Genomic DNA, 102,203 nt, shown 5'->3' with positions numbered 1-102,203 from the left:
TGCCTTATCAGCTGAGTTTTAGCGGTGCGGTGTCGGAGATATTACGGTTGTTAATCGGGCTGCCGTGGGCATCAGCGGGAGCCATCCCGGGTCATCTGAAGCATTTTTACAGCAACGCAGCGATGCTCAAACTGCCCTCGAGACGTGAGCGTGAATATGCGAGGGAAGTGAGAGAAAAAAGGTCGAAATATCCCTTAAAAAACAATGCCGGTCACCTTAAGTGACCGGCATTAACCCGAAGGTCGCTTTTTCGTTTTGCGTTGCGGGGATCAGGCTTCGATCGCCATACGCAGTTTTTTCATCGCGTTCTTTTCCAGCTGACGAACACGTTCTGCAGACACACCGTATTTATCGGCAAGCTCCTGCAGGGTCGATTTGTTTTCGTCGTCTAACCAGCGGGCACGAATGATATCCTGACTGCGTTCGTCCAGACCTTCCATTGCAGAGGAAAGTTTGTCGGTGGCGTCCTGATCCCAGTTATCTTCTTCGATAGTTTCTGCAAAGTCAGAACTCTTGTCTTGCAGATACAGCATCGGTGCCATCGCTGCGCCGTCGCGTGGTTCATCATCCGGCGTCGGATCAAACGTCATGTCCTGTGCGGCCATGCGTGATTCCATTTCCAGCACATCTTTGCTCGTCACACCCAGTTCGCGGGCGACGTGCTCGACTTCGTCGTGGCTGAACCAGCCCAGACGCTGTTTGTTCTTACGCAGGTTGAAGAACAGCTTACGCTGCGCTTTGGTGGTAGCGACTTTCACGATGCGCCAGTTACGCAGCACATATTCGTGAATTTCCGCTTTGATCCAATGCACGGCAAAGGATACCAGACGGACACCGACTTCCGGATTAAAACGGCGAACCGCTTTCATCAGGCCGATATTCCCTTCCTGGATAAGGTCTGCCTGAGGCAAACCGTAGCCTGAATAGTTGCGGGCAATGTGAGCAACAAAGCGCAGGTGAGACAGGATCAGCTCTTTCGCTGCTTCCAGATCACCGTTGTAATGCAGCCGTTCAGCCAGCGCCCGTTCTTCCTCTGCGGTGAGCATAGGATAGGCATTGGCCGCCCGAACATAGGCTTCCAGGCTACCTTGGGGTACTAATGCTAAAGTGCGCATTTCTTTGGTCATTAAAGCCTCTCATGTATGACGTAATGCAGGTTTTATACCACGTTGCTGCGGGATGATACCGCGACATTGCCGGCCTTAAAGGCGACAACAAAGCAACGCCGAGCCCTTCATATTCGCTGCTCTACGACCACGAATTTTACATAAAGTTCACGGAAAGATTCAACAGTCTGAAGACTGTAAGTGACAGACTGACTATTGGATAGTGAATTTGTGCCATTACGGGGAAAGCAGGAAAATGATGTGGCGGGCTGACCTGAAACAGCTTCCCCCTGAGACACAATTACTGAGCCGCAGGGGGACATTATAGCAAATTATCACTACTGTGGTGTAAATCGCCGTAAATGTTGAACCGTCGCCAGCCAGGCGGCAATCCAGCCAATCATCGCGGAAACGATCAGCAGTAACAGGCTTTCGTCCCAGCCCAGACCATGCAGGTCAAAGGTGGTGCCGAAGACCTGCGCAACCTGCGTCACCACGCTCTCAAGCCGCAACACCAGCACTTCCGAGAGGATGAGTGATAACAATGCACCGGTGAAGCCGAGCATCGCGCCACCGTTGAGGAACGGCCGCAAAATAAAGCCATCGGTCGCGCCAATCAGCTTCATCACGTTAATGGTATCGCGGCGGCTGAAGATGCTCAGTCGCACACTGTTACCAATAACGAGGAAGACGGCGATCACCATCAGAATGCCGATCATCGCCGCAATCTGCCCGACCAGACCGGTCAGCGCCGCAAGACGGGCAAACCAACTGTCGTCCATCCGCACTTCATCCACGCCATGCACAGCCGCCACGCGGTCGCGCAAGGTGCTGAGTGTCGCAGAGTCCTGGAAATTCATTTTAGGCGTGATGATCGCCACCGCTGGCAACGGGTTTTGCTCCAGCATATCCATTGCGCCGCCAAAGCCTGACCAGTTGCGGAATTCACCCATCGCCTCTTCACGGGAAAGATAATTAACTTTATCCACGCCCGCTTCGGTTTTCAGGGTTTTGACCACGTTTTCTGCGGCGTCATCATCCAGCGCTTTATCGAGATAAACGGTCAGTTGTGGCGTCGGATACCACTGCTCCGCCGCCGTACTGACGTTTTTCCACACCAGATAACACACGCTCGGCAGCGTCAGGGAAATGGCGATTACCATCACCGTCAGCAGCGTCGCCAGCGGCTGACGCAGCATGTCAGCCAGCGCGTTCATCCAGGCATAGCGCCACTGTTCGCGCCAGCCGCCCTGCAACGCTTTGCTTTTTGCGGCACGGGCGCTTTTTGCGGTTTTAGCCGGATTCGGACTGTTCGCCATTAGTACACCCCTCCCGACATACGCCCCTGACTCAGCGTCAGCGTGCGGTAATTACGACGGGCAATCAGACCCACATCATGCGTCGCCATCAGCACGGTAACGCCGACGCGGTTAAATTCTTCGAACAGACGCAAAATGCCTTCCGACAATTCGCCATCGAGGTTACCGGTCGGTTCATCCGCCAGCAGCACTGCGGGCTTGTTCACCACCGCACGGGCAATGCCCACACGCTGTTGTTCACCGCCGGAAAGCTGTATTGGCAGATTCTTGGCTTTATCCAGTAATCCGACTTTATCCAGCGCAGCCGACACGCGGCGGCGGATATCTTCACTGCTTGCACCGGAAATGATCAGCGGCATCGCCACGTTGTCATACACGGTACGATCCATCAGCAGGTGGTGATCCTGAAAGATCATGCCGATCTGACGACGCAGGAACGGCACTTCGCTGGATTTCAGGCGGCTGATATCATGACCGCCAAACAAAATGTGTCCGGCACTCGGACGCTCTATGCCGCAAATCAGCTTCAGCAGGGTACTTTTACCCGCGCCAGAGTGTCCGGTCAGAAATGCCATTTCTGCTTGCTGGATATGAAAATTGACGCCCTGAAGCGCCTGTCGTCCGCCCAGATAAGCTTTACTGACCTGTTCAAAGCGAATCATCCGTATTAATCCTCTCGGGCAAAAAGTGCCTCAATAAAATCGTCTGCCTTAAAAGGCCTTAAATCTTCGATACCTTCACCGACGCCAATGTAACGGATCGGAATGCTGAACTGATCAGCGATGGCAAAGATCACGCCGCCTTTGGCGGTGCCATCCAGTTTAGTCAGCGTTATCCCGGTCAGCCCGACGGCTTCGTTGAATAATTTGGCCTGACTCACTGCGTTCTGGCCGGTACTGGCGTCGAGCGTCAGCATCACTTCATGCGGTGCGTCTTCGTCGAGCTTCTTCATCACACGGACGATTTTCTTCAGCTCTTCCATCAGGTGCGTTTTGTTTTGCAAACGCCCGGCGGTATCAGCAATCAGCACGTCGATATTGCGGGCTTTCGCCGCCTGAATGGCATCGAAGATAACCGACGCGGAATCGGCACCGGTGTGCTGCGCAATCACCGGGATCTTGTTACGCTGACCCCAGACTTGCAACTGTTCAACGGCTGCGGCACGGAAGGTGTCGCCTGCTGCCAGCATCACAGATTTACCCTGTGCTTCAAACTGGCGCGCCATTTTACCGATGGTGGTGGTTTTACCGACACCGTTTACACCAACCATCAGAATGACATACGGGGTTTTCCCGCTGACATCCAGTGGCTCGTCAACTTTCGCCAGTATTTCGGACATTTCTTCCTTCAGCTTGCCGTACAGCGCATCTGCGTCTTTCAGTTGCTTACGCGAGGCATGTTCAGTCAGTGAAGTGATGATTTTTCGGGTGGTTTCGACGCCAACGTCGGCGATCAGCAGCTGTTCTTCCAGCTCCTCAAACAGATCGTCGTCGATTTTCTTACCACGGAACAGACCAACGAAACCGGAGCCGAGATTCTGCTTGGTTTTGACCAGGCTGCGTTTCAGACGGGCGAAGAACCCTTCTTTGGTTGGGCGTTCCTGCTCGGTTTCACCGGCGGGCAGCACCACAATCGGATCCAGCGCCACAGGTAAGGGTTCTTCCACAGCGACAGAATCATCAATCGAATCAATGGCGTCCTGACGCAGATCTTCGGCAATTTCTTCTGCCGATTCAACAAATTCGTCTTCAGCGATATCTTCAACAACGGCAGGCTGCGCGGCAACCTGCTCAGTGATGTGAACAATTTCTTCTGCCAGTTCAGCGGCGGCCTGCTCGCGAACCGGTTCAGGTTTGTCTTCCGGCTCAGGCTCTGTCAGCGGTTCGGGTACAATTTCCGGTTCCGGCTCAACGAATGGCTCAGGTTCAATTTCAGGCTCAGGTTGAACGTGTGCGGCCGGTTCAGTTTCAGGTTCTGCTTCAACTTCAGGTTCTGCAACAGGCTCGCGAGCTACCGGGACTGCCGGTTCTTCCGTCAGTTGTTCTTCGACAACCGGCTGTTCTTCGCGTGTTTCTTCCTTCTGCTGCTCTTCTTCCTGACGGCCACGACCGAACCAGGAGAAGAAACCGCGTTTTTTATCTTTTGCCATTTTACAACTTCACTCCTCGCCGTTAATGACTGGCGAACGGATTATTAATAGGGTTATGGTCAGGCAGTCTATCACTTTCCCCTGCGGGCAACACGCCCGCGTATTGAATTCCGCTGGTTTTTCAATCGACAATGTTAAACATTTGCCCATTGCCCGCACACCGGTAGAATAGCCCTCCAAACGATAGGCAACGAAGCCCGACGGCTTTGGATGACACAAGCGAACTATGGCAAAGAAACCCAACACGCCCGCCGCAGGCCAGATCCGAATTATTGGCGGACAATGGCGCGGACGCAAACTTCCGGTCCCCCACAGCCCGGGGCTGCGTCCGACCACCGATCGCGTGCGCGAAACGCTGTTTAACTGGCTTGCGCCAGTTTTACAGGGCGCACATTGTCTGGACTGTTTTGCAGGCAGCGGCGCACTCGGTCTGGAAGCCTTGTCCCGCTATGCGGCCAGCGCGACATTGCTGGAGTTTGAGCGCCCGGTTGCGCAACAGTTAGAGAAAAACCTGGCGCTGCTAAACGCCAGTGATGCGAAAGTATTTAACGTCAATGCCCTGAACTGGCTGGCAAAAGCCGGAAGCGCCTTTGATGTGGTTTTCCTCGATCCGCCTTTCCGCAAAGGCATTCTGCAAGACACCCTGAACCTGCTGGAGCAAAACCAGTGGCTGGCCGATGAAGCCTGGATTTATGTCGAAACAGAAGCCGAACATGACACGCTGGATGTGCCTGCCCGCTGGCGCTTACACCGTGAGAAAGTCGCCGGACAAGTTGCTTATCGTCTTTATCATCGCGATGTGACGCCTGAAACCGGCTCACCAGAACAGGAGCAGTAAGATGTTGATCAATATTGGTCGGTTGTTGATGTTATGTATTTGGGCGTTTCTGGCGTTTAACCTGATCCACCCGTTCCCGAAGCCGATCAAATACTTTTTAGACGTGGCAATTGTCTTCATGTTCTTTATGCATGGCCTGCAGGTGATGCTGCTTAAAGCCACGCAGGGCAAGGAAAAGGACACCATCGGGCCGTGGCTGCAAACCCGCATCTTCCTGTTCGGCGTCTTCGAACTGATGGCGTGGCAGAAAAAACAGCCTCCGTTGCCAGCCAAAAAGTAATCCCCGCTTTTACGGCGCGCCCTGCGCCGTAAATTCCCCCTATCCTAAACCAACATTCATCAGACCCGCCGTTACGGGGATTTCTGATTGTCGCCGCCATGCTCTCTCTCCTACACTGAAAGCAAGTTCAGGAAAACAGGATGTGTTTTCCCGCAAGCAGACCCTGACATCGGTTTTATGTTCTGTTCTGAAATATAAAAGGATAAACAATGAGTTGGCCATTCCTCGCTGTATTTTTCTCTGGCTGGTTGTTCGTTGACGCCAGCTATCGTGGCCCGCGCTGGCAGCGCTGGGTCTTTAAACCCGTCACCTTACTATTACTGCTGTTGCTGGCCTGGCAGGCGCCGACACTCAACGTTTACAGCTATCTGATCTTACTGGGTCTGGCGGCGACACTGGTGGCAGACAGCCTGTTACTGCTGCCTGAAGAACGCTTCATGTACGCCATCGGTGCCTTCTTCCTGTCGCATCTGCTGTATACGCTGAGTTTCGCCAGCCAAATGACCATCACCTTCTTCTGGCCGCTGCCGCTGACGTTACTGATCATCGGGGCGATACTTCTCGCAGTGATCTGGACACGGCTGGCGGAGCTGCGATGGCCAGTGACCACTTACATCGCCATGACCCTGCTGATGGTCTGGCTGGCTGGCGAACAGTATTTTGCCCGCAGTACCGACATGGCGTTTTCGCTGTTCTGCGGCGCAGCGCTGTTACTGCTGGGGAATATTTTCTGGCTGCTCAGCCGATACCGCTTCACCTTCCGCGCCGCCGACGCGCTGGTTGCCGCCTGTTATTTCGGCGGGCACTTCCTGATAGTCCGGTCGTTATACCTGTAATATCCCACAGCGGAACCGTTCTGGTTCCGCTGATAAAATACTTGTTGACCTTAGAGCCGACTCCAACGTTTACACTGGGGGTAATTCCACTCGGTTTCGAACCGGAGGCTTTATGATCCCACTGCAAAAAAACAACACCTGTCGCTGCGGATGTCAGGGCAAACATGCGCCTGCACTGCGTATCAACAAAATTGGCGCTATTGCGCAGCCCGGCACACATCCGGCTGGCTGCTGTAGCGAAAAACCCCCGCTGGCGGTTTCCGCCTGCTCCACCACTGACAGCTGCTGTGCGCCAAAAACAGGTGAGCACTCACATACATCGGACGATGGCAACGCCGAAGGTTCGCCGGGCGAAGACGAACCCGCCTCACCGCTTTCCGGCAGTCAGCAATACAGCTGGAAAGTACAAGGTATGGACTGCCCTGCCTGTGCCCGAAAAATTGAAAAAGCCGTTTCAGGTATTGATGGTATCAGCCACGCTAAAGTGCTGTTCGCTACTGAAAAGCTGGTGATTGATGCAGGTTTTGATATCACCCAACACGTGCAAAATGCCGTTACCGCCGCAGGTTTTACCCTGCAATCGCTCGACAAACCGCAGGAAAAACCCACCGCCGAACCTTCCCGTTTGCAGGAAGCGCTGCCGCTGATCGCTCTTTCGGTTCTGATGCTACTGAGCTGGGTGCTCGATCATTTCAACCCGCAGATGGGTAACATCGCGTTTATCGCCACGACACTGGTCGGGCTCTGGCCGGTACTGCGTCAGGCGATTCGCCAGACCCGCGCCGGTTCGCCATTCGCCATCGAAACGCTGATGAGTATCGCCGCGATCGGCGCACTCTTTATCGGTGCGACAGCCGAAGCCGCCATGGTTCTGTTGCTGTTTATGGTGGGCGAACGCCTTGAGGCTTTTGCCTCCAGCCGGGCACGCAGCGGCGTAAAAGCGCTGATGGCGCTGATCCCGGATACCGCTGTCCGCATTGTGAATGGCAAATCTGAAACCGTGCCGGTCAGCAGCTTGCGTCCCGGCGATATCATTGAAATCGCAGCAGGTGCACGCCTGCCTGCCGACGCTGTTTTACAAAGCGCCGCCAGTTTCGACGAAAGCGCGCTGACCGGCGAATCAGTTCCGGTGGATCATCTGGCCGGTGAAAAAGTGCCCGCAGGCAGCCTGTGCGTTGACCGGCTGGCACGCCTCGAAGTGGCTTCCGCGCCGGGCAACAGCGCCATTGACCGCATCCTGCAACTGATTGAAGAAGCCGATGAACGCCGTGCGCCGATCGAGCGTTTCCTCGATACTTTCAGCCGCTATTACACGCCGGTCATTATGCTGATGTCGTTGCTGGTGATTATCGTGCCGCCACTGGCGATGGGGCTATCGTGGGAAACCTGGATTTACCGCGGGCTGACGCTGCTGCTGATTGGCTGTCCGTGTGCGCTGGTGATTTCGACGCCAGCAGCGATTACGTCCGGGCTGGCAGCGGCCACGCGTCAGGGTGCATTGATCAAAGGCGGTGCAGCGCTGGAACAGCTGGCGCTGATTCAAACCGTTGCCCTGGATAAAACCGGTACGCTGACCGAAGGCAAACCTGAAGTTACCGACGTTTTACTGCTGAACGGCGCCAGCGAAGGCGAAGTATTAAGTCTGGCATCAGCGGTGGAAGAAGGTTCGCATCACCCGCTGGCGCAGGCGATTTTGGCCCGTGCAAAAACCAGTAATCCGCTACCGCTCACGGCGCAGGATCGCCGCGCGCTGGCCGGTTCCGGCGTGGAAGGCCTCGTTTCAGGCCGCAAAATTCAGGTGCTGGCACCGAAAAGTGTGGCTGAAAACAGCCTGACAACTGAAACCCTTGCGCAAATTACTGACTGGGAATCCAGCGGAAAAACCGTGGTGGTGGTGTTGCAGGAAGAAAACGCGATCGGGCTGATTGCCATGCAGGATCGTCTGCGGGATGACGCGGCCGAGGCATTGCAGAAACTCAAAGCGCTCGGCGTGTCGGCGGTCATGCTGACCGGCGACAATCCGCGGGCGGCGAAAACCATAGCTGACCGGCTCGGCATTGATTTCCGTGCGGGCTTACTGCCTGCGGATAAAGTCTCAGCGGTCACCGCGCTGAATGCACTGAAACCGGTAGCCATGGTCGGTGACGGCATTAACGATGCGCCCGCCATGAAAGCCGCGACTATCGGTATTGCGATGGGAAGCGGAACGGACGTCGCGCTGGAAACGGCGGATGCGGCACTGACGCATAACCGCCTGAGCGGGCTGGCGCAGATGATCAGCCTTTCGCGTGCTACACGGGCGAATATCCGTCAGAACATCACGATTGCGCTGGGGCTGAAAGCGATTTTCCTGGTCACCACGCTGATGGGATTGACCGGATTATGGCTGGCGGTGCTGGCGGATTCCGGCGCAACGGCGCTGGTGACCGCCAATGCGTTAAGGCTGTTGCGCAATAAATCGAAATAAACAACACGGGCTGAGCCATCAGCCCTGTTTTTCTGCCAACCCTTTGCACAGCAAATAGCGGTACGGCACGCTTTCGGTATCCGACGCCAGCAGCGTATGTTCCATAAAACGGCAGAAACCGGGGATATCGCGGGTCGTCGCCGGATCATCAGCGATGATCAATAACGTTTCGCCGTCTTGCATGGTGCGTACCGCTTTACGAACCATCATCACTGGCTCCGGGCAACGCAGACCCAACGCATCAAGCTGATGGTCAGGATTGATAAAGGGGTCGGTCATTTCGTGTCTCAACATCTACATACGTGAATGGGCGGTTGTTTGGCAAAGGCGGATAGTTTAACCCGCTGGTTTTCTGGCGCAACAAACACGGCTCATTGCGCTAAAATTAACCGGTAGATCTGTTGCGCAAACGGTGCGCAAACAGGTACTATGCGCGCCGCACGCCATTACGGGTGCGAAAGTAAAAATTTTCTTGGGTTCCCTCACCCCAATTTATTCATAAAAAAAGGTCACATATATGTACTCTTTTACTGCTCAGCAGCGGTTTTCCGCGCTGATATGGCTTTCGCTATTCCACATCGCCATCATCACCTCCAGTAACTATCTGGTTCAGTTACCCGTTTCCATTTTTGGTTTCCATACCACCTGGGGCGCGTTCACTTTCCCGTTTATTTTTCTGGCTACCGATCTGACCGTCCGTATATTTGGCGCGCCGCTGGCACGACGGATTATACTTTCCGTGATGGTGCCTGCACTGGCCATTTCCTATGTCATCTCGGCGTTATTCTTTGAAGCGCAATGGCAAGGCGTGGAAGCGCTCAGCAGCCTGAATATCATGGTCGCGCGTATCGCCACCGCCAGTTTTATGGCGTATGTGCTGGGGCAAATTCTTGACGTTCATGTGTTTAACCGCCTGCGCCAGAACCGCCGCTGGTGGATAGCACCGGTCGCCTCGATGTTCCTCGGCAATATCAGCGATACCCTGTCCTTCTTCTTTATCGCTTTCTACAAAAGCAGCGATGCCTTTATGGCACAGCACTGGGTAGAAATAGCGATGGTGGATTACACCTTCAAGGTGCTGATCTGCCTGGTGTTCTTCCTGCCGATGTACGGCATGCTGCTGAATATGCTGCTTAAGCGTTTATCAGCACAAGGAAACAACCCGCATTCCGCTATCAGTGCGCACTAAACCGGGTCGCCGGGAAGACACAAATCGCGCCATAATCTGACTTGCATTTGTGGCCTGAATAGGTTGCCATAAAGGCTGTTAAGTCAACATGTAAGCCTGGTGAACAGGCCACTTAAGGAAGCCCGATGCGTAATATCGCGAAAATGATGGGAATGGCAGTACTGATCGCCGGTCTGGCTGCGTGTGACGGTAAGTCGACCGATGCACCTGCCGCAGATAAAGGCGCACCAGCGGCCGCAGCCACGGCAGCCACCACGCCGGTCAGCCTGCTGGACGGCAAAGTCACCTTCTCCCTGCCGCAGGGAATGAGCGACCAGAGCGGTAAACTGGGCACACAGGCAAATAATATGCACGTGTATGCAGACAGCACCGGGCAGAAAGCGGTGATTGTCATTTTGGGTGATAACACCCCGGAATCACTGGACGTTCTGGCGGGTCGTTTACAGGATCAGCAAAAAGCGCGCGATACCAATCTGCAAGTCGTCACCAATAAATCTATTCAGGTCAACGGCCAGACATTGCAGCAGTACGACAGCGTGATCACTTCTGCAGGTCAGAAAGCCTATTCGTCTATCGTTTTGGGCAAGGTCGACAGCCATCTGCTGACCCTGCAAATTACTCTGCCTGCTGATAATCAGCAGCAGGCGCAGACCGATGCGGAAGCCATTATCAGCACACTGAAAATTCAATAATTTCAGACCGTGTGAAAATATCAGGCGGAGCTCAGGCTCCGCTTTTTTTTTGTATTATGCCATGACTCGACCTTACCAATCCGCCTCATTTATAAGGTGAAAATATATCGTTATATTATTTACAATGAAGTACAGTGGTATATAACAGAGAGTAACTGATAGTATTATTATATATTTTAACCAGCACATATCATAAAATGGAATAATTAACTTAAGGAATAAGTTATGTACCATAGTGATTTTATTATTAATAAGTTGGCGAATGATGAAATACTTGCAAAAAAGTTGGATGCAGCGGTTACCGGAGTTAAGGAGCAGATTCTCGATCAATCTCACAGAATTCAGGATGGCGCAACAAGGCTAGTGTATTACACTTCATGTTTTACGGAGAATTATCAAGATGTTTGCGCAAAGCTGAAACGAGAAGATGTTCGATTCCTTGAGTCTTTACAGCAGTTAATTAAAGACAGAAGGATCATATCTGACATGATACAGATTTATGTCGAATCACTTATTAAAAATAGAAACCAAAGCCAACTACACTATATCCAGCGCACCTTAATGAAAGCAAGCGTAAATATATCAACGAGTTCTCTGACGACACAATCATTTGCATTAGGCATAACAACGTCCATTTGCCTTGGATTCAATATTCATACCAGCTTCAGCCAGAAAATTGGGAAGGTGTCCGCACTTGCCGCTACCGGAATAGGCTTTTACGGATACGTACAGGAAGCTGCAGAGAGTGCGGAACGTTGCAGGTTCTGAGTCCTGCATATTACTACGCGTTATATATGCGAAAATTAGAAATGATGTATTTTTTAGTTGAGCCTCTTTTTATGAAAGCTCACTCCTTTAGCACGAATCTTACATCAGATGATGAAGTCGCCAAAACAATAATTGATATGGTAAGGTGAACATCATGATTAATTTTTTAAAGCGATGGTTTAAACATCAACTGTCTTATTTTTTCTGGACTTACATTCCATTAATTACAACTGTGATCTTCGGTGTATTTATGGTGAGTTTTTTTCCTGATATCGCGATACAGTCAATTGCGGCGTTTTTCCTGCTGATGCTAGTTTTCGTTTTTTTATTCTCACGGTAAATTTCATGCACTCGGATTATATAAGGATATAAAATATGTCAAACCCAGCTCACATTTGGTTAACTGATGAAAATGGCTCGCCTATTGTTGGGGGATGTCTTATACCCGCCAGGCTCGGTTCCATTGAGTTAAAATCATTATCACACAATGTTAACATTCCTGTTGATCAGCACATGGGAAAATTAACAGGAACAAGAATTCATTCACCGATTATTATGCAAAAAGAGTTTGACCAAACCACACCGCTTCTTTTCCGGGCATTATGTGAAGGCCGCACACTGCAATCCGCAATAATAAAAATGTATCACATATTGGATGCGGGGATTGAAAGTGAATATTTCAATATTATTTTAGAAAACGTCAAAATCACATCTATTTCCCCCTATTTGCTTCCAAATGGAATGACAAGTACACATATAGAAAATATCGAATTACGTTATCAAGCCATAACTTGGAAAAATGTAGAAGGGAATATTATATACAAGGATACGTGGAATGAGCGCATGACAGCTTAGTGCCGAAAAGAATGTCTGACGATTTAGAATGAGTCTTTTGATATGTCACGAACCTGCCAGGCGGGGCTTAGTCTCCGCTTTTTTTGTTTCTTATTGTCACCCTCGCTCACAAAATCGCCTCCCTCTGTAATAAAAATGTAACATTTCAGTCATAAATCACAGTTCGTTTGTGCGCGAATGGCTAAAATGATGTTCGTTTTGGAACACATTGGCTCCGCCATTTCGTCCGTGGCTCATGATGAGTCCGCCCTGATTTATGCCATCGGAGGCATTTATGCTCAGTATCTTTAAACCCGCGCCCCACAAAGCTCCTGTTGATGAGGCTCACATCGATCCGCTGTACCGCCGTCTCCGCTGGCAAATCTTCATGGGGATTTTCTTCGGTTATGCGGCCTACTATCTGGTGCGCAAAAACTTCGCGCTGGCCATGCCTTATCTGATTGATCAGGGCTTCTCCCGTGGAGACTTAGGGTTCGCACTGTCCGGGATTTCCATTGCTTATGGCATCTCAAAATTCATCATGGGTTCGGTGTCTGACCGTTCGAATCCGCGCGTATTTCTGCCCGCTGGTTTGATTCTGGCGGCGGCCGTGATGTTGTTTATGGGCTTCGTGCCGTGGGCAACCTCAAGCATTGCCATCATGTTTGTGTTGCTGTTCCTGTGCGGCTGGTTCCAGGGCATGGGCTGGCCGCCGTGCGGACGTACGATGGTGCACTGGTGGTCGCAGAAAGAACGCGGCGGCGTGGTGTCGGTGTGGAACTGTGCGCATAACGTCGGCGGCGGTATTCCTCCGCTGCTGTTCCTGCTCGGTATGGCGTGGTTTAACGACTGGCATGCAGCGCTGTATATGCCTGCCTTCGGCGCAATTCTGCTGGCGGTGTTTGCCTTCATGACCATGCGCGATACACCGCAATCCTGTGGTCTGCCGCCCATTGAAGAATACAAAAACGATTATCCGCCGGACTATGTGAAAGAGTCCGCCGAGCAGGAACTGACGGCGAAACAGATTTTCATGCAGTACATTTTGCCGAACAAATTGCTGTGGTATATCGCACTGGCTAACGTCTTTGTCTATCTGCTGCGTTACGGCATTCTCGACTGGTCACCAACGTATCTGAAAGAAGTGAAGCATTTCGCGCTGGATAAATCCTCGTGGGCGTATTTCCTTTATGAATACGCTGGCATTCCCGGCACGCTGCTGTGTGGCTGGATGTCGGACAAAGTTTTCAAAGGCAATCGTGGTGCCACCGGCGTGTTCTTCATGGTGCTGGTGACTATCGCTACCGTCGTTTACTGGCTGAATCCGGTCGGCAATCCGGGTATTGATATGGCCTGTATGATCACCATCGGTTTCCTGATTTACGGGCCGGTGATGCTGATTGGGTTACATGCGCTGGAACTGGCACCGAAGAAAGCAGCCGGTACCGCCGCAGGCTTTACCGGACTGTTTGGTTATCTGGGCGGCTCGGTCGCGGCCAGCGCCATTGTCGGTTATACCGTGGATTATTTTGGCTGGGACGGTGGCTTTATCGTGATGATCGCCGGTTGTGTGCTGGCTGTTCTGTTGCTGTTACTGACCATGCTGAGTGAAAACAAACACAAAGCGCAGCTGGCTAAAAACATCTGACTTTGATTTATCTTCGTCGTAAAGGCACTGGAAGGTGCCTTTTTTGTTTTTACGCGGCGTCGGGAAGGATGCGCCTGCCTGCTTCATCAAACAGTAAAACACTGGCAGCATTAAACCCGAACCTGAGCGGTGTGTTTTTAGCAAAGGAGAGCTGTTTCGACGATTTCATTTTCAGGATGTGCTCACCAACGCGCGCATATACCAGCGTGGAATCACCCTGCAATTCAGTGAAATCAACCAAAACTTCAAATGCATGATCCGTCACTTCATTCAGGCGCAACAGCTCAGGGCGGATGGCCAGCGACACCATTTGTCCATCCTGCGCCGCCGGGAATTTATCCTCCAGCGGGTACATCGGCTGGCCGTCAATACTCAGCTGGCGGCCGACGACTTGTGCCGGGATCACATTGATTTTCGGCGTACCGATAAAACCGGCGACGAACAGGCTGGCCGGGCAATTATACAGCTCAACCGGCGTGCCAATTTGCTCAATGTGACCTTTGTTAAGCACCACGATCCGGTCCGCCAGTGTCATGGCCTCGACCTGATCGTGGGTCACGTAAATCATGGTGTTTTTCAGACGGGCATGTAGCTGACTGATTTCCTGACGCATCTGCACACGCAGCGCGGCATCAAGGTTCGACAGCGGTTCATCAAACAAAAAAACTTTCGGCTGCTGAACAATGGAACGCCCGATAGCGACGCGCTGACGCTGTCCGCCGGAAAGATTTTGCGGTAACCGGTCGAGCATGTCGTCCAGCCGCAGGATCAGGGCCGCTTCGCTTATGCGTCGGGCAATTTCTTCCGGCGGCGTGCGGATATTTTTCAGACCAAATGCCAGATTCTGTCTGACGGTCATGTGCGGATAAAGCGCGTAGGACTGAAATACCATCGACAGACCGCGCTTCCCGGCGGGTAAATCCGTCACATCAGTTTCTTCAATGTGAATAGTCCCGTCGCTCAGCGCATCCAGCCCGGCAATCATGCGCAGTAACGTTGATTTCCCGCACCCTGACGGACCGACCAGTACCAAAAACTCACCGGAGTGGATCTCCAGAGACAAATCGGGGATCACGACAGTTTTGTCATAGTATTTTTTGATATTTTTGAGTGTTAAGCCTGACATAACGTTGTCCTTTAAAACAAAAAGATGAGCGGTTACGCCCCGGCAAGGGCGAGCAGTTTTCCGGTGATTTCAGTTAACAGCGCGGTGGATTGTCGGGTTTCGACGTTGAGGCGCAGGAGCGGCTCAGTATTGGAAGCGCGTAAATTAAACCGCCAGTTATCGAATTCCATACTCAGCCCGTCAGTCTGGCGGATACTTAGCGCCTGATGTTGGTAATGGTCGCGGACACGGCTGATGGCCTCAGCGGGCTGACTGACGGAGATATTGATTTCGCCGGATACCGGGAAAAGGGCTTTACGGGCAGCAATCAGTCCGGACATTTTCCGGCTGCACTGGCTGAGATGTTGTAGTACCAGCAAGGCCGGGATCATCCCGCTGTCGCAGTAACCAAAATCGCGGAAGTAGTGATGGGCGCTCATTTCACCGCCGTAAATAGCGTTTTCACTGCGCATTCTTTCTTTGATGAAGGCATGGCCGGTTTTGGTTTCGATGGCGATACCGTGTCTGGCGCTGACAATGTCGCGGGTATTCCAGACCAGACGCGGATCATGAAGGATTTTTTCGCCGGACGAGCGTTGCAAAAACAGTTCAGCCAGCAATCCCACAATGTAATACGCCTCAACGTATTCACCCTGTTCATCAAAGATGAAGCAACGGTCAAAATCACCGTCCCAGGCAATGCCCAAATCCGCCTGATGTTCACGCACCGCATCGCATGTCGCCAGTCGGTTTTCCGGCAACATCGGGTTGGGAATACCGTGGGGGAAAGTGCCGTCCGGCTCATGGTGAATTTTTATTAGCGTAAGGGGAATACCGCGTGCCAGAAAGGCGTGTTCCAGCGCATCCAGCGTCGGGCCAGCCGCTCCGTTTCCTGCGTTAACCACCACCCGCAGCGGCCGTCCGAACGGCAACGTTAAATAGCTAAGCAGATGATCCAGATAAGCGCGGCGGTTTGAAAGCTGCTGATACCAACCGGGCTGCGCCACTGCCGAAAACAGATGATTTTCGGCCAGCGCCTGAATATTGTGTAAACCGTTTTCGCTGCTGACAGGTCTTGCATCCCGTCCTACCAGCTTCATACCGTTATAATTGTCCGGATTATGGCTGGCGGTGATCTGAATTCCGCCATCAGCCTGCAGGGAACGGGTGGCAAAATACACCTCTTCGCTGCCGGTCATACCAATATCAATCACGCCGCAGCCCTGATCCATCAGTCCGCGCGCAACGGCCTGCTTGAGAGCCGGTGATGTCAGGCGAATATCACTGCCCAGCACCACCCGTTTTGGGCGATAAAAATGCGCAAATGCACAACCGATACGGTAAGCAATATCCTCGTTTAATTCGCTGCCCAAAACACCGCGTATATCGTAAGCTTTAAAACACGTTAATAAGGCCATATTTCATCCTGAAAATAGACATAAGTACTTGCGTCTTTATGGCCCCACCGGGAATCAGGTAGAACCACGTATAATTAACGTAAACTCAAGGTCGAAGTGAATATTATTTTTCCCCTCCAGCAGCAAGGCCGCGGCTATCTCACCTTTTCTAACCGGATCCTGGGCAATGGTAGTGAGCCCGATTTCATTCTCTGGCCGGGGAATATTATCAAATCCGGTAATCGCGATATTTTGCGGAACACGTAACCCGGCCTGCCGGCAATAATTAATCGCACCTTGCGCAAAGCGGTCAGACAGGCAAATAAACGCGGTTATTCCCGGATTTATTTTAAGTAATTCCTGCGCTGCTATTTCGCCAAACATCTCGTGATGGCTTGTTTCACAAAGAAAGCAATTATCGAGTTCGATATTCCATTCGCGGAAAGTCTCCACACAAGATTTCACCCGGGTGATCATAACGTCATTATCGCCTGAAATATCCTGACTCAATGGCACGACACCCTTACGCCCCTGCAGTGAAGGAAATGAAATAATGCCGAATTCACGGTGTCCTTTTTCCAGCAGGTGCAGGCAAATTTCCCTCATCGCCCGGTAGTTATCAATGGAGACACTGCTGTGCGGGGGAATTTTAAAATCCGTGGTCACCACAGGCAGATTTTTTGACAATGCCTTAGCGATAATCTGGTCATTATTGTGCGTCGCATTAAGGATATAGCCATCTACCGCAGTGTTAATCACACTGGCCCGCGCGCCCTGTCCGTTATGCAACGGGATCAGGATGATGCTGACACCTTTCCGGTCACATTCACCCGCGATGCCCTGCATGAGCTGCACGTCATGGCTGTCAGTAAAAACATAACTCAGCGTGTCATTGAAGATAATGCCAATCGCATCCGACCTGCCGGTACGTAATGCGCGCCCGATATTATCAGGGCCGTAGAAATTAACGGAATGCGCATAATTAATTATTCGTTTTCTTAAGGATTCAGATAACTTTCCCGGATTATTAAATGCATTCGACACCGTCGTATGCGTCACCCCTAATTCACGGGAAATTGACTTTAAGGTTATCTTACTCAGTTTACACACTCCTGAATGCTTTGAATAAATGAAATCCCCCGTCTGAAAAACCCTTAACTCGCCAATATATACTCACAGAAAATAGGCTATTGCAATGAATATATAAAATAAAGTTTAACGTTAAACAAAATCATTTCTGTGACCGTAATAACGTTTACTGATTGTATGTCCATGCTAGCGTTTAAAATAGAAGTCCACTCATAAAAATATAATATAAATAACCATTAAATATAATGATGAATTATTAATAACAACCTAATGGAAATAGGATACAGCATGAAAATAATGAAACTGGCTGCACTTGCAGGTATCACGTTATTTCTTTCGGGCTGCGGGCCTGAGGAGAAAGATCAAACCAGCATTAAAATGTGGATAGCGCCTAATGTTACTCAGGAAGTGTATTGGGGCGAGGTGGTAAAAGAATGGAACAGTAATCCGGCCAACAGGAAGGTGGAATTCACGCCAATACCGGCTGCGGGGAGTTCTGAAGAAGCCATTATGAACGCGCTGGCATCAGGCACTGAGCCCGATATATCCACCAATATTTTTATCGGCTTCGCGAAACAGTTATCTGAACTTAAACAACTCAATGACTACGCCAAAATGCCCGGTTTTCAGGAACTGGTTGAAACCCGACATATGGGGAAAGCCATGGCATCATGGCAGTTCGAAGGGCAGCAAAATGTTATCCCGATTTATATCAGCCCGGTCGTGTACTGGTGGCGCAGCGATCTGCTGGCTGAGCAAGGTTTTGATCATGTGCCGACCACCTATGATGAGATTTACACGCTGTCAGAACGGATAACGCAAAACCAGAAAGGTTACAGTCTGCAAATCACCAGCGGCAAAAACTGGTGGGATCGCTGGTTTGACTTTATTCCGCTGTATTACGCTGCCTCTCAGGGCAGCCCGTATATTCAGGATCACAAATCCAGCTTTGATAACGAAGCCGGACAACAGACCCTCACCTTCCTCAACAAAATGTTTGCGAACAAATGGACCAGCTACGACTTCACCGCCGCAGACGATCCGCTGGCAGCGGGAACCGTGCTGGGCGCGGTACGTGGTCCATGGGATATCGACCGCTATCAGAAACAATTTCCCGAAGTGTTAAAAACCATCCGTATCGGCCCGATGCCGACACAAACCGGCGAACCCGGCGTTGCCACCATGGCCGACAGCAAAGGGATCGTGATGTTCAGTACGTCAAAAGTGCAGGCCGACGCCTGGAAGTTTATTCAATGGGTATACAGCGATCCTAAACATGACCGACGCTGGCTGGAACTCACCGGCATGCCGCCTGCCCGGGAAGATCTGCAAAGTAATCCGATTTTTGAAGAGTATCTGCAACAGCACGCATTGGTTAATGCGATCGCCTCCTACGTATCGAAAGCGGTTCCGCCAGCACCAGTCACTAAAACCGTTGAAGTCCAGCGGACGATGACGCAAATGATTGAAAAACTGGTGTTTAAAAATAGCCCGATACCCGAGGTGATTCAGGCGTCCTCACAAGAGATCGACAAAACGCTGGAGCAGTAAGTGATGATAAAAATGAAAGAGTCATCACTCGGAGGCCTTCTGGCCTCCACTTACCTCGGATATTCGCTGGTATTCTGGCTTTATCCTTTTCTCTGGCTGGCGGTGCTGAGCTTTACTGACTGGAAATTTATTGGCGCACCGTCTTTTAACGGCGTGAAGAATATTATCGCCGTCATGCAGAATCCTTTATTCTGGACGGCGATGTATAACGTATTTAAATTTCTGGCTTACTATCTGCCCATTGTCCTGGTGTCTTCATTATTATTCGCGTTCGGATTAAGAAAAATAAAATATGGCAAAGCGTTTGTTGCCCTGAGCTTCCTGCTCGCCAATGTTTCATCCGGCGTGGCGTATTCCATTGTATTTTCCAAACTGTTCAGTGAAACAGGACCGATAAATACGTTCCTGATGGACATGTTTGGCGTTAACGTCCCGTGGTTCACCCATCCGGATTTCGCCATGTTATCGATTGCCCTTATTATCACCTGGAAATTTGTCGGCTATTACGGCCTGATTTTTTATTCCGGGCTGATTACTATTCCCAAAGATATTTACGATGCCGCCGATCTCGATAAAACCACGGGCCTCGGAAAAATATGGCATATCACATTGCCCCTGATGAATGCCCAGATAGTCATGGTGCTGGTTCTCGCGATCACAGTAGCGTTCAGTATTTTCACCGAACCCTATCTCATCACCGGAGGCGGTCCGCTGAAAAGCACCACCACGCCAATGGTGGTGATGTATGAAGCCGCCTTCCGGCAGATGCAGCCAAGCTGGGCCGCTACCATGTCAATTATTGTCGCGCTGTTCAGTTTCACATTGATCTGGATATTGCGCCGGTGTCTGGAAAAGAAAATCGAGATCGTATGATGAAGACACAATCTGTGGAGACGGGAGCCGTCGCTCCTGTACAAAAATTTTTACTGAAACAAACAATCAGCTCCGTGGCGATCCACCTGCTGATGTTTGCGCTGGCCATCACCTGGTTATATCCGTATTTGTGGATGTTAATCGGTTCGTTTAAAAATACAGCCGATATTTATACGACATCTCTTTTTTCCGGCCCGCTGTCATTCGATAATTATATTTTCCTGTTTGATGGTACCGGTAAAGCGGAAAAACCCTTTCTGCGCACATTGTTTAACTCCATATTCATTACATTAACCATAACGGTATGCGTCACGCTGAGTTCCTGTTTAATTGGTTATGCGCTGGCAAAAATGGAATTTAAAGGCCGGGATATTTTCAAAAACCTGCTTATCCTGCAAATGGTTTTTCCGGCTTTCATGTTTATTATTCCGCATTTCGTGCTGATGCGTGAACTCGGCATGATTAATTCCTATGGCGCCCTTATTTTACCGTTTGTGATGAATGGCTGGGGGATTTTTATGATCTCGCAGAGTTTTAAAGGCACGCCAAATGACTATATTCATGCCGCAAGGTTAGATCATGCCGGTCTTATCAAAATATTGCTCCATGTCATGCTGCCCCTCAACAAATCGATTCTGGCTATCGTCGCGATTTTTACTTTTACCAGCGCCTGGGACAATTTCCTCTGGCCGCTGATTGTGATGCAGGATGCCAACAAAATGCCGCTTTCAGTGCTGCTGGCAACGTTCAGTAAATCCTATGGCATTTATGTCGGCCCGGTACTGGCGGGTTCGGTAGTGCAAACCTTACCAATCGTCGTTTTGTTTATCCTCTTCAGGAAGCATTTCCTGGAAGGGATGTCGCTTTCACTTAAATAACAGGCCTGAATGATGGACAACCTGAAAACATGGCAGGACCGGGTATTTTATCAGGTGTATTTACCCTCGTTCTGCGACGGTAACGCTGACGGATTAGGCGATTTCCTGGGGCTGGTTTCTAAACTGGATTATCTGGCTGAGCTGGGCATTGGCGGCATCTGGATCACCCCCTTTTATCCCTCTCCGCTGGTGGATAATGGTTACGACATCAGTGATCACTGCGCCGTCGATCCGCGCTTTGGCACAGTAGACCTTTTCGATGAACTGATTGCGGCCTGTCATCAGCGCGATATCTTGCTGGTCATCGACGTGGTGATTAACCACGTTTCGGACCAGCATCCGTGGTTTCAGGCGGCGCTCCGTCAGCCGGACAGTCCGTTCCGTGACTTCTTTTTCTTTCGTGAGCAAACCAACAACTGGACCTCTTTCTTTGGCGGTTCAGCCTGGACGCAGGAACCCGGCGGGACGGCCAGTTACTACCATAAATTCTCGCCTCAACAGGTATGCCTGAACTGGTCCAATCCCGCCGTTGAGCATGAGATCAAAAAAATCTTCGATTTCTGGATAGCGCGCGGCGTCGACGGCTTCCGGTTTGACGTGATTAATTTTCTGACCACTGACGGTATCGGGGAAGATCATCCACCCGTTGAGGCAGGCGCAGAGCCCCCTCATGATAAAGATATCAATCAGCCCGGTGTGCTCAGCGTGGTGAATCGCCTGTGTCGCCATATCCGTGCGCAAGGTGAATTCCTGCTGATTGGCGAAGTGGGCAGTGATGAATTGCCGGTAATGGCACCTTATCAGGGCACAGAGTTGCTGGACGTGGTGTTCAATTTCAACCTTGGCAGCCAGAAACGCTTCGATATTGCAGCGATCTTCGCCGAAATACAGGCAATGGAAAACACACTCTCCGGTTTACCGACACTGTTTTTCTCCAGCCATGATATGTCACGCATGATCAGCCGTTTCGGTGAATCACCCCGCGATATTCCCCGCGCTGTAGCCGTTTTTGCCCTGCAAATGACCGCCCGGGGTTTGCCTTTTATCTTCCAGGGAGAAGAAATCGGCATGACCGATTTTGTCCCGCAGAATTTGCAACAGATGCGGGATATTCAGGGAATCACGCACTATCACACCGCTATTTCACAGGGCATGCATGAGGAGCAAGCGCTTACTTACGCATTACCTTTCTGCCGCGATGCCTCCCGTTTACCTGTCCCGTGGACGCCAGCCGATGCCCGTGAAAGCCAGATTAACGTCGAAAATGAGAGTAAGTGCTCACAATCAATTTTGACCCGTTATAAGCAGTTGATCCACATAAGAAATACACACCCTTCTCTTCAGCGTGGCCACTATCAGTACCTCACGCTGTTTAAGCAATGCCTGATTTTCCGCCGCCAGCTGGGTGCGGAATGTCTGGAAGTGATGATCAATTTCGGTCCGCCTGTCGTCAACGTGGGCTATGCCGACGGCAATTCAGTCTTGTTTGGCACGGATGAACCGCTGCTGGAAAAAAACCAAATTCTTATCAAAAAGGTAAACCATGAAAATGCTCAGAAGTGAAAAAAATCCGCTGTTAACACCTGCTCACGTTGCACCTTCCCAGCCCGGCTGGAAGGTCGATTGTGTTTTTAACGCAGGCGTATGTTCGTATCAGGGGGAAACCCTGCTGTTGCTTCGTGTCGCGGAAAGCGTGATCTCAACGGATGCTAATTGTCTGGAAGTGCCGCTTCTGGTGAACCAGCAAAACGTCTGGCGGGCGGGCACGAAACGTTTTCGACGTGACGACCCGGCCTATGATTTCAGCGACCCGAGAATGATTGCGCTGAAAGCTGACCCTTCAGTGATCTGGCTGACCTCGATGTCGCATCTGCGGTTAGCGCGTAGTCAGAATGGCGAAGATTTTAGTGTTGATGCACAGCCCTTTTTGACCGCTGATACGCAATACGAACAATTTGGCTGTGAAGATCCGCGAATTACGCTGATCGATGGCGTTTACTACATCAACTATTCGGCCATTTCGCCGTATGGCATTTCCACCGCGCTGGCGACGACCACCGATTTTGTCACGGTAGAAAAACAAGGCGTGATTTTCTGCCCCGATAACCGCGATGTCTGCTTCTTCCCGGAAAAAATTAACGGCAAATATCAGGCGCTGACCCGTCCTTCACCCAAACATTTTGGTAAGCCGGAGATCTGGATGTGTGAATCACCGGACATGCTGCACTGGGGCAATCATCGCCATTTACTCGGCAGTGCTTCCGGCGACTGGGATGCGCTGAAGCTGGGTGGTGGCGCACCGCTGATGAAAACGACGCGCGGCTGGTTGCAGATTTATCACGGCGTGGATAAAGACCAGCGTTATTGCCTCGGCGCGATGCTGCTCGATCTGAATAATCCGTCCAACATCCTCTCCAGGTCTCCAGTGCCGCTGCTACAGCCTGAAGCGATATATGAGAAAGAAGGATTCTTTGGCAACGTGGTGTTCACCTGCGGCGCATTGCTGGAACAGGATTTGCTGAAAATTTACTACGGCGCAGCCGATGAATGTATCGGGCTGGCGACAATGCCGCTCGATGCCTTATGGGCGCATCTCGGATTACCGCTGTGAGCAGGGTTGAAACATTACTCCGGCAATTTCGTACTCTGAAATTGCCGGTACCCGCCGGAGAAAAAATCCAGTTCTCCGGCGCAGGAGACGACGATGTTTATAACCTGACCGCTCCGTTTCAGTGCGGTGATACTTCGGTCATTGCGGCCCGTGTCGAGCCCAGAAACTCCGAGTTATCACAGGTAAAATTTTTTGCATTTGATGGCGTCCGCCAGTGCGAATTACTGCCCGACGCGCCGGTCTTCGCTCTACAGGATCCGTTTTTTGCCCGGATCGGCGAGGAGTTTATTTTTGGCGGGGTGAGTGTTGAACCGGCGGATGACACCAGCGGGAGACTGCGCTGGAAAACCGTGCTGTACCGGGGGACCGATTTGTATTCCCTGCGCCCATTTTTTATCGGGCCTGAGGGCATGAAAGACATCCGTCCGGTGGGTTTACCGGACGGAAAAGTATTACTGTTTACCCGTCCGCAGGGTGAAACCGGCGGACGGGGTACCATCGGCTATATTCTGCTGGATTCACTGGAGGATCTGACCCTGGGCAAGATAGCTCAGGCGACATTGTTGCAGGGACAGGTCGCCGCCGAAGAATGGTGCGGCGTGAACGCAGCTTATGTTCTGGATGGCCACCAGATCGGTGTGCTGGAACATGTCGCCCGTTTCGATGCGCAGGGGCACCGGAACTATTACGCCTGCTCGTTCATTTTCAACTACCAGACGTATCACCGGACAGCGCTGAAAATCATCGCTGAACGCAACCAGTTCAAACCCGGAGCCGCCAAACGTGCTGATCTTGAAGACGTTATTTTCCCCGGCGGCCTTTGCATTACTGAGTCATCCGTGCCCCGGTTATATTGCGGAACCAGTGACTGTGAAGCGCAATGGATTGGAATTAATAATCCTTTCCTATAACGGAATAAGATAATTTACGGGTGAATTTCACTAAATCACTTATCAGCACGACTCCGAAATAAATTCACCCGCCCTCAATACCATTAAAAAATTTGATTTATTTGTCGCCACGAAACATCATATTAAAATCTGTATCAAAACATTACTCCATTAATTATCCATGGGATAAATTTGTCTTGTGTAAATATTCATTCCTTAAATATATTCTGCCCATTTTAATGGCTGGCATCATTACATCCGGCGTTGCGGCCCCCCTGAATCCGGCAGACCGAGACCTGATCCGTCAGGAGCAACAGGAATTATTAAGGCAAAGCCAGCAACAACGTGATGATCTACAACGCAGTTTTTCTCCCGTTTCACCCATCGAATCACACATAGAAGAAAATAATGGCCCCTGCTTTTACATTCATAAAATATATATAAATAACGCAACACTTCTTTCTGATAAAAAACAACGCGAGATTAATAAACCTCATCTTAACCAATGTATCGGGATGAACGGAATTGCGGAGATAACCCGTCAAATCTCTGACTGGTATATTCACCAGGGATATATAACCAGCCGGGCTTTTATCACCGAACAGGATTTATCTCAGGGTGAATTACATATTTCGGTACTGGAAGGACGTCTTGAGAAAATTACCCTCGAAGGCATGTCAGCGCCACAATTAAGAATGGCTTTCCCGGGACTGGAAGGCGGCATTCTTAACCTGCGTGACATCGAACAGGGTATGGAGCAAATCAACCGGTTGCGCAACGATCCGGTGCAAATAGAGATCCTTCCGGGCAAGAAATCAGGCTATTCCATTGTCAATCTCACCGCCTCGCCGGAATTCCCGCTCAGTTTCTCACTTAACTTTGATAACAGCGGGCAGAAAAGTACCGGTACCGGACAATCTGGCGGCTCACTGACGGCCAATAATGTGCTGGGTATTGCGGATAAATGGTTCGTCAGCGGCGGGCGCAGCAGCGATTTTTCATCCACGCATGACGCACAAAATGTTCAGGCCGGGCTGAGCATTCCCTACGGTTATAACCTGTTTGATTACAGCTATAGCTGGAGCAACTACCTCAGCACCATTGACAACAATGGCTTTGGCTGGGCATCGACCGGCGACAGCATCAGCCACCGTTTTACCACCTCGCGGGTGTTATTCCGCGATGGCGATATCAAAACCGGTGCCTCCATCGGACTGACACATCAGATCAGCAATAACTATCTCAATGATGTGTTGCTCGACAGCAGCAGTCGCAAGCTGACCAGCCTGCTGTTTGGCCTCAACCACACGCAAAAAATCTTCGGTGGCGTCGCAACTTTCAACCCCACTTTCAGCCATGGCGTGTCCTGGCTGGGTGCGGAAGACGATAACGGCAAAAATGATGATTTGCCGAAAGCCGGATTTAAAAAATGGAGCCTGAACGGCAGCTTTCAGTTGCCGGTGGCTGAAGATTTATGGTGGCTGACCAGCGTCTACGGTCAGTGGTCGCCGGACAGGCTATATGGCAGCGAGCGTCTGACCATCGGTGGCGAAAGCTCGGTACGCGGCTTTAAAGAGCAATATCTTTCCGGCGATAACGGCGGCTACTGGCGTAACGAGCTGAACTACAGACTGTTCACATTGCCGCTTATCGGCCAGGTCAGCAGCGTGGTCGCACTCGACGGTGGCTGGCTGCAAAAAGATAACAAAGACCCGTGGGCGTCCGGCACGTTGTGGGGAGCCGCTGTCGGGCTTTCTACCACAAATCGTCACTACTCCAGCCAGTTTACCGTGGGTACACCGTTGCGATATCCGGACTGGTTAGCGCCTGACCACCTCAGCATTTATTACCGCATCGCGTTTGTGATTTAAGGGAAAACGATTATGGATAATCATCAACAACCAATGTGTTTTGCTCAACGCATACTGAGTTATTTGATCTGTGGCTTGCTGGCAGGACAACCTGTTTTCCCGGTGTTTGCCGCACCGGCGCCTGCAAATAGTGCTACAGGTATCGATAAGGCCGGAAACGGTGTGCCGGTAGTGAATATCGCCACACCTAACGGAGCGGGGATTTCCCATAACCAGTTTCAAAATTACAACGTCGGTAAAGAGGGGCTGATCCTCAATAATGCCACCGGCCAGCTAAACCAGACGCAGTTAGGCGGGCTGATTCAGAACAACCCCAACCTGAAAGCAGGCCAGGAAGCGCGCGGCATTATTAACGAAGTGACGGGCGCGAACCGTTCACAACTGAACGGTTACACAGAAGTCGCAGGAAAAGCGGCCAACGTGATGGTTGCTAACCCGTATGGCATCACCTGTAACGGCTGCGGGTTTATCAATACACCGAACGCCACGCTCACCACGGGTAAACCGGTGTTCGATGCGAGTGGCAACTTACAATCCCTTGATGTCAAAAAAGGTTCCATCACCGTTGAAGGCCAGGGGTTGAATGCCAGCCAGTCGGATGCGTTGTCAATCATCTCGCGGGCCACCGAAGTGAATGCACAAATTCATGCTAACGCGCTGAATGTTATCGCCGGCGCTAACCGCGTGGATAAAAATGGCCGCGTAACGGCGATGGCCGGTGAAGGCGCAGCACCCGTGGTGGCGGTGGATACCGGCGCGCTCGGCGGCATGTACGCCAGTCGTATCCGACTGATTTCCAGCGATAAAGGCGTGGGAGTTAACCTTGGCAACCTGAACGCCCGTCAGGGGGATATCACGCTGGATGCCAGCGGCAAACTCACCGTGCAAAACAGCCTTGCCAGCGGCAGCCTGAATGCCAGAGGGGAAAGCGTTACGCTGAGCGGTGAACATAAAGCCAGTGGCAGTATGAATGTCAGCGGGCAGGACATTGCACTTAACAACGGCACCTTTGCCAGCGACAACAATATCGTCCTGAACAGCGATGGCAAACTGACGTTAAGCAACAGCCGTTTGACTGCCGGAAACGACCTCAATCTCAACGCACAAGATTTAACACAGGATGGCCGCAGCAGCGTCAATACGGCGCGTGATATTTCAGCACAGGTGGCGGGAACGATAACAAATCAGGGCCAGCTGATAGCCGGTAATAACGCCGCCATAAGCAGTGGTTCCCTGTCCAACAGCGGTAAAATTGCAACCAAAGGCACTACCTCGATAAGTGCCGTAAAAACACTGAGCAACGCAGCAGGCGGAGAAATTCTATCTGACGAAGCGCTGGTTGTGTCTGCGGAAGATATCCGGCAAAACGGGACCTTATCAGGCAAAAAATCACTGGCAATAGATGGCCAGTCACTGACCGCCGCAAAAGGTTCGCTTTCGACCAGTCTGGGCAATGTTTCACTGAAAACCCGTGAAGCAAATCTGGGCGGGGATGTTATCGCCCACGGCGATCTTAGGGTGCAGGCGAATAAACTGACCAGCCAGCGTGACGCGCAGCTCCAGTCTGATGGTTCGCTCACGCTGACAGCCACGGATGCCACGCTTTATGGCACTCAGGTGGCACAGGGTGCACTCACGCTTACGGCACAGAATCTGATTCACGGCGGCGTTACCACTGCGGCGAATCTCACTGTAAACAGCGGGCACTTTAATAACCTGAGTGAGGGTTTGTTTTTAAGTCAGGGGCATCTGGATATCAGCGGGAATACCGTTCTCAATGCCGGACAGGTAATGGGGAACAGCCTGTCACTGACGTCCGCTACATTCAGTAATGATGGCCTGTGGCAAGGAACTTCTGCGCTGCACATGACGGCAGATGAACTGCGCACAGGCAGCACCAGCCGCACGCTGACCGCAGGCTCACTGACCCTGGATGCAGGTTTACTCAATACCGCAGGCACCCTGCAGGGGCAAAATGTTGTTATCACCGCCCGTGACTGGACGAACACAGGTTCCCTGCTTGGGACGGATAAACTGGATGTTTCGCTTGCCAGCACACTGAGTAACGACGGTGACATCTTAAGCCAGGGCAACGCCAGCCTTGCCGCGCAAAACATCGCTAATCAGGGCTCTCTGCTGAGTGCCGCAGATCTCACCCTGACGGGAGAGTCGCTTGATAACCGTGGCGCATTGCAGGGCAATAATCTGGTGATAAACGGCACGTCGCTAAATAACAATGGCGACATCATCGGCGTCAACGGACTGGTAGTGGCGCTGACCGGAGCATTTATTCAGCAACAGGACAAAACGCTGTTAACAGGCGGAGCCCTGAGACTGAACGCGGCGACGGTCAATAATGCCGGGCAAATTCAGGGTACGGATATTGCACTGATCAGCGATTCTGTCGACAACAGCGGGCGTATTCAGGGGAACAATGACCTCGCATTCACCGGTAATCTGACCAACCGCGCTGCCGGTATCGTCCTGAGCCAGAACACCCTGAACCTCACCACGCCAAATCTCGTGAACTACGGCCTGATTCAGGGCGGCGGCACGACACGTATTGATGCCTCAGCGTCCGCACGTAACGACGGTAAAATCCTCTCCGGCGGTGAACTCACGTTTAACACGGCGAGCCTGACCAACAATAACTGGCTACAGGCCACATCTGTATTGCTGAATGCCGCTGCAATCGATAACTCAGGGACGGTGTTTAGCACCTCGAATCTGGCGATTCATGCCGACCGGATTGACCACAGGGCCGCAGGTAAACTTTACAGCGGCGGTAACTTACTGCTGACCAGCGGCGTTTTCGAACAGTTGGGTCAGGTGGTTGCGCTGGGTAATTTAACCCTGAAATTAACCGGTGCTTTTACAGGAAAAAACGTGCTGGCGGCAGGCAACGTGCTGGATATCACCAGCAATGGCGCGATAAATAATCAGAGCGTGATGCAAGGCCAGGCGGTGAATCTGACTGCCGGAACGACGCTCACTAATAACGGACAAATCACCACCGGCAGCGGTGCAAGCATCCTCTCCGCAGGCAGTATTTCGATGAACACCACAGGCACATTACAGGCCGGTGGCGACGTGGTACTGAACAGCCGTGAGAATATTACGGTGGCCGGTTTTATCGGCACCGCGGGCTCACTGACCCTCAATGCCGCCAGCAGTATCCTCAATACCACCCTGCTGTATGCGGGCAACAATATGTATCTGCTGGCCAATACCATCCGCAATAACCACGGCGATATTCTGGCCGGTAACAGCCTGTGGATGCAGCGCGATATGGCGGGCAATGCGAACGCCGAAGTGGTGAATACTTCGGGGAATATCGAGACGGTAAATGGGGATATTACGATAAATACCGGGCATTTAGTGAATGAGCGGGAAGGATTAGTTGCTCATGTCACCGAAGAAACAGATTTAGCCGGACAATACTCATGGCTTACGTCGATTGATGCAGATGTCCCGCTAAGCTATCTGGATAGTATCAATTACGATTATGGCTACTACCGCGCAGATACTGGCTGTGGTAATGGTTGTGCCGGGGCATATTGGTCTCGTCCTGCCCCTTATAGCAACAGCGCTGAATTACAGTTTGCCGTTTCCCGTTCACAGGTCATTGTCGAGAGCAATGGTTCACCCGTTGCGCATATCTCTTCTGGCCGCGATCTTCTGCTCCATGCGGATGTACTGGAGAATAATGCCAGTCATATTTTAGCGACTAACAATGCCATTCTTAGTGGTAATACGCTTAATAACCAGTCATGGATAGAAAGCATTGAAACTCATTATTTGTCATATGCTTATGGTGGAAGTGAGTACGCAACGGAGTCCAGCATAACCTCTCAGAACGGCACTGGGGGCATGAATTCAATCTATTTTGTCACTACAGGGGATATCCGAACAGAGAGTACTGACGGTGATATATTCCGCTCCGTCATCCAGGCTGGCGGCAACGTCATTGCCAATTTTACCCAGGACATCAGCAACACCACCACCACGGCGAATGCCGGGGGCACCAGCAACATCATCACTGCCCCGACGCTAAATACACTCAGCCAGCCTGATGGCGTTCAGCAGCAAGATCTCGCCAACGCAGATAGCGCGGACATCACCTCGCCGCAATGGTACGAGAGTCTCACCGATGCGGTTGCTCACATCGCCGGGGGCAACAGCTTGTATCCTCTGCCGTCGGATAATAACGGCTATTTTGTCCCTTCAACCGATGCGAACAGCCCGTATCTGATCACCACGAACCCGAAACTCGACGGGCTGGGGCAACTCGATCAAAGCCTGTTTGGCGACCTGTACGCATTAATGGGGATCCAACCCGGTACGGCTCCGCGTGAAACTAACAGCCAGTACACCGACCAGAATAAATTCCTCGGTTCGGCGTACTTCCTCGACAAACTTAACCTGCATCCGGAATACGATTATCGCTTCCTCGGTGATGCGGCATTCGATACGCGCTACGTCAGCAACTTTATGATCAACCAGACCGGCAGCCGCTATATCAGCGGCCTCGGTTCTGATCTCGAGCAGATGCAATACCTGATGGATAACGCGGCAGGTGCGCAGCAGTCGCTTGGACTGGCCTTTGGTGTAGCGCTGACGGCTACGCAAATCGCCGCGCTCGACAGCAGTATCTTGTGGTGGGAATCCGCCAGCATCAACGGCCAGACGGTAATGGTGCCAAAAGTGTATCTGTCACCAAAAGACGTGACGGTGAATAACGGCAGCGTGATTGCTGGCAATAATGTCGGACTTTCAGGCGGCAGTGTCACCAATAGCGGCAGCACCCTCGCCGCAAACAAAAACCTGTTTATCGGTAGTCAGAGCAGCATCAGCAACCTGAATGCTGGCCTGATGCAGGCAGGCAGTGCACTACAACTGGGCGCGCTGGGCGATATCAACAACATTGGATCCGCGATATCTGGCAAAACCGTCCAGCTTGAGAGCACAGGCGGCAGCATTAATAACATCACGCAAACCGAACAATGGCAGGCAGGCGGAACGGGCAGGCGCGGCGAGTCTGTCAGTTTCAGCGAGACACAAAGCGGCCCGATGGCGGGGATCATGGCTCAGGACGACATGATCCTGAGAGCCGGACAAGATATCAATATTACCGGCGCACTTGTGGCAGCAGGCGACGATCTGCTGATGCTGGCAGGCAATGATCTGAACCTGAATGCCATAGAAACCAGTCAGAGTGCCAGTCGTGGCAAAAGTGAAACCCACAGCACTGACAACGCCCGCACGACGATAACCGCAGGCGGCGATCTGACGCTGGTTGCCGGGCAGGATATCAACAGCCAGGCCGCAGGACTCGCCGCAGAAGGTGACGTGGCGATGCAGGCCGGTCGCGATGTGAATCTGATGGCGATAGAAACCACCGACGGCAGCAGCTACAAAGCGAAGAAAAAGGTCGAAATCAACGAATCGGTACGCCAGGACAGCACTGAAATCGTCAGCGGCGGCAACACCACAATCGTTGCCGGACGTGACGTCAACAGCAAAGCGGCACAGGTAATTGCCAGCGGCGATATCGGTATTGGTGCAGGCCGTGACATTAACCTCGAAACCGCCACTGAAAGTGATTACCACTTCAAAGAAGAAACCAAAACTAAAAAAGGGTTCATGAAAAAAACCACCACGCACACGGTGGAGGAAGACAGCGCAACCCGTGAAGCAGGCACCCTGCTCAGCGGCGATAACGTAACCCTCGTCGCCGGAAATGATTTGCTGGTGAAAGGCTCAGCGGTGGTCGGCGACGGCAATGTCAGCCTGAATGCGGGCAACAATATCGACATCGTGGCGGCGACCAACACCGACTCGACATACCGTCTCAAAGAGAAGAAAAAGAGCGGCATGTTCAGCGGCGGCGGCATTGGCGTCACCATTGGCACCAGTAAATCACGCTATGAAATGAACGATGAAGGTACCACGCAGAGCCAGAGTTTCAGCACCGTCGGCTCGACGGGCGGCAACGTCAGCATTAACGCCGGTGCCCAGGCCCATATCGGTGGCGCAGATATTATCGCCGGGAAGGATTTACGCATTAAAGGCGACAGCGTGCTGATTGAACCGGGCCGCGATGCGCGCACCCACGATGAATCGTTCGAGCAGAAACAGAGCGGGCTGACGATAGCGTTATCGGGTGCGGCAGGCAGTGCGGTAAACAGCGCGGTGTCGACGGCGCAGTCGGTGAGTGATGAAAGTGACGACCGGCTGGCGGCGCTGAAAATTGCACAAGGCGTGATGAGCGGCGTATCGACCGGTCAGGCGATGGAGCTGGCGCAGGCCACCACCGGCGATGCTTCCACCGCCTTTGGTATCAGCGCCTCGGTTGGCACGCAGTCGTCCAAATCCGAGAGCCACAGCGGGCAGAATACCGCCACGGGCAGCACGCTGACGGCGGGTGATAACCTGTCGATAACCGCGACGGGCGGCGATATCACGGCCATCGGCAGCCAGATTAAAGCCGGGCTGGACGTGGCGCTGAACGCGGCAGACGACATCAGCCTGATTTCCTCGCAGAACACCCAGTGGCTGGAAGGAGAAAACAGCAGCAGCGGCGGCGCCATAGGGATTGGCATCGGCATGGGCGAGAGCGGTGCCGGTATCAACATCTCCGCCAGCGGCAACGCCTCCAGAGGCAGCGAGTCGGGCAACGGCACGCAGCATAACGAAACCACCATCGACGCGGGCAACCGCATCAGCATTAACAGCGGCGACGACACAACGATTGCCGGTGCGCAGGTCAGCGGCAACAGCGTGATGGCGGATATCGGCGGCGACCTGACCATCAGCAGCCTGCAGGACAGCGACTATTACGACAGCAGCCAGAAGAGCATCAGCGGCGGCGCCAGCTTCTCATTCGGCACCATGACCGGTTCGGGCGGCATCAGTGCCAGCCACGACGGCATGAACAGCGACTACAACTCGGTGATTGAACAGTCCGGTATTTTTGCCGGTGACGGCGGCTTTGATATCACGGTCGGCGGGCATACCCAGCTCGATGGCGCGGTAATTGCCAGCACAGGTTCTGCGGATAAAAACAGCCTCGACACCGGCACGTTAGGCTTCAGCGACATCGGCAATAAAGCGGAATACAGCACCGAACATCAGGGCGCAGGCATCAGCACCGGCGGGACTGTTGCCGAGAACTTTATCGGCAATATGGCGAACGGCGTACTGGTGGGTGCAGGCGGTGAAGGTGAGGCATCCGGCACCACGAAAGCAGCGATTTCTGCGGGTGATATCACCATCCGCGACAAGGAAAACCAGCAGCAGGACGTGGCTGATTTAAGCCGTGATGCGGAACATGCCAACGGCAGCATCAGCCCTATCTTTGATAAAGAAAAAGAGCAGAAGCGGCTGGAGATTGCGCAGGCGCTGGGCGACGTGGGCAGCCAGGCAATGGATATTGCACGGACGGCTGGCGAGATTAAAGGGCTGGAAAAAGCGAAAGCCGCGCATCCTGAGCTGAGCGGCAAAGACCTGCTGGAGACAAAAGAGTACAAAGACACCCAGAAACAGTACGGTACCGGCAGCGACATCCAGCAAGGTATCAGCGCGGCAACGATGGCGCTTCAGGGGCTGGCGGGTGGTGACGTGAAGGCGGCGATAGCGGGTGGAGCGGCACCGTATCTGGCGGAGCAAATCAAGAAACAGGTCGGCGAAGATAACGTTGCCGCTAATGCCATCGCCCATGCGATTGTCGGCGGTGTCATCGCAGAGCTACAGGGGCGTGACGCCGCAGCGGGTGCAGCAGGCGCGGCCACCGGTGAGCTAATCGCCCAGGTGCTTTATCCGGGCGTGAAACGCGAAGATCTGACGGAGAACGAAAAGCAGAAAATCGTGGCGCTGAGTACGTTAGCTGCGGGGCTGGCGGGCGGAATTGCGGGTGATGATACCGCGGGCGTTATTGCCGGTGCACAGGGTGGGAAGAATGCGACGGAATACAATCACTTTAATCTTCCCTCAGGGATGATGGATTATATTGATACAGCAGGCTCGTGGAATCAGTTTGCGGTAGATAATAATCTCTCGCCCGAGCAGACACAGGCCGGGCTGGATAAAATAGCGAAAGGGGATTTGCCGGAAGGGGCGAATATCACCAAAGCGATAGTCGAAGGCTATCAGGATGGCGTATTTATGGCCGGTGCGTTTTATCTTGGTCCGACAATAGCCATAGGAAAAGGCATTACCGGGGCGGTGATTGGTGGCGGTGCTAATTCTGCATTCCAGTATATGAATATGGCACCGGGCAGTGAGTTCAGTTATTACAGTGCAGCGGTTGCGGCAGGAGCAGGTTATCTGGCTCCGGGTTATAAAATCGGCGGAAATACGCTGATTAATATGGGCGGCGCATTTATGACGGATGGACCGAGTTTGTCTGGTCAGGGCGGAGCCATTGCAGGCTCTGTGTTCGGTGGGGGATTTGGGAAGTATGCGCCTGATCTGCTTGCGCCGTATGCAGGATCTTTTTCTGGGGTAATAGGAGATATTGGTTCAGCATCTTTCTTTGAAATATCCAATGATACAGTTAAAGAATTAATAAACAATAAGGATAAAAAATAGTGAAGAAGAAAATGACACTTTTTATATTTATTCTCATGTTTATATACATGACTGTAGCCTTTTTTATATTAGGTATCTCCACCCGAATTATAACTGCCATAATTTATACAGGAGAGTTTTATCTATCTGTGTCTGGTACGATAAAAGTTGTCAAAATGAGTGTGGTTGCTGGTATTTTTATTTCAGTAGGAACTTTTATCTTTAATCGAATAGATATCTACAACGCCCGTAAAAAACCCCCAACCGAGCCTGATAAATGACTTTAACAAGCAAACATCCCGGTTGCCTGCGCCGGGATATAGCGCTGGACACTTACGGCAAACCCATCAGCGAACTGACGGAGCAGGAAAAACAAAAAGTGCTGGCCTTATCGACGCTGGCAGCGGGTCTGGCGGGTGGTTTAACCGGAGACAGCACGGCAGACGGTATGACAGGCGCGATAGCGGGGAACACCACAGTGAACAACAACCTGTTAGGCGGCGGTACGGAGGCAGGCCAGGAAACATTTATCCGTCAGCACGGTATTGATATGGCAAGTTGTGCTGATGCACCGGGTTCGGCAAGTTGCCAGAAGGCGCAGAATGAGGCAAATGCAGTGGCAGGCGCAATGGCGACCGCAGGGCTGATTTATCTGCCTGGAGGAATGCAGATGACAGGTGCTATTGACGGCAGTGCTAATGCAGCGATCCAGTATGGCGTGAATGGTGAAATCAATCCTACAGATGTGTTGATAGCTACTTATGTGGGAGCATTTACGGCGAATACGGGACTGTGGGGAACTGTGGGTTGGAATGCAGCAGGTGGTGCGACATCAAGTTATCTGAAGGGAGATGATCCGTGGGCTGGAGGGGCTATAAGCGGCGGTGCTTCAGGCCTAGGTTATGGGATCGGTAAGTTTGCGCAGGGACCTCTGAACAAAATATTTAATCCAACTTGGAAAAACTATGAATGGGTTGATATGGGAATGGGCATATCAAAACCATTACCACCAAGTGCTATTCCTGGCATAGCGGGTAATACAGGAGCAGCAATTGCAACAGAAGGAACTGGTGCCATTATTAACGAGCAAATAAATAGTCTTAAGGAGAAAAAGTAATGAATGTGAAGACTGTATTTTCTTTATTTATTTTCAATATAATATGGATATTAATTCTTCTTTCTATGACTGTGATTATTTTTTTAATGCTTAGAACATTTGTATGGTTATCTTTTGGTGGGGATTTTCTTTTTTCACTGGAAGATATCCGAAGAGCTTATCGTATTAGTCTATTTGCTGGGCCTATTTGTGGGTCGGGTAGCTGGTTTATCTACTATCGTCATTACAGACATTACAGACATTACAAGTAAGTAAATCCTGACCAACAACGCTGGGATCGGATTAGACAGAAATGTTTATGAAAAACAGGGTATTAATTTTTAACATGGATATTTATATGAAAAGTAATTCGTTTTTTTTGATGATCGTGATTTTTCTTTCTGGATGTACTGTGGATATGAGCAGTTCTATGCCTGATTATCAGGGCAACGATACTTCTTTTATTCGTGTCGACAATAGTTTTCAACCAACACTTTTCAGGCTGGAAAAAATGTTACCTGCTGCGGAATGTATGAAATCAGAAGGTGTGTATGGACTTACATCAAAAGTAGCCGTGATGGGAATAAAAACCAGCTATTCAAAAAGAGTAACTGGGATCGCATCTCCGTCAACGCAATTCTCAAATCGGGGATATTTGGAATATACCATTCAAAGTGGGAAAGTATATAAAATATGGTGGCACTTTGATGAAAAAAGTATGTATGGCATAGATCTTGGTAGAACTTTTGAAAGATCATTTACGGCAGAAGATGGTCATAGTTATGAAATCCAAACAAAAGGTAATGATGTTGTTATCTATGATATTTCTGAAAGGAAAGAAGCAGATTATGTAAGCGTTAAAGAGTGCCAATATAAAAAAACAATGTTGGGGAAGAAAGAATATCTATGAAGTAATAATGATCCATCTTTATTTTCGTGGAGAACCGCACAATTTGCTGGCAGCCGTTGCAACTCAAAAGCCAGAGTTTCAGCACCGTCGGTTCGACGGGGGGAACGGCGCTGGCGCAGGCCACCACCGGCGATGCTTCCACGGCGTTTGGTATCAGCGCCTCGGTTGGCACGCAGTCGTCCAAATCCGAGAGCCACAGCGGGCAGAATACCGCCACGGGCAGCACGCTGACGGCGGGTGATAACCTGTCGATAACCGCGACGGGCGGCGATATCACGACCATCGGCAGCCAGATTAAAGCCGGGCTGGACGTGGCGCTGAACGCGGCAGACGACATCAACCTGATTTCCTCGCAGAACACCCAGTGGCTGGAAGGAGAAAACAGCAGCAGCGGCGGCGCCATAGGGATTGGCATCGGCATGGGCGAGAGCGGTGCCGGTATCAACATCTCCGCCAGCGGCAACGCCTCCAGAGGCAGCGAGTCGGGCAACGGCACGCAGCATAACGAAACCACCATCGACGCGGGCAACCGCATCAGCATTAACAGCGGCGACGACACAACGATTGCCGGTGCGCAGGTGAGCGGCAACAGCGTGGTGGCGGATATCGGCGGCGACCTGACCATCAGCAGCCTGCAGGACAGCGACTATTACGACAGCAGCCAGAAGAGCATCAGCGGCGGTGCCAGCTTCTCATTCGGCACCATGACCGGTTCGGGCGGCATCAGTGCCGCTAATGACAAAATGAACAGCGACTACAACCCGGTGGTTGAGCAGTCCGGTATTTATGCCGGTGACGGCGGCTTTGATATCACGGTGGGCGGGCATACGCAGCTCGATGGCGCGGTGCTTGCCAGCACAAGTTCGGCGGATAAAAACAGCCTCAACATCGGCACGTTAGGCTTCAGCGGCATCGGCAATAAAGCGGCAGATACAGATCCCAAAGCAGGACAACCGCCCTGCTTTGGTTCTACGACTTTGCTTCAAAACCGATTAGCTTTCTTCGGCCAGATACATCTTACGAAGGTAATGCGGTACCGCGTCGTCGGCGTTGGATCCGATGATTTCTGCATCCGGCATGGCGGCTTTCAGACGTGGCAATGAACCGCTCATCAGACAACCTTTACCGGCCATGCTCAGCATTTCAAGGTCATTCAGGCCATCACCAAAGGCGATGCAATCTTTCAGGGAATAGCCCATCAGCTTGGAAACATATTCCAGCGCATGCCCTTTCGATACACCGCCTGCCATCACTTCCAGACATACCGGCAGTGAGAAGCTGACATTCACACGGTCGCCCCAGCGCGCATTGATCGCTTCTTCCAGTGGCAACAGTTTTTCGTGATCTTCACAGGTGAAATACACTTTGCAGATACCGTCAGTTTCCAGCAGACCCGGTTCATACAGTTTGTATTTGAAAACGGATTCGCGGAAAAAATCATCCTGATCGGCGCGGTCACGGTTCATGTACCAGTCATCGTTGCGATAAACGTTGGTCAGAATATCCGGATTGTTATGCATGATGCCGAACAGGTCTCTGGCGATGTCTTCATCCAGATTGTGCGAGAAAATCAGGTCACCGTCGGTGTTATGCACGCGCGCACCGTTGGAGGTGATCATGTATGCACTGATTTCCAGATTGTCGCGCATCTGCGCTACATCGATATGGTGACGCCCGGTGGCGAACACGAAATGCACGTCGCGCTGGGTCAGCAATTTCAGCGTCTCTTTGGCGAACGGGCTCAGGGTATGATCAGGTGATAGCAGCGTGCCATCTAAATCGGAAGCAACAACATGGTACATAGCGTTAGGTTCTAACCTCTGATGGAGTTGTGCGCGGCGAACCGCGGATTAATGCTGTCGCGCAAAAAAGCGCATGATAGCGTCCAGCGCCTGTGCCCTCAGGTCGTCCCGTTCAAACAGGATCTCATGGCGCGCGCCTTCAATGACCAGCGGTTTTTCCCCTTCACAAGGGTGTCCCGCAACGGCCATGGCCTGACAAAAAGCAAGATGGGACCGGTTATCCACCACACGGTCTTCGCTCGCCTGCAATAACAGAACAGGGGTGGTGATTTTTTCGGCTTCTTTCAGGATATGCATCCCCGCCTCAATCCCTTCACGTACCCAATGATAGGTTGGCCCACCGACCTGCAGCTCAGGGTAATCGGCATAAAAACGCAGGTTACGGCGATAACGCTCACGGCTGTGTGTCAGGCGGTTGACCACAAACGGTAATGGCCGCCAGTGACCGGTGCCCAGCGCATAGCCGTCACGGCGTAGCGGACGATTCTCCGCCCAGTTGAGGATCCGGCGGGAAATCCAGCCCGGCATCGGCAAATAAATGCCGGTCATCGGCGCGAGTAACGCCGCTGCATCAAACTTGTCCGGATTTTTCGCCAGAAACAGCGCCAGGATCGCACCGCCCATGGAGTGTGCCAGCGCGAACTTTTTCGCGTACTGACGTGGGGCAATCTCCAGTTGATAAAAGCTTTCGAAATCCTCAACATAATCGTCAAAATGCTTAACGTGGCCACAATGCGGATCGTCGAGCATACGCCCGGAACGCCCCTGACCGCGGTGATCGACAATCATGACATCGTAGCCGCAATGGAATAAATCGTAGGCTACTTCAGGATATTTTACGTAGCTTTCTATACGACCCGGTGACACCACGATGACTTTATCATGCGCGGGGGAACAGAACCGGACATAGCGGATCGGGACATCGTCAACGCCGCTAAACTCGCCTTCTTCGCGCGTACGCCAGAAATCCAGCAAAGGTCCGGTCGCGAAGGCGGAAAACTCCTTCTCTCGTGTTAACCACTTCCCAAAATTCACAGGCATTCAATGATCCAAAGTCGTCAGGCAGGGAGGAGGAAAAGTGTTATTTGTGAGTTATAGCGCAATTATAAACAATGGCGTATTGTGCCATAAAACAACATAAAACGTATTCAGGGAGTCTCGCAATGACACTTGACTGGTGGTTAACCTACCTGCTCACCACTTCTATTTTAAGTTTATCCCCCGGCTCCGGTGCCATTAACACGATGAGTACGGGCATCAGCCACGGCTATCGCGGGGCGGTGGCGTCAATCGCGGGGTTACAACTCGGGTTATCCATCCACATCGTACTGGTCGGTATCGGGCTGGGCGCACTGATCTCATCATCGCTGCTGGCCTTTGAAATTCTCAAATGGCTGGGTGCGGCGTACTTAATCTGGCTGGGTATTTGCCAGTGGCGTTCTGCCGGTGCGATTGATCTGAGCGCGCTCGCCAGCAGTATGCCACGTCGCCGTTTATTCAAACGCGCCATCCTGGTGAACCTGACCAATCCAAAAAGCATTGTGTTTCTGGCCGCATTATTCCCGCAGTTTATCATTGCGCACCAGCCTCAGGCTGCACAATACGTGGTACTGGGCGTCACCACGGTGGTTGTCGATATCATTGTGATGATCGGTTACGCCACGCTGGCCACGCGTATCGCCGGCTGGGTGAAAGCCCCGAAACAAATGCAGTTGCTGAACCGCATTTTCGGTTCGCTGTTTATGCTGGTGGGTGTGTTGCTGGCGAGTGCCAGAAAGGTTTAACGCCGCAAAATGCAAAAAGGGTTCGGCATCAACCGAACCCTTTTTCATGTGCAAAATGCGTTGATTAACGATTCACGATAAGCGCAACACCAAAGCCCGCAAACACCACGCCTGCCACGCCATCGATCCATTTTGCTAAACGCTGATATCCGCGACGCATTTTCGGCAGGGCAAAAACCAGCGCCACTAACGAGAACCAGGCCAGGGTTTCCACCACAATCAGCAGAAATATACCCAGACGCTCGCCACCGCTGACACTGTCGCCAACGAACATAGAGAACACGCTGCCGAAGTAAATAACAGCTTTAGGATTCGAAAGATTGGTCAGCAGCCCGCGCATAAACGTGCGGCCACGGGCAGGCAGCGTTACCGGAGTGTCGTCGCCGTTTTGTTTTTTAGCACGTGCTGATTTCATCAACTGCCAGCCCATCCAGCACAGATACAGGCCGCCGCCGACGGTGATGATCTGATGCAGCCAGGCCATTTTTTGCAGAATTAAATGTAATCCCATCAGCGCAACCGCTGCCCACACCAGTACGCCGAGCGTAATACCAATCACACCCATCATGGCTTCTTTACGCGACCGGCTGGCGGCGGTTTGTGAAACAAAGAAAAAGTCCGGCCCCGGACTCATCAGCGCGATCAGATGAACCATCGCAACCGTCAGGAATAGCATCAGCATGATTAACTCTCTGTGTTATGTGTAGGAAACAGAATTCTTATTCGTCGCCGTTATCGATGTGATCGCGGATCATCGCCATAAATGGCCTGCCGAATTTCTCCAGCTTACGCTGACCAACACCCGTGATGTCCAGCAAATCGCTCGCGCTGACGGGCAGATGTTCAGCCATTTCCAGCAGCGTCGTGTCGTTAAATACCACGTACGGCGGCACATTATTGTCATCCGCCAGTGACTTACGCAGTTTACGCAATTTAGCAAACAACTTACGATCGTAATTCCCGCCGTAAGTTTTCTGGCTGGCACTGCTTTTAATTTTCAGCGTCTGAATCCGCGGCACGGCCAACTGCAACGGGATTTCGCCCCGTAAAACCGGACGCGCCGATTCCGTCAGTTGTAACGCCGAGTGCATGGCAATATTTTGCGTAATCAGCCCGAGATGGATCAGTTGGCGAACCACGCTGGTCCAGTGTTCGTTGCTGTGTTCTTTGCCGATGCCATACACAGTCAGCTTGTCGTGGCCGTATTCGCGGATACGCTGGTTGTTCGAACCACGCAGCACTTCGACCACGTACCCTAAGCCAAAACGTTGTCCGACGCGCGCAACGACCGACAGCGCTTTCTGCGCATCCAGCAAACCGTCATAGCGTTTTGGCGGGTCAAGACACACATCGCAGTTACCGCAGGCGTTCTGTTTGCCTTCACCGAAGTAATTGAGCAGCACCAGACGGCGGCAGGTTTGCGCTTCCGCAAACGCATTCATGGCATTCAGCTTATGGCGTTCAACATCCTGCTGAGCGCCCGCCGGTTTCTCTTCCAGACAGCGGCGCAGCCAGGCCATATCAGCCGGATCGTAAAGCAGCACCGCTTCGGCAGGCAGGCCGTCACGCCCTGCCCGGCCCGTTTCCTGATAATAAGACTCGATGGTGCGTGGAATATCAAAGTGCACCACAAAACGCACGTTAGGTTTGTTGATGCCCATCCCGAAGGCGACGGTGGCGACCACAATTTGCAGGTCGTCGCGCTGGAAACCTTCCTGCACGCGGGCGCGGGTGTCGTTATCCAGCCCGGCGTGATACGCGCCGACGCTCAGCCCGCGGCTTTGCAGACGGGCGGCTGTGTCTTCCACTTTGGCACGGCTGTTACAGTAAATAATGCCGCTTTTACCGCGCTGATCCTGCACAAAACGAATCAGCTGATCGAGCGGCTTAAATTTTTCCACCAGCGTGTAACGGATATTCGGGCGATCGAAACTGCTGACCTGAATCAGCGGATCGTTCAGCTCCAGCAGACGGACGATATCGTTACGTGTGGCCTCATCGGCGGTTGCGGTCAGGGCAATCACCGGCAGTTGCGGATAACGCAGTTTCAGCTGGCCGAGCGCGCGATATTCCGGGCGGAAATCGTGGCCCCATTGGGAAATACAGTGAGCTTCATCGACGGCAAGCATCGCCGGATTCCACTGTTGCAGCTGCTCGAGGAAATCGCCCATCATCAGGCGTTCCGGCGCGATATACAGCATTTTGATACGTCCCGCACGGCAACCGGCCATCACTTCCAGCTGTTGCTCACGGGTTTGCGTTGAGTTCAGGCAACCGGCTTCAACGCCTGCGGCCATCAGCTGGTCGACCTGATCTTTCATCAGCGAGATGAGCGGCGAAACAACCAGCGTCAGGCCGTCCATCACCAGCGCGGGAATTTGATAGCACAGCGATTTACCGCCGCCTGTTGGCATCACTACCAGACAATCCCGGCCAGAAAGGGCGGTATTGATGATAGTTTGCTGGCCTGGTCTGAATTGCTGATAGCCGAAGGTATCGCGTAATACCTGATGAGCCAGCTCTTCTTTGTTTATCACTGCCGCCGTAGACACTCAATTCCCCAACTGTTCAAACCACCCGGCTAAGCCCTAAAGCCGCCGGGGCTGTACTGCACCGACATAATATACCCTAAATAATTCCGGGTGCGGCCAACGCAACTGCAACCAGAAGTATGGCGCAATTACATGATGTCGTTAAGCATAATACCCACACCGATACGGGTCTGCTTATGGTTGTAGTCGATCAATGACTCGCCGTAGCCGCTAAATACCTGAGTATAGAAGCGAACCTGTTTGGAAATCGGGTAGCTCCAGCCAGTCGTCGCACCGCCGTAACCGGTATTCCAGTTGTAACGGCTTTCCACGCTGAACACGCTGTCACCCCACGCATAACCGACTTTAAGGCGGTAATAACCCATGTATTTGTTGATGTCCGGGTTATCGTCGTTTTCATCGCTTTCAGGGATGCGGTACCACGGTTTTAAATCCACCTGCCAGTTACCGTTTTGCGCCATGAAACGGGCATACACACGGTTCCAGCTGCGGGACGTCGGATCTGAGCGGCCGTTAGACTGATGACTGACACCATATTCTGCTTCGCGCAATGTCCAGCCGAGGAAATCGTAATCCGTCGCCCAGGCGAGGAAAAGTTGTGGCTCGTAGTTGGTCTCACGAAAAGGTGAAGACTCGCCGCTGTTGGAAAGCTGCCAGAATGATTTTTGCGTATAAGACGCACCGAGCACCGAGTTATCACCCGCAATTCCACGCCACAACGGGAACGCCAGGCTGAGCTGGAACTCGACTTCATCATGGCGTGCTTTATCTGCCCAGTCGTAAGACTGAATGGCTTTCTTGTTGATATTGCTGGTATCAGTGTAAATCAGGTAGTTTTGTTCGTAAGGATATAATGTGAACGGGTTGTCGTGCTCCTGCAACATATTCGCAATAATACTTCCGCGTACCGCAGGTTTATCATGCACTTCCTGCACAGTGGCCTCTGCGGCGTGTCCCAGCATTGGCATCGCCAGCATGGCGGCTCCGACAGCCCAATTTTTACGCATTATTCCTTACCCTCACCCTAAAGTTATCGACTCATTATTTTTGAAAATATGCCGTCTGCCCGGCCAACCACGCGCTGACTAAAATCCGGAAATCTCAAAGCAGGGCATTTTACACACAAATACATTTCTAGATGAGTACTGAATACATTTATCCTTCGCTGTGTAGAAATCCTTCCTGCCCGCACCTAAAATCAACACTTCGTTAACTTTTTCGGCGAACATACTGTCCACTCGTTTTCGTCAGGAATTTATTCATGTCTGCTTCATCTCTCAGCCACGAGGCTGCCCTGCAACTGATCGGCAATATTTTCGTTTACGATATGCCGTTTAACCGCGAACTGGGCCTCGAGCTGAAACGTCTCGACTGCGACTACGCAGAGTTAAAATTTACCAACCAGACAAAACTGGTGGGCAATGCCGCACAAAAAATCCTGCACGGCGGCGTAATTGCTGCGGTGCTGGATGTCGCCGCCGGTCTGGTCTGTGTGACCAGTTCACTGATCCGCCGCGACAAACCTGATCACCCGTTACTGGAAGCCGAAATGCGTCAGCGTTTATCCAAAATGGGCACCATCGATTTACGCGTTGATTACCTGCGTCCGGGCCGTGGCGAGTATTTTATTGCCTCCGCCAGCCTGATCCGTGCCGGGAACAAAGTCTCCGTGGCGCGCGTGGATTTACACAGCGACACGGGCATTCACATCGCGACCACTACGGCGACCTATATGGTGGGCTGAGATCAGGTAAACTCCGCTTCTTTCCTTACTCTTTTTTCAGGTACCCACATGGACGCACACCGTACCCGGCAAGGTGTTATTTTTGCCTTTATCGCCTATCTGATCTGGGGGATCGCGCCAGCGTATTTCAAGCTCATCAAACAGGTTCCGGCGGATGAAATTCTGACTCACCGGGTGATCTGGTCTTTCTTCTTTATGTTAGTGCTGCTCTCCGTCAGCCGCAGCTGGGGCGATGTCCGCCGGGTATTCGCACAACCGAAGAAAATCGGCATGTTACTGATTACCGCCCTGCTTGTCGGTGGGAACTGGCTGATTTTTATTTGGGCAATTAATCATAATCACATTCTGGAAGCCAGCCTCGGCTACTTTATCAATCCGCTGGTGAATGTGGTGCTTGGCATGCTGTTTTTGCGTGAACGATTCCGAAGTTTGCAATGGTTCGCCGTGGCGCTGGCTTTCGCCGGGGTGCTGGTGCAGGTGTGGGTATTTGGTTCCGTGCCGGTCATCGCCATCGGGCTGTCCCTGACATTCGCCTTCTATGGCCTGCTGCGTAAAAAAATAGGCGTGGATTCGCAAACCGGGATGCTGATTGAAACCCTCTGGTTACTGCCGGTGGCCGGGATTTATCTGTTCTTTATTGCCCACAGCCAGACCAGCAATCTGGCAGCGAATCCGTGGTCTCTGGATTTATTGCTGATGGCGGCCGGGATTATCACCACCATTCCGCTACTGTTCTTTACCGCCGCCGCTGCCCGGCTGAAGCTCTCCACGCTGGGCTTTTTCCAGTATCTCGGGCCAACGCTGATGTTCCTGCTGGCCGTGGTGTTTTACGGTGAAACCGTCAACACCTCACAACTTATCACCTTCGGCTTTATCTGGGTGGGACTGCTGTGCTTTATCAGCGATGCGCTCTATACGCAGGGGCGTTTACGACGAGGAAGAAGCGGACACAGCGCTGCGTGAGATAAAGCGCGCCATCGCGGGACCAGTTGCCAGGATGGTGATCAGACGCAGCGTCTGCATCGCCATCACAAAACCTAAATCGGCGTGGCTGCCTGCCGCAATAATCGCCACGGTGTCCAGCCCGCCCGGGCTGGTCGCCAGATAAGCCGTCAGTATATCGACGTGCAAAAGTTTGGTCAGCACCCATGCCATGCCCCCGCAAATCAGCATCAGCCCGATAATCGAGGCAATCATCTGAGGCAGCGTACGTAAAGCCAGTTTGAAAATCGGACGTGTAAAGCGCAGCCCGACACTCCAGCCAATCAGCGTGTACGCCATCGCCAGCAGCCATTCCGGCACTTCTAAGGTCACCGTTCCGGTGGAATGCAAAACCGCGCCGACAATGGCCGGAAGCAGCAGCGCGCCGGAAGGGATACGCAGGCGCGGCCCCAGCCAGACACCGGCTACTGCCAGAAATAGCGTGGCAAAGAAACGCCAGGTGAGCGGCGGAAACCAGACCACTGCCGCCGCCAGCGATGCGCTGTCGCCCATAGCCATACGCGCAACAAATGCGGCAGCCGTGGCAACAAACAACACGCGCAGATACTGCATAAACGCCACCAGACGGACATCCGCACCGAAATCACCGGCCATCGCGACCATGGCGCTGGCACCGCCGGGTGATGAACCCCACGCGCCGGTCGGGCCGGGTAACTGGCTAAAACGTACCAGCAACCAGCCGGAAAGTCCGCTGGCAAGCAGCGTCGCCACCAGCACCATCAGCACCAGCGGCCAGTCATTGAGTAACGGTGGCAGAATCGAGGGCGACAGACTTTGCGCGATCATACAGCCCAAAATGCCCTGCGATATTTTGAAGAACAGCGGATGAATACGCACGCTGGCACCCAATAAACCCATGACGACGCCGACAATCATCGGCCCGAGCAGGAGCGCAGCGGGAACGTGGAAGGTCTGAAAAATAATGCCCAGAATCAGTGAGGAAACGACGAGGATAAACCACTGCCCCGCCGGAACCATCCTTTCCATCAGCATGGTCGGTTATAACCAGTTTTTACGTTTGAAGTACAGGTAAGGCGCCAGCCCGGCGAGGATCATCAGCGCAATCGCGCCCGGATAACCGAATGACCATTTCAGTTCCGGCATGAATTCAAAGTTCATCCCGTAACTGGAAGCCACCAGCGTTGGCGGCAGGAACACCACCGAAACCACCGAGAAAATCTTAATAATGCGGTTCTGTTCGATGTTGATAAAACCCATCGCCGCCTGCATCAGGAAGTTAACTTTCTGGAACAGGGATTCGTTGTGCGGCAACAGGGATTCGATATCGCGTAATACTTCACGCGCCTGCTCAAGCTGACCTGCGGGTAAACGAGCCTTACGCACCAGGAAATTCAGCGCGCGCTGGGTATCCATCAGACATAAACGCACTTTCCAGCCGATATCTTCCAGTTCTGCCAGCGTGGAAAGTGCAGCATCGTATTCGTCGCCCTGATGCCCTTCCATGATCACCCGGCTGAGTTTTTCCAGATCACTGTAGATATTTTCAATTTCATCCGCCAGTTGCTCTATTTTAGTTTCGAACAAATCCAGCAGCAGTTCATAGGCGTTGCCGTCAACCAGCGTCTGGTTGCGGGCACGCATACGGTAGAGACGAAATGCCGGTAATTCGCGCTCACGCAGGGTATACAGACGACCTTCGCGCACGGTAAATGCCACGGTGCTGTTGCCGGCATGATCTTCGGCATCTTCATAGTAAAAGAAGGAGTGAATGTGCAGGCCGTCTTCATCTTCAAAGAAACGTGCAGAAGCTTCGATGTCGTCCAGTTCAGGACGTGTCGCCAGGCTTTGCCCTAATTCACTTTGAACGCGCTCACGCTCCAGCTCGTCAGGTTCGACCAAATCCACCCACAATGAGGTTTTGAGATCGTCTGACTCGTCCAGCTCTAAACGGGATAAGCGGCTGTTTTCTAATTTAAAAGCACTCAGCATGTGCCCGTTCTCCCAAAAATGACAGAAAGTGGACAACGCGTTGAAGCACAAAAAATCACGGGGTGAGAATTGTCACCGGCGTAATTCAGACCAAATTCAGATCTGACTCACAGCGACAGAACGGGGGTCGCTGACAACCACTAAGGCCATCAGCAAAGAGGAGGGCCTTAGAAGTGGTACCTAATGAACAGGTTATTGAGCCAGTATCTACTGGGTGTGTCCAAGGCGAAGTTCCTCATTGATAATAGTGCGCGCATGTTACGCCGGGAATAAAAAGACTGTCAACCGCGAACAAATCTATTCTGGCAACATTTATGCATAAATTTCAGGCTGGCCTGATAACCTTACCGGCTTATCGGATGGTGCTTTTTTGGCTACACTCAATGCCCTGATCTCCCCTCACTTTTCAGATACCCAAAATGATTAAGCAGATAAACCAAGATACGTTATGCGACCTGATCACCAAGGCGGCGCATTCACCGCGACTGCGTCAAAATCTGAATATGCATCCGGCGCCTGAAGATGACGTTCAGCGTCTGGCCATCGCCATGGAACCCGGCACTTATGTGCGCATTCACCGCCATCCACACACCTGGGAAATGCTGACCGCCCTGCGTGGTCGCTTTCTGGTACTGATTTACGATAACAGCGGCGAAGTCACCGACCGACTGTGGCTCGGCGCAGAAACCCGTCTGCTGGAAATCCCGGCCAATACCTGGCACAGCGTGCTATCTCTCGACGAAGGCGGCGTGATTTTTGAAGTGAAACACGGTGCGTATCAGCCAGTTCAGGAACAGGATTATCTGCCAGGCACCGCGCCGGAAGGCGAAGAAGGGGTCAAAGAAACGCTGGAATGGTATGCGAAAGCCGAAGTGGGTGAAACATTTAGCCTCTGACCTTTCGGCTCCTCCCCCTGCGAAGGGGGAGGATGGGAGGGGGTTTTACAGACAAAACAGGAGATTAAGCGCGCTTAAACGTTGGTTTTTGACCTTAATACCCCACCCCAACCCTCCCCTTCGCAGGGGAGGGAGTTAAAAATCAGACGGCTTCGAGGCGGGCGTAGGCGGCGACCAGCCACTTAATCCCTTCGCCCGGGAACGCCACTTGTAACCGGCTGTGTTCGCCGCTGCCTTCCATATTGACGATAGTACCTTCGCCGAATTTAGGATGCACAACGCGCTGGCCGAGTTTGAAGCCGGTGTCGCTGACGCTGGTTGGCGTGCCGACGCTGCGGTTGCTCATCGGGCGTGACACACTGGCGCGCATCCTGACTTCTTCGACACAATCTTCCGGCAGTTCGCCGACAAAACGTGACGGGCGATGAGACACTTCTTTGCCGTATAAACGGCGGGTTTCCGCGTAGGTCAGGGTCAATTTTTGCATAGCGCGGGTGACGCCGACATACGCCAGACGGCGTTCTTCTTCCAGACGTCCGCCTTCTTCCAGCGACATCTGGCTCGGGAACATGCCCTCTTCCATGCCGACGATAAACACCTGCGGGAACTCCAGCCCTTTCGCCGAGTGTAGTGTCATTAACTGCGTCGCATCCTGATTGGCATCCGCCTGCCCTTCGCCCGCTTCCAGCGCGGCATGGGACAGAAACGCCTGCAGCGGCATCAGATCTTCGTCTTCATCCTGATAGCTGAACTGGCGTGTTGCTGTCACCAGTTCCTCTAAGTTTTCGATTCGCGCCTGCCCTTTTTCGCCTTTTTCCTGCTCATACATGATGAACAGGCCGGAATCTTTAATCACCCGGTCAGTCTGCACGTGCAGCGGCATATCTGAGGTTTCATGCGCCAGTGCGTCAACCAGTTCGGTGAAGCGTTGCAGTGAAGATGCCGCACGACCTGCCAGCACTTTTTCCTGCAACAGCGCACGGGTGGCCTGCCACATGGTCATCTGACGATCACGTGCTGTCTGGCGCACCACATCCAGCGTGCGGTCGCCGATGCCGCGCGTCGGTGTGTTCACCACGCGCTCAAAAGCGGCATCGTCATTGCGGTTCGACATCAATCGCAGATACGCCAGCGCATCTTTGATTTCCTGACGGTCGAAGAACCGCTGACCGCCATAAATACGGTATGGCATCGCCATCTGCAATAAGGCTTCTTCCAGCACACGCGACTGGGCGTTGCTGCGGTAAAGAATGGCGCAATCTTTCAGCGCACCGCCGTTGTCCTGCCAGGTTTTGATGCGGTTAACCACAAAGCGCGATTCATCCAGTTCGTTGAATGCGCAATAGAGTGAAATCGGTTCGCCTTCGCCGTCCTCGGTCCACAGGTTCTTACCCATACGTCCATTGTTGTTTTCAATCAATGAGTTGGCGGCTTTCAGGATAGTGCTGGTTGAACGGTAGTTCTGCTCCAGACGGATGGTTTGCGCATTCGGGAAATCTTTCAGGAAGCGCTGGATGTTTTCAACCTGCGCACCGCGCCAGCCGTAAATCGACTGGTCATCATCACCCACGATCATCACATTATTGTTGTCACCTGCCAGCAGGCGGATCCACGCGTACTGAATGCTGTTGGTGTCCTGGAATTCGTCCACCATCAGGTTGGTAAAACGTTCGCGGTAATGCTGCAAAATATGCGGCTTGTTCAGCCAGAGTTCGTGGGCGCGCAGCAACAGCTCGGCAAAATCCACCAGCCCGGCACGGTCACAAGCTTCCTGATAGGCCTGATAAATGCGTAACCAGGTCGCTTCAACGGGATTGTTGTAGGTTTCGACATGCTGCGGGCGCAGACCTTCGTCTTTTTTGCCGTTGATGTACCACATCGCCTGACGCGGGGACCATTGTTTATCGTCGATGTTCAGGGCTTTGATCAGGCGTTTGATCAGACGTATCTGGTCATCACTGTCGAGGATCTGGAAATCCTGTGGCAAATTGGCGTCTAAATGGTGTGCACGCAGCAAACGGTGCGCAAGGCCGTGGAAGGTACCAATCCACATGCCGCCCTGACTGGTGCCGATCAGCTGGTCGATACGGTGGCGCATTTCTGCCGCCGCTTTATTGGTAAATGTGACGGCCATAATAGAATACGGCGAGCACTTTTCTACCGCCAGCAACCACGCTATGCGGTGAACCAGCACGCGGGTTTTGCCACTGCCTGCTCCGGCCAGCACCAACAGATTGCTGCGCGGCGCGGCCACGGCTTCACGTTGTTTTTCATTCAGGCTGTCGAGCAGGTCAGAAACGTCCATAGGCACCGTTTGTCAGATGAGAAAAGCACTCACGCGAAAATTATCGCCGCGAATGCATTTCCACTGTGAATTTATACAGAGTAATTTAAGAAGGGATTATAGCAATGCTGTCAGCGATGCCAACTGCGAAATCTCAATATGCGGTAACAGACGGGCATCGTTAATGTGCATCAGGTCGCCTTCGCGCAAATTAATCCAGCATGATTGCATCCCGCAACGCACCGCGCCCGCGACGTCTGTCGTCAGGTCATCGCCCACATGCAGAATGTTTTCCAGCGGGATATCCAGCTTCATCGACGTTTTTTTATACATGTCGGCGTAAGGTTTGGCACGGCCATGATCGCCCGCCCGCAACGTAAACTGGAAATATTGCGCCAGACCACAGGCGTGCGGATCGGCATTGCCGTTAGTGATAGCAACCAGCGGCCAGCGTTCGGCCAGCGCCGCCAGCGCGTCGTGATTTTCCTGCGGAACATAAATCCTGCTGCGCCACTTCGCGAAGGTTTCCATTGTGGCTTTGGTGCCCTGTTCAGCCTCACTGCGACTCAGACCCGCGCGGGTCATCGCCAGCAAAACCGCCTGACGGCGCCATTCGGTGACGTCGTGATAAATCTCCGCGTCCTGCGCCAGTAATTCTGCACGCATCAGGCGGACAGTATCCGGTGCCATATCCGTCAGCGCCGGATGGAAACCCTGCATGAATTTCAGCGTTTCGGTATCGGTACGGCGGATAACGTCGTAATTGTCATACAGCGTGTCGTCTAAATCGAAGGTGATCGCTTCAATGCGTTTCAGCGGACGATAGAACTTCATCAGGATTTTCCTCGTTTTGCGCGGGGATGCGCGGCGTCGTAAACCGTCGCCAAATGTTGAAAGTCGAGGTGGGTATAGATTTGGGTGGTGGACAGATTCGCGTGCCCCAGCAGTTCCTGTACCGCGCGCAGATCCCCGCTGGATTCCAGCACGTGCGTGGCAAAAGAATGTCGTAGTTTATGCGGATGAATATGGCTGTTAACGCCCTGTTTCACGCCCCATTCAGCAAACCGCTTTTGCACGTTACGCGCAGAAATACGGCTGCCTTTGCTCGACAAAAACATCGCGTCATCCTGCGGATTAAAATCAGCGCGGCGTTCCAGCCAGTGTTCGAGCCAGGTGACAGCCGTTCGCCCGATCGGCACTTTGCGCTCTTTGCTGCCTTTACCCAACACGCGCACTTCGCCGGAGGCCATATCGATATGTTTGCAGTCGATACCCACCAGTTCCGAAAGACGCAGCCCGCCGCCATACATCACTTCCAGCATCGCGCGGTCACGCACGGAAAGCGGATCATTGAGATCGATGTCCAGCAGTTTATTCACTTCATCGACATCAAGATTTTTTGGCAAATGCTTGGGTGAACGCGGCGTGGAAATGCCTTTGGCAGGATTGGCGCTTAATACGCCCTGACGCACCAGCCAGTCAAGAAAGCTGCGCAGCGAAGACATGCGCAGCGCCAGACTGGATGGCCCCAAACCGGCGCGTTTACTGCGCGCCAGTAACATGCGGACTTTTGGCGCATCCAGTTGCTGCCAGTGGGAAATACCGATCTCGCCGGAGATGACGATCAGGGCTTCTAACTGGCGGCTGTAATTGGTGGTGGTAAGCGGACTGAGCTGGCGTTCAACATGCAGGTAACGCAGAAACGCCTCGACTGCAGGATAGAGAGGCGATTCGGTGTGATTCATACGCGTTCGATCCAGCGTTCCAGCAGGCCAGGTAACATTTTTGCCAGTTGGTTGAGTAGCACCGTGCCCATTCCTGGCTGATAATGCTGGGGATCACGGCTGCTGAAAATCAGCACGCCCAGCTCACCCTGTTCGCCCATCAGCGACAGTGCGACGGAACCCACGGCTTTCGCCTGCGGCAATAACAGCAGTAATTCCGGACCGTTCAGGCCGCCGAGATAATGCGGCGTTTCGCCCAGACGCTGGATGCGCATGGATTCAAACGCGCTGCGGCTCACCGCAAGATGAGTGAAATCTGATGGCGCGCCGATGCGCCAGCCTTCACTGAACAAGCGCACATTGGCGCCCGCCAGCCCCAGACTGCGTGCCCAGCGTTGCAGGCGGTTAAGCATATCCTGCAAACTGCTGGCCGCCGCAAGCGTGGCCTGAAGCTCGATCATCCGCCCGAACAACGCTTCGTTGACCGAAGCCTGCTCCATCAGCAAGGTAATTTCTTCTTCAAGCTGGGCAATCTGATGACGCTGACGTCCGAGTTGCCATTCAACCAGCGAAATACTGCCTTTCACCGGATGCGGTACGTGCATCTGCTCGACGCTGCGCGCATTGCGAATAAAGAAATCCGGGTTTTGCAGCAGATATTGCATCACGCTGTCATCGTCGAGAGCTATTACCGGTTCAATCTGGTCATCAAGATTGTTCATAGATGAATAAATCCGTCGTAAACATGAGTGGCAGGTCCGGTCATATAAAGCGGATGACCCGGCCCTTTCCAGCGAATGTCGAGGCTGCCTCCCGGCAGTTCCACCTGAACTTCTTCTGCGAGTAAACCTTGCTGAATGCCAACCGCCACAGCCGCGCAGGCACCACTTCCGCATGCCTGTGTTTCACCGGCACCGCGCTCGTACACGCGCAATTTTACGCTTTCCGGGCTGAGGATCTGCATGAAACCGACGTTCACACGCTCAGGAAAACGGTCATGACTTTCCAGCATCGGTCCGAGAACCTCGACTTCTGCTGTCAGCACATCATCCACCTGTAATACGCAATGCGGGTTTCCCATCGACACCACACCGCAAAATACTGTGCGCTCTTCTGCACGCAGAATATAGGTCTTTTCCGGTTTCGCTGCACGGAAAGGCACCTGTTGCGGCTCGAAAACCGGCTCGCCCATGTTGACCTGCACTTCTTCATCTTCGGTGACAGTCAGCACCATGCGGCCGGTCTGCGTGCTGACGCGGATATCACGTTTGTTTGTCAGACCTTTAATGCGGACAAAGCGGGCAAAACAGCGCGCACCATTACCACACTGCGCGACTTCACTGCCGTCCGCGTTAAAAATACGGTAATGAAAGTCTAATTCGGGATCGTAAGGAGGTTCCACCACCAGTAACTGGTCAAAACCTACGCCACGGTGACGGTCAGACAAACGACGGATCAACTCGGGAGAAAAATAGACATTTTGAGTGACGGCATCAACGACCATAAAATCGTTACCCAGGCCGTGCATTTTGGAGAACTGCATAACTGACTCCGTTTACCGCTGGTCAAATCCAGTCGCGATGATCCTTTAAGAAGAGGGTTCTGCCAGCATGGCACGAAACCCCCGACAATTTGCTGGTCAATCTCTGGAGTTCGTCGTGAGGCTTTCTGGTGATACCCCTTTTTCCTGCGACGAACCATCGTTCGCCGTACCCGGAACATTGCTGGTTTTTTGCGTGGCTGATTTTTCCGGCGGTGGGAAATACAACGGCCCTTTAAGTCCGCAACCGGAGAGAGAAAAGAGTATTGTCGCGGCCAGAGACCAGCGTAAAGCGTTTTTCATTTTATGAATGCCCGTAATTCATGCGACCAAGCTCTCTATAATCGCAGGTGGATCATGAAAAGCAACAGGAATCGACAAAACCCCCGGGCACATTTTCAGGGTTTAAAGCGCAGGAAAGCCGGATAATCTGCCACATGTCCGTGATATGGACACCTTTTCTAATGCAACTGGAATTGCTGCTTCAGCCGCGAAGGTTCGACGTCGCTTTCAGGCAAGGTGGCGCAGGCGGCAGAGAGGGCATTGCTGCGAAAAGGGATCACCTGAATCCGGTCATCGAGCGACACAATTTGATAGAACTGCGGCAGGTTGAAGTTAATAAAGCTTGAGCCGTAGGTAAACCGGTCATGGGAAGACGAGTAGAACCGGCTGACATCGCGCACCAGATCCTCTTTGCTGCCTTCGCAGTGGTGATAGACCTCAACACGGTTGGATTCATCAAGAATGTAGATATTAAAGCCGATGTCATCCGAACTGTCTTCGAAGAAGAACTGAATGATCCCTTCACTGGCGTAGCCGTCAATCACAGCGGGGAGATGCGCCTGATCGGTCTGCAATTTCACCGACAAACCGTGCAGTTTGTTGTTGGAAATCGCGCCATAGAATTCGATCGCATTCTCCAGCTTTTGCACAGAAACGCTGAGACGTTCAAAGAACAGTCCCCAGGTTTGCCCGGCAACACGCACGGCTTTGAAACGCCCGGGTTCGAGTCGTTTGCTCGACAGGCGAAGCTCAATACATTCCGACACCAGTTGCTGAATCCGCGTACGGATAAGGCCACGTAAATGCTGACTGTAGCAGAACACTTCTACCGATTCCGGCGGTGCAGCATCCTGATGCATTTTGCCCAGGATAGTTTTCAGCGCTTCAAGCACCGCCTGTTCACCGCTGAAATGCAGCGTACGCACTTCATTCCATGAGTTGCGATAGAGCAGGTCAATACTGCCGACCATGCATTGCTGATTCTGCCCGAAACTGAAAACATCCAGCTTACGGAAATCAAAATGCACCACCTGATTGCGGAAAGCTGCGGTCGGATCGTGTTCCAGATTAACGATAATCGCTAAGTGACGAATTTCGCACGGGCTGTACAACGCTTTTGGCGTCGGTGCCGCCAGACGCAGCGGGAAGTTGTGCGAAACATCTGCCACCAGTTCGCGCAGTTTGGCGATATCACACAAGCTGCCGCTTTTAATATGCAGGCGTGTCGTGGACGTCAGTAGTCCGTTGAAATAGGCCCACGCCACCAGTTTATTCAGATAGCGGTTATATTCCAGCGGCTGGTGGCTGACGATAGATTCCATCGACGGCGACTGATTATACAGATACCAGCCGGTGCGGTTCGCCCGGCCAATCGGCACATGAATAAAGGTTAAATCGCTTTCTGACAGATCAGGTGAAATCTGCGGATTCACCAGCGTGACTTTGCCCGGCAGCGCTTCAAACGCGGCGTACAACTTACGGGTCAGCACGCCGATATCCTGCGGGCTGGCACTGACGCTTAAATTGTTGCGACGGGCAAAGCGGATCAGGTTGCGATAGCTTTGCATCATGGCATCGAGCAGTTCGTTATGCGCTTCGCGCACACGCTCGATTTTCCAGTTCGCCCGGTTATCCAGCATAGCCAGACGTTCTTCATCCCATCCCCATTCAGCCACAAGCTGACTGAGAATTTCACGACGCCAGCCAACCGATGCCCGTGCACGGGAGAGTTTTTCGCAGACTTTTAAATAGAAACAACGGCGGACTAAATCAAGGCGGGTGAAATCTTCAATCTGGGTGAGATAACGGGTCACGCGGTCGAGCATCATACAATAGGAATCAAGCCCGAAGCAGACGATCTCACCCTGATGCAGGCGTTGTTTAATATCCATCGCCAGCAATTGCGTTTTAGGGTATTCCCAGGAGTATGTTTCCAGCAGCAACGTTTTGAGCACCGCTTTATAAGGAGAATCGATACTTTTATACAACTGCCACAAACTCGCGCCGAAATACTCCTCCGCTGACAGCGTACTGAGGCCACCGAGATCGAGCCATTCGTTTGGCGTCAGTGCGCCCTGCGCATACAGCGAAAGCACATATTCGTCGTAATGCGCTTCTTCTTCACCCGGCACCATATTCCATAGAATACGCTTACCGGCCAGACGGACGGCGGTACGGTAGAACTCGTCGAGCAATAAGATGTGCTGCGTTGAACCACAGTCTTCACCACCCAGGCTGCCACTTTCATTGTGGCGGAAGCGGTTTTCGTCGATCAGGAAGAAGCTGACTTCTACGCCCAGCGAGGCCGCCCATTTTTCTAACAGGCTGCATTTTTGCTGTAAGCGGTTACGCTCTTCGTTATCGAGCCAGGACTGATGGCAGACCCAGATATCCAGATCAGAGCTTTGACTCTGGCCAATGGAAGAGGTGCTGCCCATGGAATACACGCCAGTGATAGGCAATTCACCTTTCACAAGAGGTTCGAGCGCGCTGCCCCATTTATCTTCAAGGTCAGTCAGGTAGGTTTGTTGGGATTCATCAGGCGTGAAAACACAGATACCATGCGGAACCTTACCTTCAAGGTATCCCGGCATCAGAGGGTGATGTTGATGTAAAAAGACAGGAAGCAGCTGGTAGACCTGTTGAAACGCAGGACCCATTGCTGCCAGTGCGCGATCTACTCGTAACTGATTGATCGCATCCAATCTTTGCTTCAATGTCTCGATGTAGAGGTACAAGACGTTTCGCCTGATTATGTGTCTGGAAAGAACCCCGTTCCAAATCCGTCATTTATCGTGATGCTTATGCTTTGAACAACCGCGATTGTGCAAATAGTTGACGAATAATTGCTGGAAACGTGATCAATTTAACACCTTGCTGTTTGACCGTAAAGAAAGTAACGCACCACAATTACTCTTCCGCTTCTCTGGATTTTACCGTCTGTTCCGAAACGGAACAAATCTCTTCAACACCCGTTAACCTTCTTTTACGAATGGCTTCTTACGCTGACAGCTTTCTATTGTCAGTGGTAGGATGGGCACAGAGACAGTTAAACGGTATCAAACATGGTAGACAAAATCATTCGAATTGCCACCCGCCAGAGCCCGCTGGCTTTGTGGCAGGCACAATATGTTCAAAGCCGGCTGATGGCCTGTCACCCCGGTTTGCAGGTGGAACTGGTTCCAATGGTGACCAAAGGCGATATCATTTTAGATACCCCGCTGGCCAAAGTGGGTGGCAAAGGTTTGTTCGTCAAAGAGCTTGAACTGGCGATGCTCGATGGCCGTGCGGATATCGCCGTGCATTCCATGAAAGACGTGCCGGTAGAGTTCCCGGAAGGTCTGGGACTGGTCACTATTTGTGAACGCGAAGACCCGCGTGATGCTTTCGTCTCCAATCAGTACGCCAGTCTGGCGGATTTGCCACAAGGCAGTATTGTCGGAACATCGAGCCTGCGCCGTCAGTGTCAGTTGCGTCAGAAACGTCCTGATCTGGTGATTCGTGATCTGCGCGGCAATGTGGGCACCCGCTTATCCAAACTCGATAACGGTGAATACGATGCCATTATTCTGGCTGTCGCTGGCCTGAAACGTCTGGGTCTGGAAAACCGCATCACTTACGCACTGACACCGGAAGAGTGTCTGCCCGCTGTAGGACAAGGTGCCGTCGGTATCGAATGCCGCCTTGACGATCAAACTACCCGCGACTTGCTGGCACCACTGGCGCACCGTGAAACCACGTTACGTGTGCAAGCTGAACGGGCAATGAATATGCGTCTTGAAGGGGGATGTCAGGTGCCAATCGGCAGCTATGCCGAGCTGGAAGGTGACGAGCTCTGGCTTCGTGCGTTGGTCGGCGCACCGGATGGCAGCCAGATGGTGTGTGGAGAACGTCGCGGTCCGGCCGCTAACGCGCACCGCATGGGTGTCGACCTGGCAGAAGAGCTGCTCGCCAACGGCGCGCGCGAAATCCTGCATGAGGTCTATCAGGGGAACGTGCCTAAATGACCATTCTGGTCACCCGCCCCTCTCCGGCAGGAGAAGCACTGGTTAGCCGGCTGCGCGCTCTGGGGCGGGTTGCCTTCCATTCCCCGCTGATTGATTTTGCACCGGGGAACCAGCTCGCATCGCTTCCGAACCTGCTATCCTCATTAAATCAGCAAGATCTGGTGTTCGTGCTCTCGCAACATGCCGTCAGTTACGCTGACCGGGCTTTGCGCCAGTCCACCACAAACTGGCCGGACACCGTGAATTATTTTGCCATTGGTCGCACCACTGGCCTGATTTTCCACCGGGTCAGCAGCCTGCCGGTTCTCTATCCTCAGGATGGCGAAACCAGCGAGACGCTATTGAATCTTCCGGCATTGCAACGCATACAGGGTAAAAAAGCGCTGATATTGCGCGGTAATGGCGGACGGGAGCTGTTAGCCGAAACGCTGACAGAACGCGGTGTCGATGTCACTTACTGCGAATGTTATCAGCGCAGCCCGGTTTACTACGATGCCAGTGAACAGAGTGCACTCTGGCAACGGGCCGGAGTTGATACGCTGGTCGTGACCAGCGGAGAAATGCTGCAACAGTTGTACCAGTTAGTTCCTGATTACTATCGAAATTCATGGTTACTGCGCTGTAATCTGGTGGTGGTCAGTGAACGTTTGGCAGCCCTTGCACGCCAGCTTGGCTGGAGCGCAATTCGGGTTGCTGAGAATGCAGACAATGATGCGCTGATCCGCGCATTACAACTACCTGACTAAGGGATGTGCCAAAATGACGGAACAAAAAAATCCTTCCGCGCCGGATGAGAATGTTGTTATCTCCCCAGCGGTTGAGAGCCCCCAGCCAGACGCTTCCGACCTGGACAAGACGCTGAAAACGTTGCAGAAAAAGCAACGCACCGCGCCGGTACTGGGTGCTATAGCAATTGTATTGGTGATCGCGCTTGGCGCCGGTCTCTATTATCACGGCCACCAGCAGTCGCTGGCGCAGGTTGCCTCAGATGAAGCGCTTTCTGAACAACTCGATGCGCTGCAAAAAACCCAGCAGCAGGACAAACAACAAATCGCTGATCTGCTCGCTCAGCAGCAAAAAACCCGGCAAGAGGCCGATCGTCAGCAGGCTTCGTTTGGTCGTCAGCTAAATGAGCTACAAGACAAAGTCGCCAGCATTTCCGGCAGCGATGCCAAAACCTGGTTACTGGCGCAGGCCGATTATCTGGTGAAACTCGCTGGCCGCAAATTGTGGAGCGATCAGGATGTCACCACCGCTGCCGCACTGCTGAAAAGCGCAGATGCCAGCCTGGCCGACATGAACGATCCGAGCCTGATTGACGTGCGCCGTGCGCTGAACGAAGACGTGGGCAGCCTTTCTGCCGTTGCGCAGGTCGATTTCGACGGCATCATTCTCAAGCTGAATCAGCTATCGAATCAGGTGGATAACCTGCGTCTGGCCGACAATGATACTGACGATTCCCCGATGGACAATGACAGTTCCAGCTTGTCCAGCTCTCTGACCGAATGGCGTCAGAACCTGACCAAAAGCTGGCACAACTTTATGGATGACTTCATCACCATTCGCCGCCGTGATAGCAGCGCAGAACCGCTCCTGGCACCGAATCAGGATGTGTACCTGCGCGAGAATATTCGCTCGCGTCTGCTGATTGCCGCACAAGCCGTTCCGCGTCATCAGGATGAAGTCTACAAACAGTCGCTGGAAAGCGTCTCAACCTGGGTTCGCGCCTACTTTGATACGTCCGATCCTTCGACCAAAGCGTTTCTTGAAGAACTGGACAATCTCAGCCAGCAATCTGTTTCGATGGACGTGCCGGAGGAGCTGAAAAGCCAGCCGATGCTGGAAAAACTGATGCAGACCCGCGTGCGTAACCTGCTTCAGCAGCCCGCCGCCGCCACGCAGGGGGAATAACACATGTTACGAGTTTTCGTGTTGTTCCTGATTGTGTTTGCCGGGATTATTGTCGGCCCGATTCTGGCCGGCCATCAGGGCTATGTCCTGATCCAAACCGACAATTACAATATTGAAACCAGCGTCACCGGTTTAGTCATCATGCTGATCGTGCTGATTGTGGTGCTGTTCTTGATTGAATGGATCCTGCGCCGCGTTCTGCGTACCGGTGCCCGTACCCGCGGCTGGTTTGCCGGGCGCAAAAGCTCTAAAGCGCGTAAGCAAACTCACGCAGCTATGCTCAAGCTGGCGGAAGGCGATCATCGTCAGATGGAGAAATTGCTGGCGCGCAATGCTGATCACGCCGAACAGCCGGTGGTGAACTATTTACTGGCAGCGGAAGCGGCGCAGCAGCGCGGCGACGATATCCGCACCAATCAGTATCTGGAGCGGGCGGCAGAAATCGCGGATATCGACCAGATGCCGGTCGATATCACCCGCGTACGTATCCAGCTGGCCAGAGGTGAAGTTCACGCAGCACGCCACGGCGTTGACCGTTTGCTGGGTCAGTCGCCACGTCATCCGGAAGTTTTACGTCTGGCAGAGCAGGCTTATCTTCTGACCGGCGCTTACGGTTCACTGCTGGAGATTTTACCGTCGATGGCGAAAGCCGATATTCATACCGACGATGAAATTCGTGTGCTTCAGGAGCAGGCTTATATCGGCATGATGAATCAGCTGATGGCTGAAGAAGGCAGCGAAGGCCTGAAGCGCTGGTGGAAAGATCAGAGCCGTAAAACCCGTCATGAAGTGGCCCTGCAGGTCGCAATGGCAACGCATCTGATTGAATGCAACGATCAGGATCTGGCACAGGAAGTGATCCTCGACGGGCTGAAACGCCAGTACGACGATCGGCTGGTCGCGCTGATGCCGAAGCTGCGTTCGGGTAATCCTGAGCAACTGGAAAAAACACTGCGTCAGTTGATCAAACAGAATGGCACAACGCCGCTGCTGAGCAGCACGCTAGGTCAGTTGCTGATGAAACACGGTGAATGGCAACAGGCGAGCGAAGCCTTCCGTGAGGCGCTGAAACAGCGTCCTGACGCGTATGATTACGCCTGGCTGGCTGATGCGCTGGACAAGCTGCATAAACCGGCAGAAGCAGCGGAGATGCGCCGTGAAGGGCTGATGCTAACCCTGAATAATTCGCAGCAACAGTAATAACCTTGCTGTCTGTAAAAGGCTCCTTCGGGAGCCTTTTTTATGTCGGTCGTAAATTTCAGACAAAAAAAACACTTGTCTGGAAGACAAGTGTCTAAAAACAATCAGGTCTAGGACAACAGATTTAGTGCCTCACTCAACGTTTTGCCTTCTGGATGATAGCGCTTGCGCGTTATCGGTCAGGATGACAATAGGCACTGTAAATTGGCTCTGCATCATTCCCAGGTTTATGAAGCCGGAGCAAACATAATAGGTGGAATGAGCATCTACGGCGGGAATATTGCAGGACGCGTGCCAATATGGCAAGAGTCCGTTTAAAATTTTTTATTTAACTGATAATTAACAGCTTTATTTTCACTAACCCTCAGCAGTCAATTTTTGGAAAGCCAGAGACTTCCCGTTAAACCGCCATTCTGTCGCCAGTGAGCGACGTGTGAATGTCAGCTTATGTGAAGCTTTATTTATCAATAAGATAAGTGTCTCCTGCAAGAGACAGGCATACAGCGGAATGTCGCAGATAAACAACAGGGTGAGTTGAGAAACTCCAGACGAAAAAAAACCTGCTTTAAAAAAGCAGGTTTCTTCGAATGTGGTCGGCGAGAGAGGATTCGAACCTCCGACCCACTGGTCCCAAACCAGTTGCGCTACCAAGCTGCGCTACTCGCCGATGTCGTGCATCTTACTACTTTCTGACGCTAACTGCATCATTTAAATGTATTTTGTGTGTGGTGCGAAGGGAGGGACTCGAACCCTCACATCCGAAGGACACTAACACCTGAAGCTAGCGCGTCTACCAATTCCGCCACCATCGCATGTCACAATCACAAAATCATTTTTAGAGTGGGGTGGCTAATGGGACTCGAACCCACGACAACTGGAATCACAATCCAGGGCTCTACCAACTGAGCTATAGCCACCATATCTCTAACTAACGTGAATTGTCTGACTTCAACATTCCACCGCAACTCTAGCGCATACTAAATGGTGCGCCCGACAGGATTCGAACCTGAGACCTCTGCCTCCGGAGGGCAGCGCTCTATCCAGCTGAGCTACGGGCGCTTAGCGCCGTTGCGGGTGGGGATACTACGGTTTTAACGCTTGGCTGTCTAGTGCTTTTTATCAGAAATATTGCGTTTGATTACGCTTTATCCAATACGCAGTAAAAGTAAGCATCTTGCCTTCCCCACCCGTGACTTACGACGTTATTTTGCTTTTTCTGCCGTCAGCGCAGCGCGCTTATGCATGCCGAGACCGAAGTATATCAGCGAGACTGCCGCGATAAAAATACCGCCGACCAGTAAAGAAACCCGCGTATCCGGATTAATCGCCATACCGACCAGCACACATGCCAGGAAAATCAGCGTCAGGTAGTTGGTATAAGGGAAGAGAACCGATTTAAACGGATGGTTTTTCAGTTTCTCTTTATGTGCATCACGGAAACGTAACTGGCTGATCAGCACCACAAACCACGGCACCATGCCCGGCAGTACGCTGGCGCTGTAGACATACACAAACACTTTCTCAGGATTCGGGATGATGTAGTTCAGGCACGAACCGACCAGCAGACACAAAATGGTGATGGCAATACCGTAAACCGGCACACCACTTTTCGAGACATTGCTCAGAAACGCAGGCAACTGCCGATTCTTAGACAGTGCATAAAGCATACGTCCGCAGCTGTACATACCGCTGTTACAGCCGGACAACGCCGCCGTCAGCACCACGAAGTTGATAATGCCAGCCGCCGAAGCAATGCCAATCTTCGCGAATGTCAGGACAAACGGGCTGCCGTGTGTGCCCATTTCGTTCCATGGGAAAATGGTGATGATGACGAAAATCGCACCGACGTAGAAAATCAGGATACGCCACAGGATATTGTTGATAGCGCGTTTGAGCGTAACCTGCGGATTCTTCGCTTCACCGGCGGTAATCCCCACCAGTTCCACGCCCTGATAGGACGCCACAACGATACACAGCGCAAACAGGAAACCTTTCCAGCCGCCTGCGAAGAAACCACCGTGCGCAGTCAGATTGGCAAAACCGACAGCTTCGCCGTGATTGCCAAAGCCGAAGAAGATTACCGCCAGCCCCACCACGATCATCACAATGATGGTGGTGATTTTGATCAGCGCAAACCAGAACTCCATTTCGCCATACAGTTTAACGGCGGCAAGGTTCGCGGCGGCTACAATCGCCACAGCCATCAGCGCGGGGATCCACTGTGGTAAATCCGGGAACCAGTATTGGGCGTATACTCCGATAGCGGTGATTTCAGAAATCCCCACTGCTATCCACATAAACCAGTAACTCCATGCGGTCAGGTAGCCGTAATATGGCCCAAGATATTTATGGGCGTAGACGGCGAACGAACCGGCAACGGGCTCCAGGTGCAGCATCTCGCCCATCGAGCGCATGATAAAGAAGACGAACACGCCCGCCAGAATATAGGCCAGCAATACTGACGGCCCGGCCCATTTCAGGGTACTGGCCGCGCCCATAAATAATCCAACCCCGATGGTGCCGCCGAGCGCTATCAGCTCAATATGTCTCGCTTCAAGCCCCCGGTGTAGCCCACCCTTTTCCTCTTGATTCGCCATAGTTCCTCAGTTTCTCTTTAATTGTGTTTGCCTTCCGGAATGACCGAAATGTTATTTTTATTTGTGATGATGCCCATATAGGGCGGAAAAACGGCGCTATGGTTCCGCATTTCAGCATGAGTTGCAAATCACAATTGAGAAAGATCCGCACGGGTAGACATGTCAGGGTGAAAACGACAGTAAACGATGGAGTGAAATGAGAGGTAAAACGCCGCGCTGAAGATCAGCCACGGCGCAAGTATTACAGACGACCGGTGTAGTAATAACGGATAAATTTAAGCAGTTTGAGCTGACGACGTAAACGGCTCGGCTGTAAAATCAACCGGTAGAGCCATTCCAGCCCCAGATTTTGCCAGATTTTAGGCGCACGTTTAACATGTCCGGTAAAGACGTCATAGGTTCCGCCGATGCCCATATAAAGCGCATCAGGATGCACAAGGCGGCAATCGCGCATCAGGATTTCCTGTTTTGGTGAACCCATTGCCACGGTCACGATAGCCGCGCCGCTGCTTTTCACCCTTTCGAACAATGCCTCGCGCTGTTCCGGCACAAAATAACCATTCTGGCTACCGACAATATTGACGTTCCACTTGGCGCGCAGCTTTTCTTCTGTCTGCGCCAGTACTTCCGGCTTACCGCCTATCAGAAAGACCGGTGTTCCTTCACGGCCTGCTCGCTCCATCAGCCCTTCCCAGAGGTCAGCACCCGCGATACGCGAGACGTGTGACTGCGGGTATTTACGCCGTATAGCCCGCACAATGCTGATCCCGTCAGGGTACTTAAATTCCGCGTGCTCGATCAGCGTACGCATTTCAGGATTGCTTTCGACCGTCAGCACTTTCTCTGCATTTATCGCCACCAGCGAACCGTTTTTCACCTGATGACCGGCAAAAAGATAATCGAGAAAATGCGCCATATTGCGAAAGCCCCAAAGGCGGATCCCACGGATGTCGTATTGCGGGATTTTATTCTCCAAATTCATCCATCTTCCTTACTGCCAAAGGCTCCATGAGGTTTTTCCTGACCGGCATTTTGGCACGTATCAGCCCGGCAGCGTCAAACATCCAGTACAACAGTTTTGCGACAATCAGGCAGGCGCCGAATACGACACAGAAAAACACCACCCGCGAGAAAAAGGAATCCACGCCTTCGCGGGCAAGTACGATCATATTGAACACAGCACCAAAGCAAAAACTTTGCAAAATGGCGGCCTTATAAATGTTGGTGTCGGCTTTGCCTTTTTCATAAAGCCAGTCGAACCATTTAATGATCATGCCCACAGCCACTGCGCCAAGCGGGATAAACCAAACGCCGCCCATCACAACCAGTGAGCCAATTAGCGTCGGCGAAATGGCCAGACCGGAATGGTTGTCGAGCACATCCCAGGTGAAATAGTTGGCCGTGTTGAGCACTACGCCCGGACGGTCATGCCACAGCCAGCCGGGGATAAAGACGTAGAAATCACGGACAATAGGCGCCAGCCCCTGAAAACTAATTTTGTCGTAATTTTGCAGCAACAGCCCCAGATTTTCCCATGGCGAGAACGTATCACGCGTCAGATAAAGGAACGTGTAAATCGCCTCAGGGCCGCTGACATTCAATCCGTAGCGTTTAAGTGCCAGCCAGAACATACCAACGATACCCAGTACGCCTGCCGCCGCCAGCATCCACAAACTAATCCAGCCGCGTACAATGCCGATAAACAAAAACAGTGCGAACGCGATGATAATATTCGCGCGCGTCCCGCCGACGATGATGTACGTCAGCAGGCCAAATGCGACGGTACTCACCAGGAAAAACAGCCAGCGCTGCGGATTGGGTTTGAGGAAGAACACCACCAGCATCGCCGGCAGGAAGAAATAGAAGAAGCGTTTAAGCGCAACTCCGGACACATCACTGGAAAAAATCTGGCTGTACGACTTGAGCTTAAACAGCAAAAAGCCGTTATGCGCAAAGAAAATAGAAACCGTCACCACCGCAATCAGCGCCAGCAACATCCAGGTGAGATGGGTTTCGACACGGTTCATCGTAAACAGCGGGCGGGACGGGCCTTCATGTTTCGCCCTGAGCCGCGTTTTATAGCTGACATAATAAATACCGTAAAAACAGGTTGCGGCCAGCATCGCCTGTAACAGGTTTTCAACCGGTACGACGTTGACATCGAACTGGAAAACCAGCAGACAGGTCAGCGGAAAACCAAAATAAAATGTCAGCAGATACAACAGCGAAAACAGGACGTTGAAGTTAAAACGTACGCGGCGGAATTCTTTATAAGTCAGCGTCAGAATGAACAACAGCGAGAACGCATAAACGACAGACAGGCCGCCAAGCTGTGCCATTGTCATGATGTTTCTCCTGCCGCCAGCAGTAATGCCTGTTGCCAGCCCGCGATGTAATTCGGGTTGAAGAAGGCGATATTCTCCCGATCCGTGTTCAGCAACTGACGGCGCGCTTCGGCCACGGTTCTGGCATCCAGCGCATCACCATAAAACAGTACCGGCAGATTTTGCTCCGCCAAATCCTGCCAGAACGGGTTCTGACGGCTGACCACAAACGGCACGCCGAACTGAATCAGCAAACACTGCGTCCCGATACCCTGCTGGCGGTCGAAAATAAAATACCCCAGCGAGCAACGGCGCAGCACATCAAGATAATCAGCAAAAGGCATCGAGCCAGTCATCACTTCAATGTTTTCGGGCGCAAACAGTTTCAACGCTTCACTGTGCACCTGGTCGATGTACGCATGATTATTGGCCGGATACCCCATCGGGATAATCACCCGGATATCCGCACCAAACTGCTGATGCAACGAACGCAGCGCTTCAATATGTCGGTTAGTGCGGTCACCGGAATTGCCGACCAGCACCGTCATCGGCCCTGTCGGTTCAGGCTGACCGGCTGGAAGCGTCAGTGACGGATCCATGCGCGTCGGAAAATACAGTAATGAGGACGGTACACGCGGATGTCGCTGATGGAAATAAATCAGATCGCCGCGGGTAGCGAAAACATGGCCGATACGTCCCTGTGCCAGACGACGCATCAGATAGAACAGACGGAATTTCAGACCCCCTGCCGATTCATAAAGATCGGCACCCCAGATGTGCCAGCTGGCCTGTTGCGACTTAATTTTGCCGGTCAGCAGCGCCAGCCAGAGCGTCGGGTTGAACTGACCATGGAAGAAGAAGTGATGTGTGCGATCCTGGGCGCGGGAAATAACCGCATCGGCCAGCGATTTTTTGTCCGGGTAAACACGAATATCCAGACGAGTGAATTCAGCAAATGCTGATGCATCCGCTGCCGCCACCATAAAATGATAAATCAGCTTTTCAGGCGCACATTCGGCCAGAACATCATTAAAAAAGCGCAGCACGGTGACATTATGGTGGGGAATGTCAGATCCCAAAACGTGAATCAGCGTTGTCATGCTCGTCTACGATAAATAACAAATACGGTACAGCACAGGGCGAAATAAACGACATACGTCGCCATATACGCTTGCGCGGCGCCAAGGGAACCCCGTATCGGGATCAACCAATGTGAAAAACCCGTCAGTAACGCAAACTGGCTGATTTCAGTCAGCACGTAAAAGCGCAGAGACGCTCTCGCAATCACCAGATAGCCAAAAACATACGAGCCGACTTTCAGTACGTCACCGACTAACTGCCAGGCAAACAAATCGCGCATTGCGATAAATTGTGTTGAAAACAGCAACCAGATGGCGAAGTCGCGCAGCAGCCAGACAGTAAAACTGACGGCCGCCACGGCGGGCAGAACAAATTTTAACGACTTAACGATTTCACGCGAGACATCGCGTTTATCAGTCATGCGCGATAACGTCGGCAATAAATACACGCTGAAAGAAGCGGTGATAAACTGCAAATAGGCATCAGAAATACTGCTGACGCCCTGCCAGATCCCCACATCCTTCCAGCTGTAATGCTCCGCCAGCAGATTTCGCATCATCACATACGCCACGGGCAACGTAACAGACGTGATCAGCGCCATCAGGGTAAATTTCCCCAAATGGCTGGCGATAAAGCGATCCCAGCCCGGTTTTAAGTAGGCCAGCGGAAAGGATTTTCGTCGCCACACCATGCCACCCGCAGGGAGTATTACCAGTGCAGGCACCAGCGCCAGCCCGGCCAGCGCGCCTTCATAGCCACCCAGTTTGAAACACAACAGATAGGCCAGTAAACCAATCAGACTGCCGCCAATCACGGCCAGCGCATTACCCATCGCATCACGATAACCTTTCAGGATGGCCTGAAAGTAGTTGGCGTAAGCAATGCCCATCTGGATAAAGGCCACGGCCCGGACAACGGCCTGATAGCGATCGTGCCCGAACAACCCGACACTGATGGGCCCGGCGGCCAGCAAAAAGATGGCGGCCAGCAGCGTCGAGAAACCCAAAATCAGCGAAGACGACGTGCCGAGTACGGCTTTAAGCCGCTCAGGATCCTGATGATATTCGGCAACGTATTTGGTAATACCATTGAAAATACCTGCACCGGACAGAACGCCAAGTACGGTTACGAGCTGGCGGAAATTGCCTGCCTGCCCCACGCCTTCAGGGCCGAAGGTTACGGCCAGCAATTTCACCACCAGCAACCCGGCACCAATTTTAATCAGCGTAGAACCGGCGGTCCAGACTGATGCTTTTGCCAGCGACATATCAGGCGAAATATTGCAGCATGGCCGCAATCACGACGCGCTGCGTGTCATCGGTCATGTTGTAAAACAACGGTAAACGCACCAGCCGCTCACTCTCTTTTGTCGTGAAACGATCGACACCCGCGAAACGACCAAAATTTTCGCCCGCCGGACAAGCATGCAGCGGGATGTAATGGAATACGGTGAGAATATCGGCCGCTTTCATGTGACGAATAAACGCGTCGCGGTCGTCGATATCGTTCAGGCGCACATAGAACATATGGGCGTTTTGCACACAATCTTGTGGAACCGAAGGCAACTGAATGCGGCCTGCATCGGCCAGATCCTGCAACACCTCATAATACTGATTCCAGATTGCCAGACGGCGCTGATTAATCTTTTCAGCCGCATCCAGATTTCCCCACAGATACGCAGCCTGCAAATCGGACATCAGATAACTGGAACCGATATCACGCCAGGTGTATTTATCCACCTGACCGCGGAAGAACTGGCTGCGGTTGGTGCCTTTTTCACGAATGATTTCAGCACGATCAATCAGGGCCGGATCATTAATCAGCGTGGCACCGCCTTCGCCGCCCGCCGTGTAATTCTTGGTTTCATGGAAACTGAAGCAACCGATATGGCCGATAGTGCCCAGCGCTTTGCCTTTGTAGGTCGACATCACGCCCTGCGCGGCATCTTCCACTACAAACAGATGATGTTTTTCGGCGAGTGCCATAATGGTGTCCATTTCACAGGCCACGCCCGCGTAATGCACCGGGACAATCACTTTCGTTTTCTCCGTGATAGCCGCTTCAATCAGGGTTTCATTAATATTCATGGTATCCGGGCGGACATCCACAAATACAATCTTCGCACCGCGCAAAACGAACGCATTGGCCGTCGAAACAAACGTGAAGCTCGGCATAATCACTTCGTCGCCGGGCTGAATATCCAGCAGCAACGCGGCCATTTCCAGCGAGGCCGTACAGGACGGCGTGAGCAAAACTTTCGGACAGTTGAAACGCTGTTCAAACCATTTCTGGCAGCGCAGGGTAAACCCGCCGTCACCGCACAGTTTGCCGCTGTTCATCGCCTCGCGCATGAAATCAATTTCAGTACCCGCAATCGGTGGCGCATTAAAAGGGATCATCGTTTCACCTGTACAACCAGTACGCCGTGCGGATAACTTTGCCACCGCTGGCGAGATAAAGATTTAAGGCCGCGATATTGCCGGTTTGCGTGGCCACATACATTCGCGACACGCCCTGTTCAGCACACCATTTTTTCGCAGCCGCCATTAACTTTTTGCCCGCTCCCTGCCCCTGATATTCAGGTCTGACAGCCAGCAGGCCAATTCTTGCTTCGTCTTGCGAAATACGACGCAAGGTGACAAAACCCAGCGCATTGCCCTGCTCGTCATCGGCCCAAAGACAAAGATGGTCGAACGTACCCAGCACCGCCTTTTCCGACCACATCGCATAGAAACGGGCGCTGTCATCAGGCTGATACCAGGGCGCGCGAAAACGGCTGAGATGAAAAGCCTGACGGGCAATCGCGGTCACATCCGCAATATTGTCCGGTACCGCCAGACGCCCGGCCATCAGCGCATTATCTTGCGTCGTCACCGCGACACAAATGTCCGTTTCACCTTCTGCCAGCCGGAAACCCAGCGCAGAAAGTGCGTCCAGCGTGTGCGTTTGTGACGCATCCACTTTCGACTGCACCAGCGCATAATGTTCCAGCCTCTGCGGCGTGATTTCACCGGCAGAGGCCTCTGGCGTCAGACGCGCACTGTTGAGCTGGAAGAAATCACTCTCCCATTCGAGCGGGGCGATATTGCCGTGCAAAGGCAGGTTTATCGCCATACGCCTTTGGTATCCACAATCCATGACTGCCGGACCTGATCAGCAGGGATCGCTTTGAACGGCTTGTGATCGACTAACATCACCAGCAGATCGGCTTCTTCCAGCGCGCGATCAAGGGGATGTAACGTCACTTTGTCCGCCAGAGAAGCAGGAAGCTGATGCACATTAGGCTCAACCGCCCAGGTTTCTCCGGCGTGCCAGTCGGCAATCAGGTGCGTCACTTCCACTGCCGGGCTTTCACGGAGATCGTCAATATTCGGTTTAAACGCCAGACCAAAGCAGGCGATTTTGATGTCGGCTGCACGTTTGCCCGTGGTAGTCAGGCAATCTGCCAGTGCCGCTTTCACGCGCTCCACCACCCAGTGCGGTTTGCTGTCGTTCACTTCACGCGCCGTGCGGATAATTCTTGCCAGCTCAGGGTTTTGCGCAACAATGAACCACGGATCAACCGCAATACAATGCCCGCCCACACCCGGCCCCGGCTGCAAAATATTTACCCGCGGATGGCGGTTCGCCAGGCTGATCAGTTCCCAGACGTTAATGCCCTGCGCATCGCAAATCAGCGACAATTCGTTAGCAAAGGCAATGTTTACGTCACGGAAACTGTTTTCCGTCAGCTTGCACATTTCGGCAGTGCGGGAGTGGGTAATAACACATTCGCCTTCGAGAAAAATGTTATACAAATCGCTGGCACGCCGTGAACAAACTGATGTCATGCCACCAATCACGCGGTCATTTTTAATCAGTTCAACCATCACCTGCCCTGGCAACACGCGCTCCGGGCAATAGGCAATATTGATATCGGATTGCTCACCGGCCTGCTGAGGGAAGCTCAGGTCAGGGCGGACTTCTGCCAGCCAGGCGGCCATTTGCTCTGTCGCACCCACTGGTGACGTGGACTCCAAAATGATCAGATCGCCTTTTTTCAGAACCGGCGCCAAAGAACGTGCCGCAGATTCGACGAATTTCATATCCGGTAAATGATCGCCCTTAAATGGCGTCGGGACAGCGATCAGGAAAGCATCCGCAGGTTCAGGCTGAGTCACTGCCCGCAAAAATCCCGCATCAACCGCCTGTCTGACCAGAAGGTCGAGATCGGGTTCAACAATGTGGATCGCACCGCGGTTAATCGTCTCCACGGCATGCTGATTGATATCAACACCCACCACCTTTTTCTGGCGTGAGGCAAAAGCGGCGGCGGTTGGCAGACCGATGTAGCCCAGTCCGATAACAGAGATAGTGTTAAAACTCATTGTGATACCCAATGATTTTTCAATGCGTCAAGAATGTGGCGGCAGGCATGCCCGTCGCCGTAAGGATTGTGCGCCCGGCTCATGCTGTTGTATTCGTTTTCATCGTTCAGCAGACGGTTCACTTCCTCGACTATTTTAGCGGGATTTGTACCCACCAGCCGGACTGTTCCGGCATCAACCGCTTCCGGACGTTCTGTGGTTTCACGCATCACCAGCACGGGCTTGCCCAGTGAAGGCGCTTCTTCCTGCACGCCGCCGGAGTCGGTCAGGATCAGATAGGCTTTATCCATCAGATAAACGAACGGCAGATAATCCTGAGGATCAATCAGCACGATATTGTCGATGCTTTGCAGAATGCGGTTCACCGGCTCGCTGACATTGGGGTTGAGATGCACCGGATAAACAATTTGTACATCAGGGTGCTTGCACGCAATTTCCGCCAGGGCCGAGCAAATCCGCTCAAAGCCTTCGCCAAAACTTTCACGGCGGTGGCCCGTCACTAAAATCAGCTTTTTGTTCACATCAAGAAATGGATAGTTATCAGCCAGTTGTTGGGCCAGCGAGGCATCGCTGTTAAAGCGGTCGCGAACCCAGAGCAGTGCATCAATCACCGTATTTCCAGTGACAAAAATATTCTCTCCGGCAATATTTTCCCGCTGCAAATTGGCACTGGCATTCTCGGTGGGCGCAAAGTGCCATTTCGCCAGATGACCTGTTAACAGGCGATTGCCTTCTTCCGGCCACGGAGAAGACAGATCTCCGGTACGCAGGCCTGCTTCAACATGCCCGACGGGGATCTGGTGATAAAACGCCGCAAGGCTGGCGGATAACGTCGTGGTGGTATCACCGTGAACCAGCACAATGTCAGGCCTGAACTCATCCAGAACAGGCTTAAGCCCGGTCAGGATCCGGCTGGTAATTTCTGTCAGACCCTGCCCTGGTTTCATGATGTTGAGATCATAATCCGGAGTAATTTCAAAGAGGCGCAATACTTGATCGAGCATTTCACGGTGTTGAGCCGTAACACAAACTTTAGATTCAAAAGCCGCATCCTGCGACAAAGCAAGCACCAGCGGGGCCATTTTGATAGCCTCCGGACGAGTGCCGAAAATCGTCAACACTTTCACAATGTGTTTCTCTTATTTTTACGGCGAGTCAGGGCAACACCAGCCCCGATTAAACCACCGACAATGCCCCACATAATCATCAGTAATGCCCGGCGCGGGCTGTCACGTTTTACAGGTTCTTCAGGCGTTCTCAAATAACGATAAGTCTGGAATTTTGCCGTAAGCGTTGGCCCGACGTTGAGGGTCGACAGCATCGCACGGTTCTGATCGTAGTCCAGATCATACCCCGGACCGGATGCTTGCAGTAATTCAAGACGGGCCTTGAGCATGGGCACACCCAGCAGGAACATATCGGAATCCGGTAATTCTTCAGCGGGGGTGTCAGTCACACTTTTATGAATGTTTTGCTGCTGAGCAATCTTCAGTGCCTGCTCGGTATTATGCGTGGTGCGCTTGAAAATAGTCTGAGCAACTTCTTCCTGACGTTTGACCTGCGCTTTCATTGACTGCGTTCGTGCCGCCCACGCGCCTTCCAGTTCATCATACAGATGCTGTGCAGCACGCTGGCTGGCAAAATCGACATACTGGCGCAAAAGCTTATTAGCATCAGCGGCGTTTTCCGCAGTGAGTTTCACAATATCGTTCGGCACTTTCGGTACATCACGGGCAGTAAACTGAATGTCATTGATCATTTCATCCAGCAAAACGGCATCAGCACGCGCATCATTTTCCTGACGTTGCTTGTAATAAGGGCTATGCAGCCAGAAATCCCGGCGGGTGTCATAAGCCGCGAGTTGCATGACAAACTCGTTGTAGGCTTCATCAGAAATGGGTGGCCTGCTGGCGTCTGACTGCGGCGCGTTATGCACATCCAAATTACGCAGAAACTGTGCCTGCGAGAAATAGGACGAAAGATTATTGACCGTAGGTCGATCCGTGATCGCCGTGGAACTCCACTCCTGTTTCATCAGGTAAGACGAGCCCAGGGCGATTAAGGCAAAGAGTATCGCCAGACCTGCAATCCAGAATTTTCCGTTCCATAAAGTGCAGCACAACCCACGGATATCAAGCTCGTTCTCGATGGCGTGTTCGTTCTGGTTTCTCATCATTTCTGGTTTATCCACAGCCAGTATGCCCTTGCTTAAAAAAGTGATTATTGATTAGAGGAACGGCGCAAACGTCTTTTAACCCGTTTAATAAACCGCGCCACGCGCCAGGCGTGCTTGATGCAAATGCCGTACACCAGGAAGGCAACGAAGAATAAAGCCAGCATTATCCATTCGGGAACAAAACTCAGATGTTCGCCCACCACGCCAATCCCCGCCAGAATGGCGGCAGCGACGGTAATTAAGACGAAAGCCTGGCGAGAAGTAAAACCTGCACGCATGATCAAATGATGAATGTGCTGACGATCCGCTGAGAACGGGCTCATTCCTTTGCGAAGGCGTCGGTACATGATGGCAACCATGTCCATCAGGGGAATAGCGATAAGCCAAAGTGCCGTCACCGGATTCATCGGATGAGATTCACCTTGCGTACTTTGCAGGAGGATCCAGATGACAGTAAACCCTATCAGCGTGCTGCCAGCGTCACCCATAAAGACTTTGTAACGGGGCCCTAAAACACCCAGATTGAGTAAAATATAGGGGATGATCGCGGCAATCATCGCGAAGCACCAGAACGCGAGTTCCATGTGTCCGCTGTCGTACATGATAATGCCTAACGAGCCAAAGCTGACACAAGACAAGCCACCCAGTAAGCCATCAATACCGTCGACCATGTTGAAGGCATTAATAGCAGCCCAAACGGCAAACAGGGTGACAAGATAGCCAAACGGACCTAATACCATTTCCCAGGGACCAATCAGATGTCCGAGGCTGCGAAGGGTGAGATTAGCAAAACTCATCATCGCAACAGCGACCACAGCCTGAACCATCGCCCGGGTTTTGACACTGATATCGAAACGGTCATCCAGACCACCGACTAATACCAGTAGTCCGGCGCAGGCAAGGTAAAGATAGCCATGGGGGATGGTATAACTGGTGATCAGAAAGGCAAAGCAAACGCCAGCAAATACAGAGATCCCACCCACCAGTGGGATCAGTCCCTGGTGACGCTTACGAAAATTTGGCTTATCAACAAGTCCGATTTTATTCGCTACCTTCCGGGCAACGAATAAAAAGAGGAATGAAAATACGAAAACAACAGCTAGCTCAGTACTCATATTGAGTAAATTCACAGTTAAGAATTCTCTTCTGCAAAAATAAGGTGTGTGGAGTCGAAAGCATCATAAACCTCACAGCCTTAAATCATATCCTATGGTGGCAGTTATGGTTTTGTCTCGGGCAAGACCTTATCTGCTGCCATTTCTTGGGCAATCAACCGACAAAGTAAAGAAAGGGCACGTGGAAAACCATCAGCTATTATCCGAATAGTCTGACAATCTTCCCAAAGTAGCATTATGGTAGCCACCAAAAGCAAAAAACGCCACGACTGTGCGTGGCGTTGATCTGACGTTACACCAAATTACGAACGTTTCATCATGTCGAAGAAGTCGTCATTTGTCTTAGTCATTGCAAGCTTGTTGATGAGGAATTCCATCGCATCAATCTCACCCATCGGATGAATGATTTTACGCAGGATCCACATTTTTTGCAGTTCTTCAGAAGTGGTCAACAGCTCTTCTTTACGGGTACCAGAGCGGTTGTAGTCGATGGCAGGGAATACACGTTTTTCAGCGATTTTACGCGCCAGATGTAATTCCATGTTACCGGTACCTTTAAATTCTTCATAGATAACTTCATCCATTTTAGAACCGGTATCGACCAGCGCAGTAGCGATGATGGTCAGGCTGCCGCCCTCTTCCACGTTACGCGCAGCACCGAAGAAACGTTTTGGACGGTGCAAGGCGTTGGCGTCCACACCACCGGTCAGTACCTTGCCTGAAGCCGGTACCACGGTATTGTAAGCACGTGCCAGGCGGGTAATGGAGTCCAGCAGAATGATCACATCTTTCTTATGCTCAACCAGACGCTTCGCCTTCTCGATCACCATTTCGGCGACCTGAACGTGTCGGGATGCCGGTTCGTCAAAGGTGGAAGCGATAACTTCGCCTTTCACCAGACGCTGCATCTCGGTCACTTCTTCCGGACGTTCGTCAATCAGCAGAACCATCAGTACGCAATCAGGGTGGTTATACGCAATGCTGGTCGCGATGTTTTGCAGCAGCATGGTTTTACCGGCTTTCGGCGGCGCAACAATCAGACCACGTTGGCCACGGCCAATTGGAGACGCTAAGTCCAGTACGCGAGCGGTCAAATCTTCTGTTGAACCGTTACCCCGTTCCATACGCAGACGTGAATTTGCGTGCAGAGGGGTTAAGTTTTCAAACAGGATTTTGCTGCGGGCGTTTTCTGGTTTGTCGTAGTTAACTTCGTTAACTTTCAACAGGGCAAAATAACGTTCACCTTCTTTAGGTGGGCGGATTTTACCGGAAATGGTGTCGCCAGTACGAAGGTTGAAGCGGCGGATTTGGCTTGGAGATACGTAGATGTCGTCGGGGCCTGCGAGGTAGGAACTGTCTCCGGAGCGGAGGAAACCAAATCCATCCTGCAATATCTCCAGTACGCCATCACCGAAGATGTCTTCTCCGCTTTTCGCATGCTGCTTCAATATTGAAAAGATAATGTCTTGCTTGCGCATGCGGGCCTGGTTTTCCAGTCCCATATTTTCGCCGAGTGCAATCAGGTCAGAGACCGGCGTATTCTTTAATTCGGTAAGATTCATAATGGTGGGTTCTTAAACTCGGGGTATGTCTCGAACATCTGTCGTGAATGGGTATGGCAGGGTCATCCATGCCTGTTTATTGTATGACACTTAAATAACAGCCCGGAAATCCAGCCGCAGGTAGTCGCTCGCGGGCGATTCTTGAGGGATAATGCTGATATTGAAGGTGTCTTAAAGCCGATTTTGTCAAAACCGTTAGATGGTCAAGCACAGTGCCAGTTCAATTTAATTATTATTCAAAGAAACTTTATAGGCAGATGTTTTTGACACAACAGAGTAAAACGTAAGAATCAAACTACAGGTAAGCTCTATTTGCAGTAAGCGTAAACTTAGCACGCTTCTTGACAGGCGTCTAGCGGACAATGTGAAAAACACGACAGCCCGCTAAACACCTGGCTTGGGTCATCCCGACCGATTACAGATTAGCTGTTAAGAACTCTTTCAGCTGACCTTTCGACAGTGCGCCAACTTTAGTTGCTGCGACTTCGCCGCCTTTAAATAACAGCAGGGTAGGAATACCACGGATGCCGTATTTAGGTGCAGTACCTGGGTTTTCGTCGATATTCAGTTTCGCGATGGTCAGCTTGCCTTCGAACTCAGTGGCAATTTCATCCAGAATTGGAGCGATCATCTTACATGGTCCGCACCACTCTGCCCAAAAATCGACCAGCACCAGCCCTTCGGCTTTCAATACGTCGTTGTCGAAACTGTCATCGGTCAGGTGAATAATTTTATCGCTCATGTTTACTCCAAAGGATTATCTTTACCTTGTTGATGTAGCATTAACCAACATCAGGTTGACTTTATTTCACCGGATACGCTTTCGTAAAGCAATAGTTAGCTGATATTCTACCACACTATGAGCAAAACACACTTGACCGAACAGAAGTTTTCCGACTTCGCCCTGCACCCGCTGGCAGTAGAAGCCCTTGAAAAGAAAGGCTTCCATTACTGTACTCCTATTCAGGCATTGGCATTGCCAATCACGCTCGCTGGGCGTGATGTTGCAGGTCAGGCGCAAACCGGTACCGGCAAGACGCTGGCTTTTTTAGCGTCTACTTTCCATTATCTGCTTTCTCACCCTGCTGCGGAAGGTCGTCAGACTAACCAGCCGCGTGCCTTGATCATGGCACCTACGCGTGAACTCGCGGTGCAGATTCACTCCGACGCCGAAGCATTATCTGAATCTACCGGGCTGAAATTAGGTCTGGCGTATGGCGGCGACGGTTACGACAAACAGCTTAAAGTGCTGGAAAGCGGCGTGGACATCCTGATCGGAACCACCGGCCGTTTAATCGATTACACTAAACAGAACCACATCGACCTGGGCGCGATCCAGGTGGTGGTACTGGATGAAGCAGACCGTATGTTCGATCTGGGCTTCATCAAAGATATCCGCTGGTTGTTCCGCCGGATGCCTCCTGCTAATCAACGCCTGAACATGCTGTTCTCAGCAACGCTTTCCTATCGTGTGAAAGAACTGGCGTTCGAAAACATGAATAATGCCGAGTCGATTGAGATCGAACCGGAACAAAAAACGGGCCACCGTATTCAGGAAGAGCTGTTCTATCCTTCAAATGAAGAAAAAATGCGCCTGTTACAGACGCTGATTGAAGAAGAATGGCCGGATCGTTGCATTATTTTTGCAAACACCAAACACCGTTGTGAAGATGTCTGGGGCCATCTGGCTGCCGACGGACACCGCGTCGGTTTGCTGACCGGTGACGTCCCGCAGAAAAAACGCCTTCGCGTTCTGGAAGACTTCACTAAAGGCACGCTGGATATTCTGGTTGCGACCGACGTTGCTGCCCGTGGTTTGCACATTCCTGCCGTGACACACGTCTTTAACTATGACTTGCCTGACGACTGTGAAGACTACGTGCATCGCATTGGTCGTACCGGCCGTGCGGGTCTGAGTGGTCATTCCATCAGCCTGGCGTGTGAAGAATATGCCCTGAATCTGCCAGCGATTGAAACCTATACCGGCCACAGCATTCCGGTGAGTAAATACAACAGCGATGCGCTGTTAACTGATTTGCCTCCTGCAAAACGTCTTGCCCGCTCGCGCACCGGTAACGGCCCGCGCCGCAACAGTAATTCGTCTTCACGTCGCAGCAGTGCACCACGTAGCAACCGTAAACGTCCGGGCTGATAACCTATGTTAAGTTCCACCTCACTGTATGCAGCGATTGATCTGGGCTCTAACAGCTTTCACATGCTGGTTGTTCGTGAGGTGGCAGGCAGTATCCAGACCCTCGCCAGAATTAAGCGCAAAGTGCGTCTGGCAGCCGGTCTGGATAAACAAAACCTGCTTTCTCAGGAAGCGATGCAGCGTGGCTGGCAATGTCTGAAACTATTTTCTGAAAGATTGCAGGATATCCCGCGCGACCAAATTCGTGTGGTTGCCACCGCAACGCTGCGTCTTGCCAGCAATGCCGATGAGTTTCTGGGTAAAGCTCAGGCAATTCTCGGTTGCCCGATTCAGGTCATTACCGGTGAAGAAGAAGCACGTCTGATTTATCACGGCGTTGCTCACACCACGGGCGGGCCAGATAAACGTCTGGTGGTCGATATTGGTGGTGGCAGCACCGAACTGGTGACCGGCATTGGGGCTCAGGCCACCACGCTTTATAGCCTTTCGATGGGCTGCGTCACCTGGCTCGAGCAGTATTTTGCAGATCGAAATCTGGCAAAAGAAAACTTTGATCAGGCTGAACAGGCTGCGACCGACATGATCCTTCCTGTGGCACCTGAGCTGATTGCCAATGGCTGGCAGATTTGTGTCGGCGCTTCAGGTACCGTGCAAGCCTTGCAGGAAATCATGGTCGCTCAGGGCATGGATGAACGCATCACTCTGCCTAAACTTCAGCAGCTCAAACAGCGCGCCATTCAGTGCGGCAAGCTGGAAGAACTGGAGATTGAAGGTCTGACCCTTGAACGTGCGCTGGTTTTCCCGAGCGGACTGTCTATTCTGATCGCCATTTTCAAAACGCTGAACATCGAGATGATGACACTGGCGGGTGGTGCACTGCGTGAAGGTCTGGTTTACGGCATGCTGCATTTGCCGATCGAGCAGGATATCCGTCAGCGTACGCTACGTAATCTGCAACGCCGTTATCTGCTGGATAACGAGCAGGCCGAGCGCGTGGCGCAACTGGCCGAGAACTTTTCGCTGCAGGTGGCTCAGGAATGGAAGCTGGATGCCCGTGCCCGTGAATTGCTCAACAGTGCCTGCCTGATCCACGAAATTGGTCTGAGTGTCGATTTCAAGAAAGCACCGCATCACGCAGCCTATCTGATCCGTCATCTGGATTTACCGGGTTTCACGCCGGCGCAGAAAAAACTGCTGGCGACGTTACTGCAAAACCAGAACAACATGCTCGATTTACCGTTGCTCAATGAGCAAAACGCCGTGCCGCCGCGTCAGGCACAACGTCTTTGTCGTATTCTGCGCCTGGCGATTATATTTGCCAGCCGTCGTCGCGACGACACACTGCCGGCTGTGCGTTTACGTGCTAATGATGATGAACTGAGTGTGATTGTGCCGCAGGGTTGGCTGGAACAGCATCCTTTGCGCGCTGAAGAATTAGAGCAGGAAAGCCACTGGCAAAGTTATGTCCACTGGCCGCTGTTTGTCGAAGAACAGTGATGAGCAGTTGTAAAACGTTAGAAAAGCAGAGACCTGATTCATCAGCCTCTGCTTTTTTAATGGCTCATGTTTAATGCCTAATTGCCGCCTTTCGCTTTCGCCAGTTGCTCGCGAATTTTCTCCAGATGGCTTTGCCCTTTCACCATGCGTTCCTGCGCACTTACCACTTTACGTTCGCTTTCCCAGGCCAGGTCATCCTGCGGTAACTCCAGCAGGAAGCGGCTCGGTTCCGGACGGATCAGCTCGCCGTACTGACGGCGTTCGCGACAGAGTGTAAACGTCAGCTCTTTTTGTGCCCGGGTAATCCCCACATAAGCCAGACGCCGCTCTTCATCCACGTTGTCTTCATCGATACTGCTCTGATGCGGCAGCAAACCTTCTTCCATACCGACCAGATACACATACGGGAACTCCAGCCCTTTCGAAGCATGCAGCGTCATCAGCTGAACCTGGTCCAGCTCTTCGTCGTTCTCACCGCGTTCCATCATGTCACGCAGCGTGAAGCGGGTGACCACCTGCGTGAGCGTCATTGGCTCATCCAGATCGGTACCCTCAAGCATTTCCGTCATCCAGCTGAACAGCTGATTAACGTTTTTCATGCGCATTTCAGCCGCTTTCGGGCTTGGCGAGGTTTCAAACAGCCAGCTTTCATAGTCAACGCCGTGGATCAAATCCCGGACAGCCGCAACCGGCTCACGTTCGGCCAGCTCAGAGATATTGCCCATCCAGTGCGTGAAACGTTGCAGGGATTCCAGCCCGCGTCCGGTCAGAGACTGGCTCAGCCCCATATCAAAACTGGCTTTGAACAGCCCTTTGTTGCGCTGATTGGCCCACTCCCCCAGTTTCTGCAGGGTGGCCGCGCCGATTTCACGACGTGGCGTGTTAACGATGCGCAGGAATGCGCTGTCGTCGTCCGGATTGGTCAGCACACGCAAATAGGCCAGCAGATCTTTAATCTCCGGTCGGGAGAAGAAGGACGTGCCGCCGGAAATCCGGTACGGGATGCGGTTTTGCATCAGCATTTTTTCAAACAAACGCGACTGGTGGTTACCACGGTACAAAATCGCGTAATCGCCATAAGCGGTTTTGTTGATGAAATGATGAGCAATTAGCTCACCGACCACCCGCTCGGATTCATGATCTTCATTATTCGCCGTCACGACCTTCAGCGTTTCGCCATAAGCCAGTTCAGAGAACAAGCGCTTCTCGAACACATGCGGATTATTGGCAATCAGAATGTTGGCAGCTTTCAGAATACGCTGGGTGGAACGGTAATTTTGCTCAAGTTTGATGACCTGTAACTGCGGGAAGTCTTCTTTCAGCAGCACCAGGTTTTGCGGTCGAGCACCGCGCCAGGAGTAAATCGACTGGTCATCGTCACCAACAACGGTGAAACGTGCGCGGTTGCCAACCAGCAATTTCACCATCATGTACTGGCTGGTGTTAGTGTCCTGATATTCATCGACCAGCAGATAACGCAACTTGTTCTGCCAGCGTTCACGCACTTCTTCATTACTTTGCAGCAGTAACGTAGGCAACAGGATCAGGTCATCGAAGTCGAGAATATTACACGCGCGCATATGATCGTGATAAAGGCTGTAGCAGTGCGCAAAGATTTGATCACGTTCAGATCGCGCCAGCCCGGCGGCATGCGAAGGATCAACCAGATCGTTTTTCCAGTTGGAGATCGTGGAAACCAGCTGCTGCAATAATGTTTTATCGTTCTCCAGCCATTTTTCGCTCAGCTCTTTCAGCAGCGCCAGCTGGTCCTGATCATCAAATAAAGAGAAGTTAGATTTCATCCCCAGGGCAGCAAATTCGCGTTTGATGATTTCCAGCCCGAGCGTGTGGAACGTTGCAATAAGCAAGCCCCGCGCTTCTTTGCGACCGAGGGTTTGTGCAACACGCTCTTTCATTTCACGCGCGGCTTTATTGGTAAAGGTGACAGCCGCAATGTGACGTGCCTGATAGCCACATTCACGGATCAGGTGTGCGATTTTATTGGTAATTACACGGGTTTTACCGGAGCCAGCCCCCGCCAGAACCAGGCAGGGTCCGGTGACGAATTCGACGGCGTGTTGTTGGCTGGGGTTTAATCGCATGGCGTATTTTTGCTCACCTGATAGACAAGGACGGCGATTGTAGCAGAAACATCGCCTGAGATTGACAGGCTTTAAGGCGCAATTTGTGATGTATGGAATGCAGGCCGGATTCCCCCCGCAGTGTTTCAGATGTTACATTACGCCTCTGGAAACACTCTCGCAAAAAGGTCTTATCATGGCAAAAACTGCCGCAGCAATGCATATCCTGGTAAAGGAAGAAGCACAGGCACTTGATCTTCTGGAACAACTGAAGAACGGTGGCGATTTTGAGAAACTGGCTAAAAAACATTCCACCTGTCCGTCAGGCAAGAAAGGCGGCCATTTAGGTGAATTCAAGCAAGGCGCAATGGTGCCAGCTTTCGATAAAGTGGTTTTCTCTGCGCCGCTGATCGAGCCACAGGGCCCGCTGCACACTCAGTTCGGTTACCACATCATTAAGATTTTGTACCGCAACTAAGTTCTGCCTCAGACAGAACCAAAAGAAAGGGCACCGCATTTTCATGCAGTGCCCTTTTTATTTCTATTTCATACCTGAGGGTTAATGAATTAACTCGCTACAGCAATGCGTTTCATGTCGGTCATATAGCCACGCAGGGTGCGGCCGATGGACTCAATCGGGTGATTGCGAATCGCTTCGTTAACATCGCGCAGCTGCGCGTTATCAACCTGAGTTTCGGCAACTGATTTGCCCAAATCGCCTGCCTGCAGAGTGGTCATGAACTCTTTCAGCAACGGTACGGCAGCGTTAGCGAACAGGTAGTTACCGTATTCAGCCGTATCGGAGATTACCACGTTCATTTCGTACAGACGCTTACGTGCAACGGTGTTGGCGATCAGCGGCAGTTCGTGCAGTGATTCGTAGTAAGCAGATTCTTCGATGATGCCGGAAGCTACCATGGTTTCGAAAGCCAGCTCAACACCTGCTTTCACCATCGCAATCATCACAACACCGTGGTCGAAGTATTCCTGCTCGGAGATTTTACCTTCGAACTGTGGCGCGTTTTCGAATGCGGTTGCGCCCGTCTCTTCACGCCACGTCAGCAGTTTCTTATCGTCGTTCGCCCAGTCAGCCATCATGCCGCTGGAGAATTCGCCAGAGATGATGTCGTCCATATGTTTCTGGAACAGCGGCGCCATGATCTCTTTCAGTTGTTCGGACAGCGCATAAGCACGCAACTTCGCCGGGTTAGACAGACGGTCCATCATCAGCGTGATGCCGCCTTGTTTCAGCGCTTCGGTGATGGTTTCCCAGCCGAACTGCAGCAGTTTTTCTGCGTAAGCTTCATCAACGCCGTCAGCAACCAGTTTGTCGAAGCACAGCAGAGAACCCGCCTGCAACATGCCGCACAGGATAGTCTGCTCGCCCATCAGGTCAGATTTCACTTCGGCAACGAAGGAAGATTGCAGAACACCTGCACGATGACCGCCGGTTGCAGCTGCCCAGGCTTTAGCGATCGCCATGCCTTCGCCTTTCGGGTCGTTTTCCGGGTGAACGGCGATCAGTGTTGGTACACCGAAACCACGTTTGTATTCTTCACGCACTTCGGTACCCGGGCATTTCGGCGCAACCATCACCACGGTGATGTCTTTACGGATTTGCTCGCCCACTTCAACGATGTTGAAGCCGTGGGAATAGCCCAGTGTTGCACCGTCTTTCATCAGAGGCTGAACCGCTTTCACTACCGCGCTGTGCTGTTTGTCTGGTGTCAGGTTAATAACCAGATCTGCCTGCGGGATCAGTTCTTCGTAAGTACCGACTTTAAAGCCGTTTTCGGTCGCTTTACGCCATGAAGCACGCTTCTCAGCAATCGCTTCTGCACGCAGGGTGTAGGACACATCCAGACCGGAATCACGCATGTTCAGCCCCTGGTTCAGGCCCTGTGCGCCACAGCCTACAATCACCACTTTTTTACCTTTGAGGTAGCTGGCTTCGTCCGCGAATTCATCGCGACCCATAAAGCGGCATTTGCCCAGTTGTGCCAGCTGCTGACGCAGGTTCAGTGTGTTGAAATAGTTAGCCATGTCTTGCTCCGTTCTATCGAGGTAAGTGCTGTTATTTTTTGTTTCACCGGTGAGCCGGTGAACGCCGTGAATTCACTATATGTCATGTGACACATTGCTTAAATTGATATATTACGAAGATGACGTTGCAAATTATGCAATATACTTAGCCTGTCATCTGTGAAACCAAAGAGCCGGATATTCTTTATGGACTTACGTGATCTGAAACTGTTTTTACATCTGGCGGAAAGCCGCCATTTTGGCCGTTCGTCGAAGGCGATGCATGTCAGCCCGTCCACGTTGTCACGCCAGATCCAGCGGCTGGAAGAAGAACTCGGCCAGCCGTTATTTCAGCGTGATAACCGCACCGTGCAACTGACCAGTGCCGGTGAACAACTCAAAAACTTTGCCCAGCAGACACTGCTGCATTACCAGCAACTGCGCAGCGGGCTGGATCAGCATGGCCCGACGCTGAGCGGCGAACTGCACCTGTTCTGCTCGGTGACGGCCGCCTACAGCCATTTGCCGCCAATCCTTGACCGCTTCCGTGCGCAGCATCCGCTGGTCGAAATCAAACTCACCACCGGCGACGCTGCGGATGCGGTTGAAAAAGTCCAGTCCACCGAAGCGGATCTGGCGATTGCCGGACGTCCGGAAAGTTTGCCGGGCAGCGTCGATTTCACGCAGATCGGCGAAATCCCGATGATCCTGATTTCTCCTTCCCTGCCCTGCGCCGTCCGCACCCAGGTCAGTGAGCCGCATCCGGACTGGTCACAAATTCCCTTCATCCTGCCGGAACATGGCCCGGCGCGAAAACGCATTGACGTCTGGTTCAAACGCAACCGCCTGAGCAATCCGCTGATTTATGCCACGGTATCCGGCCACGAAGCCATTGTATCGATGGTCGCGCTCGGCTGCGGCATCGCGCTGATCCCGTCCGTAGTGGTCGATAACAGCCCGGAACCGGTGCGCAACCGTATTTCCATTCTGGATAACATCACGCTCGGCGCGCCGCTGGAACTGGGCGTCTGCGTGCAAAGAAAACGCCTTAGCGAGCCACTGATCGACGCGTTCTGGCAGTTGCTCTGAACGTTTACAGAATAAAAAAGGGGCACTTTTCAGATGCCCCGTTTAGTTTTAGCCCGCCAGGAAGAAGCGGAACGCCGGATTATCACTTTCGTTGTGACAGTCATAACCCAGCGCCGACAGGTTCTGCTCGAACTCCGGCTCTTCCTCGTTCAGCTCAAACGCGGCCAGCACACGACCGAAATCGGTACCGTGACTGCGGTAATGGAACAGCGAAATATTCCAGTGCGTGCCCAGCGTATGCAGGAATTTCAGCAAAGCCCCCGGAGATTCCGGGAATTCAAAGCTGTAAAGCCGCTCGCGCAGAGGTTTGGTCGGACGCCCGCCCACCATGTAACGCACATGAAGTTTCGCCATTTCATCGTCGGACAGATCCACAACCTGATAACCGTCGTGATTCAGTTCGTCGATAATTTCCTGACGCTCAGCGTGACCGCGCGTCAGACGCACGCCCACAAAAATGCAGGCGTTGTCGGCATCGGCATAACGGTAGTTGAACTCTGTCACCGAACGGCCACCCAGCAACTGGCAAAACTTCAGGAAACTGCCTTTGCGCTCAGGAATGGTCACCGCCAGCAGCGCTTCGCGTTGCTCGCCCAGCTCACAGCGTTCCGACACATAACGCAGACCGTGGAAATTCACGTTCGCGCCGGAAAGCACATGCGCCAGTCGTTCGCCCTGAATATTGTGCTGCTGCACGTATTTCTTCAGTCCTGCCAGCGCCAGCGCACCGGAAGGTTCAGCAATCGCACGCACGTCTTCGAACAAGTCTTTCACCGCGGCACAAATTGAATCGCTGTCGACGGTGATGACGTCATCAAGATATTCGCGACACAAGCGGAACGTTTCGTTGCCGATACGTTTCACCGCCACGCCTTCTGCGAACAAACCCACACGCGCCAGGTCGACCGGTTCACCGGCGTCCATTGCCGCGCGCAGACAGGCAGAATCTTCAGCTTCAACACCGATGACCTGAATCTGCGGCATCAGTTGTTTGATCAGCACGGCGACACCAGCGGCCAGACCGCCACCGCCGACAGGCACGAATACGCGGTCGAGATGCGCATCCTGTTGCAGCAACTCCATGGCCAGCGTGCCCTGCCCGGCAATCACCGCCGGATGATCAAATGGCGGCACAAAAGTCATGCCCTGTTCCTGCGACAGCGTGATCGCTTTGGCTTTCGCCTCATCGAAATTCGCGCCATGCAGCAACACTTCACCGCCAAAGTTACGCACGGCATCCACTTTGATATCCGCTGTGGCAACCGGCATCACAATCAGAGATTTGATGCCTTTTTTGGTCGCCGACAATGCAACACCCTGCGCGTGATTTCCCGCGGACGCAGTGATAACGCCACGCGCAGCCTGTTCTTCCGTCAGGCTGGCGATCATCGAATAGGCACCGCGCAGTTTAAAACTGTGGACGGCCTGACGATCCTCCCTCTTCACCAGAATGGTGTTACCCAACCGGGAAGAGATCTTTTCCATGACCTGCAAAGGCGTAACCTGTGCGACTTCATAAACCGGCGCACGCAGCACGGCACGCAGGTATTCTGCGCCGCACGGCTGGTCGGGTAGAGGTTGTGATACCGCCATGACTGTCAGCCTCCCAGCTTAGACTTGTCGCGCACTGCGCCTTTATCGGCACTGGTCGCCAGCAATGCGTAAGCACGCAGCGCAAGTGAAACCACACGTTCGCGGTTTTTCGGCGTCCAGGCTTTGTCGCCACGTGCCAGTTCAGCTTCGTGACGCGCCGCCAGTTCTGCCGCAGGCACATCCAGCACCATGCTACGGTTCGGAATGTCGATATCGATGATGTCGCCATCTTCCACCAGTGCAATCAGGCCGCCGCTGCCCGCTTCCGGAGAAACGTGGCCGATAGACAGACCGGATGTGCCGCCGGAGAAACGACCATCGGTAATCAGCGCGCACTCTTTGCCGAGACCCATGGATTTCAGGTAAGTGGTCGGATACAGCATTTCCTGCATGCCCGGCCCGCCTTTCGGCCCTTCGTAACGAATCACAACAACGTCGCCGGAAACCACTTTGCCGCCAAGAATCGCTTCAACTGCGCTGTCCTGGCTTTCGTACACTTTTGCCGGACCACGGAAAGTCAGGTTGGATTTATCCACGCCCGCCGTTTTAACGATACTGCCCGCTTCGGCGATGTTGCCGTAAAGCACGGCCAGACCGCCGTCTTTACTGAAAGCATGTTCCAGAGAACGGATACAGCCATCGGCACGGTCATCATCCAATGTGTCCCAGCGGCAATCCTGTGAGAACGCCTGGGTAGTACGGATACCTGCGGGACCGGCGCGGAACATTTTTTTCACCGCTTCGTCTTTGGTCAGCATGATGTCGTACTGATCCAGCGTCTGGTTCAGGGTCAGGCCAAGAATGTTTTTCACGTCGCGGTTCAGAAGATTGGCGCGATCCAGTTCACCCAGAATCGCCAGCACGCCACCGGCACGGTGAACGTCTTCCATGTGGTATTTCTGAGTGCTTGGCGCGACTTTACACAGGTGCGGGACTTTGCGTGACAGACGGTCGATGTCGGTCATGTCGAAGTCGATTTCGCCTTCCTGCGCGGCAGCCAGCAGGTGAAGAACGGTGTTAGTCGAGCCGCCCATCGCGATATCCAGGATCATGGCGTTTTCGAATGCCGCTTTGCTGGCGATGTTGCGCGGCAATGCGCTTTCATCGTCTTTTTCGTAATAACGTTTGGTCAGCTCAACGATGCGGCGACCGGCGTTAAGGAACAAATCGCGGCGATCGGCGTGAGTAGCCAGCAATGAACCGTTACCCGGCTGAGAAAGGCCCAGCGCTTCGGTCAGACAGTTCATGGAGTTGGCGGTAAACATACCGGAACAGGAGCCGCAGGTCGGACAGGCAGAACGTTCGATTTGTTCGCTGTCGGCATCACTGACGTTCGGGTTTGCGCCCTGAATCATCGCATCGACCAGGTCGAGTTTGATGATTTTGTCAGACAGTTTGGTTTTACCGGCTTCCATCGGACCACCGGAAACGAAGATCACCGGAATATTCAGGCGCAGTGACGCCATCAGCATTCCCGGGGTGATTTTGTCGCAGTTGGAAATACACACCATGGCATCAGCGCAGTGCGCGTTAACCATGTATTCCACCGAGTCAGCAATCAGTTCGCGTGAAGGCAATGAATACAGCATGCCGCCATGCCCCATGGCAATCCCGTCATCCACAGCGATAGTGTTGAATTCTTTCGCCACGCCGCCGGACGCTTCGATTTGCTCGGCAACCAGCTTACCCAGATCGCGCAAATGCACGTGGCCCGGCACGAACTGGGTGAATGAGTTGACGACGGCAATAATGGGCTTACCAAAATCGTTATCCGTCATGCCGGTAGCGCGCCATAATGCGCGTGCGCCAGCCATGTTGCGGCCGTGTGTCGTGGTGTGGGAACGGTACTTAGGCATGCTCTGTTCACTCCAAATCATTTCTGTTTAGCAGGCAGCGATATCGCCACCTGCTGAATTTCTTATTTACCCTGAATCATTCGGGTTGCACCAGGCAGCGAACGCGGAGGCGGCCTGAAGGATGACGGGTAAAATTATTGTGGGTTGATTGGATCCAGCCAACCCCATTTATCTTCGGTTTTGCCGGTGAACAGGCCGAAGAATGCATCCTGAATTTGTTTGGTCACCGGACCACGTTTACCGATACCGACCTGAATGCCGTCAACGCTGCGCACCGGGGTGATTTCTGCAGCGGTACCGGACATGAAGACTTCGTCTGCCAGATACAGGGATTCACGGGACAGAACTTGCTCACGCACTTCAAGACCCAGGTCTTTTGCCAGTTTAATAATAGCGTCACGGGTGATACCTGGCAGGGCAGAAGAGGTAAATGGCGGTGTGAACAGAATGCCTTCTTTCACTTCAAACAGGTTTTCGCCAGCGCCTTCAGACACATAGCCGTGAATGTCCAGCGCGATACCTTCCTGATAACCGTGACGACGTGCTTCGCTGCCGACCAGCAGGGAGGACAGGTAGTTACCACCGGCTTTCGCAGCGGTTGGAATGGTGTTTGCAGCAACGCGGTTCCATGAAGACACCATCGCGTCGATACCCTGCTCCAGCGCTTCTTCACCCAGATACGCGCCCCACGGGAAGGCGGCGATGATCACATCAGTTTTGTAGCCGTCCGGCGGATTAACGCCCATACCCACATCGCCGACAAACACCAGCGGACGGATATACGCGCTGACCAGATTGTTTTTGCGCAGGGTTTCGCGGCAAGCTTCCATCAGCTCGTCCACGCTCTGGGAAACAGGCATACGGTAAATTTTTGCGGAATCGCGCAGACGCTGCATATGTTCACGGTGACGGAATACGACCGGGCCTTTATGGGAGTCGTAGCAACGCACGCCTTCGAAAACGGAAGTGCCGTAATGCAGTGCGTGTGACATGACATGGACTTTAGCTTCTGCCCACGGAACCATCTCGCCGTTGAACCAAATGTAATCAGCTTTCTTCGTCATTCTCTCGTTCCTTTACTCACGCATTCGCGCGTATTTGTTGTGATGTATGTTGCTGGATCTCGACACAAGCGACATCCATAAGTTTGCGTAACTGTGAAGACAGTAAATCTACGGGCCGCTGACTGGCAACGGTCAATTCGATATTTATGTTTTCCGCATTGACCATCGGCGTCATGTTCATTGCGCACACCTGAAAACCACGGTGACGGACGACGCGTAATACGCGCTCTAACATTTCGGGGCGGAAGCGGGCCTGAATTGAGACGTTATGTTGCATCATGACATTTTCTCCAGCATGGTTTCGTTGCCTGCGCCCGGTGGAACCAGCGGCCAGACATTCTCATTTTCGTCGATGGAAACCTGGAGCAAATACGGACCTTCACTGTTGAAGAAAGCGTCCAGAGCGGCATCGACTTGATCTTTACGGTGTATACGCTGGCCGGGGATGTTGAATGCGCTGGCCAGCGTGACAAAATCGGGGTTATCGGAGAGGTTGGTTTCACTGAAGCGTCCGTCGAAGAACAATTCCTGCCACTGTCGAACCATCCCTAATCGCTGGTTATCCAGCAACAGGATTTTGACGGGCAACTGTTTTCGCTTGATGGTGCCCAGCTCCTGAACATTCATCATGAATGAACCGTCACCGGAAACGCAGATCACCATATCGTCGGGGCGGGCAACCTGTGCGCCGACGGCGGCAGGAACGCCGAAACCCATCGTGCCCAGACCGCTGGAGGTGATGAAGTTTTCCGGGCGAGTGAACTGCATATGTTGCGCGGTCCACATCTGATGCTGGCCGACGTCGGTGGTCACCACGGTATTGGCCGATTTACGGTCAGAGATTTGTTTCAGTAACAACGGCGCATAAATCGCTTCACCCGGATGATCGTAGCGCCATTCGCCCTGCGCTTTCAGCGTCATCACTTCATCACGCCAGGCGTTGATGTTCAGGGGTTGTTGCAGCGCCGGTAACAGCGCATTCAGATCACCCTGCAACGCCACATGCGCCTGGCGCAATTTGTTCAGCTCGGCCGGATCGATATCCATGTGGATAACCGCGGCGTCTGGCGCAAAAGTATTCAGCTTCCCGGTCACGCGGTCGTCGAAACGTGCACCGACGGCAATCAGCAAATCGCAGGACTGAACAGCCAGATTCGCCGCTTTGGTACCGTGCATGCCCAGCATACCCAGATAACATGGGTCGCTGGCATCCGGCGCCCCCAGACCTTTCAACGTTGCTACCGCAGGAATACCTGTCGCAGTAATGAATTCGCGTAATGCCGGAACGGCCTGCGCGATACCGACACCGCCACCGACGTAAACCATCGGTTTTTGCGCGGCAGCGATCATGGCGCGGGCTTGTTGTAATTCAGCGGCAGGATGCGGAAAAGTTTCTTCAACCGCCACCAGATGCGGCGGTAATTCACCCACGGCCAGCTGGATATCTTTCGGAATGTCGATCAGAACCGGGCCCGGACGACCGGAGCTGGCGATGGCAAAGGCTTCCGCCATGATTTCCGGCAGCGCTTCCAGAGATTCAACCAGGAAACTGTGTTTGGTGCAGGCCAGGGACAACCCTAAAACGTCGATTTCCTGGAAGGCATCGGTGCCGATGAAGGCAGAACCAACCTGCCCGGTGATGGCCACCAGCGGAACGGAGTCTAACAGCGCGTCGGCCAGACCGGTGATCAGGTTGGTTGCGCCAGGACCGGAAGTGGCGATACAGACGCCAACTTTTCCGGTAGAACGGGCATAGCCGATGGCGGCCATTGCAGCACCCTGCTCATGCCGGCACAACAGGTGTTCCACGCCGCCGTCATACAATGCATCGTATACCGGCATGATTGCCCCGCCAGGATAACCAAATACTGTATTTACACCCTGCGCACGCAACGCTTGTACTACCCATTGTGCTCCGTTCATCTTTATTCTCCTGCCTTTTTGCGACAAGTGCAGAATATTATGCTGTTGCTCATTTTCCGACCCCGCTTCTCTGTTCTCTGAAATTCCTGACCCAAAAAAAAACCCCGGACCTTTCGGTGCGGGGTTTCTTTTCAGGTTCAGGCTTGTTTAATAAGCCTTTCTTCGTCCAAGTGCAGCCCCGCACGGTGGGATAATAATCACCACCACGCTAATCACGACTAGGCTAACTACGAGGAGAAGGGCTTTCATTTTTAGGTTTCTAAAATTCATATTGCGAACGATTGCCTACAGAGTTATCACAGTAAGATGATTAATGACAACATTTTTCTTGCGTTATTATTTGCAGTCCGTTGCAGAAACCATGAAAAATCATCTGAAAAATCAAAACTTAGCGTGATGATTTGCCGTTTGATTATTTATTGCTCCAGCAATCGCTTTTCCACGGGTATCCCGGCCAAATGCCACCAGAACAGAAATCAGAATGGCGACGGTACCGGCCACAATTGCCATCGCCAGTCCGTAGTTGTGTCCGTGGCTTTCGGCAATGTAAGCCTGAAGCGTCGCATTAACCGAAGCAATCAGATTACCGAGCTGGTAAACAAACCCCGGCAGAACCGCGCGCGTGTTAGCAGGCACCAGTTCGGTCAGATAAGTCGGCACGACGCCCCATGCGCCCTGCACCATAAACTGCATCAGGAACGCGCCCAGCCCCAGCATCCATGAACCGCCGGAGAAGGCCCATAATGGAATGACCGGCAGTGAAAGCAACGCGGCGATAATAATCGCTTTCTTACGACCAATTTTCTCAGACAGCGAACCAAAGAAGATCCCACCGATAATTGACGCAATGTTGTAGCTTATGGCGATTAAACTGACGGTATGTGCGTCAAAACCGTGCTGAACTTTCAGGAACGTCGGATAGAGATCTTGCGTACCGTGGCTGAAGAAATTAAAACCCGCCATCAGCACAACCAGATAAATACATAGCTTCCAGTTTTTCTTCAGCACCGGCATCAGTGCCGTGCTTTCGTTGCGTTCCCGCGCCGCCAGCCAGACCGGCGATTCCTGTACTTTGAACCAGATGAAAGGCAGCAGGAAAACCGGCACAGCACCAATCACAAACATGCCGCGCCAGCCGACCACATTAAACAGCAAACCATATACCACCGCCGCCAGCAGATAACCAAACGGATAACCCGCCTGAAAAATCCCCGACATCACGCCACGGGAACGGTCAGGTATGGTTTCCATCGCCAGAGAAGAAGCTACGCCCCAGACACCGCCCATCGCAATGCCGTAAATTACGCGAAGGATCAGGAAAACGGTCAGGGAAGGTGCCGCCGCAGTACACAGCTCGAAGAAAGAAAATAGCGCGATATTGACCATCAGCACCGGCTTGCGCCCGTACTTTTCCGCCGCACGCCCGAACAGCAACGCCCCAATCGGTCGCACGGCCAGCGTCAGCAGTATTGCCAGCGTGACCTGTTTGATATCTACCTGAAATGCCGATGCGATATCGCTGAGCAGGAAGACCAAAATGAAGAAATCGAAAGCGTCGAGAGTCCAGCTCAGAAAGCTGGCGATGGCAACGTTACGCTGCCGAGAAGTCCAACCAAACATGGGTGAGTCCCTATTTCGGAATAGCTGCAGGTAGTGCACTCACCAGGGCATTGCGGAAAATCCCTGGTCAGGCAGAGAGATGTTAATCAGTGTTCTCTATTTGTTTATTTATTGTTAAATACAGCAAGATTAAACACCCCTGCCGGTATTTGCGGCAACTTAATTAGTCCGCTAATTTGTTTCCAGAAACCTTAAACTGTTAAGGAGTATTGCTGTCGTTGCGAAGCAGTTCGCATCCCTTCATGTTAAGTCGGTGACTTGCAGATTATTTTCCCATCGCATTACGCATTGCAGCAAACTTCTTCCCGAAAGCGTTTCCAGCTCAGGCATGCTGCCGTCAGCAGAGCTCATAGAAAGGAAAAAGCATGTCATTAGCCGTGGTATATACCCGCGCATCGCTGGGGGTTCAGGCACCCGGTGTCTCGATCGAGGTCCATATCAGCAACGGATTACCGGCCCTGACACTGGTCGGTTTACCGGAAACCACCGTCAAGGAAGCCAGAGATCGGGTTCGCAGCGCCATCATCAACTGCGGGTTTACCTTTCCGGCCAAACGCATCACCGTCAATCTTGCACCCGCTGATTTACCCAAAGAAGGCGGCCGGTATGATTTGTCCATCGCGCTGGCGATTCTGGTGGCCTCAGAGCAGCTTCAGGGCGATAAGCTTGAGGAGTACGAGTTTCTGGGTGAGCTGGGCCTTTCCGGTGCGCTGCGCAGCGTAAATGGCGCGATTCCGGCGGCACTTGAGGCGCAAAAAGAAGGCCGGGTGTTGATCCTGCCGCAAAGTAATCAGACGGAAATGACGCTTCTTGATCCCGGTGTAGCGCAGGTGGCCGGGCACTTATTGCAGGTCTGCGCATTCCTTCAGGGCGAGGACAATTTGCCACCGATTGAATTTCCGGCGACGGCGCCTCCGCCCGAGTATCAACCTGACATTGCCGATATCATCGGACAGGAGCAATCAAAGCGCGCGCTCGAAGTGGCGGCAGCGGGAGGGCATAATTTATTGTTGATTGGGCCTCCTGGCACCGGAAAAACCATGCTGGCTAGCCGGTTGCCCGGTTTACTGCCGCCCATGAGTAACGAGGAAAAGCTGGAAACGGCCGCCATTGCCAGCCTGGTGTATAACCCCGAAGATGACGGCGAGTTTTCACGCATCCGCCCCTTTCGTGCACCGCATCACAGCACATCCATGAGCGCGCTGGTGGGAGGCGGGTCGTTACCCAGACCGGGAGAAATATCACTGGCACATAACGGCGTATTGTTTCTCGACGAACTGCCAGAATTTCAGCGCCAGGTTCTTGATGCCTTGCGCCAGCCAATGGAATCCGGCGAAATCACCATTTCCCGTGCACGGGCGAAAGTCCGCTATCCGGCAAGAGCGCAACTGATTGCAGCGATGAATCCCAGCCCGACCGGACACTATCAGGGCATTCATAACCGCACACCGCCACAGCAGGTTTTACGCTACCTGAGCCGGCTTTCCGGGCCATTTCTCGACAGATTCGATCTGTCGATTGAAGTCCCGCTCCTGCCGCCCGGCATTTTGAGCCAGCAAAACCATACGCCTGTGCTCAGGGAAAATAGTGTACAAGTACGGGAACGGGTACTGACCGCCAGAGAAATTCAGTTAAAACGCGCGGGAAAAGTCAACGCGCATCTGAGCAGTAGCGAAGTGGAGACGTACTGTGTGTTAACCAAAGCAGATGCTGAATTTCTGGAAGAAGTCCTGCACAAACTGGGATTATCGGTCAGAGCCTGGCATCGCATTCTGAAAGTCGCGAGAACATTGGCTGATTTGGGTGGCGAGGAATCGATTGAACGAAGACATATTGCTGAAGCACTGAGCTATCGCAGCATGGATAGGCTATTGTTAACTCTACATAAGAGCCTGGCATAAAAAAACGGGGCATCGCCCCGTTTCATTAGTCATCGCTTTCCGTGTAGTCTTCTACAGCGTCAGCCTGCGGTTTACCGCCAGACAACGTGTGGAATTTCTTCGGACGACGAGTGCGGACAATGTATTTGTTCCACACTTTTTCTGCATCCGTTACCGGTTCGCGCGTACCACGGCAAACCTCCAGGAACAGTTTTTCTTCGTCGGTAACGGGCTCACGTTTTCCCAGATCCAGCTCGTTAAAAGCAAAGCCGTAACGTTCTAGCATTTGCGCTTCTTTAATGGTGAAATCGCCATGCCGGGAGAACCCGCGAGGGTAATGTTTATTATCAAAAAAACGACTTGTCGTGGTGAAGCTTTCCGCCATCTGACACGCTCCTAATTCTCTCATGGTCGTGCTGTTATGGCGCGGAGTATTAGTTAGGCTTGACATTGTGTAAAACAAAACATTTAAATCTTAACGACAAAAAATATTGGAGATAGTTTTGGACACGGAATTACTGAAAACCTTTTTGGAGGTCAGTAGAACTCGCCACTTTGGTCGGGCGGCGGAATCCCTTTACCTGACTCAATCCGCTGTCAGCTTTCGTATCCGGCAACTGGAAACCCAACTTGGCGCCAATTTATTCACACGGCATCGCAATAACATCCGCTTAACGCCCGCAGGAGAACGTCTGCTGCCTTATGCAGAGAATCTTATGTCAACGTGGCAAATGGCGAAAAAAGAGGTTGTACGCTCGTTACAGCACACAGAATTGTCGATTGGTGCGACGGCGTCGCTCTGGGAAGCCTATCTGACCCCGTGGCTGCAGTCTCTTTACACCCAGCGTGGCACGCTTAGGCTTGAGGCGCGCATTGCACTGCGTCAGTCGCTGGTCAAACAATTGCATGAAAGACAACTGGATTTGCTGATCACCACCGAGCCACCAAAGATGGACGAGCTCTCAAGTCAGTTACTAGGTAATTTCTCGTTACGACTATTCTCATCGCAGAAAACGGTCAGAAGCGAACAATCACCGTATGTGAAGCTGGAATGGGGCGCTGATTTTCCTCAGCAGGAAAAACTGCAAAACAGCGATCAGGAACCGGTGTTAACCACAACCTCTGCACATCTGACGCGTCAGTTGCTGGAAAATACCGGCGGTTGTGCGTTCCTGCCTGCGCACTGGGCCAAAGAATATCCGCAACTGGCCGCACATGAAGATGTTCCGCCGGTGATCCGCCCGCTTTACGCCGTCTGGCTGCAAACCAGCGACCAGCAAGTGTTGATCCGTCAGTTACTCAAAACACCGCTGATCACTAATTTCTGATACCGTCCTGTTTCAGGACGGTTCTGGTCGCGGATGGCGCGCTCTTCTGGCTGTCCAGAAGCTGCCCATCCCTTTTTGCAATCCGATGAAGATAAACAACAAAACGCCCATCACGATTTTGGTCCACCACGAACTAAGCGTACCATCGAAAGTGATGTAGGTTTGGATCAGCCCCTGAATAAGCACACCAAACAAGCTGCCTAAAACCGTGCCTACGCCGCCACTCAGTAACGTCCCGCCAATCACAACAGAGGCGATAGCATCCAGTTCTACACCACTCGCCGCGAGTGCATAACCCGCAGAAGTGTAGAGCGAGAAAATGATGCCCGATAAGACCGCCAGCGTACTGGACAGCATGTAGATATAAATCGTGGTACGCCTTACCGGCACCCCCATCAGCGCAGCCGACACATTGCTGCCGCCAACGGCATAGACGTTGTTACCGAATCGCGTACGGTGAGCCAGAATAATCCCGCCAAGCACCACCAGCAGCATAACCAGAGCCAGCAATGTGAAACGACCACCACCGGGCATTTTCCAGGCATAATTGGCGAGGAATTCATAAACCGGATGGTTAATCGGCAACGATTCTTCCGAAACAATAAAACTCATACCGCGCACAAAAAACATGCCCGCCAGCGTGATGATGAAAGCAGGCAGTTTCAACGTATCAATGATCCATCCCATCAGCGCACCAAACGTGGTGCCCATCAACAGCACGATGACAAAGGCATAGCCAGGCGCGATGCCATAAGCACCGATGAGTTTCGCCAGCAAAACACCGGTGAAAGCGATAACAGAACCCACTGACAGATCGATGCCGCCGGATAAGATGACAAATGTCATCCCGACGGCCACGATGCCGAGAAACGCGTTATCCGTCAGCAAATCAAAAAACACGCGTGTGGATGCAAAACCGGGGAACTGAGTGAAGCAATAGGCGTATCCGGCCAGGAAAACCACGATCGTAATCAGCAGGGGCAGATTTCTTTTGAGCATTATCCTTTCCTCCGGAACAGATTACTGAAAGAGACGCGGGGAGACTGAACTACCAGTACAGCGAGCACCACCAGAGCTTTCAGCACCAGGTTGAATTCCGGTTTGAAGCCGGAGAGCAGAATGCCGGTATTCATTCCCTGAATGATCAGTGCACCGACAACCGAAAGAAGCAGGTTAAAACGTCCACCCAGTAACGAGCCGCCGCCGATGACGACGGCAAGAATGGCATCAAGTTCCAGCCATAGTCCGGCATTATTGGCGTCCGCTCCGCGAATATCAGCCGTTATGATAACGCCCGCAACGGCCGCGCAAATCCCACAAATGACGTAAGTGGAGATCAGCACTAAACGGGCATTTACGCCGGCGTTATAAGCAGAACGGATATTGATGCCGACTGATTCGATGAACAGGCCAAGCGCTGTTTTCCGCGTCAGCGCCCAGACAAGAACCAGCATGGCGACGGCAATGATCACCGGCATTGGCAGATAGAACAAAGAACCACTGCCAAACTGCGATAGACCATTGTGTTCAAACGTGACGATTTGCCCTTCCGTAATCAGCTGTGCGATGCCACGTCCGGCGACCATCAGCATCAGCGTGGCAACAATCGGCTGAATTTGCAGAACAGCGACCAAAAAGCCATTCCACAAACCGCATATTGCCCCCACCCCGACCGAGGCCAGCAGCACGATCATCAGCGGATATCCTTGCACCGTCATGGTCGCGGCTGTTGCACCGGCAATCGCCATGACCGCACCGACGGAAAGGTCGATGCCGCCGGTCGCAATAACCAGCGTCATCCCGAGAGCCAGCAAAGCGACAGGGGCACCACGGTTGAAAATATCCACCAGGCTGCCAAACAAGCGGCCATCCTGAATATGGATAGAGAAAAAGCCCGGGGCGACCAGGCTGTCTATGATTAATATTGCGACGAAAGCACCGATTTGCGTGGCGCCTTTTGGAAATACCCATCTTACTTTGCGCGGTTTTCCCGTCATTGGCAGGCTCCTGTTATTCATCACTATCTCCCCTCATTGCGCCGCAATGGCTTTCATAATGGCTGGCACGGAGATATCAGCCTGCTCAATTTCGGCAATATGACGACGGTCTCGTAAGACAACAATACGATCGGCATAACCCGCCAGTTCTTCCAGCTCAGAGGAAATGACCAGTAACGCCAGGCCTTCGTCACAAAGTTTTTCAATCAGACGGATGATTTCTGCATGGGCACCGACGTCAATCCCACGGGTAGGTTCATCGAGAATGAGGAAACGAGGATTGGTTGCAAGCCAGCGGGACAGCAATACTTTTTGCTGGTTACCACCGGAAAGATACTGAATTTCCTGCTCAGTGCCCGGTGTACGGATGCCGAGGAGTTTGATAAATTTTTCGGCGATCTGATGCTGCTCTTTCATGGGTAAAGGACGCAACCAGCCGCGCTGCGCCTGTAAGGCAAGGATGATATTTTCACGCACTGTAGCCGCGCCGATAATGCCATCGGTTTTACGATCTTCCGGGCAGTAACCAAACCCCAGTTTAGCCGCTTTTCTGGGTGTGCTGATGGCGACTTCTTTGCCATCGACACGTGCATTGCCGCTGTCATGCCCTTTAATGCCAAAAATCAGCTGAGCGGTTTCTGTCCGTCCTGATCCCAGTAACCCCGCCAGTCCGACGATTTCACCCCGACGTACTTTCAGGTCAAAATGCTCGACCACACCTCGACGCCCATAGTCTTTGAAATCCACTAACGGCTCACCCGTCACATTTCTATGTTCGGTGCGTTTGAGCAGGTTTTCATCAAAACTGTGTCCCAGCATCATCGGTACGAGATCGATACGCGGTAAATCCACCGTTCGTTCAGACCCCACACGCTTACCGTTTCGCAAAACGGTAATCCGGTCGCTGATCCGATAAACCTGATCGAGGAAATGGGTGACGAAAATCATCCCCACCCCTTTATCACGCAGTTGAACCAGAATATCGAGCAACATACTGACTTCTTTGGCATCAAGGCTGGCGGTGGGTTCATCAAGAATTAAAACCTGTGCAGACAGGTCAACAGCGCGGGCAATTGCCACGATTTGCTGAATCGCAATGGAGTAGGTTGAGAGTGGCTGGCTGACATCCAGATGCAGCCCATAGCCTTCCAGAAGGGCGTCGGCCTGTTGTTCCATCTTGCGCTGATTGACCAGACCGAAACGGGTTGGCTCGCGCCCGATGAACAAGTTGGCAGCAACAGAGATATTTGGCAGGAGATTTACTTCCTGATATACCGTACCAATCCCCAGCGACTGGGCATCAGCAGTACTGATTGGCTCGATCGGTTTTCCGTTAAGAAAGACCTGGCCAGCAGAACGTTTATAGACACCGGTGAGGGCCTTAATCATTGTGGACTTACCGGCGCCGTTCTCACCTAAAAGGGCAACAATTTCACCGCGTTCGAGGGTAAAGTCGACATTTTCCAGCGCTTTTACGCCGGGGAATTCAACTGATAAACCGCGTACTTCAAGCAGCGTTTCTGAACCAGGATTATCCGTCACGTCACTACTCCTGCTGCATTCGCTATAAGCGAAAAGGGAATAATTGTTACCGGCTTGCCCGTGAGACAAGCCGGTAAACCGGCTCAGTAACCCATGTTTTTCTTCATGTCATACTCTTTCTGAGCCATGTCCGGCAGGATCAACGCGGATTGAGTCTGAATGAATTTCTTCGGTTGCGTACCATCCTTTTTCATCGCAATCAGCGCATCAAATGCCGGGCCAGCCATGTTTGGTGTCAGCTCAACAGAAGCATTCGCTTCACCCGCCAGCATAGCTTTGTAGATATCAGGAACACCGTCGATAGAGACGATTTTGATCTGCGAACCCGGTTTCAGGCCAGCTTCTTTGATAGCCTGAATTGCACCGATCGCCATATCGTCGTTATGGGCGTAAACAGCACAAATGTTCTTACCGTTTTGCTCAGCCTTGATGAAGCTTTCCATTACTTCTTTGCCTTTACTGCGGGTGAAATCGCCGGACTGTGAGCGGATAATTTTGACGTTTGGTGCAGCTTTCAACGCATCTGCAAAACCTTGTTTACGATTTAACGCCACACTGGCACCGACCGTACCCTGCAATTCGACAACATTACATGGTTTGCCAGCAGCGTCCTTCACCAGCCAGTCACCCGCCACTTTGCCCTCATACACGCTGTCAGAAGCGACTGCAGCAGTGTAAAGAGACGGATCACTGACTTCGATCGTACGGTCTAACAGGAACACAGGGATCTTAGCTTCTTTAGCTTCGGTCAGAACCGGAGCCCAGCCAGTAGCAACAACAGGAGCGATGAAAATGGCATCAACACCCTGTGCGATGAATGAACGTATTGCTTTGATTTGGTTCTCTTGTTTTTGCTGAGCATCAGATATTTTCAGTGTAATACCACGTTTTTCCGCTTCTGATTTAGAGACTTTGGTTTCCGCAGAACGCCACCCAGACTCAGAGCCGATCTGCGAAAAACCAACAACCAGCGGAGCCGCCTGAACTGCGCCACAAAATGCTGTTGCTACTGCTGCTGCCACAAATAAGCGTTTGTACATGTTTCTTTCCTCGCGTGTAGTCTGAGCTACTTTTTGTTATGACTCGTAGGGTACGGCCAGGACGTTTACCCGACATACGCATTCAGCCGCTACGACAGTTTTGTCGGAAAAAGGATAAAAGAATGCTGTCAGGGTCTGATAGTCGTCATAAGACGATGATTAGGTTTAGTACATAGGGAAAATGGGAGCATGAGCGAGGTCACATACGGGGAGAACAATCAATTCGTGCATGTATTCAGCCAAAACATGACAAAAAACAACTGGCAAAAGCGAAGATTTTGAGCCCATTGGTGCAAATCAAATCCCCAGAATAGTGGGGCTAAGGGGAAGAGGTTAAAAAATAGAGAGGAGTTTCAGGAAATTGAGACGAAAAAAAACCCCTCGCTTTCGCGAAGGGTTTAAATATGGCAGGGGCGGAGAGACTCGAACTCGCGACACCCGGTTTTGGAGACCGGTGCTCTACCAACTGAGCTACGCCCCTAAATTACGCTTACTATTATGCCTGCTAATTTAGCAGGCATAATTTTTAATAATTGGCGGAACGGACGGGGCTCGAACCCGCGACCCCCTGCGTGACAGGCAGGTATTCTAACCAACTGAACTACCGCTCCACCGGTTCTTTCACACGTATCAGCAATCGTCTGATACCTGTTTG

The 102,203-nt window shown here is 52.4% G+C and carries 83 protein-coding genes, 6 tRNA genes and 2 pseudogenes; 36 read left to right on the top strand and 55 right to left on the bottom strand.

What is annotated here, in order from left to right:
• A pseudogene (locus LC431_RS20710) lies at positions 1–224 on the top strand (IS4 family transposase); the annotation flags it as partial.
• 45 nt (positions 225–269) lie between these two features.
• On the opposite strand, the gene rpoH reads toward LC431_RS20710, so the two are convergent.
• The 4 genes from rpoH to ftsY form a co-directional block, all read right to left on the bottom strand.
• The gene (rpoH, locus tag LC431_RS20705) at positions 270–1,127 is read right to left on the bottom strand and encodes an RNA polymerase sigma factor RpoH (protein ID WP_013577470.1); all 858 of its coding nucleotides are present in this window, start codon (positions 1,125–1,127) and stop codon (positions 270–272) included.
• Between the two features lie 317 nt (positions 1,128–1,444).
• The gene (ftsX, locus tag LC431_RS20700) at positions 1,445–2,425 is read right to left on the bottom strand and encodes a permease-like cell division protein FtsX (protein WP_013577471.1); all 981 of its coding nucleotides are present in this window, start codon (positions 2,423–2,425) and stop codon (positions 1,445–1,447) included.
• Entirely contained in the window at positions 2,425–3,087 is a 663-nt protein-coding gene (gene ftsE / locus LC431_RS20695) for a cell division ATP-binding protein FtsE (protein WP_013577472.1), read from the bottom strand. Before ftsE ends, ftsX begins: the two co-directional genes overlap by 1 nt.
• 5 nt (positions 3,088–3,092) lie before the next feature.
• On the bottom strand, positions 3,093–4,574 hold the full coding sequence (gene ftsY, locus LC431_RS20690; RefSeq protein WP_223510297.1) for a signal recognition particle-docking protein FtsY: 1,482 nt from the start codon (positions 4,572–4,574) through the stop codon (positions 3,093–3,095).
• 226 nt (positions 4,575–4,800) lie between these two features.
• Between ftsY and rsmD the strand changes: the two genes are divergently transcribed.
• The 4 genes from rsmD (at position 4,801) to LC431_RS20670 (ending at position 8,995) form a co-directional block, all read left to right on the top strand.
• Positions 4,801–5,412, top strand: coding sequence for a 16S rRNA (guanine(966)-N(2))-methyltransferase (gene rsmD / locus LC431_RS20685; protein WP_013577474.1), 612 nt, complete (start codon positions 4,801–4,803; stop codon positions 5,410–5,412).
• Between the two features lies 1 nt (position 5,413).
• Positions 5,414–5,692 (top strand): DUF1145 family protein, encoded by a 279-nt coding sequence (locus LC431_RS20680; RefSeq protein ID WP_013577475.1) that lies wholly within the window; start codon positions 5,414–5,416, stop codon positions 5,690–5,692.
• A 209-nt stretch (positions 5,693–5,901) separates the two neighbouring features.
• On the top strand, positions 5,902–6,528 hold the full coding sequence (locus LC431_RS20675) for a lysoplasmalogenase (RefSeq protein WP_013577476.1): 627 nt from the start codon (positions 5,902–5,904) through the stop codon (positions 6,526–6,528).
• Positions 6,529–6,640: 112 nt separating this feature from the next.
• Positions 6,641–8,995, top strand: coding sequence for a zinc/cadmium/mercury/lead-transporting ATPase (locus tag LC431_RS20670; protein ID WP_223510296.1), 2,355 nt, complete (start codon positions 6,641–6,643; stop codon positions 8,993–8,995).
• A gap of 18 nt (positions 8,996–9,013) precedes the next feature.
• Here LC431_RS20670 and tusA read toward each other — a convergent pair whose 3' ends face one another.
• Positions 9,014–9,274, bottom strand: a complete 261-nt coding sequence (tusA, locus tag LC431_RS20665; protein ID WP_013577478.1) for a sulfurtransferase TusA — start codon at positions 9,272–9,274, stop codon at positions 9,014–9,016.
• Positions 9,275–9,512: 238 nt separating this feature from the next.
• On the opposite strand from tusA, the gene LC431_RS20660 reads away from it, so the two are divergent.
• The 5 genes from LC431_RS20660 (at position 9,513) to glpT (ending at position 14,126) form a co-directional block, all read left to right on the top strand.
• Positions 9,513–10,184, top strand: coding sequence for a 7-cyano-7-deazaguanine/7-aminomethyl-7-deazaguanine transporter (locus LC431_RS20660; RefSeq protein ID WP_013577479.1), 672 nt, complete (start codon positions 9,513–9,515; stop codon positions 10,182–10,184).
• Between the two features lie 125 nt (positions 10,185–10,309).
• Positions 10,310–10,876, top strand: coding sequence for a DcrB family lipoprotein (locus LC431_RS20655; RefSeq protein ID WP_013577480.1), 567 nt, complete (start codon positions 10,310–10,312; stop codon positions 10,874–10,876).
• A gap of 225 nt (positions 10,877–11,101) precedes the next feature.
• A complete protein-coding gene (locus LC431_RS20650) occupies positions 11,102–11,644 on the top strand; it encodes a hypothetical protein (RefSeq protein ID WP_223510295.1) in 543 nt (180 codons plus the stop codon).
• A gap of 375 nt (positions 11,645–12,019) precedes the next feature.
• Positions 12,020–12,499 carry a type VI secretion system tube protein TssD gene (locus LC431_RS20645; protein ID WP_013577483.1) on the top strand — a complete coding sequence of 160 codons (480 nt, stop codon included), beginning with the start codon at positions 12,020–12,022 and terminating at the stop codon, positions 12,497–12,499.
• A 274-nt stretch (positions 12,500–12,773) separates the two neighbouring features.
• Entirely contained in the window at positions 12,774–14,126 is a 1,353-nt protein-coding gene (gene glpT, locus LC431_RS20640) for a glycerol-3-phosphate transporter (protein WP_223510294.1), read from the top strand.
• Positions 14,127–14,175: 49 nt separating this feature from the next.
• Here glpT and LC431_RS20635 read toward each other — a convergent pair whose 3' ends face one another.
• The 3 genes from LC431_RS20635 to LC431_RS20625 are packed head-to-tail and all read right to left on the bottom strand — an operon-like array spanning position 14,176 to position 17,672.
• Positions 14,176–15,252 carry an ABC transporter ATP-binding protein gene (locus tag LC431_RS20635; RefSeq protein WP_037035413.1) on the bottom strand — a complete coding sequence of 359 codons (1,077 nt, stop codon included), beginning with the start codon at positions 15,250–15,252 and terminating at the stop codon, positions 14,176–14,178.
• Positions 15,253–15,284: 32 nt separating this feature from the next.
• Entirely contained in the window at positions 15,285–16,649 is a 1,365-nt protein-coding gene (locus LC431_RS20630; protein WP_223510293.1) for a phosphomannomutase CpsG, read from the bottom strand.
• A gap of 54 nt (positions 16,650–16,703) precedes the next feature.
• Positions 16,704–17,672 (bottom strand): LacI family DNA-binding transcriptional regulator, encoded by a 969-nt coding sequence (locus LC431_RS20625; RefSeq protein WP_240970778.1) that lies wholly within the window; start codon positions 17,670–17,672, stop codon positions 16,704–16,706.
• A gap of 333 nt (positions 17,673–18,005) precedes the next feature.
• Between LC431_RS20625 and LC431_RS20620 the strand changes: the two genes are divergently transcribed.
• From LC431_RS20620 to LC431_RS20565, 12 genes and pseudogenes are all read left to right on the top strand, one after another.
• Positions 18,006–19,268 carry an ABC transporter substrate-binding protein gene (locus LC431_RS20620; RefSeq protein WP_013577488.1) on the top strand — a complete coding sequence of 421 codons (1,263 nt, stop codon included), beginning with the start codon at positions 18,006–18,008 and terminating at the stop codon, positions 19,266–19,268.
• Between the two features lie 3 nt (positions 19,269–19,271).
• The gene (locus tag LC431_RS20615; protein ID WP_037035432.1) at positions 19,272–20,141 is read left to right on the top strand and encodes a carbohydrate ABC transporter permease; all 870 of its coding nucleotides are present in this window, start codon (positions 19,272–19,274) and stop codon (positions 20,139–20,141) included.
• A gap of 53 nt (positions 20,142–20,194) precedes the next feature.
• On the top strand, positions 20,195–21,019 hold the full coding sequence (locus tag LC431_RS20610) for a carbohydrate ABC transporter permease (protein ID WP_041673250.1): 825 nt from the start codon (positions 20,195–20,197) through the stop codon (positions 21,017–21,019).
• A 12-nt stretch (positions 21,020–21,031) separates the two neighbouring features.
• On the top strand, positions 21,032–22,582 hold the full coding sequence (locus LC431_RS20605) for an alpha-amylase family glycosyl hydrolase (RefSeq protein ID WP_112152387.1): 1,551 nt from the start codon (positions 21,032–21,034) through the stop codon (positions 22,580–22,582).
• Positions 22,569–23,630, top strand: coding sequence for a glycoside hydrolase family 130 protein (locus LC431_RS20600; protein ID WP_015690581.1), 1,062 nt, complete (start codon positions 22,569–22,571; stop codon positions 23,628–23,630). The genes LC431_RS20605 and LC431_RS20600 overlap by 14 nt, the downstream gene beginning before the upstream one ends.
• The gene (locus tag LC431_RS20595; RefSeq protein ID WP_223510291.1) at positions 23,627–24,541 is read left to right on the top strand and encodes a DUF1861 family protein; all 915 of its coding nucleotides are present in this window, start codon (positions 23,627–23,629) and stop codon (positions 24,539–24,541) included. Before LC431_RS20600 ends, LC431_RS20595 begins: the two co-directional genes overlap by 4 nt.
• A gap of 218 nt (positions 24,542–24,759) precedes the next feature.
• A complete protein-coding gene (locus LC431_RS20590) occupies positions 24,760–26,391 on the top strand; it encodes a ShlB/FhaC/HecB family hemolysin secretion/activation protein (protein WP_223510290.1) in 1,632 nt (543 codons plus the stop codon).
• Between the two features lie 12 nt (positions 26,392–26,403).
• On the top strand, positions 26,404–34,980 hold the full coding sequence (locus LC431_RS20585) for a hemagglutinin repeat-containing protein (protein WP_223510289.1): 8,577 nt from the start codon (positions 26,404–26,406) through the stop codon (positions 34,978–34,980).
• Positions 34,980–35,240: a hypothetical protein gene (locus tag LC431_RS20580; RefSeq protein WP_013577496.1), complete on the top strand. Its 261-nt coding sequence runs from the start codon at positions 34,980–34,982 to the stop codon at positions 35,238–35,240. Before LC431_RS20585 ends, LC431_RS20580 begins: the two co-directional genes overlap by 1 nt.
• Positions 35,237–36,076, top strand: a complete 840-nt coding sequence (locus LC431_RS20575) for a VENN motif pre-toxin domain-containing protein (protein WP_153376633.1) — start codon at positions 35,237–35,239, stop codon at positions 36,074–36,076. Before LC431_RS20580 ends, LC431_RS20575 begins: the two co-directional genes overlap by 4 nt.
• A gap of 298 nt (positions 36,077–36,374) precedes the next feature.
• On the top strand, positions 36,375–36,965 hold the full coding sequence (locus LC431_RS20570) for a hypothetical protein (protein WP_112152634.1): 591 nt from the start codon (positions 36,375–36,377) through the stop codon (positions 36,963–36,965).
• A gap of 107 nt (positions 36,966–37,072) precedes the next feature.
• Positions 37,073–37,915: pseudogene (locus LC431_RS20565) on the top strand (hemagglutinin repeat-containing protein); the annotation flags it as partial.
• Positions 37,916–37,957: 42 nt separating this feature from the next.
• Here the strand turns inward: LC431_RS20565 and yigL are convergent.
• The gene (gene yigL / locus LC431_RS20560; protein WP_037035470.1) at positions 37,958–38,767 is read right to left on the bottom strand and encodes a sugar/pyridoxal phosphate phosphatase YigL; all 810 of its coding nucleotides are present in this window, start codon (positions 38,765–38,767) and stop codon (positions 37,958–37,960) included.
• A 48-nt stretch (positions 38,768–38,815) separates the two neighbouring features.
• Positions 38,816–39,808, bottom strand: a complete 993-nt coding sequence (gene pldB, locus LC431_RS20555; protein WP_013577503.1) for a lysophospholipase L2 — start codon at positions 39,806–39,808, stop codon at positions 38,816–38,818.
• Between the two features lie 122 nt (positions 39,809–39,930).
• Here pldB and rhtB point away from each other — a divergent pair, with 122 nt between their 5' ends.
• Complete coding sequence (rhtB, locus tag LC431_RS20550) at positions 39,931–40,551, top strand: homoserine/homoserine lactone efflux protein (protein WP_112197605.1); 621 nt, start codon at positions 39,931–39,933, stop codon at positions 40,549–40,551.
• 64 nt (positions 40,552–40,615) lie between these two features.
• Here the strand turns inward: rhtB and rhtC are convergent, their stop codons facing one another.
• The 3 genes from rhtC to pldA form a co-directional block, all read right to left on the bottom strand.
• Entirely contained in the window at positions 40,616–41,233 is a 618-nt protein-coding gene (gene rhtC, locus LC431_RS20545; RefSeq protein ID WP_013577505.1) for a threonine export protein RhtC, read from the bottom strand.
• Positions 41,234–41,270: 37 nt separating this feature from the next.
• Entirely contained in the window at positions 41,271–43,103 is a 1,833-nt protein-coding gene (gene recQ, locus LC431_RS20540; protein ID WP_013577506.1) for an ATP-dependent DNA helicase RecQ, read from the bottom strand.
• A gap of 128 nt (positions 43,104–43,231) precedes the next feature.
• Positions 43,232–44,110 carry a phospholipase A gene (pldA, locus tag LC431_RS20535; RefSeq protein WP_013577507.1) on the bottom strand — a complete coding sequence of 293 codons (879 nt, stop codon included), beginning with the start codon at positions 44,108–44,110 and terminating at the stop codon, positions 43,232–43,234.
• A gap of 254 nt (positions 44,111–44,364) precedes the next feature.
• Here pldA and LC431_RS20530 point away from each other — a divergent pair, with 254 nt between their 5' ends.
• Complete coding sequence (locus LC431_RS20530) at positions 44,365–44,847, top strand: thioesterase family protein (protein WP_013577509.1); 483 nt, start codon at positions 44,365–44,367, stop codon at positions 44,845–44,847.
• A gap of 48 nt (positions 44,848–44,895) precedes the next feature.
• Complete coding sequence (rarD, locus tag LC431_RS20525; RefSeq protein ID WP_223510288.1) at positions 44,896–45,810, top strand: EamA family transporter RarD; 915 nt, start codon at positions 44,896–44,898, stop codon at positions 45,808–45,810.
• On the opposite strand, the gene LC431_RS20520 is transcribed toward rarD, so the two are convergent.
• Positions 45,775–46,842, bottom strand: coding sequence for an AbrB family transcriptional regulator (locus tag LC431_RS20520; RefSeq protein ID WP_370633918.1), 1,068 nt, complete (start codon positions 46,840–46,842; stop codon positions 45,775–45,777). The two genes, rarD and LC431_RS20520, sit on opposite strands and share 36 nt — an antisense overlap.
• Positions 46,843–46,848: 6 nt before the next feature.
• Positions 46,849–47,799 (bottom strand): magnesium/cobalt transporter CorA, encoded by a 951-nt coding sequence (gene corA / locus LC431_RS20515; RefSeq protein WP_013577512.1) that lies wholly within the window; start codon positions 47,797–47,799, stop codon positions 46,849–46,851.
• Between the two features lie 419 nt (positions 47,800–48,218).
• Between corA and LC431_RS20510 the strand changes: the two genes are divergently transcribed.
• Positions 48,219–48,695 carry a WbuC family cupin fold metalloprotein gene (locus LC431_RS20510; protein ID WP_112152372.1) on the top strand — a complete coding sequence of 159 codons (477 nt, stop codon included), beginning with the start codon at positions 48,219–48,221 and terminating at the stop codon, positions 48,693–48,695.
• Positions 48,696–48,837: 142 nt separating this feature from the next.
• On the opposite strand, the gene uvrD is transcribed toward LC431_RS20510, so the two are convergent.
• The 7 genes from uvrD to LC431_RS20475 all read right to left on the bottom strand — a co-directional run bounded on the left by uvrD (position 48,838) and on the right by LC431_RS20475 (position 57,263).
• Entirely contained in the window at positions 48,838–51,000 is a 2,163-nt protein-coding gene (gene uvrD / locus LC431_RS20505) for a DNA helicase II (RefSeq protein WP_223510287.1), read from the bottom strand.
• A 96-nt stretch (positions 51,001–51,096) separates the two neighbouring features.
• Positions 51,097–51,813, bottom strand: a complete 717-nt coding sequence (gene yigB, locus LC431_RS20500; RefSeq protein ID WP_037035464.1) for a 5-amino-6-(5-phospho-D-ribitylamino)uracil phosphatase YigB — start codon at positions 51,811–51,813, stop codon at positions 51,097–51,099.
• Positions 51,813–52,724 carry a tyrosine recombinase XerC gene (xerC, locus tag LC431_RS20495; RefSeq protein ID WP_112152373.1) on the bottom strand — a complete coding sequence of 304 codons (912 nt, stop codon included), beginning with the start codon at positions 52,722–52,724 and terminating at the stop codon, positions 51,813–51,815. The genes yigB and xerC overlap by 1 nt, the downstream gene beginning before the upstream one ends.
• Positions 52,721–53,425 carry a DUF484 domain-containing protein gene (locus LC431_RS20490; RefSeq protein WP_013577517.1) on the bottom strand — a complete coding sequence of 235 codons (705 nt, stop codon included), beginning with the start codon at positions 53,423–53,425 and terminating at the stop codon, positions 52,721–52,723. The genes xerC and LC431_RS20490 overlap by 4 nt, the downstream gene beginning before the upstream one ends.
• Positions 53,422–54,246 carry a diaminopimelate epimerase gene (gene dapF, locus LC431_RS20485; RefSeq protein ID WP_013577518.1) on the bottom strand — a complete coding sequence of 275 codons (825 nt, stop codon included), beginning with the start codon at positions 54,244–54,246 and terminating at the stop codon, positions 53,422–53,424. The genes LC431_RS20490 and dapF overlap by 4 nt, the downstream gene beginning before the upstream one ends.
• Before the next feature lie 96 nt (positions 54,247–54,342).
• Complete coding sequence (locus tag LC431_RS20480) at positions 54,343–54,546, bottom strand: lipoprotein (protein ID WP_013577519.1); 204 nt, start codon at positions 54,544–54,546, stop codon at positions 54,343–54,345.
• Between the two features lie 158 nt (positions 54,547–54,704).
• Positions 54,705–57,263 carry a class I adenylate cyclase gene (locus LC431_RS20475; protein ID WP_013577520.1) on the bottom strand — a complete coding sequence of 853 codons (2,559 nt, stop codon included), beginning with the start codon at positions 57,261–57,263 and terminating at the stop codon, positions 54,705–54,707.
• A 327-nt stretch (positions 57,264–57,590) separates the two neighbouring features.
• Between LC431_RS20475 and hemC the strand changes: the two genes are divergently transcribed.
• From hemC to hemY, 4 genes are read left to right on the top strand one after another with little or no spacing between them, the layout of a single operon-like run.
• Positions 57,591–58,532, top strand: coding sequence for a hydroxymethylbilane synthase (gene hemC, locus LC431_RS20470; RefSeq protein ID WP_037035462.1), 942 nt, complete (start codon positions 57,591–57,593; stop codon positions 58,530–58,532).
• Positions 58,529–59,278, top strand: a complete 750-nt coding sequence (gene hemD, locus LC431_RS20465) for a uroporphyrinogen-III synthase (protein ID WP_013577522.1) — start codon at positions 58,529–58,531, stop codon at positions 59,276–59,278. Before hemC ends, hemD begins: the two co-directional genes overlap by 4 nt.
• A gap of 13 nt (positions 59,279–59,291) precedes the next feature.
• Complete coding sequence (gene hemX / locus LC431_RS20460; RefSeq protein ID WP_131638551.1) at positions 59,292–60,443, top strand: uroporphyrinogen-III C-methyltransferase; 1,152 nt, start codon at positions 59,292–59,294, stop codon at positions 60,441–60,443.
• A 3-nt stretch (positions 60,444–60,446) separates the two neighbouring features.
• A complete protein-coding gene (gene hemY, locus LC431_RS20455) occupies positions 60,447–61,643 on the top strand; it encodes a protoheme IX biogenesis protein HemY (protein ID WP_013577524.1) in 1,197 nt (398 codons plus the stop codon).
• Positions 61,644–62,233: 590 nt separating this feature from the next.
• On the opposite strand, the gene LC431_RS20450 is transcribed toward hemY, so the two are convergent.
• The 17 genes from LC431_RS20450 to trxA all read right to left on the bottom strand — a co-directional run bounded on the left by LC431_RS20450 (position 62,234) and on the right by trxA (position 77,606).
• A tRNA-Pro gene (locus LC431_RS20450) sits at positions 62,234–62,310 on the bottom strand.
• A gap of 59 nt (positions 62,311–62,369) precedes the next feature.
• A tRNA-Leu gene (locus LC431_RS20445) sits at positions 62,370–62,455 on the bottom strand.
• 29 nt (positions 62,456–62,484) lie between these two features.
• Positions 62,485–62,560 (bottom strand) — tRNA-His (locus tag LC431_RS20440).
• A 65-nt stretch (positions 62,561–62,625) separates the two neighbouring features.
• A tRNA-Arg gene (locus LC431_RS20435) sits at positions 62,626–62,702 on the bottom strand.
• A 143-nt stretch (positions 62,703–62,845) separates the two neighbouring features.
• Positions 62,846–64,240: an amino acid permease gene (locus tag LC431_RS20430; protein ID WP_013577525.1), complete on the bottom strand. Its 1,395-nt coding sequence runs from the start codon at positions 64,238–64,240 to the stop codon at positions 62,846–62,848.
• A gap of 241 nt (positions 64,241–64,481) precedes the next feature.
• Positions 64,482–65,222, bottom strand: a complete 741-nt coding sequence (gene wecG, locus LC431_RS20425) for a lipopolysaccharide N-acetylmannosaminouronosyltransferase (protein ID WP_013577526.1) — start codon at positions 65,220–65,222, stop codon at positions 64,482–64,484.
• On the bottom strand, positions 65,206–66,585 hold the full coding sequence (gene wzyE / locus LC431_RS20420; RefSeq protein WP_112198178.1) for an ECA oligosaccharide polymerase: 1,380 nt from the start codon (positions 66,583–66,585) through the stop codon (positions 65,206–65,208). Before wzyE ends, wecG begins: the two co-directional genes overlap by 17 nt.
• On the bottom strand, positions 66,582–67,664 hold the full coding sequence (locus tag LC431_RS20415; protein ID WP_112198179.1) for a TDP-N-acetylfucosamine:lipid II N-acetylfucosaminyltransferase: 1,083 nt from the start codon (positions 67,662–67,664) through the stop codon (positions 66,582–66,584). The genes wzyE and LC431_RS20415 overlap by 4 nt, the downstream gene beginning before the upstream one ends.
• A complete protein-coding gene (gene wzxE / locus LC431_RS20410) occupies positions 67,661–68,911 on the bottom strand; it encodes a lipid III flippase WzxE (RefSeq protein ID WP_112152378.1) in 1,251 nt (416 codons plus the stop codon). Before wzxE ends, LC431_RS20415 begins: the two co-directional genes overlap by 4 nt.
• A 1-nt stretch (position 68,912) precedes the next feature.
• Positions 68,913–70,043: a dTDP-4-amino-4,6-dideoxygalactose transaminase gene (rffA, locus tag LC431_RS20405; RefSeq protein ID WP_112152379.1), complete on the bottom strand. Its 1,131-nt coding sequence runs from the start codon at positions 70,041–70,043 to the stop codon at positions 68,913–68,915.
• Positions 70,044–70,047: 4 nt separating this feature from the next.
• The gene (gene rffC / locus LC431_RS20400; protein ID WP_223510286.1) at positions 70,048–70,782 is read right to left on the bottom strand and encodes a dTDP-4-amino-4,6-dideoxy-D-galactose acyltransferase; all 735 of its coding nucleotides are present in this window, start codon (positions 70,780–70,782) and stop codon (positions 70,048–70,050) included.
• A complete protein-coding gene (gene wecC, locus LC431_RS20395; RefSeq protein WP_112152381.1) occupies positions 70,749–72,011 on the bottom strand; it encodes a UDP-N-acetyl-D-mannosamine dehydrogenase in 1,263 nt (420 codons plus the stop codon). The genes rffC and wecC overlap by 34 nt, the downstream gene beginning before the upstream one ends.
• Positions 72,008–73,138, bottom strand: a complete 1,131-nt coding sequence (gene wecB / locus LC431_RS20390; RefSeq protein WP_037035449.1) for a non-hydrolyzing UDP-N-acetylglucosamine 2-epimerase — start codon at positions 73,136–73,138, stop codon at positions 72,008–72,010. Before wecB ends, wecC begins: the two co-directional genes overlap by 4 nt.
• Positions 73,135–74,187: an ECA polysaccharide chain length modulation protein gene (wzzE, locus tag LC431_RS20385; protein WP_013577534.1), complete on the bottom strand. Its 1,053-nt coding sequence runs from the start codon at positions 74,185–74,187 to the stop codon at positions 73,135–73,137. Before wzzE ends, wecB begins: the two co-directional genes overlap by 4 nt.
• A 44-nt stretch (positions 74,188–74,231) precedes the next feature.
• Positions 74,232–75,317, bottom strand: coding sequence for a UDP-N-acetylglucosamine--undecaprenyl-phosphate N-acetylglucosaminephosphotransferase (gene wecA / locus LC431_RS20380; protein WP_015690588.1), 1,086 nt, complete (start codon positions 75,315–75,317; stop codon positions 74,232–74,234).
• A gap of 287 nt (positions 75,318–75,604) precedes the next feature.
• On the bottom strand, positions 75,605–76,864 hold the full coding sequence (gene rho, locus LC431_RS20375; protein WP_013577536.1) for a transcription termination factor Rho: 1,260 nt from the start codon (positions 76,862–76,864) through the stop codon (positions 75,605–75,607).
• Between the two features lie 415 nt (positions 76,865–77,279).
• On the bottom strand, positions 77,280–77,606 hold the full coding sequence (gene trxA, locus LC431_RS20370) for a thioredoxin TrxA (RefSeq protein ID WP_013577537.1): 327 nt from the start codon (positions 77,604–77,606) through the stop codon (positions 77,280–77,282).
• Between the two features lie 117 nt (positions 77,607–77,723).
• Between trxA and rhlB the strand changes: the two genes are divergently transcribed.
• Positions 77,724–79,016, top strand: coding sequence for an ATP-dependent RNA helicase RhlB (gene rhlB / locus LC431_RS20365; RefSeq protein ID WP_013577538.1), 1,293 nt, complete (start codon positions 77,724–77,726; stop codon positions 79,014–79,016).
• A gap of 6 nt (positions 79,017–79,022) precedes the next feature.
• Positions 79,023–80,513: a guanosine-5'-triphosphate,3'-diphosphate diphosphatase gene (gene gppA, locus LC431_RS20360; RefSeq protein ID WP_013577539.1), complete on the top strand. Its 1,491-nt coding sequence runs from the start codon at positions 79,023–79,025 to the stop codon at positions 80,511–80,513.
• A gap of 77 nt (positions 80,514–80,590) precedes the next feature.
• Here gppA and rep read toward each other — a convergent pair whose 3' ends face one another.
• The gene (rep, locus tag LC431_RS20355; RefSeq protein WP_013577540.1) at positions 80,591–82,615 is read right to left on the bottom strand and encodes a DNA helicase Rep; all 2,025 of its coding nucleotides are present in this window, start codon (positions 82,613–82,615) and stop codon (positions 80,591–80,593) included.
• A gap of 175 nt (positions 82,616–82,790) precedes the next feature.
• Between rep and ppiC the strand changes: the two genes are divergently transcribed.
• Positions 82,791–83,072 (top strand): peptidylprolyl isomerase PpiC, encoded by a 282-nt coding sequence (ppiC, locus tag LC431_RS20350; protein WP_015690589.1) that lies wholly within the window; start codon positions 82,791–82,793, stop codon positions 83,070–83,072.
• Positions 83,073–83,161: 89 nt separating this feature from the next.
• Here ppiC and ilvC read toward each other — a convergent pair whose 3' ends face one another.
• On the bottom strand, positions 83,162–84,637 hold the full coding sequence (gene ilvC / locus LC431_RS20345; protein WP_013577542.1) for a ketol-acid reductoisomerase: 1,476 nt from the start codon (positions 84,635–84,637) through the stop codon (positions 83,162–83,164).
• 186 nt (positions 84,638–84,823) lie between these two features.
• Between ilvC and ilvY the strand changes: the two genes are divergently transcribed.
• Positions 84,824–85,705 (top strand): HTH-type transcriptional activator IlvY, encoded by an 882-nt coding sequence (gene ilvY / locus LC431_RS20340; RefSeq protein ID WP_013577543.1) that lies wholly within the window; start codon positions 84,824–84,826, stop codon positions 85,703–85,705.
• A 48-nt stretch (positions 85,706–85,753) separates the two neighbouring features.
• Here ilvY and ilvA read toward each other — a convergent pair whose 3' ends face one another.
• From ilvA to LC431_RS20305, 7 genes are all read right to left on the bottom strand, one after another.
• On the bottom strand, positions 85,754–87,298 hold the full coding sequence (gene ilvA, locus LC431_RS20335; protein WP_013577544.1) for a threonine ammonia-lyase, biosynthetic: 1,545 nt from the start codon (positions 87,296–87,298) through the stop codon (positions 85,754–85,756).
• Positions 87,299–87,303: 5 nt separating this feature from the next.
• Entirely contained in the window at positions 87,304–89,154 is a 1,851-nt protein-coding gene (ilvD, locus tag LC431_RS20330; protein WP_013577545.1) for a dihydroxy-acid dehydratase, read from the bottom strand.
• Positions 89,155–89,288: 134 nt separating this feature from the next.
• The gene (locus LC431_RS20325; protein WP_013577546.1) at positions 89,289–90,218 is read right to left on the bottom strand and encodes a branched-chain amino acid transaminase; all 930 of its coding nucleotides are present in this window, start codon (positions 90,216–90,218) and stop codon (positions 89,289–89,291) included.
• A 16-nt stretch (positions 90,219–90,234) separates the two neighbouring features.
• Entirely contained in the window at positions 90,235–90,498 is a 264-nt protein-coding gene (ilvM, locus tag LC431_RS20320) for an acetolactate synthase 2 small subunit (RefSeq protein ID WP_013577547.1), read from the bottom strand.
• On the bottom strand, positions 90,495–92,141 hold the full coding sequence (gene ilvG, locus LC431_RS20315; RefSeq protein WP_013577548.1) for an acetolactate synthase 2 catalytic subunit: 1,647 nt from the start codon (positions 92,139–92,141) through the stop codon (positions 90,495–90,497). Before ilvG ends, ilvM begins: the two co-directional genes overlap by 4 nt.
• A gap of 147 nt (positions 92,142–92,288) precedes the next feature.
• Positions 92,289–92,390 (bottom strand): ilv operon leader peptide, encoded by a 102-nt coding sequence (gene ilvL / locus LC431_RS20310; protein WP_015699153.1) that lies wholly within the window; start codon positions 92,388–92,390, stop codon positions 92,289–92,291.
• A gap of 132 nt (positions 92,391–92,522) precedes the next feature.
• Entirely contained in the window at positions 92,523–93,761 is a 1,239-nt protein-coding gene (locus LC431_RS20305; protein ID WP_013577549.1) for an MFS transporter, read from the bottom strand.
• Between the two features lie 365 nt (positions 93,762–94,126).
• On the opposite strand from LC431_RS20305, the gene LC431_RS20300 reads away from it, so the two are divergent.
• The gene (locus LC431_RS20300) at positions 94,127–95,662 is read left to right on the top strand and encodes a YifB family Mg chelatase-like AAA ATPase (protein WP_121020201.1); all 1,536 of its coding nucleotides are present in this window, start codon (positions 94,127–94,129) and stop codon (positions 95,660–95,662) included.
• A 25-nt stretch (positions 95,663–95,687) separates the two neighbouring features.
• Here LC431_RS20300 and LC431_RS20295 read toward each other — a convergent pair whose 3' ends face one another.
• Positions 95,688–96,026 carry a DUF413 domain-containing protein gene (locus tag LC431_RS20295; RefSeq protein ID WP_013577551.1) on the bottom strand — a complete coding sequence of 113 codons (339 nt, stop codon included), beginning with the start codon at positions 96,024–96,026 and terminating at the stop codon, positions 95,688–95,690.
• A gap of 118 nt (positions 96,027–96,144) precedes the next feature.
• Between LC431_RS20295 and hdfR the strand changes: the two genes are divergently transcribed.
• Positions 96,145–96,969, top strand: coding sequence for an HTH-type transcriptional regulator HdfR (gene hdfR, locus LC431_RS20290; RefSeq protein WP_013577552.1), 825 nt, complete (start codon positions 96,145–96,147; stop codon positions 96,967–96,969).
• Between the two features lie 12 nt (positions 96,970–96,981).
• Here the strand turns inward: hdfR and yjfF are convergent, their stop codons facing one another.
• From yjfF to LC431_RS20260, 6 genes are all read right to left on the bottom strand, one after another.
• Positions 96,982–97,968 carry a galactofuranose ABC transporter, permease protein YjfF gene (gene yjfF, locus LC431_RS20285; protein WP_013577553.1) on the bottom strand — a complete coding sequence of 329 codons (987 nt, stop codon included), beginning with the start codon at positions 97,966–97,968 and terminating at the stop codon, positions 96,982–96,984.
• The gene (ytfT, locus tag LC431_RS20280; RefSeq protein ID WP_148232211.1) at positions 97,968–98,987 is read right to left on the bottom strand and encodes a galactofuranose ABC transporter, ATP-binding protein YtfT; all 1,020 of its coding nucleotides are present in this window, start codon (positions 98,985–98,987) and stop codon (positions 97,968–97,970) included. Before ytfT ends, yjfF begins: the two co-directional genes overlap by 1 nt.
• Positions 98,988–98,999: 12 nt before the next feature.
• The gene (gene ytfR, locus LC431_RS20275) at positions 99,000–100,481 is read right to left on the bottom strand and encodes a galactofuranose ABC transporter, ATP-binding protein YtfR (RefSeq protein WP_217217339.1); all 1,482 of its coding nucleotides are present in this window, start codon (positions 100,479–100,481) and stop codon (positions 99,000–99,002) included.
• 110 nt (positions 100,482–100,591) lie between these two features.
• A complete protein-coding gene (ytfQ, locus tag LC431_RS20270) occupies positions 100,592–101,548 on the bottom strand; it encodes a galactofuranose ABC transporter, galactofuranose-binding protein YtfQ (RefSeq protein WP_013577556.1) in 957 nt (318 codons plus the stop codon).
• A gap of 405 nt (positions 101,549–101,953) precedes the next feature.
• Positions 101,954–102,029 (bottom strand) — tRNA-Trp (locus tag LC431_RS20265).
• 53 nt (positions 102,030–102,082) lie between these two features.
• Positions 102,083–102,159 (bottom strand) — tRNA-Asp (locus LC431_RS20260).
• Between the last annotated feature and the right edge of the window lie 44 nt (positions 102,160–102,203).

The organism is Rahnella sp. GSA61A (assembly GCF_019969905.1).
Classification (GTDB): domain Bacteria; phylum Pseudomonadota; class Gammaproteobacteria; order Enterobacterales; family Enterobacteriaceae; genus Rahnella; species Rahnella aceris.
Note: the sequence above shows the minus strand (reverse complement) of the source record. Positions and strands in the feature narration are given on the sequence as shown.

Excerpts from the sequence above, each read along its gene's own strand:
- LC431_RS20300 (WP_121020201.1), top strand. The coding sequence starts at position 94,127 with ATGTCATTAGCCGTGGTATATACCCGCGCATCGCTGGGGGTTCAGGCA.
- LC431_RS20670 (WP_223510296.1), top strand. The coding sequence starts at position 6,641 with ATGATCCCACTGCAAAAAAACAACACCTGTCGCTGCGGATGTCAGGGC.
- wecG (WP_013577526.1), bottom strand. The coding sequence starts at position 65,222 with ATGAATTTGGAGAATAAAATCCCGCAATACGACATCCGTGGGATCCGC.
- LC431_RS20295 (WP_013577551.1), bottom strand. The coding sequence starts at position 96,026 with ATGGCGGAAAGCTTCACCACGACAAGTCGTTTTTTTGATAATAAACAT.
- rffA (WP_112152379.1), bottom strand. The coding sequence starts at position 70,043 with ATGATCCCTTTTAATGCGCCACCGATTGCGGGTACTGAAATTGATTTC.
- LC431_RS20590 (WP_223510290.1), top strand. The coding sequence starts at position 24,760 with ATGGCTGGCATCATTACATCCGGCGTTGCGGCCCCCCTGAATCCGGCA.
- hemY (WP_013577524.1), top strand. The coding sequence starts at position 60,447 with ATGTTACGAGTTTTCGTGTTGTTCCTGATTGTGTTTGCCGGGATTATT.
- wecC (WP_112152381.1), bottom strand. The coding sequence starts at position 72,011 with ATGAGTTTTAACACTATCTCTGTTATCGGACTGGGCTACATCGGTCTG.
- ilvG (WP_013577548.1), bottom strand. The coding sequence starts at position 92,141 with ATGAACGGAGCACAATGGGTAGTACAAGCGTTGCGTGCGCAGGGTGTA.
- LC431_RS20415 (WP_112198179.1), bottom strand. The coding sequence starts at position 67,664 with ATGACAACGCTGATTCACGTTTTGGGATCTGACATTCCCCACCATAAT.
- rep (WP_013577540.1), bottom strand. The coding sequence starts at position 82,615 with ATGCGATTAAACCCCAGCCAACAACACGCCGTCGAATTCGTCACCGGA.
- pldB (WP_013577503.1), bottom strand. The coding sequence starts at position 39,808 with ATGCCTGTGAATTTTGGGAAGTGGTTAACACGAGAGAAGGAGTTTTCC.
- ftsX (WP_013577471.1), bottom strand. The coding sequence starts at position 2,425 with ATGGCGAACAGTCCGAATCCGGCTAAAACCGCAAAAAGCGCCCGTGCC.
- gppA (WP_013577539.1), top strand. The coding sequence starts at position 79,023 with ATGTTAAGTTCCACCTCACTGTATGCAGCGATTGATCTGGGCTCTAAC.
- ftsY (WP_223510297.1), bottom strand. The coding sequence starts at position 4,574 with ATGGCAAAAGATAAAAAACGCGGTTTCTTCTCCTGGTTCGGTCGTGGC.
- yigL (WP_037035470.1), bottom strand. The coding sequence starts at position 38,767 with ATGTACCATGTTGTTGCTTCCGATTTAGATGGCACGCTGCTATCACCT.
- rpoH (WP_013577470.1), bottom strand. The coding sequence starts at position 1,127 with ATGACCAAAGAAATGCGCACTTTAGCATTAGTACCCCAAGGTAGCCTG.
- wzyE (WP_112198178.1), bottom strand. The coding sequence starts at position 66,585 with ATGACAATGGCACAGCTTGGCGGCCTGTCTGTCGTTTATGCGTTCTCG.
- rhtC (WP_013577505.1), bottom strand. The coding sequence starts at position 41,233 with ATGCTGATGCTATTCCTGACGGTTGCGATGGTTCATCTGATCGCGCTG.
- LC431_RS20680 (WP_013577475.1), top strand. The coding sequence starts at position 5,414 with ATGTTGATCAATATTGGTCGGTTGTTGATGTTATGTATTTGGGCGTTT.
- xerC (WP_112152373.1), bottom strand. The coding sequence starts at position 52,724 with ATGAATCACACCGAATCGCCTCTCTATCCTGCAGTCGAGGCGTTTCTG.
- ilvA (WP_013577544.1), bottom strand. The coding sequence starts at position 87,298 with ATGGCGGTATCACAACCTCTACCCGACCAGCCGTGCGGCGCAGAATAC.
- LC431_RS20430 (WP_013577525.1), bottom strand. The coding sequence starts at position 64,240 with ATGGCGAATCAAGAGGAAAAGGGTGGGCTACACCGGGGGCTTGAAGCG.
- LC431_RS20325 (WP_013577546.1), bottom strand. The coding sequence starts at position 90,218 with ATGACGAAGAAAGCTGATTACATTTGGTTCAACGGCGAGATGGTTCCG.
- LC431_RS20635 (WP_037035413.1), bottom strand. The coding sequence starts at position 15,252 with ATGTCAGGCTTAACACTCAAAAATATCAAAAAATACTATGACAAAACT.
- trxA (WP_013577537.1), bottom strand. The coding sequence starts at position 77,606 with ATGAGCGATAAAATTATTCACCTGACCGATGACAGTTTCGACAACGAC.
- LC431_RS20480 (WP_013577519.1), bottom strand. The coding sequence starts at position 54,546 with ATGAAAAACGCTTTACGCTGGTCTCTGGCCGCGACAATACTCTTTTCT.
- hemC (WP_037035462.1), top strand. The coding sequence starts at position 57,591 with ATGGTAGACAAAATCATTCGAATTGCCACCCGCCAGAGCCCGCTGGCT.
- rhtB (WP_112197605.1), top strand. The coding sequence starts at position 39,931 with ATGACACTTGACTGGTGGTTAACCTACCTGCTCACCACTTCTATTTTA.
- LC431_RS20620 (WP_013577488.1), top strand. The coding sequence starts at position 18,006 with ATGAAAATAATGAAACTGGCTGCACTTGCAGGTATCACGTTATTTCTT.
- ilvY (WP_013577543.1), top strand. The coding sequence starts at position 84,824 with ATGGACTTACGTGATCTGAAACTGTTTTTACATCTGGCGGAAAGCCGC.
- LC431_RS20615 (WP_037035432.1), top strand. The coding sequence starts at position 19,272 with ATGATAAAAATGAAAGAGTCATCACTCGGAGGCCTTCTGGCCTCCACT.
- LC431_RS20490 (WP_013577517.1), bottom strand. The coding sequence starts at position 53,425 with ATGAACAATCTTGATGACCAGATTGAACCGGTAATAGCTCTCGACGAT.
- yjfF (WP_013577553.1), bottom strand. The coding sequence starts at position 97,968 with ATGCTCAAAAGAAATCTGCCCCTGCTGATTACGATCGTGGTTTTCCTG.
- ilvM (WP_013577547.1), bottom strand. The coding sequence starts at position 90,498 with ATGATGCAACATAACGTCTCAATTCAGGCCCGCTTCCGCCCCGAAATG.
- ilvD (WP_013577545.1), bottom strand. The coding sequence starts at position 89,154 with ATGCCTAAGTACCGTTCCCACACCACGACACACGGCCGCAACATGGCT.
- LC431_RS20605 (WP_112152387.1), top strand. The coding sequence starts at position 21,032 with ATGGACAACCTGAAAACATGGCAGGACCGGGTATTTTATCAGGTGTAT.
- hemX (WP_131638551.1), top strand. The coding sequence starts at position 59,292 with ATGACGGAACAAAAAAATCCTTCCGCGCCGGATGAGAATGTTGTTATC.
- tusA (WP_013577478.1), bottom strand. The coding sequence starts at position 9,274 with ATGACCGACCCCTTTATCAATCCTGACCATCAGCTTGATGCGTTGGGT.
- rffC (WP_223510286.1), bottom strand. The coding sequence starts at position 70,782 with ATGGATTGTGGATACCAAAGGCGTATGGCGATAAACCTGCCTTTGCAC.
- LC431_RS20510 (WP_112152372.1), top strand. The coding sequence starts at position 48,219 with ATGATTAAGCAGATAAACCAAGATACGTTATGCGACCTGATCACCAAG.
- LC431_RS20660 (WP_013577479.1), top strand. The coding sequence starts at position 9,513 with ATGTACTCTTTTACTGCTCAGCAGCGGTTTTCCGCGCTGATATGGCTT.
- corA (WP_013577512.1), bottom strand. The coding sequence starts at position 47,799 with ATGCTGAGTGCTTTTAAATTAGAAAACAGCCGCTTATCCCGTTTAGAG.
- rho (WP_013577536.1), bottom strand. The coding sequence starts at position 76,864 with ATGAATCTTACCGAATTAAAGAATACGCCGGTCTCTGACCTGATTGCA.
- ilvC (WP_013577542.1), bottom strand. The coding sequence starts at position 84,637 with ATGGCTAACTATTTCAACACACTGAACCTGCGTCAGCAGCTGGCACAA.
- wzzE (WP_013577534.1), bottom strand. The coding sequence starts at position 74,187 with ATGATGAGAAACCAGAACGAACACGCCATCGAGAACGAGCTTGATATC.
- ytfT (WP_148232211.1), bottom strand. The coding sequence starts at position 98,987 with ATGAATAACAGGAGCCTGCCAATGACGGGAAAACCGCGCAAAGTAAGA.
- rarD (WP_223510288.1), top strand. The coding sequence starts at position 44,896 with ATGGACGCACACCGTACCCGGCAAGGTGTTATTTTTGCCTTTATCGCC.
- LC431_RS20645 (WP_013577483.1), top strand. The coding sequence starts at position 12,020 with ATGTCAAACCCAGCTCACATTTGGTTAACTGATGAAAATGGCTCGCCT.
- ftsE (WP_013577472.1), bottom strand. The coding sequence starts at position 3,087 with ATGATTCGCTTTGAACAGGTCAGTAAAGCTTATCTGGGCGGACGACAG.
- ytfQ (WP_013577556.1), bottom strand. The coding sequence starts at position 101,548 with ATGTACAAACGCTTATTTGTGGCAGCAGCAGTAGCAACAGCATTTTGT.
- LC431_RS20570 (WP_112152634.1), top strand. The coding sequence starts at position 36,375 with ATGAAAAACAGGGTATTAATTTTTAACATGGATATTTATATGAAAAGT.
- LC431_RS20675 (WP_013577476.1), top strand. The coding sequence starts at position 5,902 with ATGAGTTGGCCATTCCTCGCTGTATTTTTCTCTGGCTGGTTGTTCGTT.
- ppiC (WP_015690589.1), top strand. The coding sequence starts at position 82,791 with ATGGCAAAAACTGCCGCAGCAATGCATATCCTGGTAAAGGAAGAAGCA.
- LC431_RS20305 (WP_013577549.1), bottom strand. The coding sequence starts at position 93,761 with ATGTTTGGTTGGACTTCTCGGCAGCGTAACGTTGCCATCGCCAGCTTT.
- rsmD (WP_013577474.1), top strand. The coding sequence starts at position 4,801 with ATGGCAAAGAAACCCAACACGCCCGCCGCAGGCCAGATCCGAATTATT.
- LC431_RS20650 (WP_223510295.1), top strand. The coding sequence starts at position 11,102 with ATGTACCATAGTGATTTTATTATTAATAAGTTGGCGAATGATGAAATA.
- LC431_RS20520 (WP_370633918.1), bottom strand. The coding sequence starts at position 46,842 with ATGCTGATGGAAAGGATGGTTCCGGCGGGGCAGTGGTTTATCCTCGTC.
- LC431_RS20585 (WP_223510289.1), top strand. The coding sequence starts at position 26,404 with ATGGATAATCATCAACAACCAATGTGTTTTGCTCAACGCATACTGAGT.
- ilvL (WP_015699153.1), bottom strand. The coding sequence starts at position 92,390 with ATGAAAGCCCTTCTCCTCGTAGTTAGCCTAGTCGTGATTAGCGTGGTG.
- yigB (WP_037035464.1), bottom strand. The coding sequence starts at position 51,813 with ATGAAGTTCTATCGTCCGCTGAAACGCATTGAAGCGATCACCTTCGAT.
- LC431_RS20530 (WP_013577509.1), top strand. The coding sequence starts at position 44,365 with ATGTCTGCTTCATCTCTCAGCCACGAGGCTGCCCTGCAACTGATCGGC.
- wzxE (WP_112152378.1), bottom strand. The coding sequence starts at position 68,911 with ATGTCGCTGGCAAAAGCATCAGTCTGGACCGCCGGTTCTACGCTGATT.
- LC431_RS20655 (WP_013577480.1), top strand. The coding sequence starts at position 10,310 with ATGCGTAATATCGCGAAAATGATGGGAATGGCAGTACTGATCGCCGGT.
- LC431_RS20575 (WP_153376633.1), top strand. The coding sequence starts at position 35,237 with ATGACTTTAACAAGCAAACATCCCGGTTGCCTGCGCCGGGATATAGCG.
- LC431_RS20600 (WP_015690581.1), top strand. The coding sequence starts at position 22,569 with ATGCTCAGAAGTGAAAAAAATCCGCTGTTAACACCTGCTCACGTTGCA.
- dapF (WP_013577518.1), bottom strand. The coding sequence starts at position 54,246 with ATGCAGTTCTCCAAAATGCACGGCCTGGGTAACGATTTTATGGTCGTT.
- LC431_RS20630 (WP_223510293.1), bottom strand. The coding sequence starts at position 16,649 with ATGGCCTTATTAACGTGTTTTAAAGCTTACGATATACGCGGTGTTTTG.
- pldA (WP_013577507.1), bottom strand. The coding sequence starts at position 44,110 with ATGCGTAAAAATTGGGCTGTCGGAGCCGCCATGCTGGCGATGCCAATG.
- glpT (WP_223510294.1), top strand. The coding sequence starts at position 12,774 with ATGCTCAGTATCTTTAAACCCGCGCCCCACAAAGCTCCTGTTGATGAG.
- rhlB (WP_013577538.1), top strand. The coding sequence starts at position 77,724 with ATGAGCAAAACACACTTGACCGAACAGAAGTTTTCCGACTTCGCCCTG.
- hemD (WP_013577522.1), top strand. The coding sequence starts at position 58,529 with ATGACCATTCTGGTCACCCGCCCCTCTCCGGCAGGAGAAGCACTGGTT.
- uvrD (WP_223510287.1), bottom strand. The coding sequence starts at position 51,000 with ATGGACGTTTCTGACCTGCTCGACAGCCTGAATGAAAAACAACGTGAA.